Source organism: Halopseudomonas pertucinogena (assembly GCF_014646575.1).
Taxonomy (GTDB): Bacteria; Pseudomonadota; Gammaproteobacteria; order Pseudomonadales; family Pseudomonadaceae; genus Halopseudomonas; species Halopseudomonas pertucinogena.
The window spans coordinates 737,587-851,060 of sequence record NZ_BMNN01000001.1 but is presented as its reverse complement, the minus strand read 5'-3'; the positions used below and the strand labels follow the sequence as shown (position 1 = coordinate 851,060).

General features: G+C 62.8%; 103 protein-coding genes, 5 tRNA genes and 3 pseudogenes (2 of these 111 only partly in view). 39 read left to right on the top strand and 72 right to left on the bottom strand.

Annotated elements, in window-relative coordinates; genetic code table 11:
- The 6 genes in view from IEW63_RS04025 to ccmA are tightly spaced (at most 19 nt apart) and all read right to left on the bottom strand, a layout consistent with a single transcriptional unit that may run on beyond the window.
- Positions 1 to 577 carry the start of a heme lyase CcmF/NrfE family subunit gene (locus tag IEW63_RS04025; protein WP_188635270.1) on the bottom strand. The gene continues 1,403 nt to the left of window position 1, outside the view, so 577 of the gene's 1,980 nt are visible here — the first part of the coding sequence; its start codon is at positions 575 to 577; its stop codon lies beyond the left edge, outside the window.
- A 12-nt stretch (positions 578 to 589) separates the two neighbouring features.
- Positions 590 to 1,054: a cytochrome c maturation protein CcmE gene (gene ccmE / locus IEW63_RS04020; RefSeq protein WP_188635269.1), complete on the bottom strand. Its 465-nt coding sequence runs from the start codon at positions 1,052 to 1,054 to the stop codon at positions 590 to 592.
- Complete coding sequence (gene ccmD / locus IEW63_RS04015; protein WP_188635268.1) at positions 1,054 to 1,212, bottom strand: heme exporter protein CcmD; 159 nt, start codon at positions 1,210 to 1,212, stop codon at positions 1,054 to 1,056. Before ccmD ends, ccmE begins: the two co-directional genes overlap by 1 nt.
- Entirely contained in the window at positions 1,209 to 1,952 is a 744-nt protein-coding gene (locus IEW63_RS04010; protein ID WP_188635267.1) for a heme ABC transporter permease, read from the bottom strand. The genes ccmD and IEW63_RS04010 overlap by 4 nt, the downstream gene beginning before the upstream one ends.
- Before the next feature lie 19 nt (positions 1,953 to 1,971).
- A complete protein-coding gene (gene ccmB, locus IEW63_RS04005; RefSeq protein WP_188635266.1) occupies positions 1,972 to 2,643 on the bottom strand; it encodes a heme exporter protein CcmB in 672 nt (223 codons plus the stop codon).
- Positions 2,643 to 3,278 (bottom strand): cytochrome c biogenesis heme-transporting ATPase CcmA, encoded by a 636-nt coding sequence (gene ccmA, locus IEW63_RS04000; protein ID WP_229710308.1) that lies wholly within the window; start codon positions 3,276 to 3,278, stop codon positions 2,643 to 2,645. The genes ccmB and ccmA overlap by 1 nt, the downstream gene beginning before the upstream one ends.
- A gap of 147 nt (positions 3,279 to 3,425) precedes the next feature.
- Between ccmA and fliK the strand changes: the two genes are divergently transcribed.
- Together fliK and IEW63_RS03990 are read left to right on the top strand one after the other, a co-directional pair.
- Positions 3,426 to 5,069, top strand: coding sequence for a flagellar hook-length control protein FliK (fliK, locus tag IEW63_RS03995; protein ID WP_188635264.1), 1,644 nt, complete (start codon positions 3,426 to 3,428; stop codon positions 5,067 to 5,069).
- The gene (locus IEW63_RS03990) at positions 5,069 to 5,374 is read left to right on the top strand and encodes an EscU/YscU/HrcU family type III secretion system export apparatus switch protein (RefSeq protein WP_188635263.1); all 306 of its coding nucleotides are present in this window, start codon (positions 5,069 to 5,071) and stop codon (positions 5,372 to 5,374) included. Before fliK ends, IEW63_RS03990 begins: the two co-directional genes overlap by 1 nt.
- A 165-nt stretch (positions 5,375 to 5,539) precedes the next feature.
- On the opposite strand, the gene htpG is transcribed toward IEW63_RS03990, so the two are convergent.
- The 4 genes from htpG to IEW63_RS03970 form a co-directional block, all read right to left on the bottom strand.
- The gene (gene htpG / locus IEW63_RS03985) at positions 5,540 to 7,444 is read right to left on the bottom strand and encodes a molecular chaperone HtpG (protein WP_188635262.1); all 1,905 of its coding nucleotides are present in this window, start codon (positions 7,442 to 7,444) and stop codon (positions 5,540 to 5,542) included.
- 106 nt (positions 7,445 to 7,550) lie between these two features.
- The gene (locus IEW63_RS03980; RefSeq protein WP_188635261.1) at positions 7,551 to 8,540 is read right to left on the bottom strand and encodes a hypothetical protein; all 990 of its coding nucleotides are present in this window, start codon (positions 8,538 to 8,540) and stop codon (positions 7,551 to 7,553) included.
- 50 nt (positions 8,541 to 8,590) lie between these two features.
- Positions 8,591 to 9,028, bottom strand: coding sequence for a PaaI family thioesterase (locus IEW63_RS03975; RefSeq protein WP_188635260.1), 438 nt, complete (start codon positions 9,026 to 9,028; stop codon positions 8,591 to 8,593).
- The gene (locus IEW63_RS03970; protein ID WP_188635259.1) at positions 9,025 to 9,483 is read right to left on the bottom strand and encodes a PaaI family thioesterase; all 459 of its coding nucleotides are present in this window, start codon (positions 9,481 to 9,483) and stop codon (positions 9,025 to 9,027) included. The genes IEW63_RS03975 and IEW63_RS03970 overlap by 4 nt, the downstream gene beginning before the upstream one ends.
- 142 nt (positions 9,484 to 9,625) lie before the next feature.
- Between IEW63_RS03970 and IEW63_RS03965 the strand changes: the two genes are divergently transcribed.
- Positions 9,626 to 9,928 carry a hypothetical protein gene (locus tag IEW63_RS03965; protein WP_188635258.1) on the top strand — a complete coding sequence of 101 codons (303 nt, stop codon included), beginning with the start codon at positions 9,626 to 9,628 and terminating at the stop codon, positions 9,926 to 9,928.
- 40 nt (positions 9,929 to 9,968) lie between these two features.
- On the opposite strand, the gene IEW63_RS03960 is transcribed toward IEW63_RS03965, so the two are convergent.
- The 11 genes from IEW63_RS03960 to sdhC form a co-directional block, all read right to left on the bottom strand.
- Positions 9,969 to 10,727 carry a DUF599 domain-containing protein gene (locus tag IEW63_RS03960; RefSeq protein WP_373288201.1) on the bottom strand — a complete coding sequence of 253 codons (759 nt, stop codon included), beginning with the start codon at positions 10,725 to 10,727 and terminating at the stop codon, positions 9,969 to 9,971.
- Positions 10,720 to 12,030, bottom strand: a complete 1,311-nt coding sequence (gene brnQ / locus IEW63_RS03955; protein WP_188635257.1) for a branched-chain amino acid transport system II carrier protein — start codon at positions 12,028 to 12,030, stop codon at positions 10,720 to 10,722. The genes IEW63_RS03960 and brnQ overlap by 8 nt, the downstream gene beginning before the upstream one ends.
- Positions 12,031 to 12,181: 151 nt before the next feature.
- Positions 12,182 to 13,063 carry a succinate--CoA ligase subunit alpha gene (gene sucD / locus IEW63_RS03950; protein WP_188635256.1) on the bottom strand — a complete coding sequence of 294 codons (882 nt, stop codon included), beginning with the start codon at positions 13,061 to 13,063 and terminating at the stop codon, positions 12,182 to 12,184.
- Positions 13,063 to 14,229 (bottom strand): ADP-forming succinate--CoA ligase subunit beta, encoded by a 1,167-nt coding sequence (gene sucC, locus IEW63_RS03945; protein ID WP_188635255.1) that lies wholly within the window; start codon positions 14,227 to 14,229, stop codon positions 13,063 to 13,065. Before sucC ends, sucD begins: the two co-directional genes overlap by 1 nt.
- Positions 14,230 to 14,342: 113 nt before the next feature.
- Entirely contained in the window at positions 14,343 to 15,779 is a 1,437-nt protein-coding gene (gene lpdA, locus IEW63_RS03940) for a dihydrolipoyl dehydrogenase (protein WP_188635254.1), read from the bottom strand.
- Between the two features lie 92 nt (positions 15,780 to 15,871).
- Positions 15,872 to 17,110 (bottom strand): 2-oxoglutarate dehydrogenase complex dihydrolipoyllysine-residue succinyltransferase, encoded by a 1,239-nt coding sequence (gene odhB, locus IEW63_RS03935; protein WP_188635253.1) that lies wholly within the window; start codon positions 17,108 to 17,110, stop codon positions 15,872 to 15,874.
- Positions 17,111 to 17,145: 35 nt separating this feature from the next.
- Positions 17,146 to 19,980 carry a 2-oxoglutarate dehydrogenase E1 component gene (locus tag IEW63_RS03930; RefSeq protein WP_188635252.1) on the bottom strand — a complete coding sequence of 945 codons (2,835 nt, stop codon included), beginning with the start codon at positions 19,978 to 19,980 and terminating at the stop codon, positions 17,146 to 17,148.
- A gap of 306 nt (positions 19,981 to 20,286) precedes the next feature.
- Positions 20,287 to 20,991 (bottom strand): succinate dehydrogenase iron-sulfur subunit, encoded by a 705-nt coding sequence (locus IEW63_RS03925; protein WP_188635251.1) that lies wholly within the window; start codon positions 20,989 to 20,991, stop codon positions 20,287 to 20,289.
- A gap of 11 nt (positions 20,992 to 21,002) precedes the next feature.
- Positions 21,003 to 22,775: a succinate dehydrogenase flavoprotein subunit gene (gene sdhA, locus IEW63_RS03920; protein ID WP_188635250.1), complete on the bottom strand. Its 1,773-nt coding sequence runs from the start codon at positions 22,773 to 22,775 to the stop codon at positions 21,003 to 21,005.
- A 3-nt stretch (positions 22,776 to 22,778) separates the two neighbouring features.
- Positions 22,779 to 23,147 (bottom strand): succinate dehydrogenase, hydrophobic membrane anchor protein, encoded by a 369-nt coding sequence (gene sdhD, locus IEW63_RS03915; protein WP_188635249.1) that lies wholly within the window; start codon positions 23,145 to 23,147, stop codon positions 22,779 to 22,781.
- A complete protein-coding gene (gene sdhC, locus IEW63_RS03910; protein WP_188635248.1) occupies positions 23,141 to 23,515 on the bottom strand; it encodes a succinate dehydrogenase, cytochrome b556 subunit in 375 nt (124 codons plus the stop codon). The genes sdhD and sdhC overlap by 7 nt, the downstream gene beginning before the upstream one ends.
- Positions 23,516 to 23,878: 363 nt before the next feature.
- Between sdhC and gltA the strand changes: the two genes are divergently transcribed.
- On the top strand, positions 23,879 to 25,153 hold the full coding sequence (gene gltA / locus IEW63_RS03905; RefSeq protein ID WP_188635247.1) for a citrate synthase: 1,275 nt from the start codon (positions 23,879 to 23,881) through the stop codon (positions 25,151 to 25,153).
- Positions 25,154 to 25,340: 187 nt separating this feature from the next.
- Here the strand turns inward: gltA and IEW63_RS03900 are convergent, their stop codons facing one another.
- Both IEW63_RS03900 and IEW63_RS03895 read right to left on the bottom strand, forming a co-directional pair.
- Complete coding sequence (locus tag IEW63_RS03900; protein ID WP_188635246.1) at positions 25,341 to 25,592, bottom strand: YkgJ family cysteine cluster protein; 252 nt, start codon at positions 25,590 to 25,592, stop codon at positions 25,341 to 25,343.
- A 68-nt stretch (positions 25,593 to 25,660) separates the two neighbouring features.
- Positions 25,661 to 26,533: an NAD(P)-dependent oxidoreductase gene (locus tag IEW63_RS03895; RefSeq protein WP_188635245.1), complete on the bottom strand. Its 873-nt coding sequence runs from the start codon at positions 26,531 to 26,533 to the stop codon at positions 25,661 to 25,663.
- 101 nt (positions 26,534 to 26,634) lie between these two features.
- Here IEW63_RS03895 and ppnP point away from each other — a divergent pair, with 101 nt between their 5' ends.
- Positions 26,635 to 26,916, top strand: coding sequence for a pyrimidine/purine nucleoside phosphorylase (gene ppnP / locus IEW63_RS03890; protein ID WP_188635244.1), 282 nt, complete (start codon positions 26,635 to 26,637; stop codon positions 26,914 to 26,916).
- 28 nt (positions 26,917 to 26,944) lie between these two features.
- Here ppnP and IEW63_RS03885 read toward each other — a convergent pair whose 3' ends face one another.
- Positions 26,945 to 27,385 carry an acyl-CoA thioesterase gene (locus tag IEW63_RS03885; protein WP_188635243.1) on the bottom strand — a complete coding sequence of 147 codons (441 nt, stop codon included), beginning with the start codon at positions 27,383 to 27,385 and terminating at the stop codon, positions 26,945 to 26,947.
- 154 nt (positions 27,386 to 27,539) lie between these two features.
- On the opposite strand from IEW63_RS03885, the gene IEW63_RS03880 reads away from it, so the two are divergent.
- Complete coding sequence (locus tag IEW63_RS03880) at positions 27,540 to 29,795, top strand: Orn/Lys/Arg family decarboxylase (RefSeq protein ID WP_188635242.1); 2,256 nt, start codon at positions 27,540 to 27,542, stop codon at positions 29,793 to 29,795.
- Between the two features lie 15 nt (positions 29,796 to 29,810).
- Here the strand turns inward: IEW63_RS03880 and IEW63_RS03875 are convergent, their stop codons facing one another.
- Positions 29,811 to 30,419: a TetR/AcrR family transcriptional regulator gene (locus tag IEW63_RS03875; RefSeq protein ID WP_188635241.1), complete on the bottom strand. Its 609-nt coding sequence runs from the start codon at positions 30,417 to 30,419 to the stop codon at positions 29,811 to 29,813.
- Positions 30,420 to 30,549: 130 nt separating this feature from the next.
- Between IEW63_RS03875 and IEW63_RS03870 the strand changes: the two genes are divergently transcribed.
- Positions 30,550 to 30,990, top strand: a complete 441-nt coding sequence (locus tag IEW63_RS03870; RefSeq protein WP_188635240.1) for a hotdog fold domain-containing protein — start codon at positions 30,550 to 30,552, stop codon at positions 30,988 to 30,990.
- A gap of 14 nt (positions 30,991 to 31,004) precedes the next feature.
- Here the strand turns inward: IEW63_RS03870 and IEW63_RS03865 are convergent, their stop codons facing one another.
- Positions 31,005 to 31,898: a LysR family transcriptional regulator gene (locus tag IEW63_RS03865; protein WP_188635239.1), complete on the bottom strand. Its 894-nt coding sequence runs from the start codon at positions 31,896 to 31,898 to the stop codon at positions 31,005 to 31,007.
- 118 nt (positions 31,899 to 32,016) lie between these two features.
- On the opposite strand from IEW63_RS03865, the gene IEW63_RS03860 reads away from it, so the two are divergent.
- Together IEW63_RS03860 and IEW63_RS03855 are read left to right on the top strand one after the other, a co-directional pair.
- Entirely contained in the window at positions 32,017 to 32,631 is a 615-nt protein-coding gene (locus tag IEW63_RS03860) for a glutathione S-transferase family protein (protein ID WP_188635238.1), read from the top strand.
- A 26-nt stretch (positions 32,632 to 32,657) separates the two neighbouring features.
- Positions 32,658 to 33,074, top strand: coding sequence for a VOC family protein (locus IEW63_RS03855; RefSeq protein WP_188635237.1), 417 nt, complete (start codon positions 32,658 to 32,660; stop codon positions 33,072 to 33,074).
- Here the strand turns inward: IEW63_RS03855 and IEW63_RS03850 are convergent.
- The 7 genes from IEW63_RS03850 to IEW63_RS03820 form a co-directional block, all read right to left on the bottom strand.
- A complete protein-coding gene (locus tag IEW63_RS03850) occupies positions 33,046 to 33,261 on the bottom strand; it encodes a glutathione S-transferase family protein (protein WP_229710307.1) in 216 nt (71 codons plus the stop codon). The two genes, IEW63_RS03855 and IEW63_RS03850, sit on opposite strands and share 29 nt — an antisense overlap.
- A 73-nt stretch (positions 33,262 to 33,334) precedes the next feature.
- Positions 33,335 to 33,805 carry a hypothetical protein gene (locus IEW63_RS03845; protein ID WP_188635236.1) on the bottom strand — a complete coding sequence of 157 codons (471 nt, stop codon included), beginning with the start codon at positions 33,803 to 33,805 and terminating at the stop codon, positions 33,335 to 33,337.
- 189 nt (positions 33,806 to 33,994) lie between these two features.
- Positions 33,995 to 34,070: transfer RNA gene (locus tag IEW63_RS03840), tRNA-Ala, on the bottom strand.
- A 38-nt stretch (positions 34,071 to 34,108) separates the two neighbouring features.
- Positions 34,109 to 34,184, bottom strand: a tRNA-Glu gene (locus IEW63_RS03835).
- Positions 34,185 to 34,290: 106 nt separating this feature from the next.
- Positions 34,291 to 34,366: transfer RNA gene (locus tag IEW63_RS03830), tRNA-Ala, on the bottom strand.
- A 90-nt stretch (positions 34,367 to 34,456) separates the two neighbouring features.
- Positions 34,457 to 35,923 carry a glutamate--tRNA ligase gene (gene gltX / locus IEW63_RS03825; protein WP_188635235.1) on the bottom strand — a complete coding sequence of 489 codons (1,467 nt, stop codon included), beginning with the start codon at positions 35,921 to 35,923 and terminating at the stop codon, positions 34,457 to 34,459.
- Between the two features lie 43 nt (positions 35,924 to 35,966).
- Positions 35,967 to 36,896: a LysR family transcriptional regulator gene (locus IEW63_RS03820; RefSeq protein WP_188635234.1), complete on the bottom strand. Its 930-nt coding sequence runs from the start codon at positions 36,894 to 36,896 to the stop codon at positions 35,967 to 35,969.
- 116 nt (positions 36,897 to 37,012) lie between these two features.
- Between IEW63_RS03820 and IEW63_RS03815 the strand changes: the two genes are divergently transcribed.
- From IEW63_RS03815 to IEW63_RS03795, 5 genes are all read left to right on the top strand, one after another.
- Positions 37,013 to 38,044: an HlyD family secretion protein gene (locus tag IEW63_RS03815; protein WP_188635233.1), complete on the top strand. Its 1,032-nt coding sequence runs from the start codon at positions 37,013 to 37,015 to the stop codon at positions 38,042 to 38,044.
- Positions 38,037 to 39,578 (top strand): DHA2 family efflux MFS transporter permease subunit, encoded by a 1,542-nt coding sequence (locus IEW63_RS03810; protein ID WP_272872568.1) that lies wholly within the window; start codon positions 38,037 to 38,039, stop codon positions 39,576 to 39,578. The genes IEW63_RS03815 and IEW63_RS03810 overlap by 8 nt, the downstream gene beginning before the upstream one ends.
- Before the next feature lie 86 nt (positions 39,579 to 39,664).
- On the top strand, positions 39,665 to 40,948 hold the full coding sequence (locus tag IEW63_RS03805) for an NAD(P)/FAD-dependent oxidoreductase (RefSeq protein ID WP_188635232.1): 1,284 nt from the start codon (positions 39,665 to 39,667) through the stop codon (positions 40,946 to 40,948).
- A 135-nt stretch (positions 40,949 to 41,083) separates the two neighbouring features.
- Positions 41,084 to 41,455 (top strand): PA2779 family protein, encoded by a 372-nt coding sequence (locus tag IEW63_RS03800; protein WP_229710344.1) that lies wholly within the window; start codon positions 41,084 to 41,086, stop codon positions 41,453 to 41,455.
- 3 nt (positions 41,456 to 41,458) lie between these two features.
- Positions 41,459 to 42,382, top strand: a complete 924-nt coding sequence (locus tag IEW63_RS03795; RefSeq protein ID WP_188635230.1) for a PA2778 family cysteine peptidase — start codon at positions 41,459 to 41,461, stop codon at positions 42,380 to 42,382.
- A 5-nt stretch (positions 42,383 to 42,387) separates the two neighbouring features.
- Here the strand turns inward: IEW63_RS03795 and IEW63_RS03790 are convergent, their stop codons facing one another.
- Both IEW63_RS03790 and IEW63_RS03785 read right to left on the bottom strand, forming a co-directional pair.
- Positions 42,388 to 43,044 carry a glutathione S-transferase family protein gene (locus tag IEW63_RS03790; RefSeq protein WP_188635229.1) on the bottom strand — a complete coding sequence of 219 codons (657 nt, stop codon included), beginning with the start codon at positions 43,042 to 43,044 and terminating at the stop codon, positions 42,388 to 42,390.
- 23 nt (positions 43,045 to 43,067) lie between these two features.
- Positions 43,068 to 43,832, bottom strand: coding sequence for a hypothetical protein (locus IEW63_RS03785; RefSeq protein ID WP_188635228.1), 765 nt, complete (start codon positions 43,830 to 43,832; stop codon positions 43,068 to 43,070).
- 326 nt (positions 43,833 to 44,158) lie between these two features.
- Here IEW63_RS03785 and IEW63_RS03780 point away from each other — a divergent pair.
- Positions 44,159 to 44,234: transfer RNA gene (locus IEW63_RS03780), tRNA-Glu, on the top strand.
- Positions 44,235 to 44,250: 16 nt separating this feature from the next.
- Positions 44,251 to 44,326: transfer RNA gene (locus tag IEW63_RS03775), tRNA-Gly, on the top strand.
- A gap of 120 nt (positions 44,327 to 44,446) precedes the next feature.
- Here the strand turns inward: IEW63_RS03775 and IEW63_RS03770 are convergent.
- Genes IEW63_RS03770 through IEW63_RS03750 form a run of 5 tightly spaced genes read right to left on the bottom strand, consistent with a single transcriptional unit; the run spans position 44,447 to position 53,141 of the window.
- On the bottom strand, positions 44,447 to 45,805 hold the full coding sequence (locus tag IEW63_RS03770) for an MBL fold metallo-hydrolase RNA specificity domain-containing protein (RefSeq protein WP_444542577.1): 1,359 nt from the start codon (positions 45,803 to 45,805) through the stop codon (positions 44,447 to 44,449).
- A gap of 5 nt (positions 45,806 to 45,810) precedes the next feature.
- Positions 45,811 to 48,147, bottom strand: a complete 2,337-nt coding sequence (locus IEW63_RS03765; protein ID WP_188635227.1) for a phosphoketolase family protein — start codon at positions 48,145 to 48,147, stop codon at positions 45,811 to 45,813.
- 39 nt (positions 48,148 to 48,186) lie between these two features.
- Positions 48,187 to 49,311 carry an ABC transporter permease gene (locus tag IEW63_RS03760; RefSeq protein ID WP_444542576.1) on the bottom strand — a complete coding sequence of 375 codons (1,125 nt, stop codon included), beginning with the start codon at positions 49,309 to 49,311 and terminating at the stop codon, positions 48,187 to 48,189.
- A gap of 7 nt (positions 49,312 to 49,318) precedes the next feature.
- Positions 49,319 to 52,054 (bottom strand): ribosome-associated ATPase/putative transporter RbbA, encoded by a 2,736-nt coding sequence (rbbA, locus tag IEW63_RS03755; RefSeq protein ID WP_188635225.1) that lies wholly within the window; start codon positions 52,052 to 52,054, stop codon positions 49,319 to 49,321.
- Positions 52,041 to 53,141: an HlyD family secretion protein gene (locus IEW63_RS03750; RefSeq protein WP_188635224.1), complete on the bottom strand. Its 1,101-nt coding sequence runs from the start codon at positions 53,139 to 53,141 to the stop codon at positions 52,041 to 52,043. Before IEW63_RS03750 ends, rbbA begins: the two co-directional genes overlap by 14 nt.
- A gap of 290 nt (positions 53,142 to 53,431) precedes the next feature.
- Between IEW63_RS03750 and IEW63_RS03745 the strand changes: the two genes are divergently transcribed.
- Positions 53,432 to 54,529 carry an NAD(P)-dependent alcohol dehydrogenase gene (locus tag IEW63_RS03745; RefSeq protein WP_188635223.1) on the top strand — a complete coding sequence of 366 codons (1,098 nt, stop codon included), beginning with the start codon at positions 53,432 to 53,434 and terminating at the stop codon, positions 54,527 to 54,529.
- A gap of 59 nt (positions 54,530 to 54,588) precedes the next feature.
- Here the strand turns inward: IEW63_RS03745 and arcC are convergent, their stop codons facing one another.
- The 4 genes and pseudogenes from arcC to IEW63_RS03725 all read right to left on the bottom strand — a co-directional run bounded on the left by arcC (position 54,589) and on the right by IEW63_RS03725 (position 59,226).
- Positions 54,589 to 55,503 carry a carbamate kinase gene (gene arcC, locus IEW63_RS03740; protein ID WP_188635222.1) on the bottom strand — a complete coding sequence of 305 codons (915 nt, stop codon included), beginning with the start codon at positions 55,501 to 55,503 and terminating at the stop codon, positions 54,589 to 54,591.
- Between the two features lie 2 nt (positions 55,504 to 55,505).
- Positions 55,506 to 56,507 carry an ornithine carbamoyltransferase gene (locus IEW63_RS03735; RefSeq protein ID WP_188635221.1) on the bottom strand — a complete coding sequence of 334 codons (1,002 nt, stop codon included), beginning with the start codon at positions 56,505 to 56,507 and terminating at the stop codon, positions 55,506 to 55,508.
- A gap of 19 nt (positions 56,508 to 56,526) precedes the next feature.
- Positions 56,527 to 57,756, bottom strand: a complete 1,230-nt coding sequence (locus tag IEW63_RS03730; RefSeq protein ID WP_188635220.1) for an arginine deiminase — start codon at positions 57,754 to 57,756, stop codon at positions 56,527 to 56,529.
- Between the two features lie 25 nt (positions 57,757 to 57,781).
- Positions 57,782 to 59,226: pseudogene (locus IEW63_RS03725) on the bottom strand (YfcC family protein).
- Between the two features lie 242 nt (positions 59,227 to 59,468).
- On the opposite strand from IEW63_RS03725, the gene IEW63_RS03720 reads away from it, so the two are divergent.
- Positions 59,469 to 62,204, top strand: coding sequence for a cation-transporting P-type ATPase (locus IEW63_RS03720; protein WP_188635219.1), 2,736 nt, complete (start codon positions 59,469 to 59,471; stop codon positions 62,202 to 62,204).
- A gap of 19 nt (positions 62,205 to 62,223) precedes the next feature.
- Here IEW63_RS03720 and IEW63_RS03715 read toward each other — a convergent pair whose 3' ends face one another.
- Positions 62,224 to 64,698, bottom strand: a complete 2,475-nt coding sequence (locus IEW63_RS03715; protein WP_188635218.1) for a heavy metal translocating P-type ATPase — start codon at positions 64,696 to 64,698, stop codon at positions 62,224 to 62,226.
- 263 nt (positions 64,699 to 64,961) lie between these two features.
- On the opposite strand from IEW63_RS03715, the gene IEW63_RS03710 reads away from it, so the two are divergent.
- Positions 64,962 to 65,492 (top strand): methylated-DNA--[protein]-cysteine S-methyltransferase, encoded by a 531-nt coding sequence (locus tag IEW63_RS03710; RefSeq protein WP_188635217.1) that lies wholly within the window; start codon positions 64,962 to 64,964, stop codon positions 65,490 to 65,492.
- A 294-nt stretch (positions 65,493 to 65,786) separates the two neighbouring features.
- Here IEW63_RS03710 and IEW63_RS03705 read toward each other — a convergent pair whose 3' ends face one another.
- From IEW63_RS03705 to IEW63_RS03695, 3 genes are all read right to left on the bottom strand, one after another.
- Complete coding sequence (locus IEW63_RS03705) at positions 65,787 to 67,586, bottom strand: acyl-CoA dehydrogenase (RefSeq protein ID WP_188635216.1); 1,800 nt, start codon at positions 67,584 to 67,586, stop codon at positions 65,787 to 65,789.
- Positions 67,587 to 67,695: 109 nt separating this feature from the next.
- Positions 67,696 to 68,880, bottom strand: a complete 1,185-nt coding sequence (locus tag IEW63_RS03700; RefSeq protein WP_188635215.1) for an acetyl-CoA C-acyltransferase — start codon at positions 68,878 to 68,880, stop codon at positions 67,696 to 67,698.
- A 292-nt stretch (positions 68,881 to 69,172) separates the two neighbouring features.
- Entirely contained in the window at positions 69,173 to 70,012 is an 840-nt protein-coding gene (locus tag IEW63_RS03695) for a class I SAM-dependent methyltransferase (protein ID WP_229710306.1), read from the bottom strand.
- Between the two features lie 181 nt (positions 70,013 to 70,193).
- Between IEW63_RS03695 and IEW63_RS03690 the strand changes: the two genes are divergently transcribed.
- The 5 genes from IEW63_RS03690 to IEW63_RS03670 all read left to right on the top strand — a co-directional run bounded on the left by IEW63_RS03690 (position 70,194) and on the right by IEW63_RS03670 (position 75,202).
- The gene (locus IEW63_RS03690) at positions 70,194 to 71,393 is read left to right on the top strand and encodes an acyl-CoA dehydrogenase family protein (RefSeq protein ID WP_229710305.1); all 1,200 of its coding nucleotides are present in this window, start codon (positions 70,194 to 70,196) and stop codon (positions 71,391 to 71,393) included.
- Between the two features lie 138 nt (positions 71,394 to 71,531).
- On the top strand, positions 71,532 to 72,296 hold the full coding sequence (locus tag IEW63_RS03685) for an SDR family NAD(P)-dependent oxidoreductase (RefSeq protein ID WP_188635214.1): 765 nt from the start codon (positions 71,532 to 71,534) through the stop codon (positions 72,294 to 72,296).
- A 93-nt stretch (positions 72,297 to 72,389) separates the two neighbouring features.
- Positions 72,390 to 73,439, top strand: coding sequence for a phosphotransferase (locus IEW63_RS03680; RefSeq protein ID WP_188635213.1), 1,050 nt, complete (start codon positions 72,390 to 72,392; stop codon positions 73,437 to 73,439).
- A 106-nt stretch (positions 73,440 to 73,545) separates the two neighbouring features.
- Positions 73,546 to 74,382, top strand: coding sequence for a 5'/3'-nucleotidase SurE (gene surE / locus IEW63_RS03675; RefSeq protein ID WP_188635212.1), 837 nt, complete (start codon positions 73,546 to 73,548; stop codon positions 74,380 to 74,382).
- Positions 74,383 to 74,413: 31 nt separating this feature from the next.
- Positions 74,414 to 75,202 (top strand): SDR family NAD(P)-dependent oxidoreductase, encoded by a 789-nt coding sequence (locus IEW63_RS03670; RefSeq protein ID WP_188635211.1) that lies wholly within the window; start codon positions 74,414 to 74,416, stop codon positions 75,200 to 75,202.
- A gap of 49 nt (positions 75,203 to 75,251) precedes the next feature.
- Here the strand turns inward: IEW63_RS03670 and IEW63_RS03665 are convergent, their stop codons facing one another.
- Complete coding sequence (locus IEW63_RS03665; RefSeq protein WP_188635210.1) at positions 75,252 to 77,249, bottom strand: peptidase U32 family protein; 1,998 nt, start codon at positions 77,247 to 77,249, stop codon at positions 75,252 to 75,254.
- Positions 77,250 to 77,426: 177 nt separating this feature from the next.
- Here IEW63_RS03665 and IEW63_RS03660 point away from each other — a divergent pair, with 177 nt between their 5' ends.
- The gene (locus tag IEW63_RS03660; RefSeq protein ID WP_188635209.1) at positions 77,427 to 78,527 is read left to right on the top strand and encodes a pectate lyase family protein; all 1,101 of its coding nucleotides are present in this window, start codon (positions 77,427 to 77,429) and stop codon (positions 78,525 to 78,527) included.
- 4 nt (positions 78,528 to 78,531) lie between these two features.
- On the opposite strand, the gene norR is transcribed toward IEW63_RS03660, so the two are convergent.
- Positions 78,532 to 80,061 (bottom strand): nitric oxide reductase transcriptional regulator NorR, encoded by a 1,530-nt coding sequence (gene norR, locus IEW63_RS03655; protein ID WP_188635208.1) that lies wholly within the window; start codon positions 80,059 to 80,061, stop codon positions 78,532 to 78,534.
- Between the two features lie 216 nt (positions 80,062 to 80,277).
- Here norR and IEW63_RS03650 point away from each other — a divergent pair.
- Positions 80,278 to 80,715: pseudogene (locus tag IEW63_RS03650) on the top strand (hemerythrin domain-containing protein); the annotation flags it as partial.
- A 16-nt stretch (positions 80,716 to 80,731) separates the two neighbouring features.
- Here the strand turns inward: IEW63_RS03650 and IEW63_RS03645 are convergent.
- Positions 80,732 to 81,166, bottom strand: a complete 435-nt coding sequence (locus IEW63_RS03645; RefSeq protein WP_188635206.1) for a hypothetical protein — start codon at positions 81,164 to 81,166, stop codon at positions 80,732 to 80,734.
- An 84-nt stretch (positions 81,167 to 81,250) separates the two neighbouring features.
- Between IEW63_RS03645 and IEW63_RS03640 the strand changes: the two genes are divergently transcribed.
- Positions 81,251 to 82,426 (top strand): NnrS family protein, encoded by a 1,176-nt coding sequence (locus IEW63_RS03640; protein ID WP_188635205.1) that lies wholly within the window; start codon positions 81,251 to 81,253, stop codon positions 82,424 to 82,426.
- 151 nt (positions 82,427 to 82,577) lie between these two features.
- Here the strand turns inward: IEW63_RS03640 and IEW63_RS03635 are convergent, their stop codons facing one another.
- Positions 82,578 to 83,564 carry a diaminopimelate dehydrogenase gene (locus IEW63_RS03635; RefSeq protein ID WP_188635204.1) on the bottom strand — a complete coding sequence of 329 codons (987 nt, stop codon included), beginning with the start codon at positions 83,562 to 83,564 and terminating at the stop codon, positions 82,578 to 82,580.
- Positions 83,565 to 83,640: 76 nt separating this feature from the next.
- Positions 83,641 to 85,023: an oxygen-independent coproporphyrinogen III oxidase gene (gene hemN, locus IEW63_RS03630; protein ID WP_188635203.1), complete on the bottom strand. Its 1,383-nt coding sequence runs from the start codon at positions 85,021 to 85,023 to the stop codon at positions 83,641 to 83,643.
- A gap of 212 nt (positions 85,024 to 85,235) precedes the next feature.
- Between hemN and IEW63_RS03625 the strand changes: the two genes are divergently transcribed.
- Positions 85,236 to 85,979, top strand: coding sequence for a Crp/Fnr family transcriptional regulator (locus IEW63_RS03625; RefSeq protein WP_188635202.1), 744 nt, complete (start codon positions 85,236 to 85,238; stop codon positions 85,977 to 85,979).
- Between the two features lie 8 nt (positions 85,980 to 85,987).
- Positions 85,988 to 86,341 (top strand): YbaN family protein, encoded by a 354-nt coding sequence (locus IEW63_RS03620; protein ID WP_188635201.1) that lies wholly within the window; start codon positions 85,988 to 85,990, stop codon positions 86,339 to 86,341.
- A gap of 6 nt (positions 86,342 to 86,347) precedes the next feature.
- On the opposite strand, the gene pyrF is transcribed toward IEW63_RS03620, so the two are convergent.
- The 12 genes from pyrF to IEW63_RS03560 form a co-directional block, all read right to left on the bottom strand.
- Positions 86,348 to 87,043: an orotidine-5'-phosphate decarboxylase gene (gene pyrF, locus IEW63_RS03615; protein WP_188635200.1), complete on the bottom strand. Its 696-nt coding sequence runs from the start codon at positions 87,041 to 87,043 to the stop codon at positions 86,348 to 86,350.
- A 14-nt stretch (positions 87,044 to 87,057) separates the two neighbouring features.
- Positions 87,058 to 88,260: a lipopolysaccharide assembly protein LapB gene (gene lapB / locus IEW63_RS03610; RefSeq protein ID WP_188635199.1), complete on the bottom strand. Its 1,203-nt coding sequence runs from the start codon at positions 88,258 to 88,260 to the stop codon at positions 87,058 to 87,060.
- A gap of 5 nt (positions 88,261 to 88,265) precedes the next feature.
- Entirely contained in the window at positions 88,266 to 88,565 is a 300-nt protein-coding gene (locus tag IEW63_RS03605; protein WP_188635198.1) for a lipopolysaccharide assembly protein LapA domain-containing protein, read from the bottom strand.
- A 70-nt stretch (positions 88,566 to 88,635) separates the two neighbouring features.
- Positions 88,636 to 88,929, bottom strand: a complete 294-nt coding sequence (gene ihfB, locus IEW63_RS03600; RefSeq protein WP_188635197.1) for an integration host factor subunit beta — start codon at positions 88,927 to 88,929, stop codon at positions 88,636 to 88,638.
- A 184-nt stretch (positions 88,930 to 89,113) separates the two neighbouring features.
- Positions 89,114 to 90,796 carry a 30S ribosomal protein S1 gene (gene rpsA / locus IEW63_RS03595; RefSeq protein WP_188635196.1) on the bottom strand — a complete coding sequence of 561 codons (1,683 nt, stop codon included), beginning with the start codon at positions 90,794 to 90,796 and terminating at the stop codon, positions 89,114 to 89,116.
- Positions 90,797 to 90,952: 156 nt separating this feature from the next.
- Positions 90,953 to 91,645, bottom strand: a complete 693-nt coding sequence (gene cmk / locus IEW63_RS03590) for a (d)CMP kinase (protein WP_188635195.1) — start codon at positions 91,643 to 91,645, stop codon at positions 90,953 to 90,955.
- Positions 91,642 to 93,852 (bottom strand): bifunctional prephenate dehydrogenase/3-phosphoshikimate 1-carboxyvinyltransferase, encoded by a 2,211-nt coding sequence (locus IEW63_RS03585; RefSeq protein ID WP_188635555.1) that lies wholly within the window; start codon positions 93,850 to 93,852, stop codon positions 91,642 to 91,644. The genes cmk and IEW63_RS03585 overlap by 4 nt, the downstream gene beginning before the upstream one ends.
- Positions 93,853 to 93,887: 35 nt before the next feature.
- Complete coding sequence (gene hisC, locus IEW63_RS03580) at positions 93,888 to 94,997, bottom strand: histidinol-phosphate transaminase (RefSeq protein WP_188635194.1); 1,110 nt, start codon at positions 94,995 to 94,997, stop codon at positions 93,888 to 93,890.
- A gap of 88 nt (positions 94,998 to 95,085) precedes the next feature.
- Positions 95,086 to 96,183 (bottom strand): prephenate dehydratase, encoded by a 1,098-nt coding sequence (pheA, locus tag IEW63_RS03575; protein WP_188635193.1) that lies wholly within the window; start codon positions 96,181 to 96,183, stop codon positions 95,086 to 95,088.
- 5 nt (positions 96,184 to 96,188) lie between these two features.
- Positions 96,189 to 97,274 carry a 3-phosphoserine/phosphohydroxythreonine transaminase gene (gene serC, locus IEW63_RS03570; RefSeq protein ID WP_188635554.1) on the bottom strand — a complete coding sequence of 362 codons (1,086 nt, stop codon included), beginning with the start codon at positions 97,272 to 97,274 and terminating at the stop codon, positions 96,189 to 96,191.
- Positions 97,275 to 97,281: 7 nt separating this feature from the next.
- Positions 97,282 to 99,906, bottom strand: coding sequence for a DNA gyrase subunit A (gene gyrA / locus IEW63_RS03565; protein WP_188635192.1), 2,625 nt, complete (start codon positions 99,904 to 99,906; stop codon positions 97,282 to 97,284).
- Between the two features lie 181 nt (positions 99,907 to 100,087).
- A complete protein-coding gene (locus tag IEW63_RS03560; protein ID WP_188635191.1) occupies positions 100,088 to 101,116 on the bottom strand; it encodes a translation initiation factor eIF-2B alpha/beta/delta subunit family protein in 1,029 nt (342 codons plus the stop codon).
- 221 nt (positions 101,117 to 101,337) lie between these two features.
- Between IEW63_RS03560 and ubiG the strand changes: the two genes are divergently transcribed.
- From ubiG to IEW63_RS03545, 3 genes are read left to right on the top strand one after another with little or no spacing between them, the layout of a single operon-like run.
- On the top strand, positions 101,338 to 102,039 hold the full coding sequence (ubiG, locus tag IEW63_RS03555) for a bifunctional 2-polyprenyl-6-hydroxyphenol methylase/3-demethylubiquinol 3-O-methyltransferase UbiG (RefSeq protein WP_229710303.1): 702 nt from the start codon (positions 101,338 to 101,340) through the stop codon (positions 102,037 to 102,039).
- A 1-nt stretch (position 102,040) separates the two neighbouring features.
- Entirely contained in the window at positions 102,041 to 102,721 is a 681-nt protein-coding gene (locus IEW63_RS03550) for an HAD family hydrolase (RefSeq protein ID WP_188635189.1), read from the top strand.
- Positions 102,714 to 103,457 carry a YciK family oxidoreductase gene (locus IEW63_RS03545; RefSeq protein ID WP_188635188.1) on the top strand — a complete coding sequence of 248 codons (744 nt, stop codon included), beginning with the start codon at positions 102,714 to 102,716 and terminating at the stop codon, positions 103,455 to 103,457. The genes IEW63_RS03550 and IEW63_RS03545 overlap by 8 nt, the downstream gene beginning before the upstream one ends.
- Positions 103,458 to 103,621: 164 nt before the next feature.
- On the opposite strand, the pseudogene rluB reads toward IEW63_RS03545, so the two are convergent.
- From rluB to IEW63_RS03515, 6 genes and pseudogenes are all read right to left on the bottom strand, one after another.
- Positions 103,622 to 104,551 (bottom strand): annotated as a pseudogene (gene rluB, locus IEW63_RS03540) (23S rRNA pseudouridine(2605) synthase RluB); the annotation flags it as partial.
- A gap of 78 nt (positions 104,552 to 104,629) precedes the next feature.
- Positions 104,630 to 105,376, bottom strand: coding sequence for an SMC-Scp complex subunit ScpB (gene scpB, locus IEW63_RS03535; protein WP_188635186.1), 747 nt, complete (start codon positions 105,374 to 105,376; stop codon positions 104,630 to 104,632).
- Positions 105,357 to 106,223, bottom strand: a complete 867-nt coding sequence (locus tag IEW63_RS03530; protein ID WP_236995768.1) for a segregation and condensation protein A — start codon at positions 106,221 to 106,223, stop codon at positions 105,357 to 105,359. Before IEW63_RS03530 ends, scpB begins: the two co-directional genes overlap by 20 nt.
- Entirely contained in the window at positions 106,223 to 107,443 is a 1,221-nt protein-coding gene (locus IEW63_RS03525; protein WP_188635185.1) for a tryptophan--tRNA ligase, read from the bottom strand. Before IEW63_RS03525 ends, IEW63_RS03530 begins: the two co-directional genes overlap by 1 nt.
- A 56-nt stretch (positions 107,444 to 107,499) precedes the next feature.
- Entirely contained in the window at positions 107,500 to 108,132 is a 633-nt protein-coding gene (locus IEW63_RS03520) for an L-threonylcarbamoyladenylate synthase (RefSeq protein WP_188635184.1), read from the bottom strand.
- A 39-nt stretch (positions 108,133 to 108,171) separates the two neighbouring features.
- A complete protein-coding gene (locus IEW63_RS03515) occupies positions 108,172 to 109,047 on the bottom strand; it encodes a PHP domain-containing protein (protein WP_188635183.1) in 876 nt (291 codons plus the stop codon).
- A 114-nt stretch (positions 109,048 to 109,161) separates the two neighbouring features.
- On the opposite strand from IEW63_RS03515, the gene IEW63_RS03510 reads away from it, so the two are divergent.
- The 5 genes from IEW63_RS03510 (at position 109,162) to IEW63_RS03490 (ending at position 112,433) form a co-directional block, all read left to right on the top strand.
- Positions 109,162 to 109,464, top strand: a complete 303-nt coding sequence (locus tag IEW63_RS03510) for a YciI family protein (protein WP_188635182.1) — start codon at positions 109,162 to 109,164, stop codon at positions 109,462 to 109,464.
- A gap of 26 nt (positions 109,465 to 109,490) precedes the next feature.
- Positions 109,491 to 109,907, top strand: a complete 417-nt coding sequence (locus IEW63_RS03505) for an SH3 domain-containing protein (RefSeq protein ID WP_188635181.1) — start codon at positions 109,491 to 109,493, stop codon at positions 109,905 to 109,907.
- 14 nt (positions 109,908 to 109,921) lie between these two features.
- Positions 109,922 to 110,578, top strand: coding sequence for a response regulator transcription factor (locus tag IEW63_RS03500; RefSeq protein ID WP_188635552.1), 657 nt, complete (start codon positions 109,922 to 109,924; stop codon positions 110,576 to 110,578).
- 100 nt (positions 110,579 to 110,678) lie between these two features.
- The gene (locus IEW63_RS03495; RefSeq protein WP_188635180.1) at positions 110,679 to 111,029 is read left to right on the top strand and encodes a DUF4890 domain-containing protein; all 351 of its coding nucleotides are present in this window, start codon (positions 110,679 to 110,681) and stop codon (positions 111,027 to 111,029) included.
- 15 nt (positions 111,030 to 111,044) lie between these two features.
- A complete protein-coding gene (locus tag IEW63_RS03490; RefSeq protein WP_188635179.1) occupies positions 111,045 to 112,433 on the top strand; it encodes a HAMP domain-containing sensor histidine kinase in 1,389 nt (462 codons plus the stop codon).
- Here the strand turns inward: IEW63_RS03490 and IEW63_RS03485 are convergent.
- Complete coding sequence (locus tag IEW63_RS03485) at positions 112,358 to 112,921, bottom strand: nitroreductase family protein (protein ID WP_188635178.1); 564 nt, start codon at positions 112,919 to 112,921, stop codon at positions 112,358 to 112,360. The two genes, IEW63_RS03490 and IEW63_RS03485, sit on opposite strands and share 76 nt — an antisense overlap.
- 95 nt (positions 112,922 to 113,016) lie before the next feature.
- Here IEW63_RS03485 and IEW63_RS03480 point away from each other — a divergent pair, with 95 nt between their 5' ends.
- Both IEW63_RS03480 and IEW63_RS03475 read left to right on the top strand, forming a co-directional pair.
- Positions 113,017 to 113,361: an Mpo1-like protein gene (locus IEW63_RS03480; RefSeq protein ID WP_188635177.1), complete on the top strand. Its 345-nt coding sequence runs from the start codon at positions 113,017 to 113,019 to the stop codon at positions 113,359 to 113,361.
- Between the two features lie 105 nt (positions 113,362 to 113,466).
- Positions 113,467 to 113,474, top strand: partial view of an adenylate/guanylate cyclase domain-containing protein gene (locus IEW63_RS03475; RefSeq protein WP_188635176.1) — the start only. The gene runs 1,372 nt beyond the window's last position; the window shows 8 of its 1,380 coding nt (coding positions 1–8); the start codon lies at positions 113,467 to 113,469; its stop codon lies beyond the right edge, outside the window.

The following is a 113,474-nucleotide window of genomic DNA, read 5'->3' as shown; positions in this document are numbered from 1 at the left end:
CAATGGCGAAGGCAAAGGCCACCGAGAACCCGACGTATCCCATATAGAGCATGGGCGGATGCACGATCAGCCCGAAATCCTGCAGCAGCGGGTTGAGGTCCCGGCCGTCCTCGGGGAAGAACGGCAGCTGCCGGTCGAAGGGGTTCGATGTCATCAGCATGAACAGCAGGAAGCCGATGCTGATCATGCCCATCACCGCCAGCACCCGGCTGAGCATCTCCTCGGGCAGGTCCCGGGAGAAGATCGCCACGGCGAAGGTCCAAGCTGCGAGGATCAGTGCCCACAGCAGCAGCGATCCTTCGTGACCGCCCCAGACCGCGCTGACCTGGTAATACCAGGGCAGCGCCGAGTTGGAGTTGAGCGCCACATAGGTAACGCTGAAATCATTGGTGAGGAACGCGTGCACCAGGCAGATGAACGCGAACAGTACGAACAGGCACTGTGCGAACGCCGCCGGCTGGGCAAACCCCATGGCCAGGGTGTCACCCTTCCACGCTCCGTACAGCGGGATGGTTGCCTGCAATATGGCCATCACCAGAGCGATGATGAGGGCAATCTGCCCAAGCTCGGGAATCATTCGACCTCCGGATCAGTTGCTGGCGGGCGGCGTGTAGCCGTCCACCTTCATGTGTTCGACCTGCTCCAGCGCCTGGGCCACTTCCGGTGGCATGTATTCCTCATCATGCTTGGCCAGCACTTCGTCGGCCACCAGCACGCGGTCCGCATTGAGACGTCCGAGTGCCACGATGCCCTGCCCCTCGCGGAACAGGTCAGGCAGGATGCCGCTGTAGGAAATGGTGATGGCCTCGCCGCCGTCACTTACATCGAAGGTCACATCCAGGCCTTCGGTGGAGCGCTTGACGCTGCCGGCCACGACCATTCCCCCTGCGCGGATGCGGGCATCCAGCGGGGCGACGCCGGTGGCGATTTCGGTCGGCGTATAGAACAGGTTGATGTTCTGGCGCAGGGCGCCCAGCGCGAGTGCAACTGCCACGCCCACACCGAGCAGGACCAGCAGGATGAGTATCAGACGTTTCTTTCGCTGCGGATGCATTACATCACCTCCCGACGGCGACGACGCGCCTCTTCATTGACCAGACGCCGACGGGCCAGCCACGGCTGGGCCACGTTCAGCACTAAAACGGCAAAGGTTATGGCGTAGCACGACCAGACGTAGACGCCGTGCCCACCCATGTTGAAAATTTCACTCATGACAGCTTCTCCAGCGCCTCGCGCACCCAGCGGGTCTTGTGCTCACGGCGCAGCACCTCCAGGCGCATGCGCATGAACAGGCTCACGGTGAACAGCGCGTAGAATCCCAGCACCATCAGCAGCAGCGGCAGCCACATTTCCATGGGCATGGCCGGCTTCTCGGTGAGCTTGAACGTGGCGGGCTGATGGAGGGTGTTCCACCAGTCCACCGAGTACTTGATGATCGGGATGTTCACCGTACCGACAATTGCCAGTACAGCAGTGGCCTTGGCTGATGTGTCCCGGTTGCTGATCGCCTGCCCCAGCGCAATGATGCCGAAATACAGGAACAGCAGAATCAGCATGGAGGTCAGCCGCGCATCCCACACCCAGTAGGTGCCCCAGGTGGGCTTGCCCCAGATGGCGCCGGTCAGCAGCGCAACGAAGGTCATCCAGGCACCGATCGGCGCAGCGCACTTGAGCGCCACGTCCGCGAGCTTCATGCGCCAGACGAGGCTGACGATGCCGGCAACGGCCAGCATGATGTAGCAGGACTGGGCGACAAAGGCAGCCGGCACATGGATGTAGATGATCCGGAAGCTGTTGCCCTGCTGATAATCCTGCGGCGCGAAGAACAGCCCCCACACCGATCCGACGGCGATCAGCGCCACCGCGGCCACGGCAAACCAGGGCAGCCAGCGGCCACTGATGTCATAGAACCACTTGGGCGAACCCAGTTTATGGAAGAAGGTCCACTTCATGCACTACCTGCCTGACAAATCATTCACTCACTCCAATGCGCAATCCTGCGGCGATGGCAAAGGGCGCCAAGGTCAGCGCCAACACCGCCAGACAGCCGAGCCAGAGCGCGAAGCCGGTTACCGGCATACCCTGCAGCGCAGCGTCCATGGCGCCGGTTCCCAGAATCAGCACCGGGATATACAGCGGCAGGATCAGCAGCGCCAGCAGCAGCCCGCCGCTCTTCAGGCCAACCGTCAGTGCCGCGCCTACCGCCCCCAGCAGGCTGAGAACAGGGGTACCCAGCAACAGGGTCATTACCAGTACCGGCAATACCGAGCCGGGCAGCGCCAGCATCATGCCGAACAGCGGTGCCAGAATCACCATCGCCAGACCGGACATCATCCAGTGATGCACGACCTTGACCAGTACCATCAGCTCCAGCGGGTGGGGCGACAGCACCCACTGCTCCAGCGAGCCGTCCTCGTAATCGCTGCGGAACATGCCATCCAGTGACAGCAGCGTCGCCAGCAGCGCAGCCACCCAGATCACACCGGGCGCCATGGTCCGCAGTACCGAAGGCTCGGGTCCCACCGCCAGCGGAAACAGGCTCACCACCAGCGCGAAGAACACCAGCGGGTTGAGCAGATCTCCGGGGCGACGCCAGGCCAGACGCCACTCACGGCAGAACAGCAACCAGATGATCCGCCGCATCAGCCCACCTGCTCCAGGTCCAGACAACGCACCCCCGGGAGGTGATCAAGGCCATGGTGGGTGGTCAGGACCACCATGCCGCCCTCCCCTGCATGGGCCAGGATATGCTGCTCCAGCGCCGCCACACCGGCCTTGTCGATGGCGGTGAAGGGTTCGTCCAGGATCCATACCGGATGGTGTTCGAGATACAGCCGGGCCAGCGCCACACGGCGCTTCTGACCCGCTGAGAGATTATGGCAGGGAACGTCCTCGAAGCCCCGCAGACCGACTTTTGCCAGCGCTTCCCAGATGCGATCGCTGTCGACCGGCCTGCTCAGCGCGCACAGCCAGGCCAGATTTTCCTCTGCGGTCAGCGCGCCCTTCACTGCGGGGGCGTGACCGATGTACAGCCGCTGCTGGCGCCATGCGAGCCGCCCGCTGCCGCGCAGCACCGACTCACCGCCATAGCGCATGTCGCCCGCAGAGGCAGGCAGCAGGCCGGCCATGATCCGCAGCAGACTGGTCTTCCCCGAGCCGTTGGGCCCGGCCACCTGCAGAACCTCCCCCGGCTTGAGCGTCAGAGACAGCGAAGCAAACAGTTCGCGCTGGTCGCGCTCGCATGCCAGTTCGTCCAGCTCTACAGGCAGTGGCTTCACCTTTACTCCAGACCGCCGGGGCGGATGACTCATATTTCTCGACCGCCTGCCGCTATACTGCCTAAGCGCCGGGCGATCGATCTGTTGGCGCATTATACATTGGCACCCTGTGCATATGGGTCTGATTTACATCAATATGTGACATACATGACGCCGGATCTGAACCTGCCCCCCATTTCGCCCAGCCCGCCCAGGAACGGGCCTTCCAGTGCTGCCGCAGGCCCTTCTGCGGTACCCCTGGAACTGCTGCGTCCGATTGCCGCAGCGACCCTGGCACCGGGAGAAAATGCCGAGGCCCGGGTGGTCAGCAGCGAGGCCCGGGGCGGGCAATTCGAAGTCCTCCTGCGTCTGGCCAGGGCGGCGGGCGGTACTGCAGACATCAGCGTGGCAAGCCGGCAACCGCTGGAGCCGGGCTCCGCCGTCACGGTGCAGGCGCTCACCCCTACCCGTCTGCTGGCGCTGATCAATGACGCCCGCCTCAGCAGTCAGGCTCCTCCCGTGCTCACCCGACTCGACCCGCAGCTGTTCCCGGCTGGCAGCGTGCTGCAGGCGCGGGTGGTCGAGAGCCAGCCGCTGGCCGACGCGCAGGCACGCTTTGCGATCCTGGCAAAGGTACTGCAAGGGGCGGCAGCCGGCTCGGTACTGAGCATGGAGAGCAGCCGCCCGGCCGTTCCGGGCAGCCTGCTGACCGCCACGGTAGACAACAGAGGTGCACTGCGGGTGAACAGCGCGCAGCAACAGCTGCATCAGCTGGAATTGATGCAGGGCATGCGCGCAAGCCTGCAGAACCAGCTGCCGGCGCCGGCGATGCTGCAGGTTCTGGACAGGCTCGCCGGGCTCCCCGATCTGCCGTCCCTGCTGCGCACCTGCATGCAGCAGGTATTGAACCATGTTGCCACGCCGGAACATCTCGGCAGCACGGGCGGCGTCGCCCAGGCGATCCGCCAGAGCGGCCTGTTTCTGGAGGCGAACCTGCAACAGCTGCAACGGGCGCTCGGCGGCGCCAGCCCCGGCAGCGCCGACGGCAACGGAACAAACACCAATCCTGCACAGGGGCAGCTCCCACCCCTTTCGCGGGTGCTCCCCCTGCTTGCCAGCCTGGCCACCCCACCCGGGACCGAGCCGCTGCCCGGTGCGGACTTCAAGGCCAGCCTGATCACCCTGCTCATCACGCTGCAACAACACCTGCCACCGGATGCCAGCAAGGCGCTGACCCTGCCGCCTGGCCCTTGGCAACAGGCGCTGGTCGTCCGGCCCGGCATGTTTCCGCTGCCCTCCCGCGCCGTCCAGGCATTCAATGAGGCGCCTGATCTGGGCAGCCTGCTGCGCCTCACTGCCGCGCTGTTATCCCGTATTCAGCATCACCAGTTCCAGAGTCTGGGCCAGACCCAGACCTTCGCTGACGGCAGCAGCCAGACGGTCTGGCAGCTTGACCTGCCGCTGCGTGATGGCCAGCAGTTCACCCAGGTGCAGCTGCGCATCCAGCAGGACAAGCCCGCTCCCGACAGGCGTCAGGGCGAGCAGGCTCCACAGTGGGAGATCCGGCTTGCATTCAACCTGGACCACCTGGGCCCGCTGCAGGCCATCGCCCGCCTGCAGCGCGGGCGTGTGAGCAGTGAGTTCTGGGCGGAGAAACCCGACACGTTGCAGCTGCTGCACCGTGAGCTTGGTCAGCTCCGCGACCGCCTGCTGACCCGCGGGCTGGAAGTGGGGGAGCTGAGTTGCCACCATGGCACGCCCCCGGAACCACAGCAGGCTGTACAACAACGCTGGATCGACGAGGTGACCTGATGGATCAGCAACGCAAGGCCATTGCCCTGCTCTACGAAGGCGGCCCGGACGCACCCCAGATCACCGCCAAGGGTGAAGGCGACCTGGCGGAGCAGATCGTGCAGCTGGCGCTGGATTATGAGGTACCGATTTACGAGAACGCCGACCTGGCGAGTCTGCTGACGCGGATGGAACTGGGCGATCAGATACCCGAGTCGCTGTACCGCACCATTGCGGAGATCATTGCGTTTGCGTGGCATCTGAAGGGCAAGGTGCCGGAGGGGTTTGTTTGGCCGGAAGATGGCATCGACGGGAACAGTGGGTAACACCCGGGCGTGCTACGCACGCCTATCGCCCCGGGGTCGGTGCTCCTACAACAGCGGGGGTTGGCCGCAAGAGGGGGGCAGCGGCAAGTTCGCGTGACCGCCCGCCCTGTTCCTGCAGGAGCCTCGACCTCGGGGCGATAGGCGGGCAAGCCCGCCTGGTTTGTCTTACTTGCTGAGCTCTACGAGCAGCGCATTCAGTCGACGCACGTAAGTACCCGGATCCTGCAGTGCCTCACCGGCGGCCAGCGCGGCCTGGTCGAACAGGATGTGCGTCAGGTCCGCAAAGCGGTCTTCGTCCGGCTCCTGATCCAGCTTCTCCAGCAGCGGATGGGTCGGGTTGATTTCCAGAATCGGCTTGCTTTCCGGCGCCTTCTGGCCGGTGGCCTCGAGGATCTTGCGCATCTGCAGACCCATACCGTCTTCGGCAACAACCAGCACGGCGGGCGAGTCGGTAAGACGGTGTGATACCTTGACCTCTTCGACGCTGTCACCCAGCACCTTCTTCACCCGCTCGACCAGATCCGCCTTGGCCTTGGCCACCTCTTCCTGGGCCTGCTTGTCCTCATCGCCTTCCAGCTTGCCGAGATCCAGATCACCACGGGCAACGTCAACAAACTCCTTGCCCTTGTACTCGTTCAGATGGCTCATCAGCCACTCGTCGATACGGTCAGTGAGCAGCAGTACCTCGATACCCTTCTTGCGGAAGATTTCCAGGTGCGGGCTGTTCTTCACCTGGCTGTAGCGCTCGCCGGTGAGGTAGTAGATCTTGTCCTGACCCTCCTTCATCCGCTCGATGTAGCCGTCCAGGCTGACGATCTCACTGTCGTCGTCCTGCGCGGTCGAGGCGAAGCGCAGCAGGCCGGCGATCTTCTCGCGGTTGGCAAAGTCTTCCGCCGGGCCTTCCTTCATCACGCTGCCGAAGGCTTTCCAGAAGGTGGCGTACTTCTCGGGATCGTTCTTCGCCATCTTCTCGAGCATATCCAGCGCGCGCTTGGTCAGCGCGGACTTCATGCTGTCGATGGCTGGATCCTTCTGAAGGATCTCCCGGGAAACGTTCAGTGACAGGTCGTTGGAGTCCACCACGCCCTTGATGAAACGCAGATACAGCGGCAGGAACTGCTCGGCGTCGTCCATGATGAACACGCGCTGCACATAGAGCTTCAGGCCGCGCGGCGCTTCGCGATGGTAGAGGTCGAACGGAGCGCGGCCAGGTACATAAAGCAGGCTGGTATATTCGAGCTTGCCTTCGACCTTGTTATGACTCCAGGCCAGGGGGTTCTCGAAGTCATGGGCTACATGTTTGTAGAACTCCTGGTATTCCTCCTCCTTGACCTCGGTGCGCGGGCGGGTCCACAGGGCGCTGGCCCGGTTGACGCTCTCCCACTCGATCTCGGCGGGCTTGTCCTTCTCGTCACCCATATGCTGCTTGGGCAGCTCGATCGGCAGGGAGATGTGGTCGGAGTATTTCTTGATGACGTTACGCAGGCGCCAGCCATCGGCGAACTCCTTCTCGTCCGCCTTCAGGTGCAGCACGATACGGGTACCACGTTCGAGCTTCTCGATGTTCTCGATGGTGAAATCACCCTCCGCCGCGGATTCCCAGCGCACCCCTTCATCGGCCGCCAGACCGGCGCGGCGGGTGAACACCTCGACCCTGTCGGCAACGATGAAGGCGCTGTAGAAGCCCACCCCGAATTGCCCGATCAGCTGGGCGTCCTTCTTCTGGTCCCCGGTGAGCTGCTGCATGAAACTGGCGGTGCCGGATTTGGCGATGGTACCGAGGTGGCTGATGACTTCCTCGCGGGACATGCCGATGCCGTTATCCTCGATGGTCAGGGTATTGGCCTGCTCATCTGCGCTGATGCGGATGCGCAGATTGGGATCGCTTTCCAGTAATTCGGGCTTGGCAATGGCCTCGAAACGCAGCTTGTCCGAGGCATCCGAGGCGTTGGAAATCAGCTCGCGGAGAAAGATCTCCTTGTTCGAATACATCGAATGGATCATCAGGTGCAGCAGCTGCTTCACCTCGGTCTGAAAACCCAGCGTTTCCTTCTTGGCTTCCACGGTCATCTTCGCAATATCTCCATGTTTCACAGGTACAGGTGCCCGGGGCGGGCGAATGCTGTGTTGATGGGGATGGCGGACAGGGATTTCAAGCCCGGCGGGCGCAGCTCCGTCAGCGCCGTACCGCTTCCTCGATAAGCCGTATGTCCAGCGGATGAAAGTGCAGCTCCACCTGATTGGCGCCCCTTGGCAGGGACAGCACGATGCGCTGCTCGGGACTGAGCTGCCTGAACACGCCCTGGTGGACCCGGCCCGTCCAGGTGGTGAGGCGGATCTGCGCGCCGGAAAACAGGTCGGGCTCATCCAGCAGGGCCAGCAGGCTCAGCTCGCGCCACGCCGGCGAGGCGGGCATGGGGCGCGGATTCTCCGGGGCAACGGACGGAACTGCCTGAAGCACCAGGCGCTCGGTCTGCTCGCGCTCACTCATCCAGTCAGGCGCAGTCGTCAGCCGGAACGCACCGGTCAGCCATGTACTGTAACTGGTGGGCAGGTGCAGATGGATACGCCCTTCAACCTGATCATCTCCCACGCGGGTAAGATCCAGGCTCAGGCTGTAGTCGCCTGTCACCCGCCGCAGGCCGGGTTCGGCAAGTGCCCCGGTATGCCAGCGCAGGATGAGCTCCGGCCAGGCACCGTCATCCTCGGGCAGGCGCTCGACCGAGGGCTGCAGCAGCAGCTCCCTGGCATTGCCGAACCGGATGGTAAGAGACCGGCGGGTTCGGCCGTCCGGACTTTCCTCAAGCAGGAGATCGTCACCTCGCCAGGTGATGCTGTCGGGATTGAAGGGCTGCCCCATGATGGTACCGCGCAGCGTACCCCCGGCGGCGGGCTCTACCAGCCAGTCCCCGGCGATGAGCTGGTCTGCTCTGTCCGGATGCTGGTGCTGCAGCCAGAAACTGCCGCTGACCAGAGCCAGTACGCCAATCAGCATGAGCAGACGTGGCGGCACCGGGTAACCCATGCCCCTCATCAGCAGGGTAAGGGGGCCGAACAACAAGGCCAGCACCATGCGGCTGACCGAACGACGCATGGTGACCGCGACCAACCATATCCAGCCCATTGCCAGCAGTATGGCGCCGGCCGGTATCAACAAGGCTTCCATGTCCCATCTCCTGCCTGTGGAGGGCGGGCACCATTCCAGCGCCCGTTATTTCAGTCCAGTTTGAAGTGCGCCCGCGCCGTGGCAACCGGCTCCTCGGAGCGGGTCTGCCAGGCCGTGATGGCTACGTTACCGACTCGGCGGCCCTGGCGCCAGATCTGGCATCGGGCATAGGTGTCCCGGGACAGTCCAGCACGAAGATAATCCACCGAGAAATCGATGATCTTGGGAAAGCTCGGGCTGTTCATGCTGACCATCAGCTGCAGCATGGCGCTGAGCTCCATGAACCCCGCCAGCACGCCACCATGCAATGCCGGCAGTATCGGGTTGCCTATATTGTCCTTGTCCATCGGCAGATGGAAGATCATCTCCTCCCCAAGCCGCATCACCTGTATGCCGATCAAGCGGGCATAGGGGATCTCGGCAATCAGCGCCTCGTAATTGCCGGTCTGGTGCGCCTGGTGGACCAGTTCGTCTATGTGCTCGCTCATACCCGGCCCCCCAGCTGGAACAACTGTTGCCCGTCCGGCGCCGGCCCCATGCGCATGAACACGCCGACCACGTGGGCCAGCGGGTCTTCGCGCCGCTCCTGATAGGCGACCCCACGGGTGAAGATGATGGTCGGGGTCACCCGGTAGCATTCGGCAAAGCCATAGATCGGCTTGCCGGGCTCGGCCGGATGCATGTAATCGATGCGCAGGTCGAGTGTCGGACAGATCTCGAACTCGTCCAGATAGCAAACGGTGGAAATGCCACAGCAGGTGTCCATCAGCGTGGTGATCGCGCCGCCATGCACCACGCCGGAAACCGGGTTGCCCACAATGTATTCGCTGTAGGGCAGTTTGATGATCAGCCCATTCTCGTCTGCCTGCTCGACGGTCATGCCCAGTACCTGGCAGTGACGCAGAACGGAAAGAAAACTCTCGGCACGCTGTTTGATGTTCATCGATCCAACCACAGGGGAAAAACCCGGATTTTACCAGATAACAGGAATATTCCCGTAACGCCTCGCATATTACTCGACCGCTCCGGAACTCGCCGCATTTATTCGGGACTAACCAGACGGTAATCATCACTTGGAGAATGAGATGAAGAAACTTTGCGCAACCGCCTTCCTGCTGGCCAGCTTCGGTCTGCTGGCGGCCTGTCAGGATAGCCCCGAAGACAAGATGGAGTCCGCCCGGGAGTCCATGTCAGACGCTGCAGAAAACGTAGGCGATGCTATGGAGAGCACCGGTGAGGCTGTCGAGCAGCGCACTGATGAAGCCTTTGACAACGAGCCGAGCGCCGCCGAGCGTGCCGAGGCCAATCTGGACGCCGCCGGTGACCGTATCGAAGAGGCCTATGACGAAACAAGTGACAACATCGAAGAGCGCATGAACCGCGACTGATGTGTCGGGTCATCCCGGCGCCCGCCGGGATGACATCACCCTACTCTGCCGGAGGCTCCGGGAACTGCGCCGGGGTTGCCATCAGCACCTCAAGCACCGATGACCTGAATTCCCGCCTGTACAACACCCACACCACCCCCGCCGTGATCCCCATGAATACCCAGGGGTTGATGAACCAGCTGAGCATGGCCAGTGCGAAGTAGTAGGAACGCAGCCCCAGGTTGAAGGAGTGGGCAGCTTTGGAGAGCACCTTGGCCGCACGACTTGCGAAGGCTCTGCGCTCGATTTCGCTGACGTGCTTCTCACCGACCAGCGGTGCCGACCCGAACAGCACCGAGGCGAAGTTGTACTGGCGCATGGCCCAGGAAAAGGTGAAGAAGGCATAGACGAAAATGCCGAGCATGATCAGCAGCTTCATCTCCGACACTTCGCGGCTGACCGGGGCGACAAACGGAAGGTCACGCAGCAGGTTCTGCGCCTGATCTGTGGCCCCCATCACGGTGATGAGACCGGCCACGATCAGCAGGGTACTGGACGCAAAGAAGGACGTATTACGCTCAAGATTGCTGATCAGGCTGGCGTCGGCAATGCGCTGTTCACGCAGCAGCAGCCGGGCCATCCAGTCCTTGCGATAGAGGTGCAATACACTGGCCAGGCAGGGCGTGTCACGCCCCCGGTGCCAGGCGTAGCGGGTATAACCCACCCAGCACAGCATGAACCAGCAAAACGCTGCCACATTCAACCAAAGCGACCCCGCTTCGGGAATGCCGCTCATCACCGCTGCCCATCGCTCAGGCATGGCGATGCTTGCCGTGGCGGACGAAATCCACCGCCAGCGCCATCACCAGCATTGCCAGTGCCGGCACCAGCCAGCCCAGCCCCTGGGAGGAAAACGGCAGCGCGCTCATCCATGCGGTGTCCTTGGCTACAAAACCGGCTGTCTTGAGGCCGTCGATGATGCCGAACACCAGCGCCACGGCCATGACCGGGCGCATGATGTTCTGCGGGCGCGCGAGGTTGGCAGAAAACAGCCCCAGGCACACCAGCACGATCGCCAACGGATAGAGACCGACCAGCACGGGAATCGAAATCCGGATGAGACTGTCCAGCCCCTGGTTGGATACCGCCATGCAGAAGATGGTGAATACCCAGACCACCTGATTGTAGGTAACCGGAAACTCCCTGCTGAAGAAGGCACCGCAGGCCGAGATCAGCCCTACCGCCGTTGTCAGGCAGGCCAGCGTGATGACAATCGCCAACAGCACGCTGCCCGCCGCGCCAAAGCGATACTGGACGAAGGCGGCGAGAATCTGCCCGCCATTGGCGCCCTCCCGGACCAGCGTGCTGCTGGTTGCCCCGAGCTGGAACAGAGCCAGATATACCATCGCCAGGCCGAAGGCGGCGATCACCGCAGCAATGATCGTGTAGCGGGTGACAATGTGAGTCTCCTGCACCTGACGGTCCCGGATCGCGCGGGTGATTACCACGCCGAAGACCAGCGCGCCCAGCGCGTCCATCGTCAGGTAGCCCTCCAGCACACCGGCAATGACAGGGTTCGCCTCATAGGCACCGGTCGGCTCACCCATAGGACCTGCTGGGAAGAACATCGCCGTCAGTCCGAGAATGACCAGAGCCAGCAGCAACACGGGGGTGATGATCTTGCCGATATTATCCACCAGCCGGCCCGGCTTCAGCGCCAGCCAGAGCACCACCGCAAAGTACAGCAGGGAGTAGCCGAGCAAGGTCTGCCAGCTGCTGCCGACCAGACCGACGATGCCGACTTCATAGGACACAGTGGCCGTTCGCGGCGTGGCAAACAACGGTCCGATGGCCAGGTATACGAGTATGGCCAATACCAGCCCGGGTAATTTGCCCAGCGGAGCCGTGAGCTCCTGGATGCCTCCGCCGACGCGCGCCAGCGCAACCAGGGTCAGCAGCGGCAGGCCCACCGCGGTGATGAGAAAGCCCATACCCGTGGACCAGAGGTTCTCCCCTGCTGATAGGCCGGCGCTGGGCGGAAAGATGATGTTGCCTGCCCCCAGAAAAAGGGCAAACGTCATGAAACCGAGGGCCAGGAGATTGGCCGGCGATAATGTCTTCATTGGTTTTCTTCTATCCGGAACTGCCTGGGAGCGACAGTATTGCCGCGCATTATAAACAAGCCAGCGTACAAATGGGTTGTTCCCGGTCATTTCCTGAACGTGGAGAAAAAAGAAACCCCGCCGAAGCGGGGTTCCTGATGCTGCGCAGTGCTTACTTCATTGCCCAGCCAGTCAGCTCGGACAGTGCCTTGCCGATGTCAGCCAGGGAACGAACGGTTTTGACACCGGCGTCTTCCAGAGCGGCAAACTTCTCGTCGGCGGTACCCTTGCCGCCGGAGATGATCGCACCGGCGTGGCCCATGCGCTTGCCTGCCGGAGCAGTCACGCCAGCGATGTAGGACACCACCGGCTTGGTCACATTGGCCTTGATGTAGGCGGCGGCCTCTTCTTCAGCGCTACCGCCGATCTCGCCGATCATGACGATGGCTTCGGTCTGCGGGTCGTTCTGGAACATTTCCAGGATGTCGATGAAGTTGGAGCCCGGGATCGGGTCACCGCCGATACCGACGCAGCTGGACTGACCGAAACCGGCGTCAGTGGTCTGCTTGACCGCTTCGTAGGTCAGGGTGCCGGAGCGGGAGACGATACCGACCTTGCCCGGCAGGTGGATGTGACCGGGCATGATGCCGATCTTGCACTCGCCGGGGGTGATCACGCCCGGGCAGTTAGGCCCGATCAGGCGCACACCCAGCTCGTCGCACTTGACCTTGGCGTCCAGCATGTCGAGGGTCGGGATGCCTTCGGTGATGCACACGATCAGCTTGATGCCTGCGTTGGCGGCTTCCAGAATGGAGTCCTTGCAGAACGGCGCCGGAACGTAGATAACAGAGGCGTCGGCGCCGGTAGCTTCAACGGCTTCGGCAACGGTGTTGAACACCGGCAGGCCCAGGTGGGTGGTACCGCCCTTGCCGGGAGTAACGCCACCGACCATCTGGGTGCCGTAGGCAATCGCCTGCTCAGTGTGGAAGGAACCCTGGGAGCCGGTGATGCCCTGGCAGATTACCTTGGTATTCTTGTCGATCAGGATGCTCATTACTTGCCCTCCGCCGCTTTGACGACCTGTACTGCAGCGTCGGTCAGACTGGTTGCTGCGATGATGTTCAGACCACTTTCAGCCAGTACCTTGGCACCCAGCTCGGCATTGTTGCCTTCCAGGCGCACCACTACCGGCACCTTGACGCCCACATCCTTTACTGCACCGATGATGCCTTCGGCAATCATGTCGCAGCGGACGATACCGCCGAAAATGTTGACCAGAACCGCGGCCACATTGCTGTCGGACAGGATGATCTTGAACGCTTCGGTCACGCGCTCCTTGGTGGCGCCGCCGCCTACGTCAAGGAAGTTGGCCGGCTTGCCGCCGTGCAGGTTGACGATGTCCATGGTACCCATGGCCAGACCGGCACCGTTGACCATGCAGCCGATATTGCCGTCCAGGGCCACGTAGTTCAGTTCGAACTTGGCAGCGTGGGCTTCGCGCGGGTCGTCCTGGGACGGGTCGTGCATGGCGCGCAGCTTGGGCTGGCGGTACAGGGCGTTGCCGTCGATGTTGATCTTGGCGTCCAGGCAGTGCAGGTTGCCGTCCTTCTTGATCACCAGCGGGTTCACTTCCAGCAGAGCCAGATCGTAATCGGCGAACAGCTTGCCCAGACCGACGAAGATGTTGGTGAACTGCTTGACCTGGTCGCCTTTCAGGCCCAGCTTGAACGCCAGGTCGCGGCCCTGGTAGGGCTGCGGGCCCACCAGCGGATCGATGGTGGCCTTGAGGATCTTCTCGGGGGTTTCCTCGGCGACCTTCTCGATCTCCACGCCACCTTCGGTGGAGGCCATGAAGACGATGCGACGGGTGGCGCGGTCTACCACCGCACCCAGGTACAGCTCCTGGTCGATGTCAGTACAGGCTTCTACCAGAATGCGGGAAACGGGCTGACCATCGGCATCGGTCTGATAGGTCACCAGACGCTTGCCCAGCCACTGCTCGGCGAACGCCTTGGCATCTTCCCGGCTCTTGACCAGCTTTACGCCGCCAGCCTTGCCGCGACCACCGGCGTGAACCTGGGCCTTGACCACCCACTCGGAGCCGCCAATGGTATCGCAGGCTTCAGCAGCCGCTTCGGGAGTATCGACCGCGATGCCCTTGGAGACAGGAAGGCCGTATTCAGCGAACAGCTGCTTCCCCTGATATTCGTGAAGATTCATTCTCTTGTACCGTTATTCGTATGAGATTCATAACAGTGACGGTACCCGCCACTGCCACCGATCAGGCAGCCGGAAGCATATTCCTGCATACCCGTTCCCCGAGGGGATATTGCTCAGCGCTTCTTCCGGTTGGCGATATGAATCGCCTGACCGTTGACTGCCAGAGCCGCTTCCTTCATCGCCTCGGACATGGTCGGATGCGCGAACACCATCATGCCCAGGTCTTCGGCACTGGTGCCGAACTCCATGGCGATGGCACCCTGCTGCACCAGTTCTGCCGCGCTCGGCCCGATCACGTGCACACCCAGCACACGGTCAGACTTGGCACAGGCGATGATCTTGACGAAACCGGCGGTATCGTGGGCCGCCATGGCACGCCCGCTGGCGGCGAAGGGGAACACGCCGACATTGATTTCGACGCCTTCGGCTTTCAGCTGCTGCTCGTTCTTGCCGACCCAGGCCGCTTCCGGATGGGTATAGATGACCGAGGGGATCAGATCGTAGTTCATCTGAGCCTTGTGACCGGCAATGAGCTCAGCTACTACCACGCCCTCTTCCGAGGCCTTGTGGGCCAGCATCAGACCACGCACCACGTCACCGATCGCATAAACGCCAGGCACCGAGGTGGCGCAGTTGTCGTCGACGAAGACGTAACCACGCTCATCCAGGGTAACGCCGCAGTCGGCTGCCAGCAGGTCGGTGGTGACCGGACGGCGGCCCACGGCCACGATCAGCTTGTCGAACACCACTTCCTGATCGCCCTTGGCATCGGTGTAGCGAACAGTGACTTCCTCACCCTTGACTTCGGTGCCGGTTACCCGGGCACCCAGCTGGATGTTCAGACCCTGCTTGGTGTAGATCTTCATCGCTTCCTTGGCCAGCTGTTCGTCCGCGGCGACCAGGAACTTGTCCAGCGCTTCAATGACAGTCACTTCAGCGCCCAGACGCGACCATACGGAGCCGAGCTCCAGACCGATCACGCCGGCACCGATCACACCCAGGCGCTTGGGCACGGAGGTGAACTCCAGCGCGCCGGTGGAATCGACAATGACCTTCTGGTCAACCGGAGCCGGGGGAATCTCCACCGGACGCGAGCCAGAGGCGAGGATGACGTTCTCCGCAGCCAGCACTTCGCTGCTGCCGTCGGTCTTGGTAACTTCGACCTGCTTACCGGCCAGCAGCTTGCCGTGGCCTTCATATACGGTCACACCATTAGCCTTGAGCAGCCCGGCAACACCGCCGGTCAGGTTCTTGACGATCTGATCCTTGCGGCCAATCATCGCCGCCACGTCCATCTTCACCTCGCCGGTGCTGATGCCGTGCACGCTGAAGGAATCCTTGGCCTCATGGAATTTCCAGGAGCTGTCCAGCAGCGCCTTGGAGGGTATGCAGCCTACGTTCAGGCAGGTTCCACCGAGAGCCAGCTTGCCATCCTTGCCCTGGTACTTCTCGATACAGGCGGTCTTGAGTCCCAGTTGGGCAGCACGGATGGCGGCAACGTAACCACCGGGCCCGGCACCAATAACGACTACATCGAATTTATCGCTCATAACCCTTCCTCTGTGTTCAGCTGCATCAGTAACAGCTGTTAACCGAAGGCCACCGGGATCGCCGGCGGCCCTCCACTTGATGTGTTTGCGTCTTAGATATCGAGCAGCATGCGTGCCGGATCTTCCAGCAGATCCTTGATGGCGACCAGGAAGCTGACCGCTTCCTTGCCGTCGATCAGACGGTGGTCGTAGGACAGCGCCAGATACATCATCGGCAGGATAACCACCTGACCATCAATGGCCATCGGGCGCTCCTGGATCTTGTGCATGCCCAGAATGGCAGCCTGCGGCGGGTTGACGATCGGCGAGGACAGGAGCGAGCCGAATACGCCACCGTTGGAGATGGTGAAGGTGCCACCGGTCATCTCTTCCATGGACAGCTTGCCGTCGCGGGCCTTGCGGCCATACTCGGCAATGGTGCCTTCGATCTGTGCCAGGCTCATGAATTCGGTGTTGCGCAGTACCGGCACCACCAGACCGCGGTCGCTGGATACGGCAACGCCGATATCCTGGTAACCGTGGTAGACGATATCCTTGCCGTCGATCGAGGCGTTCACTTCGGGGAAGCGCTTCAGGGCTTCGGTAGCGGCCTTGACGAAGAAGGACATGAAGCCCAGACGAACACCGTCGTGCTTCTTCTCGAACAGATCCTTGTACTTCTTGCGCAGGTCCATGATCGGCTTCATGTTGACTTCGTTGTAGGTGGTCAACATGGCCATGCTGGACTGGGCTTCGACCAGGCGCTCGGCGATGCGGGCGCGCAGGCGAGTCATCGGAACGCGCTTCTCGACGCGGTCGCCCTCGCCCAGCGCGACGCTGGAGCTGCTGGCAGCGGCCGGCTTGGCGGCTGGAGCGGCAGCCGGGGCCGGAGCGGACTTCTTCGCCTCGATGGCGTTGAGCACGTCTTCCTTGGTGATGCGACCGCCCTTGCCGGTACCCTTGATCTGGGCCGGGTTGAGCCCGTTTTCCTCGGCCAGCTTGCGCGCAGCCGGGTTGACCAGCTGCTCGTCGGCTTCGTCCTGCCCGGCCGCAGGAGCGGCGGCTTCAGCCGTCGGAGCGACTGCTTCGCCCTTGGGTGCCGCGGCAGCGGTCGCACCTTCGTTCAGGGTGCCCAGCACTTCGGCACTGAGTACTGTCTCGCCTTCGCCCTTGATGATGTCGCCCAGCACACCGTCGGCCTCGGCCAGAACCTCGAGGACCACCTTGTCGGTCTCGATATCGACGATCAGCTCGTCGCGCTTGACTGCGTCACCCGGCTGCTTGTGCCAGGTGGCCACTGTGCCGTCCGCAATCGACTCGGGGAATGTAGGTGCCTTGATTTCAATCGCCATTGTCAATCCTTAAATGATCTGTGTTGTGCAGCGGCTCAAGCGTAGAGCGCGTCCTGCAGGAGTTTCGCCTGTTCTTCTGCATGGACGGAGGGGTAGCCGCCTGCCGGTGCCGCAGATGCCTCCCGTCCAGCGTAGTCGAGATACAAGTTGCTGACGCTGTGCTGCCCGATGACCCGGCGCATGTGATGCTGGCTGCAGTACCAGGCGCCCTGGTTCATGGGCTCTTCCTGACACCAGACCACCTTCTTGACGTTGGTGTAGGGTGCCAGCGCTTCGGCCAGATCCTCCTCGGGGAACGGATAGAGCTGCTCGATGCGGACGATGGCCACATTGTTCAGCTCCTCGGCACGGCGTTTCTCCAGCAGATCGTAATAGACCTTGCCGCTGCACATGATCACGCGGTCCACCTTCTCCGGCTCGATGGCATCGATTTCCGGGATGATGGTCTGGAACGAACCCTCTGCCAGATCTTCCAGACTGGAGACTGCCAGTTTGTGACGCAGCAGGGATTTCGGTGTCAGCACCACCAGCGGCTTGCGCAGGGGGCGGATGACCTGACGGCGCAACAGGTGGTAGATCTGTGCCGGCGTGGTCGGCACGGCGACCTGAATGTTCTGCTCGGCGCACAGCTGCAGGAAGCGCTCCAGACGTGCGGACGAGTGCTCCGGCCCCTGGCCCTCATAGCCGTGCGGCAGCAGCATGGTCAGCCCACACAGACGGCCCCACTTGTGCTCGCCACTGGTGATGAACTGGTCGATCACCACCTGGGCACCGTTGGCAAAGTCACCGAACTGGGCTTCCCAGATCACCAGCGCGTTCGGTGTGGTGGTGGCGTAGCCATATTCGAAGGCCAGCACCGCCTCTTCCGACAGCAGCGAGTCATAGATGTCGAAACGCGGCTGACCTTCATACAGGTTGGCCAGCGGAATGTAGGCCCCGTCGCCCTTCTGGTTGTGCAATACCGCATGGCGGTGCGAGAAGGTACCGCGACCCACGTCCTGCCCGGTAATGCGCACCGGATGGCCTTCATGCAGCAGGGTGGCGTACGCCATGGTCTCGGCAAAGCCCCAGTTCAGGGCCAGGCCGCCGGCGGCCATCTTCACCCGATCCTCGATGATCTTGGCCACCTGACGCTGAACCACCAGGCCGTCAGGCAGACTGGTCAGGCGATTGGCCAGCTCCTGCAAAGTCTTGAGGTCGAAACGGGTATCGTGACGCGCGGTCCACTGGTGACCCAGGTAGGGCTTCCAGTCGACAAAGGTGTTGGTGTCGGGTTCCTTGACCAGGCTCTTCACAACGTGATCACCGTTATCCAGCGCGTTGCGGTACTCCTCGATCTGCTCCTGCACCTGCGCCTCGGTCAGCACGCCACCTTCGATCAGGCGCTTGGCGTAGATCTCCCGGGTGGTCGGGTGCTTGTTGATCACCGCATACATGCGCGGCTGGGTGCCGGACGGCTCGTCCGCTTCGTTGTGACCACGACGGCGGTAGCAGACCAGGTCGATGACCACGTCACGCTTGAACTGCATACGGTAGTCGACCGCCAGCTGGGTAACGAACAGCACCGCTTCCGGATCGTCGCCATTGACGTGGAAGATCGGCGCCTGAATCATCTTGGCGATGTCGGTGCAGTACTCGGTGGACCGGGCGTCTTCCTGGCGGCTGGTGGTAAAGCCGACCTGGTTGTTGACCACGATGTGGATGGTACCACCGGTCTTGTAGGCGCGGGTCTGGGACATCTGGAAGGTTTCCATGACCACACCCTGACCGGCGAAGGCTGCGTCGCCATGGATGCTGATCGGCACCACCTTGTCGCCGGTCGCATCCTTGCGGCGGTCCTGACGGGCGCGCACCGACCCCTCAACCACCGGAGAAACGATTTCCAGGTGGGACGGGTTGAACGACAGCGCCAAGTGGACCTCGCCACCGGAGGTCATCACGTTCGACGAGAAACCCTGATGGTATTTGACGTCACCCGAACCCAGGTCGATGATCTTCTTGCCTTCGAACTCGTCAAACAGGTCGCGGGGATTCTTGCCCAGCGTGTTGACCAGTACGTTCAGACGGCCGCGGTGGGCCATGCCCAGCACGACTTCATTGACGCCGTAGGAACCGGAACGCTGGATGATCTCGTCCAGCATCGGGATCAGGCTTTCGCCGCCCTCGACACCGAAACGCTTGGTGCCCGGGTATTTGGTGCCCAGGTACTTTTCCAGCCCCTCGGCAGCAGTCAGACGCTCCAGCAGGTGACGACGGGTCTCGGCGGATTGCTGGGGCTTGCCCCGCACACTTTCCAGGCGCTGCTGGAACCAGGCACGCTGGGTCGAATCCACAATGTGAATGTACTCGGCGCCAATGGTGCCGCAGTAGGTGGATTTCAACGCCTCGAGAATTTCGCGAAGAGTGGCCTCTTCCTTGCCGATCTGCAGATCACCGGTACGGAACACGGTGTCCAGATCAGCATCGGTCAGGCCGTATTCGGCCAGCGTCAGATCAGCGATGGGTTCCCGCTCCCACAGCCCCAGTGGATCAAGATTGGAAGCCTGGTGGCCACGCAGCCGATAGGCATGAATCAGGCGCAGGACGCCGACTTGTTTCTTGTCTCGCTCACTGCTGACCTGGCCGCCGCTCACTGCCTGAGGACGACGGGGATTCTTTGCGAGCGACAGAAAGTGCTCACGGATGGTGGAGTGGGAAATGTCCGAACCGACACCGCTGATCTGGGGCAGCTTGTCAAAATAGCTGCGCCACTCCGCGGCGACACTGTTCGGATCGTGCAGATAGAGCTCATACAGCTCTTCAACGTAGGAGGCATTCCCACCGGACAGGTGAGATGTACTCCACAGCTGCTGCATTTCGCTGTCTGGCATTCTTGGTCACCCTCTATAAGGGGGACACCACCTGGCGCATAGACCATTAATCGGCAATCGAAATTGCCATCCGTGCAGAACAGTCAGATGGGCTCGCGGCATTGTCCCTGCCAATCGCCCTGCTCTGTCACATTCCGCGAAACCGGAATATTGCCGGCCCCGACAGATAGTTCGGGTGTTACCCGTTGCCCCTGTTGGTTAAGCTTTCTAATACAGATCGCCACTTTGTGGGCGGCGCTCCGAATTCAATTCCTGACTGGCGCCAGATTCAGGCACCAGTACAGGGTTCTGATGAGCTGTGCTCGATCAGGTTCCACTCTGCAACAGCATGTTGCGGACATGTCCGATGGCCCGGGTCGGGTTGAGACCCTTCGGGCAGACATGCACGCAGTTCATGATGCCGCGGCAGCGGAATACACTGAACGGATCGTCCAGTGCAGCCAGACGGTTCTCGGTTTCGGTGTCACGGCTGTCCGCCAGGAAGCGGTAGGCCTGCAGCAGCGCTGCGGGACCGAGGAACTTGTCCGGGTTCCACCAGAAGGACGGGCAGGAGGTGGAGCAGCAGGCACAGAGAATGCACTCGTACAGCCCATCCAGCTTCGCCCGGTCTTCCGGCGATTGCAGGCGCTCGATAGCCGGCGCCGGCGTGTCGTTCTGCAGATACGGCTGAACCTTCTCGTACTGCTTATAGAAGATGCCCATATCCACCACCAGGTCACGGATGACCGGCAGACCGGGCAACGGACGCAGTACCAGCTTGTTGTTCTTCACCACGCTGGACAGCGGAGTGATACAGGCCAGGCCGTTCTTGCCGTTGATGTTCATGCCGTCGGAGCCGCAGACACCCTCGCGGCAGGCGCGGCGGAAGCCCAGTCCGGCATCCTGCTCCTTGGCCAGCTGCAGAACGTCCAGCACCATCAGGTCCTTGCCTTCGGTGTCGATCTGGAACTCCTGCATGTAAGGAGCCTTGTCGGTCTCGGGGTTATAACGATAGATACTTACGGTCAACATATCGGAGCCCCTTAGTAGGTACGCACTTTAGGTTCGAACGCAGGAACTGTCTTCGGCGAGAAGTTGACGCCCCGCTTGGTCAGCTGCTTGGTCTGCGGGTGGTACATGCTGTGGCACAGCCAGTTCTCGTCATCGCGATCTTCATAGTCTTCGCGAGCGTGCGCACCACGGCTCTCCTTGCGGCCTTCTGCGGCGATGGCGGTAGCCTCGGCCACTTCCAGCAGGTTCTGCAGTTCCAGCGCTTCGATCCGCGCCGTGTTGAAGGCATTGGTCTTGTCGTCGATCTTGACGTTGGCAATGCGCTCGCGCAGGTCTGCCAGCTCCTTGATGCCCTTCTGCATGTATTCGCCGGTACGGAATACACCGAAGTAGTTCTGCATGCAGTTCTGCAGTTCCTTGCGCAGCGGAGCCACATCCTCACCGGTGGTACGGGTATTGATGCCGGAGAGGCGGGACAGGGAGGCCTCGATGTCGGACTCGGAAGCATTGCGGTATTCGATACCTTCCTTCAGAGCGCTTTCCAGGTGCAGGCCGGCCGCACGGCCGAACACGACCAGGTCGAGCAGCGAGTTGCCACCCAGACGGTTGGCACCGTGTACGGATACGCAAGCCACTTCGCCTACGGCGAACAGACCTTCGACGATGCGGTCGTTGCCTTCCAGATCCTGGGCAATGGCCTGACCGTGAATGTTGGTGGCCACGCCGCCCATCATGTAGTGACAGGTCGGCACCACCGGCACCGGCGCGGTGACCGGGTCGACGTGGGCGAAGGTCTTGGACAGCTCACAGATACCCGGCAGGCGGCTGTGCAGCACTTCCTCGCCCAGGTGGTCCAGCTTCAGCATCACGTGGTCGCCTTCCGGGCCACAGCCGTTACCGGCGAGGATTTCCTTGACCATGGAGCGGGCCACAACGTCACGACCTGCAAGGTCCTTGGCGTTGGGAGCATAACGCTCCATGAAGCGCTCACCGTGCTTGTTGATCAGATAGCCACCCTCACCACGGCAGCCTTCGGTAACCAGTACACCGGCGCCGGCGATACCGGTCGGGTGGAACTGCCACATTTCCATGTCCTGCATCGGGATACCCGCACGCAGGGCCATGCCGACACCGTCACCGGTGTTGATCAGGGCGTTGGTGGTGGAGGCATAGATGCGACCCGCACCGCCGGTGGCCAGCACGGTGGCCTTGGCGCGGATATAGACGGTCTCGCCGGTCTCCAGGCAGATGGCAATCACACCTACCACAGCGCCGTCCTGGTTCTTCACCAGATCAACGGCGTACCACTCATTGAGGAAGGTGGTGTCGTGCTTCACGTTGGCCTGATACAGGGTGTGCAGCAGCGCGTGACCGGTACGGTCGGCAGCGGCACAGGTGCGGGCAGCCTGGCCGCCTTCACCGTAGTTCTTGGACTGGCCGCCGAAGGGGCGCTGATAGATACGGCCCTGCTCGGTACGGGAGAACGGCAGACCCATGTGCTCCAGTTCGTAGACCGCTTCCGGACCAACGGAACACATGTATTCGATCGCGTCCTGGTCACCGATGTAGTCGGAACCCTTGACGGTGTCGTACATGTGCCAGCGCCAGTCGTCGTTCGGATCCGCGGAGGCGATGGCACAGGTGATACCACCCTGGGCGGATACGGTGTGCGAACGGGTCGGGAATACCTTGGTTACAACAGCAGTCTTGTGACCGCCCTGAGCTAGTTGCAGCGCCGCGCGCATACCGGCACCACCACCGCCAACGATGATGGCATCAAAAGTCAGAGTACGAATATTGGACATTATTTAAAGACCCCAGAGAATCTGCACACCCCAGACGAACAGCACGAACATCGCCAGACCGCAGACAACCTGGAACAGGAAGCGCAGTACAGTGGCAGCCTTGCCGAAGGCCATGGGGGTAAGGTAGTCGGTGGAAATGGTCCACATGCCGACCCAGGAATGCACTGCGAGCGCGACCAGCGTCAGCAGGCTGAAGATGCGCATGGCGTTGTTGGCAAACAGCGCAGTCCAGTCATCGTAGGTCAGCCCCGGATTCAGCAGCAGGTAGCCCAGCAGGAAGACGGTGTAGGCTGCCAGCAGAACGGCAGACACGCGCTGCGCCATCCAGTCATACAGGCCGCTACGCGACAGGTTGGTGACGTTGGTTACCATATCCACACTCCCAGCAGAACAATCAGAACGACGGCGATGACAATCAGAATCTTGGCACCCAGCCGACCGCCTTCCAGACTCTCACCCAGACCCGCGTCCATCAGCAGGTGACGGATGCCGGCCACCAGGTGATACAGAAGTGCGGACAACACACCCCAGAGCACGAATTTGGCGAACGGATTTTGCAGACAGGCCTTTACTTGCTCGAAACCACTTTCGGAACTCAGTGACGTGTCCAGCATCCAAAGCAGACCTGCGATGGCGATGAACAGAATGACTCCCGAAATGCGGTGAGCAATAGACGTATAGGCTGTGACAGGAAGTTTGATTGTCCTGAGATCCAGATTGACAGGTCTTTTGCTATTCACGGCTATATTTACCACTCGTTACCCTTTGGGAAGGGCTGGATTATAGGAAGGTGCTTGACGCACCCTAATGACGCGCGGCACAGCTCCACGATAGAAGCCGAATGGGTCATTTTGCCGGTCATGGAGTATAGTGACTTGGCCGTCTGATTACAACGCGCGAAACCCCCCACATCCGCATGCCAAGCGTTTCCCACCTACCCCACTGCGTCAAAAGCGCGCATCCCGTTTTGTCAATGAAACCATTGAATAAACCCAATTGAGAAACTCTATCCGTAGAATTGACAAACGGGTTTTTGACCTTATAGTGATGCGGGCCCTGCGTGGGGGGTCACACTTTCGATACAGCAAAACAGGAGGCCATCAATGGCTGACAAAAAAGCGCAGTTGATCATCGAGGGCGCTGCCCCCATAGAGCTGCCGATGTATTCCGGCACGCTGGGGCCGGACGTGATCGATGTTCGCGGCCTGACCAGCGAAGGTGTCTTCACCTTTGACCCCGGCTTCATGTCGACCTCATCCTGTGAATCCAAGATCACCTTCATTGATGGCGAGAAGGGTATTCTGCTCCACCGCGGCTATCCGATCGAACAGCTGGCTGAAAAGTCCGACTTCCTCGAAGTCTGCTATCTGCTGCTCAAGGGCGAGCTGCCCGACGCCCAGCAGAAGGAAGAGTTCACATCCGTGATCACCAGGCACACCATGGTGAATGAACAGATGAAGAGCTTCCTCAACGGCTTCCGCCGTGATGCGCACCCCATGGCTGTCATGTGTGGCATGGTGGGTGCATTGTCCGCGTTCTACCATGACTCGCTGGACATCAACAACGCCAAACACCGGGAGATCTCTGCCACCCGCCTGATCTCCAAGATGCCGACCATCGCAGCGATGGTGTACAAGTACTCCATGGGCCAGCCGCTGATGTACCCGCGTAACGACCTGAGTTACTCGGAAAACTTCCTGCACATGATGTTCAACACGCCGGCCTCCGAAAAGCCGATCAATCCGGTTCTGGCCCGCGCAATGGATCGCATCTTCATCCTGCATGCGGACCACGAGCAGAACGCATCCACCTCCACCGTACGCCTGGCCGGCTCCTCGGGTGCCAACCCGTTCGCCTGTATCGCTGCCGGTATCGCTGCCCTCTGGGGGCCGGCACACGGTGGTGCGAACGAAGCGGTTCTGCGCATGCTCGACGAGATTGGCGACGTGTCCAACATCGACAAGTTCATCGCCAAAGCCAAGGACAAGGATGACCCCTTCAAACTGATGGGCTTCGGTCACCGCGTCTACAAGAACTTCGACCCCCGCGCCAGGGTAATGAAGCAGACCTGCGACGAGGTTCTGGGCGAGCTGGGCATCAACGATCCGCAGCTGGAACTGGCGATGAAGCTGGAAGAGATCGCGCTGAAGGACCCCTATTTCGTGGAGCGCAACCTGTACCCGAACGTGGACTTCTACTCCGGTATCATCCTCAAGGCGATCGGTATCCCCACCGAGATGTTCACCGTGATCTTCGCCGCCGGCCGCGCGCCGGGCTGGTTCGCACACTGGAACGAGATGATCAGCCAGCCGTACAAGATCGGCCGGCCACGCCAGCTGTACACCGGTTACACCCAGCGCGATTACCCGAACAAGTAATCCGCCCAACAAAAAACCCGCCTCGGCGGGTTTTTTGTTGTCTGCCATTCGCGATGGCGCACCGGCACCACCCCATCGCCCCGAGGTCGGGGCTCCTACGACGGACCCGCCGGCAAGGCTCATGCCCTCGCCTGTAGGAGCCCCGCCCCCGGGGCGATAGGCGCGCAAAGCGCGCCCACCACCCTCATCAGGCCGTGGCCTGCTCCCACCAACCCAATATCCGCAACGCCTCTTCGGCGCTGCTGCCACACACCTGCTCGTCCGCCATGAACGCCGCGCATACCTGCGGCCGCTCCGGCAATCCGAAGATTGCACAGCGCCGCTCGGCGGTCAGATGATTGCAGGCAACGCCGGCTGGCTTGCCATTGGGCATTCCGGGAATGGGAGAACTTATGGAAGGCGCCACGCAACAGGCGCCACAACCTTCACGACACTGCATTGGAGCGGAAAACCTCGCTGACGCCCGCGCGGCCCCGGTGCGGGCCACGCTTTTCTGGCGCGCGTATTCTATTTCCCGCGATTGAGCCTGGCAATCAGGCTGGAGGTATCCCAGCGTCCGCCGCCCATCTGCTGAACGTCGGCATAGAACTGGTCGACCAGCGCAGTCACCGGCAACTGGGCACCATTGTTGCGCGCCTCGTCCAGCACGATGGCCAGGTCCTTGCGCATCCAGTCCACCGCAAAGCCGAAATCGAACTCCCCCGCGAGCATGGTCTTGTGGCGGTTCTCCAGCTGCCAGGACTGGGCCGCCCCCTTGCTGATGACCGACATGGCGGACTCGGCATCCAGCCCGGCACGCTGGGCAAAATGCAGCGCCTCCGCCAACCCCTGAACCAGCCCGGCGATGCATATCTGGTTCACCATCTTGGTCAGCTGACCATTGCCCACCGGACCCATCAGCCGAGTCATCCGTGCGTAGCTGTTGATCACCGGGCGGGCCAGGTCGAACACTGCCTCCTCGCCCCCCACCATTATGGTCAACTGCCCATGCTCGGCACCCGCCTGGCCGCCGGATACCGGCGCATCCAGAAAGCCGACACCCTGCTGCTGCGCCAGCTGGGCGATACGGCGTGCCACATCGGCGGACGCGGTGGTATGGTCGACGATGACCGCCCCGCTGCGCGCCCCGCCCAGCACCCCTTCCGGTCCGCTGATAACTTCCATCAGATCCTGATCATTGCCCACGCACACCAGAATGAAATCCTGATCCAACGCCGCTTCCGCCGGGGTGGCGCAGGCGCGGCCGCCGTGCTCGGCGACCCACTGTGCTGCCTTTTCCGCGGTACGGTTGTATACCGTCACCTCATGACCGGCACGGGCCAGATGCCCCGCCATCGGATATCCCATCACGCCCAGTCCAACAAAGGCCACGCTTGCCATCAGCATCTCCCCGAATCCGCATGTTTAATGTTGTTGCATGGGTGGAATCATAGCAGGCATCATTGCGCGGTTTCGCAACCCCCACCGCCCGGAGCCAGAATATGTTCAAGACCAATCAGTACTTTGACGGCAAGGTCGCCTCCATTGCCTTTGACCAGCCCGAAGGGGCCGCCACCGTGGGCGTCATGGCGCCGGGCGAGTACGAGTTCGGCACCAGCCAGCTGGAAATCATGCACGTGATCAGCGGCAAACTGACCGTGAAGCTGCCCGCCAGCGAAACCTGGGAGGAGTTTGGCCCGGGCAGCCGGTTCACCGTTCCGGCGGACAGCCGCTTCCAGCTACAGGTCGAGCAGGACACCGCCTATCTGTGCGAGTACCGCTGAAGCTCACCGGATAACGATGCGGGGCGGCCTATTCGGACGAGTCCACGATCGCCCGACCATATCCCTCGATAAACTCCACCGGCATCCGCCGCGGCCGACCACTGCTCAGCTCCACACAGGCAAAGGTAGTGGCGGCCCGCAATAATGTTACCCCGTCCGCCGGCCGCACCAGCTGGAAGCGCCGGGTCATCCTCAGTTTGCTGTCCCAGCTGACGATCCAGGTGGCCATCTGCAGCTCCTCGCCCTCATAGGCGGCCGCCAGATAATCGATTTCGTGCCGCATCACCACCATGGCCCGGTTGAGCTGCTGGTATTCGGGCAGGCCCAGCCCCAGTGACTTGGAGTGCTGCCAGGCGCAGCGCTCCAGCCATTGCACATACACCGCGTTATTGGCGTGCCCCAGCTCGTCGATGTCCTCAGGCTGCACCTGCACGTTCTCGATAAAGGGGTTCTGCAGATCCCAGTTCACAGATTGTCTCCCGCTCAGGCGTTCGTCCGGATTTTCAAAGGGATGCAGCATAACACTGCCCGGGCCCGGAAACCGCTCTGCCATCGGATTGCCAACTTGCCAGAACGGCCTGGCGGCACGACACTGAACAGCTGTAGCCGTCACAGGAGCTGGCATGTTCAAGCATCTGCATTTCCCCATTCTGGTCATCAATTCGGATATCAACCGCACCAACGTCGCCGGCCAGCAACTGGCCGAGCTGTTCAGGGCGCTGAAGCACGAAGGCTTCGAAGTCCTGGCGACCACCTCGCTCGATGAAGGCCGGCTGGTGGCCGAGGCGCACCGGGGCCTGTCCTGCATCCTGTTCACTCCCGACAACGACCTGGCCGCCGGAATGGAGCCGGTACGCGACCTGTTTGCCGCAGCCCATTCGCGCTCCCCCGAGCTGCCGATCATGGCTCTGAGTACAACGCAGCAGCTGGATACCCAGCTGCTCAGCAGCCTGCGTGACCTGCACCAGCTGCGCGGCATCATCTATCTGTTCGAAGACACCATGCCCTTCATCGCCGGACAGATCGCCCGCACGGCTCGCGATTACCTGTCCCAGGTGCTGCCGCCGTTTTTCAAGGCGCTGCTCACCTACACCGGCCGCGCCAGTTACTCGTGGCACTCCCCCGGGCACGGCGGCGGGGTGGCCTTTCGCAAGAGTCCGGTGGGTCGGGCCTTCCACGACTTCTTCGGGGAAAACACCCTGCGCTCCGATCTGTCGGTGTCCGTGCCCGGTCTTGGCTCGCTGCTCGATCACAACGGCCCCATCGCCGAAGCCGAGGCCAACACCGCGCGCACCTTCGGCGCCGACCACAGCTTCTATGTCGTCAACGGCACCTCCACCGCCAACAAGATCATCTGGCATGCCTTCGTTACCCGGGACGATGTGGTGCTGGTGGACCGCAACTGCCACAAGTCCATCCTGCACGCCATCACTATGACCGGCGCCATCCCGGTGTACCTGACCGGCTCGCGCAACGACTACGGCATCATCGGGCCGATCAGCCTGGATTCCTTCTCACCCCAGAACCTGCGCCAGCGCCTGGCCGAACACCCCCTGCTGCAGGGCCGCACTCCGCGCATCCGTCTCGCCGTGCTGACCAACTCCACCTACGACGGCCTGTGCTACAACGCCGAGCTGATCAAGGACGAGCTGGAAGACGCAGTGGACATCCTGCACTTCGACGAAGCCTGGTATGGCTATGCCGCCTTCCACGAGTTCTACGCCGGCCGTCATGGCATGGGCAGCAAACGCGGCTTCGAGCGCGCCCGGCATCCGCTGGTGTTTGCCACCCAGTCGCCACACAAGGTACTGGCTGCACTGTCGCAGGCGTCGATCATCCTCGCCGAGAACAGCCTTGAGCAGCAGCTGGATGTGGAGCGCTTCAACGAAGCCTTCATGATGCACACCTCGACCTCACCGCATTACGGCATCATTGCCTCCATCGACGTGGCCACCGGCATGATGGCCGGCGAACCCGGCCGCTCCCTGGTGCAGGAAACCCTGGATGAGGCGCTGTCCTTCCGCCTGGCCATGCACCAGACCGCCGAGCGCCTAGACGAGGATGAATGGTGGTTTGATCTGTGGGAGCCGGAGCAGGCACTGGATGCGACCGAACTGGATGCCAGCGACTGGACGCTGGATAACCACGCCCAATGGCACGGCTTCGGCGAGATGGCCGAGGACTACGCCCTGCTTGACCCGATCAAGGTCACTCTGCTGACCCCCGGCGTGGAAGAACACGGCCGCCTGGGCCGCACCGGCATCCCCGCTGCCATCGTTACCCGCTTCCTCGCCGAGCGCGGGCTGGTGGTGGAGAAAACCGGGCTGTATTCCTTCCTGATCCTGTTCTCACTGGGCATCACCAAGGGCAAATGGAGCACCCTGGTCTCCGAGCTGCAGGAGTTCAAGCGCCTCTATGACAGCAACGCCCCTCTGGAACTCACCCTGCCGACCATCGCCCGCAGCGGCCATTACCCCGGCATGGGCCTGCGCGATCTCTGTCAGGACCTGCACCGCTTCTACAAGACTCAGGGCATGGTGCGTGTATTGCGGCAGATGTACACCGAGCTGCCCGACATCGTCATCCGCCCCGCCGACGCCTGGACGCAGATGGTGCGCGGCCAGGTGGAAATGGTCCCGGTCGACCAACTGGCTGGCCGCATCAGCGCCGTCATGCTGGTGCCCTACCCGCCCGGTATCCCGGTCATCATGCCCGGCGAACGCTTCCCCCAGGACAGCAGCGCGATCACCGACTACCTGCGCATCGCGCTGGATCAGGACCAGCAGTTCCCCGGATTCGAGAGCGATATCCATGGGCTCAGGCCGATGACGCAGGAGGATGGGAGTGTGAGGTATTTTGTAGATTGTCTGGTGGAGTGATCGGGGCGCCCCTGATCACCCCGCACCGAGCGACCGCCAGGCCGCATCAGCCAGCAGTTCCCGATACGCCGTCGGGTTCTGCTGCACTCTTCCGGATAGCCAAGCCCTGCAATAACTTTCCGAGGAGCCAATGATGAGGGAAGGAACCAGTTCAGGCGGCAGGCCTGCCATCCCCTCCCCTACGCCCAGCTGCGCAAAATACTGTTGCAGCTGCTGATTGCGGACCCTGTTTCTTTCCCTCAACTCTTCCTTGTGAGGCCCGTTGGCTACCACAGCGCGGGCGCTGAACTGGTAGCGGGCCCAGTCCGGCTGATTTGCAACCCAGTCGATATAACTGAAGACCAGGGCATTTACCCCATCCCTGGCTGTCTGCGCCGCCTCAAGGTATTCCAGGCGCAACGCGCTCTGGTCTTCCATGGCGGCGAAGAAAAGGGCCGCCACCAGCCCTTCCTTGTTGGTGAAATGGTGGTAAATCGCACCGACACTGGTATCGCAGGCAAGGCGGATCATCTCGATGGTCGTCGCCTCGATACCCTGAGTGTTGAAGCAATCAAGCGCTGCTCGCAGGATGCTGCGCTTCAACTCAGCCCGTCGACTGGGATAGCTGCGGTCTAGAAGATCCATCGGTTCATCTCTGCTGGTGAGGGAGGAATGGTACTCGCCTCGCCTGATGCGGTGAAGCGTTGACGCCTCTCGCCGTTTCAGAATAATATTCTTTTACCGAATATTATTCTGAAAATCCCAGGAGTCAATCATGAATCAGGTTCTGAAGATGTTCCAATCCGCCGGGCCGGAGATGTTCAGCAAGATGGCCTGCCAAATGGCGCCCTATTTCAGCACCATCAATCCATTGATCTCGGAGCTGAGCGCGGAAGGATGCACAGTGAATCTGCCCTTCGCAAAAGAGGTCACCAATCATCTCGGCACCGTCCACGCCATCGCCATGTGCAACGCCGCCGAGCTCGCGGCAGGCATGATGACCAACGTCGCCATCCCGGAGGGCGCGCGCTGGATCCCCAGGGGCATGACGGTGGAATATCTCGCCAAGGCGAAAACCGATCTGACGGCAGTGGCAAGCGCGGACGGAATCGACTGGAGCAGCGAGGGCGACAAGGTGGTGCCGGTTCAGGTCACCGATACCGAAGGCAACACAGTGTTCACCGCGCAGATCACCATGAACGTGAAGCTGGCCTGAGGGGGTAGGCTGCTTCAGTTGCCGGCGAGAGGCTCCTGCAGGTGCAGTTTCACGGCTTCGATGAAGGCCCGCACATTGGGATGACTCCTGCGACCGCCATGAAAGAGCAGCGAGATCGGCAGGGCCGGTGCGGCATCGTCGGTCAGTACCAGCTCAAGCCGACCCGCGGCGAGTTCCTCGGCGACCTGGTAGGACATTGTCCGAATCACACCCAGGCCGGATACCGCGGCCGAAACGGCTGCTTCCATATTGTTGACCGTGAATCTCGCAGGGCGACCAGAACGGTGGACCTCATCCAGCCCCCAACCGCGATGAGGCCCAGCCTCATCCTCGATCCAGATCAGCCCATGCTGACGGAGATCGGACAGGGAAGCCGGTCGGCCGTGCGCTGCAAGGTAGGCGGGACTGGCCGCGAACACACGCCTGACCTCCCCGACTCGCAACATGTGCAGCGAACTATCCGGCAGATCGGCAATGCGCACAGCGACATCCACCCCCTCTTCCACCAGACTTACCACCCGGTCAAGCAGCAGCAACCGGATCTGCAGCTGAGGATGCTGCCTCAGCAGTTCGACGATGACCGGCTGGATATGCAGGCGGCCAAACATGACCGGGGCCGTCACCGTCAGTACACCATTGGGCGCCGACCGCTGCCCGCGGACGATATCGAACGCCTGATCAATCTCGGCGATCCCGGCGCGGCACCGTTCGAGAAACAGCGCCCCTTCGTTTGTCAGCCGCACGCTGCGCGTGGTGCGCCGTAGCAACTGCACGCCAAGGCTCGCTTCAAGCGCGGCGATCGTACGCGAGACGGTGGTTGGCGACAGATTGAGCCGCCGCCCAGCTTCGGCAAAGCTTGCGTGTTCGGCCACGCTGATGAAGGTCCGCAGCGTTCGCAGTCTGTCCATCGTCCTGATTCCGCTGTATTGATATCGGTATCCGCAATAGAGAAATGCGAATACGGCAGATTCTCTCACCTTTTGCAAAGAGACAGAATGGCTGCATCGTCAATGCGGAGATCGCCTCATGAAGCTCTACCACTACGCCCTGTCCGGGCACGCGCATCGCGCAGCCCTTTTTCTTTCGCTCGCGGATGTGCCCCACGAACTGGTTGAGATAGACCTGCCCGGCGGCGAGCACAAGCAACCGCCGTTTCTCGCCATAAATGCATTCGGGGAAGTACCCGTCCTGGATGATGACGGCATCATGGTTGCCGACTCGCTGGCCATCCTCGTCTATATAGCGCGCAAAGTGGGGCCGTCCCACTGGCTGCCGACCGAGCCCGCGGAAGAGGCACAGGTGCAGCGATGGCTGTCGGTAGCCGCTGGCAAGATAGCCTACGGTGTCTGCGCCGCGCGACTCATTACGGTGTTCGGTGCTCCGCTCAATGCAGAGGAGGTCATCGGCCGCGCCCACGCGACACTCGCGGTGATGGAGCAGACACTGGCGGGTCAGCGCTGGCTGGCGAGCACAGAGCAACCCACCATCGCGGACGTGGCGCTGTACAGCTACGTCGCCCGGGCCCCCGAGGGCAACGTGGACCTGTCCGGCTATCCGCGCGTCCTCGCCTGGCTGCGGCAGATCGAAGAGCTGCCCGGCTTCATTCCCTTCCAGCGTACCCGTGCCGGGCTGGCTGCCTGACCCCCACTTTATCAGGAGCGATCTGTATGAACTTCGACAACTTACGTCTCGACCATATCGGCATCCGCGTCACGGATCTGGCAACAGCGGAAGCGTTCTACGCCAGGCTCGGCTTCGTCCGCGATCCCGAGGAATATGCTCCGGCAGTCCGTGCCTGCGGGCTGGTGCACCCGACCGGCCTGCGTATCCACCTGATCCATAACGGCGAGGCGGCGAGCGACGGCAACGTGCTGCTGGACGTCCCGGTCAAGCGGCCCGGTTACACCCATGCGGCCTTTATCGTCGACAGCATGGATGAACTGGTGGAGTGGCTGGCGCGCGAGAACATAGCCATCAGCGAAGGCCCGGTGACCATGGGGCATGGCCGCCGCAACGTCTGCTTTATCCGCGACCCGGACCTGAATGTGCTGGAGTTCAATGAACTACTCGCGCCACACTCATGATGCTACGGGAACACCACGAGCTCATCACCCGCCAGGGCGGAAATTTGACCATGACCTGCTGAAAAAGCGGATGCGCCAGCCACTCCCTCAGCCACTGCTGCAGATGTGGATAGGGCAAGCTGTAGAACACGTCCTGATCCACATGGGCGAACTGGCGCACGAAGGGCATGATGCAGATGTCTGCCATGCTGATATGACTTCCAAGCAGATACCGGTTCACAGAGGCAACCACCGGTATACCGATTCATGCAACCCTTCTTTCACAGCAACTGGATCACCAGCGCCACCCCTCCCAGGATCACCCAGAAACCTGCCAGCAGCCAGGGTGAGCGCTTGTAGAATTTAAGCGCCTTGTCCTGACCGTCGTAGGTTGACTCCCAGGAAGAGAACAGCGGCGCGTCATCATATGCCGGGCCTATTGCCGGCTCGCATTTGAACAACTGGATCTGCTTGTGCTGCCAGTGCTCGACGATATCGCATGAAGCCTTGATGCCCGGCCAGGCGCTGAGCGAACTGAAGGCTCCGAACATGGCCAGCAGCACCGGCATCACCAGAGTGAAGATGGGTCCCCAATCCGGATTGAGGTTGGCCATGCAGGAGGCGAAGGCGATCACCAGAAAGGACTGGCCGGTCAGGTAGGTGTTGGTTCTGCCGGACAGGTTGTTGATCTCGTGATGGATTTCCCGACGATAGAATTCCAGGCGGTCCTTGGGCGAACCGAACAGGGTCATGTCCGAATCGGGACGCGCCGATCCGTGATTGGCGTAACTTGGCATGGCGATGACAGACTGCTAGGCGACAGATACATCGTTGGAGGCCGCCAGGCCAGTACGGTTCCGGCCGGCTGATGCGTGGTGCCGACTGGGCGCTTTCGCGCAGGCAAAAAAAAAGCGCCGACAACAGGTGTCGGCGCTTTGAAATGGTGGAGCTATGCGGGATCGAACCGCAGACCTCCTGCATGCCATGCAGGCGCTCTCCCAGCTGAGCTATAGCCCCGTGGTCTTGCGACCGCGACACCGGAGTGTCGGTAAAGATGGCGTCCCCTAGGGGACTCGAACCCCTGTTACCGCCGTGAAAGGGCGGTGTCCTAGGCCACTAGACGAAGGGGACGCAAACCCTTCTCGAAACGATTGCTGGTCTCGCTTCATCACCAGATATGCTCTGCAGCATAACGGCTAGTGTAAAACAGGTCATCGACAGGCGATGACCAAAAAATTGGTGGAGCTATGCGGGATCGAACCGCAGACCTCCTGCATGCCATGCAGGCGCTCTCCCAGCTGAGCTATAGCCCCGTCGTTCTGGACGGGGCGCATATTAGGGCTATGGCGCCGGCCTGTCAACAAATAAATTCACTAAAACAGCGACTTATGGCCGGCCCGGTATTAAACCAGCTTCTCCCAGGCCTTCACTTCCTTCTTCGACGCACCGCCCAGCAGCTCCAGCGCCTGACGCAGCCGGAAGCGGGTCAGATCAGGCCCCAGATGGGCCATGGCGTCGAGCACCGAAACCGAACTGGCCTGGCCGGTAATGGCAACGAACAGCAGCGGCATGAGGTCACGCAGTTTCAGCTCCATGAGCTCGGCCACCTGTTGGATCTGGGCGGTAATGCCGTCCTTGTCCCACTGGCGCAGCGCTTCCAGCCTCCACAGCAGCAGCTGCATGACCTTGCGCACATCGTCCTGGGAAAGCTTCTTGTGGACGAACTGTTCGGCGGTGACATCCACCTTGCCCGTGAGGAAGAAGCCCGCCAGCGGTACCAACTCGCTGAAGGTCTCCACCCGGCTCTGGGCCAGCGGCACGATCGGTCGCAGATAGTCACTGTTGAACGCCCACTTCTGCACCGCGTCGACAAACTCCTGCTCCGACAGGTCGCGGATCCACTGACCGTTCAGCCAGGCAAGCTTTTCCACATCGAAGATGGGCCCGCCGAGCGACACGCGCAGGATGTCGAAGTGCTCGACCATCTCGTCCAGCGAGAACTTCTCCCGCTCATCGGGCATGGACCAGCCCATGCGGCCCAGATAGTTGAGCAGCGCCTGGGGCAGATAGCCCATGCGCTGGTAGAAGATGATGCTGGTCGGGTTTTTGCGCTTGGACAGCTTGCTCTTGTCCGGGTTACGCAGCAGCGGCATGTGGCACAGCTGCGGCATGTCCCAGCCGAAATAGCGATACAGCAGGATATGCTTGGGCGCGGAGTTGATCCACTCCTCACCACGCAGCACATGGGTGATCTGCATCAGGTGATCATCGACCACGTTGGCCAGGTGGTAGGTGGGCAGGCCGTCGGCCTTCATCAGCACCTGCATGTCCACCTGTTCCCAGGGAATCTCGATTTCCCCGCGCAGCATGTCATTGACCACGCAGACACCATGCTCGGGCACCTTCATGCGCACCACGTGGGGCTCGCCGGCGGCTACCCGCTTGCTCACTTCGTCTTCCGACAGGCTCAGGCACAGGCCGTCGTAGCCCGGGGTCTGCTTGTTGGCCATCTGCTCGGCGCGCAGCTGGTCCAGGCGCTCGGAGGTGCAGAAGCAGCGGAAGGCGTGGCCTTTGCTGATCAGCTGCTCGCTGTGCGCGCGGTAGATATCACTGCGTTCGCTCTGCCGATAGGGACCATGCGGACCACCCACGTCCGGGCCTTCGTCCCAGTCCAGCCCCAACCAGCGCAGCGAGTCGAGGATCTGCTTTTCCGATTCGGCACTGGAGCGCACCTGGTCGGTGTCCTCGATACGCAGGACGAACTTGCCGCCGTGCTGGCGGGCAAAGCATTGGTTGAACAGGGCGATATAGGCGGTGCCAACGTGGGGATCACCCGTCGGGGACGGGGCAATACGGGTACGGACGGTCATGGAATATCTCGTAACGGCGGCCCCGCAGGGCCGGATGGACAACTCAGGTTGAGGGCAATTTTACCAGCGGATCATCCTCCGGCTCCACCCCGTCCTTGAGGCGCAGATGCAGCTGCTCGATCATGTAGTCGATGAACGCCTTGACCTTCATCACCTGGAAGCGCCGGGAGGGGTACAGGGCGTAGAGTTCGGTGGACGGCAGCACGCAGTCTTCCAGCACCCGGCATAGGGTGCCCTCCTCCACATGGGCCTCGGCAATGAACGACGGCACATTGATGATGCCGGCCCCGGCCAATGCCGCCTCCCGGGCAAACGTGATGTTGTTCACCGTAAGCGCCGGGCTCACCGATACACTGGTCGCCGGCTTCTCGAAATACCATCTGCGGCCGGTGTCATTCAGGGTCTGGATGCACCGATGCTTCACCAGGTCGTCCGGACGGCGGGGCACACCGTGCTCGCGCAGGTAGGCAGGACTGGCAAACAGCTGCCGCGGGCTCAGCAGCATGGGTCTTGCAACCAGACTTGAGTCCTGCGGCCGGCCGAGCTGGATGGCGATATCTATGCCCTCCTGCACCGGATCGACCGCCCTGGTAGTGAGTTCCACCTCCACCTGCAGCGAAGGATAGCGACGCATGAAATCACCGACCACGCCGCCGAGAAACAGCTGACCGAACTCGATGGTGGAGGTGATGCGCAACAGACCGGTGGGCTCGCTCTGCAGCTGCATGATGGCCTCTTCGGCCTCGGCAAACTCCTGCATTATCTGCCGGCAGCGTTCGTAGTAGGCCTCGCCCACCTCGGTCAGACGCAGCTTGCGCGTGGTGCGGTTGAGCAGTCGAACCCCGAGCCGTTCCTCCAGCTGAACGATACGGCGGCTGACGGTGGATTTCTGCATTCCCAGCAGCTGGGCTGCGCTGGTAAAGCTGTGGCACTCCACCACCCGGGTGAAAATGAGGGCATCATCCAGTCCCATCACACTGTTCCTGTCATGCAACAAAGTTTCCGGATTCTAGCGCCATTGGTCGCCAGGGGAACAGTGATAGAGTGATTGCAGTTTCCAGAATCACATAAGAACAAGGAACTGCATCAATGCCCAACCGGGTTCGCACACGTCTGTCCCTCTTCCTGCTGATCGTGGTCCTCGCTGCCGCGGCGCTGTTCGCTCATTGGTGGCTGATCGGACGCCACTACCAGACCACCGACAACGCCTATGTGCAGGGCGACATCACCCGGGTAAGCAGCCAGCTTGCAGCACAGGTGGTGGAGGTTCTGGTGACCGACAACCAGACAGTCGACGCCGGTGACCTGCTGGTACGCCTTGATGACCGCGACTTCACCACCGCACTGGCGAAGGCCCGGGCCAATCTGGCTACCCGACAGGCAGAGCTGGCCCAGGCCAGGGCCATGCTGGCCCGCCACGACAGCATGATCGAAGCGGCCCGGGCAGCGGTGGATGCCCGCCGGGCTGAACAGAAGCGTATCGAGCTGGATATCCGGCGCATCACCCCCCTGCGCCAGTCCGGCTACGCCTCTGAAGAGCAGCTGAGCAATTTCCGGGCGCAGCTGGAAGTGGCCAGGGCCCATGTGCGCGGCGCCAGCGCCGAACTGCAGACGCAGGTACTCAGCAAGGACACCCTGACCGCGGATATCGACCGGCTTTCCGCGCTGGTGCAGGCGGCGCAGAGCGAGGTCCAGAGCGCCGAGATCGATCTGTCCCGTACCCGGATAAACGCTCCGGTACCCGGCCGGGTTGGCCAGCGCAGCGTGCGCATCGGCCAGAACGTGCAGCCCGGCGATCACCTGCTGGCGATCGTGCCGGCCCGTGACCTGTGGGTGCAGGCCAACTTCAAGGAAACCCAGATAAAGCGCATGCGCCGAGGCCAGGCGGTGACCCTGGAGTTTGATGCCTTTGATGACCAGCCGGTACAGGGCCACATCGACAGCCTGTTCCCGGCTTCCGGTGCTCAGTTCAGCCTGCTGCCGCCGGACAATGCCACCGGCAATTTCACCAAGGTGGTGCAGCGGATACCGATCAAGATCGCGATCGCCAATGATCACCCGCTCAGCCAGCTGGTGCGACCGGGGATGTCGGTCAGGGTAAGGGTCGACCTGGGTGACTGACAGCCACGCCCCAGGCTACATCCCGCCGCCGACGCGTCGGGACTGGATCGCGATTCTCAGCGCCATTCTTGGCGCCTTCATGGCGATCCTCGATATCCAGATCATCAACTCTTCACTCAAGGACATACAGGGCGCCCTGTCGGCCACCATCGAGGAGGGCTCCTGGATCTCCACCTCGTACCTGGTAGCCGAGATCGTCATCATCCCGCTGGCCGCCTGGCTGGCAATGGTGCTGTCGCCACGGCGCTTTGCCGTGAGCATCTCGGTGATCTTCGTGGTCGCTTCGCTGCTCTGCTCGATGGCCTGGAGCCTGCAGAGCATGATCGTCTTCCGCGTGTTGCAGGGGCTGGCCGGCGGAGCACTGATTCCCTTCGCCTTCTCACTGGTACTGACCAAGCTGCCTCTGGAGGTTCGACCAAAGGGCATGGCACTGTTTGCCATCACCGCCACCTTCGCACCGTCCATCGGCCCCACCATCGGCGGCTGGCTGACCGAGAGCTTCGGCTGGGAATGGATCTTCTACATCAACGTCATCCCCGGTGTGCTGATGACCTGGGGCCTGATGTATGGCCTGGACAGGAGCCCGCCGCGATGGGAGCTGCTCGGCAAGGGGGATTACGCCGGGATCCTGACCATGGCCCTGGGGCTGGGCTGCCTGCAGGTTTTTCTTGAGGAGGGGCAGCGCGAGGACTGGCTGGAGTCCGCCTACATAGCCACCCTGGGTGCCGTCGCCCTGATCAGCCTGGTGTGCTTTGTCATCCTGCAGCTGTCCCGGGACAATCACCTGGTCAACCTGCGCCTGCTCAAGCAGCGCAACTTCCTGCTCGGCAGTCTGGCCAATATCGGGTTGGGGGTCGGGCTCTACGGCACCGTGTTCGTGCTGCCGGTCTATCTGGCGCAGATTCAGGGCTACAACGCCCTGCAGATCGGTCAGGTGATCATGTGGCTCGGCCTGCCACAGCTGGTGCTCATTCCTCTGGTGCCGTTGCTGATGCGCTATCTTCCGGCACGTCTGATCTGCGCCACCGGCTTTCTGCTGTTCGCCTCTGGCAGCTTTCTGAGCGGCTCGCTGAATCCGGATTTTGCCGGCGACCAGTTCATCGCCATCCAGATCCTCCGCGCCATGGGCCAGCCGCTGGTGCTGGTGCCGCTGTCGATCATTGCCACGGCGATGATTCCGCCGTCCCAGGCCGGTTCGGCTTCCAGCCTGTACAACATCCTGCGCAATCTGGGCGGGGCGATCGGCATTGCCGTGCTGGCGACCATTCTCGACAGCCGTGCTGCCCATTACTTCGACATCCTCCGCGGCTACGTCAGCATCGGCAACCCTGCCGCCCGGGAGCGGCTGGCACTGCTGACCGACCAGCTGGGCAACAGCGAAGCAGCCCTGCGTCTGCTCGACAGCCAGGTGCGCCAGCAGGCGCAGATCATGGCCTACAATGATGCGTTCCACCTCATTGCAATCATGCTCGGCGTTTCCATGCTGTGCATATTGCTCACCCGGGCGCTGCCGGGCACCGGAACGCCAACCTGAATCTCCCCCCTTGCCGACACTGGCGCTGCAATATCGCTGCGGGTAGCATCCAGATACAGGAAAAATAAATATCCGAGGTGCGCCGCATGAGCCGTACACCCTATCCACCGTCCTATTACGCCGCCTCGGCCAATCCGGCGCCGGACCGACCGCCCCTGCAGGGTGCCGTTGAAACCGACGTGTGCGTGATCGGCGCCGGCTATACCGGCATCTCGGCCGCGCTGTTTCTGCTTGAACAGGGCTACCGTGTCACCGTGCTGGAAGCAGCAAAGGTGGGATTCGGAGCTTCCGGTCGCAACGGTGGCCAGATGGTCAACAGTTACAGCCGGGACCTGGACGTGGTCGAGAAACAGGTCGGGCCGGAGCAGGCACGGCTGCTCGGTGAGATGGCATTCGAAGGGGGGCGTATCATCCGCGAGCGGATACAGCGCTATGGCATCCGCTGCGACCTGAAGGATGGCGGTGTCTTTGCTGCGGTAACCGCTAAGCAGCTGGCACAACTGGAGCAACAGAAAAAGCTGTGGGAGCGTTATGGCTACCACCAGCTGGAGCTGCTGGATACCGACGCCATGCGTGGGGTGGTGAACACCGAGCTGTATGCCGGAGGCATGCTTGACCGGGGCAGCGGGCACATCCATCCGCTGAACCTGGTACTGGGCGAGGCCGATGCGGTGGAGTCGCTGGGCGGCGTGATCCATGAGCAGTCAGCCGTGCTGCAGGTGGAACAGGGAGAACACCCAGTGGTTCGCACGGTACAGGGCCAGGTGAGGGCCAGGTTCGTGGTGGTGGCCGGCAATGCCTACCTTGGTGACCTGCTGCCGCCGCTGGCGGCCAGATCCATGCCCTGCGGAACCCAGGTGGTCGCCACCGCGCCGCTGGGCGAGGAACTGGCTCATTCGCTGCTGCCGCAGGATTACTGCGTCGAAGACTGCAACTACCTGCTGGATTACTATCGTCTGTCTGCGGACAAGCGACTGATCTTCGGCGGCGGCGTGGTCTATGGCGCCCGCGACCCGGCCGATATCGAGGCACTCATCCGGCCCAACCTGGTGCGTACCTTCCCCCAGCTGCGCGAGGTGCAGATCGACTACGCCTGGACTGGCAACTTCCTCCTGACATTGTCCCGTCTGCCGCAGCTCGGACGCCTCGGCAGCAACATCTACTACTCCCAGGGGTGCAGCGGTCACGGGGTTACCTTCACACATGTCGCCGGCAGGGTGCTGGCCGAGGCCATCCGCGGCCAGGCGGAGCGCTTCGATGCTTTCGCTGCGCTCCCCCACTACCCCTTCCCCGGTGGACGGCTGTTGCGGGTCCCGCTGACAGCGCTGGGAGCCTGGTATTACCAGCTGCGAGACCGCCTCGGCTGGTAAACAGGGAACCCGACCGGAACCCGAGCGGTCACAGCGGTGTCAACGTTGTAGCTGGACAACAACACCAACCTCGGATTCAACCAGGAGTCTCCCATGAACCAAACATCCACCGTCAGACGCTACCTGTCCCTCTTCATGGCTGCGCTGTTCATGTTCACCAGCATGGTGAGCCTGCATGCCCAGGCCTCCCAGGCTGCCATGACCGCCACTCATGAAGTGATTGCCCAGGAACAACTCAGCGTTGACCGCGACCAGCTCAAGGCGATGCTGGACGACGAAGCCGTGCAGGACAAGCTGGCCAGCATGGGGGTCTCTCCCGAGCAGGTTGAGCAGCGCATCAACAGCCTCACCGCTGAAGAGCTGGCGCACTTCAACGCCCAGCTGGATGAAGCACCCGCAGCCGCCGGGGTTGTTGGCGTGATCGTGCTGTTTCTGGTGATCTTCATCATCACTGACATGCTCTGCGCCACCAACATCTTCCGCTTCGTGAACTGCATCAACCGCTGATCAGTGGTTCTTTCCCGACTGATCGCCCTGCTCGGCCTGCTGGCATTGCTGGCGGGCTGCGCAGGGCGCGCTCCCACCCTCCCCAGTGCCACCGACCTGGCTCACCTGCCGGCTTTCCAGCTTGTCGAGGGTGTCCCCTTTCATCCCCAGGATGCCTACCAGTGTGGTCCGGCCTCCCTGGCCATGATGCTCAATCATCAGGATATCCCTGCCACCCCCGAGCTGCTGAAGGACCGGATATATCTGCCGGAGCGCAAGGGTACCCTGCAGGTGGAGATGATTTCGGCGGCGCGCGAGCGTGACCTGCTGGTCTATCCGCTGGAAAAGGATCTGGCAGCGCTGCTCACCGAACTGGATGCCGGAAACCCGGTGCTGGTGATGCAGAACCTGGCGTTCAACTGGTATCCGATGTGGCACTATGCAGTGGTGATCGGCTACGACCTGAACGCCCGGGAAATGATCGTCCACAGCGGACTGAACGAGGCCCAGCGCGAACCCTTCGCAGCGTTCATGCGCAGCTGGAGCCGTGCGGATTACTGGGCGAGAGTCATGCTTCCCCCAGGAGAGTTACCAGCGACCGCAGCTCCCCTGCCCTATCTGCGGGCCGCCAGTGACCTGGAGCAGACCGGCCGTCTTCAAAGCGCCAGCCGCGCCTATCAGAGCGCCATGCAAAAATGGCCGGACCAGCCAACCGCGCGCTTCGGACTGGCCAATACCCAATGGGCGATGAACCAGCGGGACGCGGCTATCAGGCAGTTTCAGCAACTGGTCAATGAATTTCCGGACTTCCAGGCCGGCTGGAACAATCTGGCCACCGGTCTGGAGATACTCGGCTGTGACAGCGAGGCCGCAAAGGCCCGCAGTTGCGCTGATGGATCCGTCGATAAGGCGCAGTGCCGCGACCTGCGCTGCCCCGCCATCAGATAGGAACGTCAGACCCTTCCTGTCAGCCGCGCCACCAGCTGGTGCTCGGCCGGCAGCAGACTGCTCACACTACTGCGGGCGCTGACCCGGCTCAACAGCGATGACAGGTTTGGCCAGGCCAGCTCGTCGATCAGCTCGCCCGCGTGGGCCAGATTGATCAACTGGGAGCAGACAGCTATGTCAGCCATGCTGAACTGCTCGCCCAGGAAGAAATGCCGGTCACCCAGCTGGGCCTCCAGATAGTCGAACAGCTTCGGCAGCTCCTGCAGCGCCCGGTCCACCGCCACGTCGTCACACTGCCCGCCGGTCACCGGCTTCAGCACCCGATTGATGAATACCGTATGGGTGGCCAGTGGACCGATCTCGTAATCAGCGTACTTCTCAAGCCAGCGCACTCTCGCGGCCTCGGCAGGCGTCTGACCATACATCGGCGCCCCGCCGCGGGTTTCCTGGAGGTACTGGCCGATGACGCCGGAATCGGCCAGCGTCAGGTCACCATCCCGGATGGCAGGGATGCGGCCGAGCGGGCTTATCTCGAAATACCAATCCGGCTGATTGAATGGCGCCTGCTCCACCAGTTCGTGGGGTATGGATTGCTCCGCCAGCTGAATGCGGATCTTGCGTACGTAAGGCGAAAGGATTGCGCCATACAAGGTCAGGGACATGTCTGACTCCATCGGGGGTGTTTTCAGTCATCGTACAGGGCTTTCTTGCGCCATGCCTGGTCGTCCTCTTCCAGAGCCTGCACCCCCTCGCTCAGCTCGGTTCCGGGTACACCCTGTTCCATACGCGTGGCCGTCTGCTCGGCCTGAAGCAACAGATGACGGAAAACGGCCAGCTGGTCCGCGTTGGCACTGTCGGGGTGCTTGGTCAGGTAGGCCACCGCCCGCTCGTACTGCAGCTTGGCGACCCGGGGCTTGCCTTCGCGCATGGCCGCCTCCGCCAGGGAGCGGTACATGTTCAGCGTCGTCTCCGTCTGATGGAGCCGAATCTGCCGGGTCCAGCGCAGGAACGTCTGATCGTCCAGCCGCTTTTCCGCCCGGGCCTGATCAAGCAGTTGCAGCAGATCGGCCAGCTGACGCCGGACGTTCTGCGCAGCGGCCTCATCACCGATAGCCAGCGGTGCATTGCGTACCTGCGGCTCACCCTTGCCCTGCTGCTGCCGCGCCTCCTTCAGCTGGTCCGCATAGCGGCCATTGCGCGGATCGAGGCGGACCAGCCGTTCGAGCAGACTCACTTCCTCTTCCAGCAACAGGCCCTTCAGCTCGGGACTCATGTACTGCCCCGGCAGACCGTTGCTGACGGCATGACAGTGATTCCAGCGTGCCTGCAGCTCCGCCAGGGTCCGCGCCCTCTCGAGCCGGGCACGTTCCATCGCCTGGCTGAAGAAGCCTATCCCCAGAACGATCACCAGCCCCGCGACAACCAGGGCCACAATTAGCGTCGTGGACACGAAGTCTCTCCTTTGAATGATGTATGTCGTTATGCCACAACATACCGGCCAACTCAATTGATGCCTGACTGCAGCAAGACACTAGGGCCCCTGTCGCCGGTTCGGCTGCGTTCTGTGGAGAGCCCGTGCTAAAGCCTTCGCCGGAAAATGGCCTGCAGGCCGCGGATTTCGCGGAAAGCGAAAAAAACCTGAAAAAATATTGGCTTGAGGGGTTGACGCCCCCCATCCCCATGCCTAAAATGCGCGCCACTTGCAGCAAACAACGCACAGCGAAGTAAGCGGCAAGTAGCCAGGGTTAACACCCAGGCACTGTGAAGACCGGATACGTCCCCTTCGTCTAGTGGCCTAGGACACCGCCCTTTCACGGCGGTAACAGGGGTTCGAGTCCCCTAGGGGACGCCACTTCGGCGTCAGATTTGCGGGAATAGCTCAGTTGGTAGAGCGCAACCTTGCCAAGGTTGAGGTCGCGAGTTCGAGCCTCGTTTCCCGCTCCAGATAAACAAAAAGCCCAGACCTCGGTCTGGGCTTTTTGTTTTGCGCGGGATTCAGACAGTCCTCCCCCCTCTCGTCATTCTCGCGCACGCGGGGAATGACGATGTGTGTAAAAGCCCCGGTTAATCCAGCTCCTGCACCTGATCCTGCAATGGCACCGAGACCGACCAGCCCAGCTCGCGAATAATGCGCTCACGCAGCGCCTCCGACGCATCCGGCTCGCCATGCACGATGAACACATGCCTGGGTGGCCGCTCGAAGTTCGAAAGCCATTGCATCAGCTCATCACAGTCGGCATGCGCCGAGAGCATGGGCAATTCGGTGACTTCGGCGTTGACCGGGATCCATTGACCATAGATCTTCACCTCACGGGCGCCCTGCAGCAGTTTGCGGCCGCGGGTGCCGGCGGCCTGGAAGCCGGAAAACAGCAGCGTGTTGCGGTGGTCAACACCGAAGGCGGCGATGTGATGCAGTACCCGTCCGCCGGTGGCCATGCCGCTGGCGGAGATGATCACCTTGGGGTAGCGGTTGGCGGTCAGCGCCTTGGATTCTTCAACATCGCGTACATAAGTGACGCTGTTACAGGCGGCCGCGCATTCGTCGTAGGTCAGCTTGTGATCCGGCTGGTGACGGTGCAGCAGCTCGGTGGCGCTGGTGGCCATGGGGCTGTCGAGAAACACCGGGATGCCTTTCAGGCGTCCGCTCTGACGCAACCGCCACAGGGCATAGATAAGCGACTGGGCTCGGCCCACGGCAAACGACGGGATGACCACGGTGCCGCCGCGCTGGACGGTGCGCTCGATCACCGTGGCCAGGGCTTCCAGTGAGTCGGAGCGATCATGCTGGCGGTTGCCGTAGGTCGATTCAATGACGATGTAGTCTGCCTCGGTAACCGGCTCGGGATCATGCATGACGCTATCACCATAACGCCCCAGGTCCCCCGAAAAAACGACCCGCTTGCCGCCGATATCCACCTGCACCGTGGCCGCGCCGAGAATGTGCCCGGCCCGGCGCATCCGCAGCTGCGCGCCGCCGGGCAGTTCCACTGCCTTGTGCCAGGGTGCGATGCGGAAGTGCCTGAGGGTACGCTCGGCATCCTTCACCCGGTACAGGGGGAGCGCCGGCTTGTGCTTGGAAAAGCCCTTGCGATTGGCGAACTCGGCGTCCTTTTCCTGCAGCCAGGCGCTGTCCAGCAAGATGAGCTCGGCCACGTCCCGGCTGGCCGCCGTGGCGTAGATCTCGCCGTCAAAACCATCCAGCACCAGTCTTGGCAAATAGCCGCAGTGGTCAAGGTGCGCGTGGGTCAGCACCACGGCATCTATGGTATCCGGCGCTACTGCCAGCCGTCGCCAGTTCAGCTCACGCAGGTTCTTCATACCCTGGAACAGGCCGCAGTCGATGAGGATGCGGGTGTCGCCGTGGGTCAGCAGGTGTTTGGAGCCGGTAACGGTACCGGCTCCACCCAGACAGGTCAGGGTCAGCATCGTCATTCACCCCCAAGGTTGGCATAGTCACTCAGATCCGACAGCTCCCAACCGGTCACCACGGCGGCGGCGCGGATGGCATCGACCCAGGTACAGCGGTTGGCGCGCAGCATGCCCGGTACATCCAGGGTGCCGCCACGGCTGATATAACCCAGCGCCCGGGTTCTGGCCAGACCACTGTCGATGCGACGCAATATGCCGAGCATGGGCTCGGGGCGGGTGTGAGTAAGGATGACCCGGGGCAGGCCGGGCGGGAACAGCCAATTCAGGGTCGCATCATCCACTACGAAGGCGCTTTCCAGCTCGTCCCGCGGGATGCGCAGCCGGCCCGGCTCGATGATCACGGTGACACAAACGGCATGTCCGGCGCGCTCAAGTGCAGCCTGGGCCTTGAGCGCTTCCTCCAGCTGGTAGGCGCCGATGGCAATCAACTGCAGGTCGGCACTGGCCGGATCGCCCAGCACATGGGCCGCGCCCTGCTCGACCAGCGCCTCGGCCTGGGGCCCGTCCAGATACTGCTGCACATCGCGCTTGGACACCACCACGCAGGCCAGTTGTCCGCGACCGGCATACACCGAGCGCATGGCCGCCACTGTGGTATTGCCGCCCACCGGGAACAGCACGCGCACGGTGTCGGACATCTCTCCCAGCAGCGCCTCGCCCATGGTCGGGTCCTGATGGGACTGCTCATTCTTGGAGTTCTCCCAGGTATGGGAGGTGACGATAAGGGGTACCGGTAGCCAGGCCGGCTGCTGGCCCAGTTCCTTCTGGCGGCGTACAAAGATGGCTTCCTGTCGCATCAGGCCGAGCATCTTCACGGCAAAGGCTTCATAACTGACGATCAGGTTGAGCCCGGCCTTGTTGGCCAGCGCTGCGGCCGCCACGGCCTCTTCATTGAGGGCGGTAATGACGGCGCCGTGCAGGTCCTCATGAACGCCCGGTTCCGGATCGTTGACCCGGTGCTTGAGCAGAGCCAGGGTCTCGCCCATCTTGTTACTGGCCAGCTCGTCCGGGTTGCCGACGCGAACGCGCAACGCGGGGTTGGCCTTGACCAGCTCGACGAACCAGTTATCCAGTACACCCATGGCGCTGTTTTCAGTGCCCACGGGCTGCCACTTCGGCTCTGGCAGACTGGGCGCGGGCGGCTGGCGATGCACCAGCGGGTTCTGGCTTTCCAGCGACCTGCCCTGCTGCTGATGATTGGTCAGCGTAGCCAGTGACTGCTCCAGCTCGACACGGGGCACATACAGCGCCTGGGCGCTGGTATTGAACAGCTCCCGGGCAATCACGTCCTTGAAGGGATTGGTCACCAGCGGCAGGTTATGTGCAGCGTTGGTCCCGGCGCCGGGGAAACCGAAACCCTTCTCGGTCTCGGCGATGATGTAGGGCAAGGCCGCCGGATAACGACGCTGTGGGTCATCGGCAAAGGTCTGCAGCTTGTCTTCGGCCATGATAATGGCCCAGGCAAAGGCGGCGGGATCGCGACCGTCGATGATCACCGGGTCGAAGCCATTGTGCCGCTGATCTTCGGCCAGCCATTGGGCGCCGCCTTCCTGCACTATCTGGGTGCGCTGCTCGATGCGCCGACCGTTGAGAATCATCACCGGAATCGCCATCCCGCTGTCCTCGGCACGCCACCAGCGCGGCGCCCAGTCCGAGCCACGCTGCTCCTCGAAGGCGCCATCACTTAAAAAGGCCACCAGACTTTCGCCGGGGAGCGGCATATGAATGTACTGCAGCTCGGCAAAGCCCAGATAGCCGCCCTCGGAGATGGCACCGGCGGTGTTCGGGCCGGCGTGGCTGCCCAGCGGCGCGGCGGGCAGGCCGGTGTCGTCGGTCGCGTAGGAGTAGAAGTCCTGGCACAACTGCGCCAGCCCGGCCGCGCTGCGGTCATAGCGGCCCTGCTGGGCGGACGATACATCGCCGGTCAGGGCGTTGACTGCCTCGATGGCCGCTACGCAATGCCCCTGTCCCATCAGCCAGGCCCGGGTCTTGCCGGTCAGGGCGTTGGCCAGCAGATAACCGACAAAGGCCGGCACCATGTTCAGCGCACCGCCGGTATGCCCTTCGGGAACAGGCTTGAAGTCCTCAGCGGCCAGCGGCTTGCCGTCCAGGTCGATGCGCTGGGCGTAGGTCATGTGCGCCACCACATTCATGCCGGCGCAGGTCAGCCGATCGGCGGCGGCGAGCATGGCGTGGAACTGCTCGGCATTCGCCACCCGACCGTCGCCGGTCAGTTTTTCGCACAGAGCGGCGATTCGCTCGCGGGTGTCCTCGCGGTGCTTGATCGGTCCGTAGCCTGCCAGCCAGTGACTCTGTGCGTTCTTGATAGTGTCCATTCTCTTACTCCTTGTAAGTTCAACTGGGGCCAGCTGAACTCAGGCCATGCTGTGGATGGTCTTTCTGAAGCGCAGCAAGGAAGCGCCGAACAGCGCACTGCCTATCACCATCAGCGCCAGAAAGTTGGGCCATACGGTTTCCAGCCCGGCGCCGCGGTAGAGGATCGCCTGGCCGAGTTCGACGAAGTGGGTGGTCGGGGCTGCCAGCATGATGTTCTGGACCAGCTCCGGCATGCTTTCGCGCGGTGTGCTGCCGCCGGAGAGCATCTGCAACGGCATGATGGTCAACATCATCAACATACCGAACTGCGGCATGTTGCGCGCCAGGGTAGCGAGGAAGATACCCATCGAGGTGGTGGCGAACAGGCAGAGCACCACTCCGATGAAAAACAGCGGCAGTGAGCCCGCTATGGGTACCTGAAGCCAGCCGCGCACCACCAGGTTGAGTGACACGGCAGCGGCCACCAGCACCACCAGTCCCGTGGACCAGATCTTGGCCAGCATGATTTCACCGGGGGTCACTGGCATCACCAGCAGATGCTCGATGGTGCCGTGTTCCCGTTCGCGGATCAGCGCTGCCCCGGCCAGTACGATGGAGAGCATGGTGATGTAGTTGATCACTTGCATCAGGCTACCGAACCAGGCCCGTTCCAGTGCCGGGTTGAAGCGTGCGCGCAGGACCAGCTCGACCGGTACCTGGGCCGAGCCCTGGTACCGCTGGACGAAGGCGTTGATTTCGCCCATGACGATCTGTTGCACCGCCCCGCTGCCGGTAAACGCTTGGCTCATGCGCGTGGCGTCCACGTTCAGTTGCAGATCCGGGCTGCGCCCGGCCAGCACATCACGCTGGAAGCTCTGGGGTATGTACAGGGCAAAGGTATGCTGGCCCGAGTCCATGCCGGAGTCCATCTGCCCCATGCTGATCATCTGCGGCGTGGTGAAGTTCGGCGGATAGAAGGCGGCTATGATCTGCCGCGACAGCGCCGAGTCGTCCTCGTCGACGATGGCGATGGGCGCGTGATTGAGGGTTTCCGGCATGGCCCTGGCGCCGGAAAACACCCCTACGGTGAATACGTAGGCGATCAGCACCAGCATCATGGGGTCGCGCCACAGGCTCCAGAGCTCCTTGACCCCGAGCCGGTAGATATTGGCCAGACTGCGCAAGCTCATCTCAGCGCTCCTGTTTCTTCAGCAACAGCACGGCCAGCCCCATGATCACCGGGACCGACGCCAGCATGGCCCAGTAAGCGCCCGCCAGATCACCCAGCCCCAGCGCTTTGCTGAATACCCCGCGGCTGATGTTGACCATGTAGGTGGCCGGGTACAGCTCGCCGATCACCCGACCAAAGCCCTCCAGCGAGGAGACCGGGTCGATCAGTCCGGAGAACGAGGTGGCGGGTACCATGGTGCCGATCATGGCGAAGAACATCGCGGCGATCTGGCTGCGGGTAACCGATGAAGCCAGCAGACCCATGCCGGTGGAAACGAAACTGAAGATCAGCGCGGCAAGGGTCAGGGCCAGGAAGCTGCCGGTGACCGGCACGCCGAAGACGGTCACCGCCAGCAGCATCATCAACAGATAGTTGAGCATCGCCAGCGCCACATAGGGCAGCTGCTTGCCCAGCAGGAACTCGCTGCGGGTCACCGGGGTGACATGGAAGTTGGTGATCGAGCCGGTTTCCTTCTCCCGCACCACCGCCAGCGCGGTGAGCATGGCCGGGATCATCAGCAGCAACAAGGGAATGATCGCCGGAACCATGGCCGGCAGGCTGCGCACGTCGGGGTTGTAGCGAAAGCGCGTCTGGATCTCCGCCGTCACCGGCAGCCTGCCCAGCCGCTGACTGATCTGTTCGCTGACCCAGTGCTGGTGCATCCCCTGCACATAACCCTGCAGGGTCTCGGCCCGTTGTGGCATGGCCCCGTCGACCCAGGCACCGATCTGCGCCTGACGTCCGGCCAGCAGATCCCGGGTAAAGCCGGACGGGATCTCGATGGCCAGCGAGACCTCGCCGCTGCGCATGCGCCTGTCCAGTTCGTCGTAATCGCGGATCGGCGGTTGCTCGATGAAGTAGCGCGAGCCGGACAGCTGCAGAGCATAGTCGCGACTCAGGGTGGTCTGGTCCCGGTCGAGCACGGCGTAACGCAGGTCCTCCACATCCATGCTGATGCCAAAGCCGATGACGAACATCAGCACGAGGGAGCCGGCCAGCGCCAGGGTGGCGCGGATCGGGTCGCGCTGCAATTCCAGCACTTCGCGCCACAGATAGCTGAACATGCGCTGCAGGCTGAATGCCTTGCGCCGGGGCGGCGCGGCCTGTGCCTGCTGCGACAGACCGGCGCCGGACTCGACCTGGGGCGCGTCCTGGGTACCGGCGCCCGCCTCGAGCAGATAGCCGATGAACGCCTCCTCCAGATTGGCCGCACCGCGCTTCTCTACCAGCCTGGCGGGCACGTCGCTATCCAGCACCTCGCCCGCATGCATCATCGACATGCGGTCACAGCGTTCGGCCTCGTTCATGAAGTGGGTAGACAGGAAGATGGTGACGCGATCCTTGCGCGACAGCTCTACCAGCAGTCGCCAGAAGGCATCCCGGGCCACCGGGTCGACGCCGGAGGTGGGCTCATCAAGGATCAGCAGTTCCGGCTTATGCACCATGGCCACCGCCAGCGACAGGCGCTGCCGCATGCCCAGCGGCATGTCCGGCGGCAGGCTGTCGGCGGCATCAGCCAGATCGAAGCGCTGGATCATTTCCTTCACCCGCCCGGGGATTTCGTCCTCTGGCACGGCAAAGAGTCGGGCATGCAGTACCAGGTTCTGCTGGACGGTCAGCTCGCTGTACAGGGAGAAAGCCTGAGTCATATAACCGACCCGACGGCGGGTCTCGATATCCTTCGGGCTGACCTCCTGGCCGAACAGCCAGGCCTGGCCTTCACTGGCCGGCAGCAGGCCGGTGAGCATCTTCATGGTGGTGGTCTTGCCGCAGCCGTTGGAGCCGAGGAAGCCGAAGATCTCGCCTCGGCGGATGCTGAAGCTGACATCCTTCACGGCGACAAAGTCGCCGAAGCGCAGCACCAGATTCTTCGCTTCGATGGCGATGTCGTTCTCATCGACATCCAGCGGCGGGATGGTCACCGGCGCGTGACCACGCTTGCGCTCCTGTGGCAGCAACGCCACGAAGGCGTCCTCCAGCGACGCAGTGGCGGTCTGCTCCATGAGTTCGGCCGGGGTGCCGGTGGCCAGTACCTGGCCGGCGTCCATGGCCACCAGCCAGTCAAAGCCCTGGGCTTCGTCCATATAGGCTGTGGCGACCACCACGCTCATACCAGGGCGCTGCTGGCGAATGCTGTCAATCAGCTCCCAGAACTGAGCCCGCGCCAGCGGGTCGACCCCAGTGGTCGGCTCATCGAGGATCAGAAGATCCGGATCGTGGATCAGCGAGCAGCACAGACCGAGCTTCTGTTTCATGCCGCCGGACAGCTTGCCGGCCGGCCGGGACAGGAAGGTATGCAGCCCGGTAGCCCGGGTCAGCTCATCAATACGCCGGCGCCGCTCCGCCGCATCGTGACCAAACAGCCGGGCAAAGAATTGCAGATTTTCTTCCACCGACAGCGTCGGGTACAGGTTGCGGCCCAGCCCCTGGGGCATATAGGCAATGCGCGGACAGACCTGATTGCGATGCTCGCGCTCGGCCATGTCGCCGCCCAGCACCTGCAGTTGGCCTGCCTGCAGGCGACGTGAGCCGGACAGCAGCGCCAGAAGACTGGATTTGCCGACGCCGTCCGGGCCGATCAGTCCGACCATGCAGCCGGCGGGCAGCGCCAGGTCGATGTGCGCCAGCGCGCGGGTCTTGCCGTAGCTGAGGCTGATGCCCTGCAGGCGGGCGACCGGATCCTTATTCACTGTCATGCGCGGCCATCAGGTCGGGATGCACCGCGAGGGATTCGGGCCACTCGGCGTCCGCATCCAGCTTGAGCCAGGCCACACCCGGTACACCGGTCTTGACCTGATCCAGGTAGCGCTGCAGCAATGCCGGTGGCAGTTGTGCGCGCACCCGGAACATCAGTTTTTCCCGCTCGCTGGCGGTCTCCACGGTCTTGGGGGTGAACTGGGCCTGGCTGGCGATAAAGGAAACCCGCGCCGGCACCACGTAATCCGGTGCTGCATCCAGTATCAGGCGGACTTCGCTGCCCAGGCCTACACGCCCGGCGGCGGCTTCCGGCACGAAGAAGGTCATGTATACATCCGACAGATCCAGCAAGTTCAGCACCCGGCCTCCGGCGCCCAGCACCTCGCCCGGCTGTGCCACCCGCACCTGCACACGCCCGTCCCGCGGAGCCTTGAGCTCGCTGTCAGCCAGGTCGGCATTGATACGGTTTATGCTGGCCTGCACCGCGCCGACCCGGGACTCTGCCCCGGTCTGCTGGGCCTTGGCCGCTTCCACGGCAGCCCGGGCGGCCAGCACCTGAGCCCTGGCTGCGGCCACCCCGGCCTCTGCGCTGCGCGCGCGGGCGCGGTCATCATCCCGCTCCTGACGGGACACCGCCCCGTCGATGGAGAGTTTTTCGGTGCGCTGCATGCGCCGCTGGGCGGAGTACAACTCGGCCTCGCGCTGCAGTACCACAGCTTCCATCGCCGCCACATCGCTTTCGCGCAGGGCAATCTGCGCCCGGGCAGCGGCTACGGCAAACTCCGCCTCGCGGTAGCCGGCCAACGCCTCCTCATGCTGCGCGGTAAGCGTATCCACCTGCATGCGCGCCAGCACCTGGCCTCTGGAAACGAAATCCCCTTCGCTTACCAGTACCTCATTCACCCGCCCCGGCAGCTTGGTGGCGATATCAATCTCCGTGGCCTCGATGCGGCCGTTGCCGACGACAAAGCCCTCACCGGGGCCCTGGTTCGCATGCTCGGACCAACCGTACCAGCCCAGCAACACGAGGATGCCAATGACCGCAGGAATCAACACGCGCTTGTTGGATAGAACGGAAGAGGCCATGTGCAGTGTCCTTGTAACGAGATGGGTGATTACTACTGCCAGTCTAGGCCAGGCGGCATGACACAGGGATGAGCCAGGTCAAACAATGGGTTGGGGGCAGTGCCGTGTTGTAGGCAAAGGCCCAGAACAGGTTCTGTCGAATGTTACTTATGGCGGCCCTGGACAGGGCGATGGCGTTCGATAGCCGGCCACTTGATCTGCGTCAGGCTGGCTGATAGCAGCTCAGCTAGGCTGGGATGGTTTCCTGTTCAACACGCAGAGCTGATTCCATCGATTATCAGGAGAACCCCGTGACCAAGATGATGAAAGCGGCGATATTTATCGAGCCTGGACGTATCGAGCTGACCGATAAGCCCATCCCCGATGTAGGCCCCAATGACGCACTGGTGCGTATTACCACCACCACTATTTGCGGTACCGACATCCACATTCTCAAAGGTGAGTACCCTGTCGCCAGAGGCCTGACTGTCGGTCACGAGCCGGTGGGTGTGATCGAGAAGCTGGGTAGCGCGGTGCAAGGCTATCAGGAAGGCCAGCGCGTTATTGCTGGAGCAATCTGTCCCAATTTCAACTCCTATGCCGCCCAGGATGGAGTCGCTTCGCAGGATGGGAGCTATCTGACCGCCGATGGCCGTTGCGGCTGCCATGGTTACAAGGCCACCGCAGGCTGGCGGTTTGGCAACCTGATCGATGGCACCCAGGCGGAGTACGTGCTGGTGCCGGATGCGCAGGCAAACCTGGCACCGATCCCTGACGGGCTGACCGACGAGCAGGTGCTGATGTGCCCGGACATCATGTCAACCGGTTTCAAGGGTGCTGAAAACGCCAATATCCGCATCGGGGACACCGTGGTGATCTTCGCCCAGGGCCCGATCGGACTGTGCGCTACCGCGGGAGCGCGTTTACTCGGTGCCACCACCCTCATCGCCGTGGACGGCAATGAGCACCGTCTGGGCATTGCCCGGCAGATGGGCGCGGATATCACGCTCAACTTCAACAACTGCGACGTGGTTGACGAGGTGATGAAGATTACCGGCGGTCGTGGGGCTGACTCGTCCATCGAGGCGTTGGGTACCCAATTGACCTTCAGCCAATCGCTGCAGGTGCTCAAACCCGGCGGTACTCTGTCCAGTCTGGGCGTGTATTCCGAAGATCTGAGCATTCCGCTCGGCGCCTTTGCTGCGGGCCTGGGGGATCACCGGATCAACACCGCGCTATGCCCCGGCGGCAAGGAGCGCATGCGCCGCCTGATGAACGTGGTTGCTTCCAGCCGCCTGGATCTGGGTGTGCTGGTTACCCACGAGTATGGGCTGGACAGGATTGTCGAAGCGTACGATCTGTTTGCCAATCAACGTGACGGGGTACTGAAAATCGCCATAAAGCCCTGATCATAAGTGAAGTGGCCGGCATGGAAAGAGCCAGCCACCTCATGGCGTTGCTATCCGCCTTATTCAGCCTGGCGCAAGACTCGGGTTCCGGCTGTCCCCTGCAGAATGCCCAGCGCATCTTCCAGCCTGCCGATGCCACTGATTAACCCATGCTCTGCAAAGTCAGCTGCGGCGGTAAGTTTCGGCCCCATCGAACCGGCTGGTAAATCCAGTGCCCTCGCCTGCTCCACCGTCAGGCTGGTAATCGCCGCAGCCTTATCTGTGCCAAAATCCCGATAGATTGCATCCACATCGGTCAGCAGCAGCAAGGCATCCGCCTTGAGTTGTCGCGCCAGCAGTGCGCTGGCCGCGTCCTTGTCAATCACCGCCTCGATACCCAGCGTACTGCCATCGTCGCGACGGACGATGGGGATTCCACCGCCCCCGGCGCAGATCACCACTACCCCCTGCTCCAGCAACAACTGGATTACTCTGATGTCAGGGATTTCCAACGGTCTGGGTGAAGGCACGACGCGGCGCCATTTGTCGCCGTCCTGGCCGATGTGCCAGCCAAGTGTGTCCGCCCGGGATTCGGCTTCGGCTCGCTCGTATACCGGGCCGATGAACTTGGTCGGATGATCGAATGCAGGGTCGTGCTGATCGACCACCACTTGCGTCAGCAGTGTTGCCACTGCGCGCTCATGATTCAGTGCATTCTCCAGCTCCTGCTCGATCACGTAGCCGATCATCCCTTCGGTTTCCGCGCCCAGCATATCCAGAGGATAGGGCTCGTCAGGCTTGTAGGCAGCCGTTCGTAACGCCAGCAACCCCACCTGAGGGCCATTACCATGGGTAATCACCAAATCATGACCCGCGCGGATGATGGCTGCCAGGCCCTCGGCGGCGATGCGCACATTGGCGCGCTGGGTACGGGCGGTCAAAGGTTCGCCGCGCTTCAACAGGGCGTTACCGCCCAGAGCTGCAACTACCAGCATTCTCAACCTCCCAATGTAGCGACCAGCACAGCCTTGATGGTGTGCATGCGATTTTCCGCCTGATCAAACACGATCGAGGCGGGGCTTTCGAACACCTCATCAGTAACCTCCATGGCAGCGATGCCGAACTTCTGCTCGATCTCCTTGCCAATAACCGTCTCGGTATTGTGGAATGCCGGCAGACAGTGCATGAAGCGTACGTAAGGATTGCCCGTTCTGGCCATGAGTGCGGCGTTGACCTGATACGGCAGGAGCAGCTTGATCCGCTCGGCCCATTTTTCCTCTGGCTCGCCCATGGACACCCAGACGTCGGTATAAACGAAATCCACCCCCGCTACCGCGCTGTCAATGTCGTCGGTAATCATGATTCGCGCGCCGGTGGTGCTGGCAATCTGCTCGGCCTGCTGGCGGATATCGGCAGACGGCCAGCAACTCTGTGGCGCACACAAACGCACATCCATACCCATCTTGGCGCCGCCGATCAGCAGGCTGTCGCCCATGTTGTTGGCCGCATCGCCAATGAACACATAGGCGATGTCCCGCAGTGGCTTTTCCGCATGCTCCTGCATGGTCAGGAAGTCGGCAAGCACCTGGGTGGGATGAAATTCATCGGTCAACCCGTTGTACACCGGTACCCCGGCATACCGGGCCAGTTCTTCGACCACGGACTGTCCGTAGCCGCGGTATTCTATGGCGTCGTACACACGACCGAGCACGCGGGCGGTATCCTTGACCGACTCCTTGTGCCCGATGTGGCTGCCGCTCGGCCCAAGGTAGGTGACATGCGCCCCCTGATCAAAGGCCGCCACCTCGAATCCCACGCGGGTCCGGGTGGAATCCTTCTCGAAGATCAGGGCAATCTCCTTGCCGCGCAACTGCGGTACTTCGGTACCCGCATATTTGGCCGCCTTGAGGTCGGCTGCCAGCTTCAGCAGGAAGGCGATTTCACGGGGAGTAAAGTCCCTCAAGGTGAGAAAGTGCCTGTTGTTCAGATTGAAAGCCATGGTTCGATACCCTTGTCGGTCAGAGAGCGTCACGTATGGTTGGGCAACTCATGCAGCGACCACCGCCCCGGCCACGCCCCAGCTCCGCGCCAGGCACCTGCAGCACCTCGATTCCGGCCGCTTCCAATGCCGCATTGGTGTCGTCATTGCGGTCATAGCCGACGACTACGCCGGGGCTAAGCGCCAATACGTTGTTGCCATCATTCCATTGCTCGCGCTCGCGCTCTGCAGGCGTGTCCCCACCGGTCGGCACCACGACCAGAGATTCATACCCGAGCAGATCCGCCACCACATCGAACATCGGACGCGGGTCCTGGGTGAACGAGAGATGCTTGCCGCCCTGGCCGGGACGAATGTCGTAACACACCATCTGGTCGGACACGTCCTTGAAGGCGGTGACCACATTGCCGCCACAGAACGTGAACACCGTATCCAGGTGCATCGCCGCACGGCTGCTGGGCATCTGGCAGGCCACCACACGATTGACCGTGCCGCGCTCGAACAGCGCATTGGCCAACTGACCGATAGCCTGGGGTGATGTCCGCTCGCCCATGCCGATCAGCACGGCGCCGTTACCGACCGGCATGATGTCGCCGCCCTCCAGCGTGGCCAGCGCATGCTCCTTGAGCGGGTCGCCCCATACCGCCTCGACCTTGCCGGCAAACTTGGGATGAAAGCGGTAGACCGCTGCCATCAGCAGGGTCTCCGGTTGGCGCGCCGCCCAGTACATCGGATTCAGCGAGACCGCGTCATAGATCCAGGCGCTGTTATCACGGGTGAACAGGAAATTCGGCAAGGGCGGGAGGATGAAGCCGAAGGGGCCCAGATGGTTACCGAACAGGCCACTCGGATTGAATGGCAGGTCATTTACCTGCAAGCCTCCGATGAGAAATTCTGCCAGCTGTGTGCCCGGCAACGCATCCATCCACGCACGCAGCTCGGACACCATACCCACACCAACATGATTCCAGCTGATCCGGTGATCCAGAATCCAGGCCCGTGCCTCGGTGATATCCAGGGTTTCAGCCAGCAGCTCGTTGACGTCGAGCACCTCGACTCCGCGAGCGCGCATCAGCTCGACGAACACATCGTGATCCTTCTGCGCCTGCTTGACCCAGAATACGTCGTCGAACAAGAGTGCATCGCAGTTGCTGGGCGTCAGTCGGCGGTGGGCCAGCCCCGGCCTGCAAACAATAACCTGTCGAAGCACGCCGGTTTCAGAATGAACGCCCAGGGTATAGTCAGTCATGCGAAAATCCTCGTCAGTTGACGGATTACAGGAAGGTACCGATGCTGATCACCAGCGTGATAAACAGGGTAAGCGCCAGCAGCAACGGCCAGATGAAGACCAGCCAGCGGTCATAGGAAACACGCGCGATAGCCAGGCCACCAATCACCACCGCAAAGGTCGGGTTGATGAGGTTGACCAGTCCGTTGGCTGATTGAAAGGCGGTAACTACCAGATCCCGGTTTACGTTGGCGAAGTCCGCCAGCGGCGCAAGGATGGCATCGACAGTACGGCAAGCCCGGAGGAAGACGGCACGAAGAAGCTCATGCCTACCTCAATCCAGAACATCAGGTTAATAAAGGCAAGTTCCGATAACCCGCCCAGACTGTTTTCAGCGCTGTGCAATATGGTGTCGGCGATCATGCCTTGTTCCATGATCACCACAATCCCGCGAGCCAGGCCGACCACCAGCGCGACGCCAAGCAGATCCCGGGCCCCATCGACAAAGCTGCCAGTCAGCCGCTTTTCCCCCAGACGTCCAACCAGTCCAATGACAATGGCTGCACCAAGGAACAGCGCCCCCATATTGGCCATCCACCAATCCTGGGATGATACGCCCCAGATCATGACCACAAAGGTAAGCGCAAAGATGATCAGAACAATCTTCTGGGTAACGCTAAGCGCCACTGCGGCCTTGTCATCCTGTCTGCTGAGAAAAACCTGACGGTGTGCATCAAGTTGCCTGGCTACCACCGAGCGTGACGGATCGGCCTTGACCCGTGCGGCATAACGCATGACATAGGCAATGCAGATAACCAGTCCGCCGATCAACAACACCATGCGCAGCAGCAGGCCATCGGTAAAAGGAATGCTCGCTGCGTTGGACGCAATCACAGTAGCAAAGGGATTGATGGTGGAGCCCAGCACGCCTATGCCCGAGCCGATCAGAATAATTGCCACCCCGGTCACTGCGTCATAACCGGCGGCGATGATGATCGGAATAAGTATGATATAGAACGCGAGGGTTTCTTCCGCCATGCCATAGGTAGTGCCACCAATGGCGAATAACACCATGAGGATCGGGATCATCCAGATCTCTCGGCCTTCCAGGCGCTGCATGACGCTCCGAATACCGGTATCGATCGCACCGGTGGCGTTCACCACCCCCAGAAAGCCACCGAGAAATAATACAAACAGCGCCACATCAATGGCGTTGGCGGCATAACTGTCGGGGTCATAAAAACCGGCGGTGGGTGCCAGCATGACATCCACAAAGCCTTGAGGATTGGGCTCGACTATCTGGTACGTGCCGGGTACGGCCACTTCGCGGTCGATCTCTTCACTCATCACACGCTCGTATTGCCCGGCGGGGATGATCCAGGTCAGTGCCGCAATCACCGCGATCAGAAGAAACAGGACGGTATACGCTGTCGGGAATCGGCTTGCCAGAACCTCGTCCGGGTTCTGTTCTTGTTTATTTCCGTCAATCATTGGCCTTTCTCCTGCCGATGGGCTTTATCGAAGACGGCCTGCGACTGCAAAGCCGTGGAAAATATCGGGCAGTCAGAAGCGGGCTCTGGGTACTTACAGTCCGAGCATAGGCTGCGCTTAATTTAAGCCAGATGATATGAATCAATAAATAACAATGTACTTATAGCCTTCTTCCCAAGGCTGTGCGACAAATTAGCGGGTGCAGGACATTTCTCCAACCATGATATGGAAGGCCCGACCGCATGACTGACGATGGAAACAAGACTGCTGGGCAGGCGACACAGAAACAGGATTGGCACGCGGTAAACCATGAAGACCTGGAGCGCCGGTTAAGCACTGGCTCCGCCGGGCTGGCGGAAACCGAGGCCGCACGGCGGCTTGCTGAGTACGGCTTCAACCGCCTTGCGCCACCCAAGCGTCAAGGGCCTTTGCTGCGCTTTGTCCTGCAATTTCATAACATTCTGCTGTACGTGATGCTTGGCGCGGCGCTGATCACGGCGCTGCTTGGCCACTGGGTTGACACCGCAGTGTTGTTTGGGGCGGTGCTGATCAATGCCATCATCGGTTTTATCCAGGAGGGCAAGGCCGAGGCCGCCCTCGACTCCATTCGCTCCCTGCTCTCTGCCCACGCGACCGTATTGCGTGACGGCGTGCGCCGTGAAATTGATGCCGCTGAACTGGTACCCGGCGATATCGTACTGCTGGCTTCGGGTGACCGCGTCCCGGCCGATCTGCGGCTGATCGAAGTCAAGGATCTCAAGGTAGAGGAGGCAACGCTCACCGGTGAGTCCATGCCCGCGAGCAAGACCACTGATGCGGTGGACCTGGATGCGTCGCTCGGCGACCGTCACGGTATGGCCTACTCCGGCACCCTCGTCGTCTACGGCCAGGCTCGTGGCATTGTTGTAGCCACCGCCGGCGACACGGAACTGGGCCGTATCAACCAGATGCTGAGCAGCATCCGCAACCTGTCGACGCCTCTGCTACGTCAGGTTGATCGCTTTGGCCGCATGCTGGCGCTGGTGATCCTGGCGTTCTGTGCCCTCACCTTCCTGCTCGGCACCGGGCTGCGCGGCCTGCCGGCAGCGGATATGTTCATGATGGTGGTGGCCCTGGCGGCCTCCGCCATTCCCGAAGGGTTGCCGGCGCTCATGACCGTGACCCTGGCGCTTGGCGTGCAGCGTATGGCGCGGCGCAATGCGATCATCCGCCGCCTGCCGGCGGTCGAGACGCTGGGTTCGGTCACCGTCATCTGCTCCGACAAAACCGGTACGCTGACCCGTAACGAGATGACCGTGCAGCGGGTTGTATGTGCGGATCAGATATTTGATGTGGACGGCGTCGGTTATGCCCCGCAGGGCAATGTCAGTATTGCCGAAAGCGTGGTTGACCCAGCGCAGTACTCGGTACTGAATCTGGCAGTACGCGCCGGTGTGCTATGTAATGACGGGCGTCTGCGCCAGATCGACGGCCAGTGGCACATCGAAGGTGATCCCACAGAAGGGGCACTGCTGGCGCTGGGCGGCAAGTTGGGGCTCACCCAGGATGAAAGCAACGCTGCCTGGCCGCGTCAGGACTCAATCCCCTTCGAGTCGGAACACAGGTTCATGGCCACCTTACATAAGGACACCGAAGCCCAGCCGTGGATCTTCGTCAAGGGCGCGCCAGAACGGATTCTGGATATGTGCTCGCAGCAGTTGGGTCATGAGGGTAACCAACCGCTGGACGCGGATTACTGGCGGCGCATGGCAACCGATATTGCTGCCCGTGGCTGGCGTCTGCTGGCCTTTGCCTGCAAGCAGGACGCACCGAGCGGCAAGGGTCTGGATTTTACCGACGTGGAGAGCGGCTACAGCATGCTGGCGCTGGTCGGCATCATCGACCCGCCGCGGGAGGAAGCAATCCAGGCGGTTGCCGAGTGTCACCGCGCCGGTATCCAGGTGAAGATGATCACCGGGGATCATGCCGAGACAGCCAAGGCTATCGGTGCCCTACTGGATATTGGCGTAGGCAAGCCAGCAATCACCGGGGCCGAACTGGCATTGATGGACGACGCCGCCCTGCGCCGGATAGTGATGGAAGTGGACATCTTTGCCCGTGCCAGCCCGGAGCAGAAGTTGCGTTTGGTACAGGCGCTGCAGGAGGATGGACAAGTCGTCGCGATGACCGGAGATGGCGTCAACGATGCGCCAGCGCTGAAACGCGCGGATGTTGGCGTAGCCATGGGATTGAAAGGTACCGAGGTGGCCAAGGAGGCATCGGATATGGTGCTGGCCGACGACAACTTCGCCACCATTGCCAGTGCCGTGCGCGAAGGGCGCGCGGTGTACGACAATCTGAAGAAATTCATCCTGTTCATGCTGCCGACCAATGGTGGCGAATCCCTCATCGTGCTGACGGCGATCCTGTTCGGCCTGACCCTGCCGCTTACCCCGGTGCAGGTCCTGTGGATCAATATGGTGACCGCCGGGGCGCTTGGTCTGGCACTGGCCTTCGAGCCGGCGGAGCGCGGCATAATGCAGCGCCGCCCACGGCCGCCGGGCGAAGCGCTGTTGTCAGGATTTTTCGTCTGGCGGGTATGTCTGATCTCGGTATTGATGGCCACCGGCGCGCTGGGCCTGTTTCTCTGGGAGCTGGAACACGGCGCCAGTCTGGAAACTGCCCGCACCATGGCGGTCAATGCGGTGGTCGCGGCGGAGATGTTCTATCTGATCAACAGCCGCTATATCCTCGGCTCAGTGCTCAATCGCGAAGGGTTACTGGGTAATCGCTACGTGCTGCTGGCCATTGCCGCCTGTGCCTGCCTGCAGGTGATCTATACGTACCTGCCGGTGATGCATGACATCTTCGGCTCGGTCGGCCTGACGCCGGAGCAGTGGCTCAAAGTGCTTGGGGCAGGTCTGCTGGTATTTGTTGGTGCTGAGCTGGAAAAACGATTGATCCGCAACACGCGCTTTGCGTCTGCGGCGCAGCGCTGAACCCAACTGAACGAGCCTGCTACACAGTTCCCGGCACCCGGAACCGCCGTAGCCGCAGCGCGTTGCCCAATACAAATATACTGGACAGCGCCATGGCTCCAGCGGCGAACATGGGCGAGAGCAGTATGCCGAATGCCGGGTACAGCACCCCCGCCGCCACCGGTATCAGTGCCGTGTTGTAAGCAAAGGCCCAGAACAGGTTCTGCCGAATGTTGCTGATGGTGGCTTTGGACAGAGCAATGGCATTGGGCACGCCCAGCAGGTCGCCGGACATCAGCACTACGTCGGCGGCCTCCATGGCCACATCGGTCCCGGTACCTATGGCCAGTCCCACGTCGGCTTCGGCCAGCGCCGGGGCGTCGTTAATGCCATCACCAACGAAGGCCAGTCGGCCATGCTCGGCCTTGAGCCGGCGCACCGCATCGACTTTGCCCTCGGGCATGACTTCAGCCACGACGTCATCGATATTCACGCGGGCGGCGATGGCCCTGGCGGTGACCTGGTTGTCACCGGTGATCATCACTACCTTGAGCCCCAGCTCATGCAGTGCAGCAATGGCGGCGGGCGTGGTTGGCTTGATTGGGTCGGCTACTGCAATGATCGCCGCCAGGCGGCCGTCGATGGCGGCGTACAGCGGCGACTTGCCTTCCTTGCCCAGGCGCTCGGCGGCATCAGCTAACACACTGACATCCATCCCCAGTTCACGCATATAACGATCCGCACCGACCTGCACCGGCACGCCACCGGCGCTGGCGCGCACACCCATGCCGGTGACGGATTCGAAATCGGTCAGCTCAGGCAGACTGATGCCTTCCTGCCCGGCGGCATCAACAATCGCCCGGGCGATGGGGTGTTCGGAACGGGATTCCACAGCGGCGACCCGCCCCAGCACACTGCTGCGCTCGAAACCCTCGGCCAGCTCCAGATCAGCCAGCACCGGGCGACCTTCAGTCAGGGTGCCGGTCTTGTCCACGGCCACGACCGACGCATCCTTGAGCAATTGCAGCGCTTCACCCTTGCGAAACAGCACGCCGAGTTCAGCGCCACGCCCGGTGCCGACCATGATCGAGGTCGGCGTCGCCAGCCCCATGGCACAGGGACAGGCAATGATCAGCACCGCCACGGCGTTGACCAGGGCAAAGGTCAGCGCCGGCTCCGGGCCGACCACCAGCCAGACCAGGAAGGTCAGCAGGGCAGCGCCCATCACCGCCGGCACAAACCACATGGTGACCTTGTCCACTACCGCCTGAATCGGCAGTTTCGACGCCTGGGCCTGTTCTACCAGGCGGATGATCTGGGCCAGCACCGTCTGACCACCAACGGCGGTAGCCCGCAGGGTGAAGGCGCCGGTCTGGTTGATCGTGCCGCCGACCACCGCACTGCCCGACTCCTTGACTACCGGCACCGGCTCGCCGGTGATCATCGATTCATCAACATAACTCTGGCCTTCCAGTACCAGGCCATCCACCGGCACCCGCTCCCCTGGTCTGACTTCGACCACATCGTCGAGCATCACCTCGCCAATGGGCAGATCGACTATCTGCCCGTCGCGCTGTACCCGGGCGGTTCTGGCTTGCAACCCGACCAGGCGCTGGATTGCCTCGGAAGTCCGGCCGCGGGCTTTGGCTTCCAGATAACGTCCGAGCAGGATCAGCGCCACTATGACCGCGGCGGCTTCGTAATAGACGTTGACCGTGCCCTCGGGCAACAGCTGCGGCATGAAAGTGGCCACCACCGAATACAGATAGGCCGCCGAGGTGCCGACCGCCACCAGCGAGTTCATGTCCGGCGCCAGACGCGCCAGTGCCGGGAAGCCCTGTTGATAGAATCGCCGCCCCGGGAAAACCAGCACCAGGGTCGTGAGCACAAACTGCAGATACCAGCTGTTCTGCATGCCGATGGTCCTGTCCACCAGGCCATGCATGCCCGGGATCATGTGCGAGCCCATTTCGATGATGAACACCGGCAGCGTCAGCACGGCGGCAATCAGCAGGTCGCGCCATAACGTCTTGCGCTCGGCATCCTTTCTGTCGGCTTCGGCATCCCCGCCCTGCCCGGCCGCGCCGATCAGCCGGCCGGGGTACCCGGCCCTGGTCACGGCATCCAGCAACGCCTGGTCACTGGCCACACCCTGGACAGTGGCTCGCTCGGTGGCCAGATTGACGACGACACCAGTGACCCCGGGCACGGCCTTGAGCGTGCGCTCGACGCGGCCGACACAGGAGGCACAGGTCATGTTCTGTACAGCCAGTTCGGTAGTGCGAGCCGTGACCTGATAGCCGGCCTTTTCCACCGCCTGTACCAGGGCTGCCGCATCAATCTCGCCTGTGGGGTGGATATCAGCCCGTTCAGTAGCCAGGTTGACCGTGACCGAGCCGACGCCTTCGACCCGAGACAGGGCGCGCTCGACCTGCCCGACGCAGGACCCGCAGGTCATGCCCTCGATTGGCAGGCTCAAGGTGGCTGGTTTTGTATCGCTGGCGGGAAGAGTCATCGGGCACCCGTGTCGTAGGATTAACGTATTGAAGAGAGTAGACCCTGCCATGATGTCAGGGTCAACCGGTGTACCCCTGGGGTTGGCGAACCCTTGGGTTGGCGAGCCCCTGCTCGCCGACGCCCTGGCTGTATGGCCGCCGCCCTGAAGGCGTAGCGCAGGTGCGCCACACCCCGTGGCGCGCTGCTATTCGTTCCTACCGGGGATGGAACCTGGCCCGCCATGTCCCTACACTGGATATAAACCAGCCACTGGACACCACCATGAAAACCCTGCCCGAACAGTTGCGTTACACCACCGGTCACTGCCAGTTTGGCGGGCTGCTGTTGGCAGTGGGCGAGGATGGTGTGGCTGCCATATTGCTGGGCGATGATGACAGCGCCATGGTGGCGGACCTGCAACAACGATTCCCGGCCGCAACCTTGGTAGAAGACCAGACAGGACTGCAGCAGGATATGCAGGCGCTGTTACATTATGTGGATCACCCGCATGGCAAGCTGAACCTGCAGCAACCGCTGGCAGCCCGTGGCAGCGCGTTCCAGAAGAAGGTCTGGGCTGAACTGGCGAAGATCCCGGCCGGCCAGACCATCACCTACAGTGAACTGGCAAAACGCACCGGCAACCCGGCAGCGGTACGTGCCGTGGCAGGCGCCTGCGCAGCCAACCCCCTGGCGATGGTGGTGCCCTGCCACCGGGTACTGCGCAGTGATGGAGGGATTTCGGGCTACCGCTGGGGCGTGGAACGCAAGAAACAGTTGATCGCCCTGGAGCAGCAGCTCGCCGCCGAGCAATGAACCGGGCGGGCGCCGCCCGCCATCGCCGCGGGGTCGCGGCTCCTACAGAACGCCTGAATATCGCCGAGAGTTCCCGAAAACTGGTCCTGCATCACGGCGGGTTCACCCACCCAAGCAAGGCCACGCCCCCGAAGTGTGGGAGCGCCGACCCCGGCGCGATGGGGGCAGACCGACCATAGAGCGGCAACCAGCCCACAAGGCTGCCAGGCGGCAGCCATCCCCGCGGGGTCGCGACTCCTACAGCGTGGTGGAATCCGCGGACGGGCTGGCGTGTATTTGCAGCCCGGCCGATGCTCAGAAGCACTCTTCGGGCATCTCCAGCGTTGAGCGGTCAGCGTTTTCCAGCACACCCGCCAGTGCCAGCGGCTTGGGCAATTCGTAGCGCAGGAAGTATTCGCAGGTCTTCAGCTTGCCCTCATAAAAGGCCTTCTGCTGAGTGCCGTCCTGCTGCAGACCGCGCAGCGCTGCCTGGGCCTGACGCAGCCACATCCAGCCGACCACCACGTGGCCGAAGCACTCCATGTACAGGTAGGCATTGGCCAGGGCCCGCTCGGGGTCCTCTCGACGCATGGATTGCAATGCCTCGGTCACGTGCTGAAGGGTGTCCAGTGCATCTCCCAGCAGCGTGCTGGAGGCGGCGAGCTCCTTCGCATCCGCGCACTCGCTGATGGTGTCGCGGATGCGCTGTACCAGTGCCCTGTAGAAACGCCCGTCCTGCATCGGCACCTTGCGGCCCAGCAGATCCTGCCCCTGGATGCCATGGGTTCCTTCGTGGATGGGGTTCAGACGGTTGTCGCGGTAGAACTGTTCCACCGGGTATTCCCGGGTATAGCCGTAGCCGCCATGCACCTGTATGGCCAGGCTGTTGGCTTCCACACAGAACTGCGAGGGCCAGGATTTGACGATGGGTATCAGCAGCTCAAGCAGTCCGGCGGACTCTTCCTGCACCATCGGGTCATCCGCGTATTTCTTCTCATCCGACAGGGTCGCCGCATACAGACACAGCGACAGTCCACCCTCGACGAAGGCTTTCTGCGACAGCAGCATGCGCCGGATATCCGCGTGCTCGATCAGGGGAATCATCGGCGTCTGGGGGTCACGCTCTCTGAGTGGCCGGCCCTGACGGCGCTCCCGCGCATATTCCAGCGCGTGCAGATAGCCGGTGTAGCCCAGCATCACCGAACCCAGGCCTACACCGATGCGTGCCTCGTTCATCATGTGGAACATCTGCGCCAGGCCCTGATGGGGCTCACCCACCAGATACCCCACCGCCCCGCCCTGCTCACCGAAATTGAGCATGGTCGAGGTGGTACCGCGATAGCCCATCTTGTGGATCAGCCCGGCCAGGGTCACATCGTTGCGCTCGCCCAGGGAGCCGTCTTCATTGACCAGGAACTTGGGAACGATGAATAGCGAGATGCCCTTCACGCCGGGTGGTGCATCGGGCAGCTTGGCCAGCACCAGATGCACGATGTTCTCGCTCAGTTCATGGTCGCCGGCGGAGATGAAGATCTTGTTGCCGGTGATGCGGTAGCTGCCGTCGCCGGCGGGGACGGCGCGGGTCTTGATGTCAGCCAGGGAGGATCCGGCCTGGGGCTCGGTCAGGCACATGGTGCCGAAGAAACGGCCGGCCATCATCGGCTCGGCAAAGCGGCGCTTATACTCCTCGCTGCCGTGGGCCATGATCAGGTTGCAGGCGGCGATGGTCAGCCCAGCATAGGCCTGGGTGCTGACGTTCGCACCCTTGATCAGACCGATACAGGTCTGCGCGATCACCGAGGGCAGCTGCATGCCGCCGCGGTCATAGTCCTGCGCAGCTGCCATCAGACCGGTATCACGCAGCACCGCCAGAGCCTCGGATACTTCCGGGCGGATCACCACCTTGCCATTCTCGAAGCGCGGCTCGTCACCGTCGCACAGATGGTTATGGGGGGCGAAGGTCTCGGCACCCACCTTGAGCGCCAGCTCGATGGCCGCGTCGAAGGTATCGCGGCTGTGATCGGCATAGCGGGGAAATTCGGTAAAACGCTCGACGTCCAGCAGCTCGTACAACAGAAAAGCAAGATCGTTGGTGTTGATGATCTTCTGTGACATGCAAAATGCTCCGGGTCAGCTCATACAGATTCGATTCAGCTTCATAAAAGCAAAACCCGAGCAGGGCTCGGGTTCGCTTGCAACATGCAGCCTACAGTCTATTGCGGGATCAGACGATCTCGAACAGACCGGCAGCACCCTGGCCACCACCAATGCACATGGTCACCACCACATACTTGACGCCACGGCGCTTGCCTTCGATCAGCGCATGGCCGGTCAGGCGCGAGCCGGTGACACCGTAGGGGTGGCCGATGGCGATGGAGCCACCGTTCACGTTCAGGTTTTCCATCGGGATGCCCAGACGGTCACGGCAGTAGACAACCTGGGAAGCGAAGGCTTCGTTCAACTCCCACAGACCGATATCGTCCATGGTGAGGCCGTTGCGCTCGAGCAGACGCGGAATGGCGAAGACCGGGCCGATGCCCATTTCGTCAGGCTCGCAGCCGGCAACCGCGAAACCGCGGAAGATGCCCATGGGCTCGATGTTCAGCTGCTCGGCAACCTTGCTGTTCATGACGGTACATACGGACGCGCCGTCGGACAGCTGGCTGGCGTTGCCGGCGGTGACGAAGTGCTCCGGGCCACGTACCGGCTGCAGGCCGGCCAGTGCTTCCAGAGTGGTCTGCGGACGGTTGCACTCGTCGCGGGTCAGGGTCACTTCCTGGCTGGAGACCTCGCCGGTTTCCTTGTTCTGTACCTTCATGGTGGTGGTGAAGGGCACGATCTCGTCGTCGAACTTGCCGGATTCCTGGCCAGCGGCAACGCGCTGCTGACTGATCAGCGAATACTCGTCCTGGGACTCGCGGCTGACGTTGTAGCGGGCAGCCACGATGTCGGCGGTCTCGATCATGGACAGGTACAGTTCCGGCTTGTTCTTCATGATCCACTCGTTGGTACCGCGGAACATGTTGATCTTGTCGTTCTGGCACAGGCTGATCGACTCGACGCCACCGGCAACGATGGCCGGGATCTTCTCGCTCACCACGCGCTGGGCGGCGATGGCGATGGACTGCAGACCAGAGCTGCAGAAACGGTTCAGCGACATGCCGGCGGTGGTGACCGGCAGGCCGCCACGAATGGCCGCCAGACGGGCCATGTTCTTGCCCTGTGCGCCTTCATGGAAGGTCGCCCCGAGGATCACGTCCTCCACCAGCGCAGGGTCGATACCAGCGCGCTTGACCGCTTGCTCGATGACGAAACCGGCCATGTCCACACTGTGGGTGTCGTTCAGTGCACCGCGGTAGGATTTGCCCAGGCCGGTACGGGCCGTGGATACGATTACTGCATCAGTCATGGTTCTGCTCCTGTGTTCAAGCGGGGCGCGCTGGTCGCGCCCATGTTAAGCCAACGATGTTAGATCGAGTAACGCACGGCCATCTCATCCTGGAATACGTGGTCGGTAACCAGCGCCACGGCGGTCGGGCCGATACGCAAGTGGACTGGCCACAAGATTATCAGGACCGCACAGCGAAAGTCGATTTCGAAAACCCTGCATCAATAAATGACATGCGGAACCATCAGCTGCAGCTATGACGGTTTCGAGCCAGGGCGAAGCGCAGCGGCAGAACGACCACCGCGCGTTCAGATCACTTCTTTATGAAAAGCAATGTCATCCGGTCGCTCTCCCCTATCGCGAGATACTGGGCGCGGTTCTCGTCGCCCAGCCGCAGGGTCGGCGGCAGGGTCCATACGCCTTCCGGATGGTCGGTATTGTCCTGGGGGTTCTGGTTGACCGGGCTTCGCGCCACCAGTTCGAAGCCTGCCTCCTCGGCAAGCTCGACAACCAGCTCCTCGGTCACGTAGCCGGTCCTGACCATGGTTTCCAGGTCAGTGCCGATCCGCGCGCGGTGCTCGACCAGGCCGAGCATGCCGCCGGGCTTGAGCGCTGCATGCATCTTGCGGAACACCAGTGCCGCTTCATCACGCCCCTGGCTCAACCAGTTGTGCACATTGCGGAAGGTCAGCACCCGATCGGCGGACCCCGCGGGGGCGATCGGGGTATCCGGATCGAAGTCGAGTACGGTCAGTTGCACCCGGTCATAGACCTCGGGGCTGCGCTCGAGCTTCTTCTCGAAGTCTGCCCGGGAGTTGCGGAAGAACTCCACCGGACTCTCGGGATCGAAGTGCGCGGCTATGTAGGTGCCCTCTTCCCGCAGCAGCGGCGCCAGGATCTCGGTGTACCAGCCGGCACCCGGCCAGATCTCCACCACCGTGTGCCCCGGCTCGACGGCAAAGAAGCTCAGCGTCTGTTCCGGGTTCCTGCCGGCGTCGCGCATCACATTGCTGATGGTGCGCTGGGAGCTGCCCACAGCCTGCCTGAGCTGCTCCTGATGCTGGGGGTCCAGCCTCGGTGCGGAGATGAATTCCTGGGCGCTGGCCAGGGTGGCGGCGAGCATCAGAGTCCCGCCAATGATCGTCTTGAACATCCTTAACTCCATGGGGTGAGTGTGTTTCGACATGCAGGCGGCAGGCCTATCAGACTTGCTTATACACCTCCATTCCAACCGAAGGACATGCTTTTCCCCGTGCCTGTCCCTCTATATGGTCAGCGTCAACCAACCACCTTTCACTGTGGTTCAATCTACTCCGACTTTGCAAGGAGCCATTATGTTCGACCTCAGCCCCCGCATTCAGGATCTGAAGCAGAAACTCGAAGCCTTCATGGATGAATACATCTACCCCAACGAAGCCCTGTTCTATGAGCAGGTGCAGCAGAACAAGTGGGGGCATCCGGCCATCCTTCAGGAGCTGAAGGAGAAGGCCCGCAGCCAGGGACTGTGGAACCTGTTCCTGCCCGAATCCGAGCGCGGCGCCGGCCTGACCAACGAGGAATATGCCCACCTGTGCGAGATCATGGGTCGCGTTTCCTTCGCTCCGGAGGTGTTCAACTGCAACGCGCCGGACACCGGCAACATGGAAACCATCGAGCGCTACGGCAGCGAAGAGCATAAGGAAAAATGGCTCAAGCCGCTGCTGGCCGGGGAAATCCGCTCCTGCTTCTCCATGACCGAGCCGGACGTTGCCTCCTCTGATGCCACCAATATCCAGTGCGAGATCCGCCGCGAAGGCGACGAATACGTGATCAACGGCACCAAGTGGTGGTCTTCCGGAGCCATGAACGAGAACTGCAAGATCGCCATCGTCATGGGCAAGACCGACCCGAATGCCCCCAAGCACCTGCAGCAGAGCATGATCCTGGTGCCCTTCGACTCCCCCGGTGTCACCGTAGTCCGCGATCTGCACGTGTTCGGTTACGACCACGCTCCCCATGGCCACGCCGAAGTGCGTTATGAAAACGTACGAGTACCGGCTTCCAACATCCTGCTGGGTGAAGGCCGCGGCTTCGAGATTGCCCAGGGTCGCCTCGGGCCGGGCCGTATCCACCATTGCATGCGCGCCATCGGCCAGGCCGAGCGTGCGCTGGAAGCCATGTGCCGTCGCGCCGCCGAGCGCGTTGCCTTCGGCAAGCCGATGTACAAGCTGGGCAGCGTGCCGGAGATGATCGCCCGCTCCCGCTGCGAGATCGACCAGGCTCGCCTGCTGACCCTGCATGCCGCCCGCAGCATGGACAAGTACGGCAACAAGGTCGCCCGTCAGCAGATCGCCATGATCAAGGCCGTGGCACCGACCATGCTGTGCAACGTGATCGACCGCGCCATCCAGATCCATGGTGCCAAGGGCGTATGTCAGGACAGCTTCCTCGCCTCCGCCTATGCCAAGGCCCGCACCCTGCGCCTGGCCGATGGCCCGGATGAGGTCCACCTGAACTCCATCGCCAAGATGGAGATGGGTCAGTACCTGTCATAACCCGGGCGCGTGCTGCGCGCCATCGCGCCGGGGCCGTCCGGCGTTCCGGCGGCGTTCCTGCAGTCCGTTTTCTGCAGGAGCGCCGACCCGCAGCGATAGAGGACAATTGTCTGTACAACCATCCCAGAGGAGCCACACATGAGCTCTCTTTTTGATCTGACCGGCAAGGTCGCCGTCATTACCGGCTCGACCAAGGGCATCGGCAAATCCATCGCCGAGGAGTTTGCCCGGGCCGGCGCGCGCGTGGTGATTTCCAGCCGCAAGGCCGACGCCTGTGAAAAGGTGGCCGGTGAACTGCAGGCACAGGGCTTCGAAGCGCTGGCGATTCCCTGCCACGTGGGCGACAAGGCCCAGCTGCAGAACCTGGTGGACACCACCATCAATACCTGGGGCAAGATCGACATCCTGGTGTGCAATGCCGCCACCAACCCGGTCTATGGCCCCACCGCCGAAGTCAGTGACGAGGCCTTCGACAAGATCATGGGCACCAACGTCAAGGGCACCTTCTGGCTGTGCAACATGGTCATCCCGCAGATGACCCGCCTGGGCGGCGGCTCCATCGTGCTGCTGTCGAGCATTGCCGGCATCCGCGCCAGCGCCAACATCGGCGTCTACGGCATGTCCAAGGCGGCCGAAGCCGGGCTGGCACGCAACCTGGCACTGGAATACGGGCCACAGAACATCCGCGTCAACGCCATTGCCCCGGGCCTCATCCGCACCGACTTTGCCCAGGCACTGCTGGATGACCCGGACCGTCTGACCCGGGTCGAACAGTCCCTGCCGCTGCGCCGGGTCGGCGAGCCGGTGGACATTGCCGGGGTCGCCCTGTTCCTGGCCTCCAGTGCCGGTGCCTATGTGACCGGCCAGACCATCGTTGCCGACGGCGGCGATACCATCACCTGATGCTGCAGGCCTGCCCCACTGGCAAATTGTTCGCCACGGTGGCAGGCTCAGGGCAGCGAACACCATTACAAAACCAGAGCATGGAATCCCCAGATGAGCGAAGCCATCCTGATCGACGTGCTGCCGGCCCACCGTTTCGATGAAGCGAAGCTGGCAGCCTATCTGAAAGGACGCATACCGGGCGTCGAGCACGGCATACAGATCAAGCAATTCCAGGGCGGTCAGTCCAACCCGACCTTCCTTTTGACCATCGGCGAGAAGCGCTACGTGCTGCGCAAGAAACCGCCGGGCAAGCTGCTGCCGTCGGCCCACATGGTCGAGCGCGAATATCAGGTGATCAGCGCGCTGGGTGATACCGGCGTGCCGGTACCCGCTGCACGGCTGCTCTGCGAGGACCCCGAGGTCATCGGCACGGCGTTCTACATCATGGATCATGTGGAAGGTCGGGTGCATTCGCACCCGCTGCTGGAAAGCGTCAGCGCCGACCAGCGCATGCCGATCCACCGCTCGATGATCGAGACCATGGCGCGGCTGCACAATGTCGACTGGAAGGCGGTCGGCCTGGAAAACTACGGCCGGCATGAAGGCTACGTGGCACGCCAGATCAAGCGCTGGAGCGGTCAGTTCGAAGCCAGCCGCACCGGTGACATGCCGTCCATGGATGCCCTCATGGACTGGCTGCCGAAAAATGCGCCGCAGGACGACTTCACCACCATTGCCCATGGTGATTTCCGTATCGGCAACCTGATCCTGCATCCGGAGCGGCCGGAAGTGGTCGCCATCCTCGATTGGGAGCTGGCGACACTGGGCCACCCGCTGTCGGATCTGGCCTATTGCTGCCTGCCCTACCACCAGAGCACCGGTCTTGAAGGCATGCGCGGCCTGAAGGGGCTGAACCTGAAGGAGTACAACGTACCCGAGGAACAACAGGTTCTGGACTGGTACTGCGAGTTCACCGGCCGTACCGAGGTACCCGACTGGAACTTCTTCCTGGCCTTCTCCCTGTTCCGCCTGGCTGCCATCCTCCAGGGCGTCTACCATCGCGCATTGCAGGGCAACGCCAGCAACGCCGACGCACTCGAAGTCGGCAAGCGTGCCAGCCTGCTGGCCGACGTCGGCTGGGAGATTGCGCAGCGCAAGTAAGCCGGTCAGCGCGCCCTGGAGTGTCGAGTTCCATCTCGACACAGCGTGCCGGCGATATCCCCGGGGGCCGGGTGCAACCCGCCCCCCATTCCCCTGAGGTATTTTCATGTCCAAACCCATCAAACGCGTACTCCTGACCAACGACGATGGCTGGCGCGGGCCGGGCTTCAAGGTGCTTGAGGATATCGCCCGGGAGATCGCCGAAGAAGTGTGGCTGGTCTCCCCGGACCTCGATCAGAGTGGTGTTTCCATGTCCATCTCGGTGCACCATCCACTCCGGGTTCACCAGTTCGAGGAACGTCGCTTCAGCGTCAGCGGCACGCCCAGTGACTGCATCCTGCTTGGCGTGGCAGAGCTGCTGCCGGAAAAGCCCGACCTGATCCTGTCAGGGGTAAACCGGGGTGCCAACATCAGCGACTCGGTGGCCTATTCCGGCACCATCGGCGGCGCCCTGACCGGCACTCTGCTGGGTATCCCCGCCATCGCCCTGAGTCAGGCCTACCACTCGACCAGTCCAGTGCACTGGGAAACCTCCCGGCAATACGGCGCGCAGCTGGTGCGCGAACTGCTGGAAACGGGCTGGCCGGAGGATTGCGCCATGAATATCAACTTCCCGGCCCGCGCACCCGAGGATGTTCGTGGCATGGCCATCTGTCGGCCGCAGCGCGGCAGCATCGGCGGCGTGAAGATCGAGCGCCGGGAGGACACCCGCGGCGTCCCCTATTACTGGCTTGGCTTCAAACGCCAGAGCGAACGCATCATCGGTCGGGAGACCGATGTCGGCGCCCTGCGCGACGGTCTGATCGCCCTGTCGCCGGTACGCTTCGAACGCGGCATCGCCGACTCATGGCATATCGATACCGATCAGCTGTCCGACCGGCTTGGCATCAATACCGGCGACCGGGACGACGCCCCGAAAAACGAGCCGAGCATCGACCACTGAGCCGGCAGCCGAACAACAACAGGAGATGAGAATGCAGCGCTTCGAAAACAGGATTGTACTGATCACCGGCGCCGGCAGCGGCATCGGCCGGGCTACCGCCAAACGCCTGGCCAGCGAGGGTGCCCGCCTGATGCTGGTCGACCGCAATGCCGAAGGCCTGGCCGAGACACTGCAGCAGCTGCCGGAGGCCACCGAGGTGCTGCACCGCGAACTGGACGTGTCCGACGAGGCCGCCGTCGAGCAGTGCGTGGCCGATACCGTGGCCCACTTCGGACGGCTGGACGTGCTGTGCAACAACGCCGGCATCGCCGGCGGTGACTACAGTCTGGCCACCGACCAGAGCATGGAAACCTGGCAGAAGATCATCAACGTCAACCTGTTCGGGGTGGTGCTGTTCACCAAGTATGCCTCCCGGCAGATGCGTGAGCAGAACGGCGGCGCCATCGTCAACACCGCCTCGGTGGCCGGCATCCGCTCCGGCGCCGGCGGCAACGCCTACAGCGCCTCCAAGGCCGGGGTGATCAATTTCACCATGACCTCGGCCTGCGATCTGGGCCAGTGGAATATCCGCGTCAACGCCGTGTGCCCCGGGTTGATCGAGACCGGCATGACCCAGCGGGTGTTCGACTATGCGCGGGAGAACAACAAGGAAGACAGGCTGGGTTCGCGCTGCGAGCTGCGGCGCTACGGCCGCCCGGAGGAGATTGCCGGTGCCATCGCCTTCCTCGCCAGCGACGATGCCAGCTATGTCACCGGCCAGGCGCTGGCCGTGGACGGGGGCAACACCGCCTCGCTGAACCTGCCGGGCATGAAGTTCTGACCACTTGACAGCTACCCCGGGGCCCAGCGGCCCCGAGTCTAGTGGGCGCTCAACGGGCCCGACGGGGAATGGTCTTGAGCAGATCCTCCGGGGTGATGCTGCCGACGACGCTGCCGCCACTGCCCGGCGGCGGGGCGTGGAAGATGTTGCTGCGCATCTTGCCGATCACATGCATCTCGCAGGGCTTGCAGTCGAACTTCAGGGTCAGCACCTCGTCACCATGCACCAGCTGCATGGGCGCCACCTTGGTGCGCACCCCGGTCACGCCCTTGGCCTGCTTGGGGCAGAGATTGAAGGAGAAGCGCAGGCAGTGCTTGGTGATCATCACCGGCACATCGCCCGGCTCCTCGTGGGCCTCGTAGGCCGCATCGATCAGCTTCACACCATAGCGCTGATAGAAGGCACGCGCCTTGTGGTTGTAGACGTTGGCGAGAAAGCTCAGGTGCGACTGGGGATACACCGGTGGCGGCACCGCCACCGGCTTGCGCGCACCATGCGGGAAGGCGGCAATGCGCGCCTGATTCAACTGCTCGACCAGGTCCCGGCGCAGCGCCTTGAGGCGTGAGCCGGGGATGAAGGGCACCGGCCCGCCACTGATCTGGATATCCTGCGCATGGTATTGCGTGGCGCCCAGCTGCGCGAGCACCTCCTGCAGCTGCTCCAGCGCCCGCTCAGGCTGCCGGGCCTGGTCGAAAGGCCCCTCGAGCTCGGCGCTGACGCTGATGCCTTCCTCACTGATCAGGGTGAAGGTCAGCGCATGGGGTGCCAGCGCCACCTGCCAGTTTGCACCGATGCGGCGCTCGGCGGAGGTGCGCTGCAGCGCCTGTTGCCAGTCATGATCCAGGTTGCGGTTGAGCTGCTGGGGCAGCCGCGCCCGGCGCAGCTGTTCCGGCAGCTCATTGGGCTCGACCCGGTACTGCCAGCGCGTCGCGCCTTCTTCTTCGTACTGCGCCAATTGCTGGGCAATGTTCGCACGGAAGCCCACCACCTCGCGCTTGACCAGAACGTTGAGACCGTCGCCATTGGACAGCGGGACATCCGTCACCACCAGCAGATCCTTCTTGCGCACCTCCAGCAGCTCGCCCACCGGCAGGCCGGTGAAGGTCGGCGAATCGAAGGCGCCGATATCGATCTTGCGGTCGGTGACAAAGTAGTCAGTGCTGCCGCGGTGGAAGGTCTTGTCCGGATCGGGCACGAAGAAGTGCTCGGTGCGGCCGCTGGAGGCGCGGGCCAGGTCAGGGCGCTGTTCGAGAATGGCATCCAGCTGCTGGCGGTACCAGGCGGTGATGTTCTTCACATAGCCCATGTCCTTGTAGCGCCCCTCGATCTTGAAGGAGCGGATACCGGCGTCCACCAGCGCCTCCAGGTTGGCAGTCTGGTTGTTGTCCTTCATCGACAGCAGGTGCTTCTCGTAGGCGACCACCGCGCCACGCTCATCCTTCAGGGTATAGGGCAGACGGCAGGCCTGGGAGCAGTCGCCCCGGTTGGCACTGCGTCCGGTCTGGGCATGGGAGATATTGCACTGACCGGAGAATGCCACGCACAGCGCGCCGTGGATGAAGAATTCCAGCGTGGAGTCGACCTGCTCGTGAATCGATCTGATCTGCTGCAAGTTCAGTTCCCGGGCCAGCACCAGCTGAGAGAAGCCAGCCTGATCAAGGAACCTGGCCTTGTCCAGGGTGCGGATATCGCACTGGGTACTGGCGTGGATTTCGATGGGCGGAATGTCCATTTCCATGACGCCCATGTCCTGCACGATCAGTGCGTCCACCCCGGCATCGTACAGCTGATGGATCAGCTGCCGCGCCGGCTCCAGCTCATCGTCGTGAAGAATGGTATTGAGCGTGACGAAGATGCGTACATGGAACAGCCGGGCAAAGCGCACCAGCTCGGCGATGTCCGCCAGGCTGTTTTCCGCGTTGTGCCTGGCACCGAAACTCGGCCCACCGATGTAGACGGCGTCGGCGCCGTGGAGGATGGCCTCACGGGCGATGGCAACGTCCCGGGCGGGACTGAGCAGTTCGAGGTGATGCTTGGGGAGAGACATGGACGCAACCGTGCAACTGGAAAGCCGCCGATTGTAGCCCGATTGGGCGGTAGCTGCACGGCAGGCCGATCACCGACATGGGTGACTGCGGGCCGACCGACAAAGCTGCACACTGTATGGTCCGCGCTGCCGTTGGCTCCGCCATGCGCTCCCTGTAAACGACACAGAGGAAGCCCCATGAACATCACCACCCCGCGCCGCTGCACTCCGCTGCCTGGCTTTGCACTGCTTTTATGCCTGGCTCCGGCCCATGCCTTGAATCCCGGCCCTTCCCCCACGCCGCCGGACCCTGTGCCACCACCCGGTGACAGCGCCTGCCTCAGCGCGCCGATCGGCTTTGCCGCGCAGAACGGTGGCACCACCGGCGGGGCCGGCGGCTCGGTCGTCACGGTGCGTACCGGTCATGAACTGAACAGTGCGCTGGCCGCGCACCAGTCCAGCTGGAAATCCAACAACGGTCATCGCACCGTGATCCGCATCGACGGCACCATCAACGCCGGCAACTCCCCGGTCAGCCGCTTCGACATCAAGGACACCGGCAACCTGTCGCTGATCGGCAGCGGGCGGGGTGTGCTGGATGGTCGTGGCATCCTGATCCGCGGCTCGAGCAACATCATCGTGCGCAATCTGACCATACGATATGTGCGCGATGGCAGCGGCGACGGTATCGATATCGACGGCACCCGCCCGGTGCGCAATGTCTGGATCGACCACAACACCTTCCACAACCGGCTGAACGTGGACAAGGATTATTATGACGGGCTGGTCGACGGCAAGCTGGACACCAGCTACGTCACCCTGAGCTACAACATCTTCCGCGACAGCCACAAGACGTCGCTGTGGGGCCACAGCGATAACGAATCCGGCAGCGCAGACCGGCGCATCACCTTCGCCTTCAACAAGTTCAGTAACATCACCTCCCGCGCGCCGCTGCTGCGCTTCGGCCAGACGCACATCTACAACAACTACTACAACCAGGTGAGCGACACCGGCATCAACACCCGCATGGGTAACCGGGTGCGCATCGAGAACAACCTGTTCGAGAACAGCAAGAACCCGATCGTCTCCTGCTACAGCCGTCAGCTGGGCTTCTGGGATGCGCGCAACAACCAGATGGACAATGTGCGCTGGGAAGGGGCTTCGGATTGTGCGGTGGCGAACTCCGGCAACACCGCGACCATCACCTACAACCCACCGTACAGCTACCAGCTGCTGCCGGTGGAACAGGTGAAGGCCCATGTGACGGCCAACGCCGGTGCCGGGAGGTGCGCCCTGTAGGGGGTCAGGCTTTCAGGCCAAGCCGCCGTGCCAGCTTGTGCAGGTTGCTGGCATCCAGCTCCAGCAGGCGTGCGGCGGCGCTCCAGTTATCGTCACAGGCCGCCAGCGCGCGGCGGATTTCCTGTCGCTGGCAGGCCTCCACACTCAGGCGCAGCGGCTGGACCATGCCGGCGTCCGGTACCCGCGTCGTGGCCGTCGGCTGGGGTACAGTCGGGTCACTGATGGGGATGTCCAGCAAGGCCGCATCCAGCGACAGCATCGCCTGCCTGGAGCCATTGCGCCCCAGCGCCTTGATGGCAGCTCGGCTGATTACATGTTCCAGCTCCCGCACGTTGCCCGGCCAGTCGTAGCCGAGCAGTGCCTGCTCGGCATCAACCGACAGGCGCAGGCTGCGCACCCCCAGCCGCGCCCGGTTCAGTTCGAGGAAGTGCCCGGCCAGCAGCAGCACATCGTTGCCCCGCTCGCGCAGTGGCGGGACCGGCACCGGGTACACCGACAGGCGATGATACAGATCGGCACGGAAATCACCCTTTGCAACCGAGTCGGCCAGATTGCGGTTGGTCGCCGCGACGATGCGCACGTCCACCCGCAGCGGCTGGTCCGCACCCAGGCGCTGAATCTCACCGTTCTGCAAAGTGCGCAGCAGCTTGGCCTGCACATGCAGCGGCAGCTCGCCGACCTCATCAAGAAAAAGGGTGCCGCCATTGGCCGCGTCGAAGCGCCCTGCCCGGTCGGCGGTCGCACCGGAGAAGGCCCCCTTCACGTGGCCGAACAACTCACTCTCGGCCAGTGATTCGGGCAGCGCAGCACAGTTGACCTGCACCAGTGGCTTGTCCGCTCTCGGCGAATGACGGTGCAGCCAGTGGGCGAACAGCTCCTTGCCGACCCCGGTCTCGCCGGTGATCAGCACTGTCAGGTCGGAATCCGCCACCACCGCCAGCTCATCCAGCAACCGGGTGACCACCGGGCTGTTGCCTACCAGGCCGTGCTGCTGCAGTCCCGGCAGGGCACGGTGGTCATCCGCACGCACCATGCGCAGTGCCCGATTCTCCTGCTCAAGCCGGATGACCCTCAGCAAGCCCTCGATCAGCGGCAGCAGCCGCTGCAGCTTCTGCCGGGCGCGCTCGTCGAAGGTGCCGGCGGTCAGCGCATCGAGGGTCAGGGCGCCCCACAGCTCGCCTTCCACATACAGGCTCACGCCCATGCAGTCGTGCACCGGAAGCGCCTCCCCCGGGTGCTCGTCCAGCAGACCGTCGTACGGGTCGGGCAAGGTGCTGTCGGACTCGAACCAGGTGATCTCCCGGCGCGACAGCAAGGCCGCCAGACGCGGCTGGCGGGCAAGATCGAAGCGGCGGCCCAGCGCATCCTGAACCAGCCCGACCGCCGCCACCGGACGCAGCGAATCATCCTCGTACTGCAACAACACCACGGCGCCACAGACGAACGTCTCACGGAGCACCTGGACCAGGCGCTGCAGCCTGACAGCAGCCGGCAGCTCGGCAACGAGGTCGGGGAGGAGGAAATCTTCGATCATGGTGATTTGTACCCTGCGTGGTTTGACCTACCATACGCCTCCCGGGTCAAATAAACCAGACCCTAATAAATACCTTGATAATCAATATGTTATTAGGGTGGCATGTCGGTTGCAGAGAGCTGACTACATCCCTGCACAGCGGAGCATTACATGTCCCACCCCTTCCCTCCCCGGCTGGATGCCGAGAAATTCGAATCCGCCACCTGGCTCGATACGCCTACCGAGGAGCTGATCCGGCATATTCTCAGTCGATATCATCAACGCCACCGGGAACAGCTGCCGGAGCTGATCCGGCTGGCTCGTCGCGTGGAGCAGGTCCACGGTGGCCATCCGGAGTGCCCGAACGGCCTGGCCGACCACCTCTGCGATGTGTACCAGGCGCTGGAAAGTCATATGCTGAAGGAGGAACAGATACTCTTTCCGATGCTGTTGCGGGGTGAGCGTGCCCAGGCGGGCGGTCCGATCAGTGTCATGCGCTTCGAGCATGAACAGCATGATGAAGGGTTGCACAGGCTGCGCCAGCTCACCAATGACATCCAGCCGCCAGCCCATTCGTGCAATACCTGGCGGACCCTGTATCAGGGGCTGGAGCAGTTCAGCCGGGAGTTGCTCCAGCACATCCAGCTGGAGAACGAGGTGCTCTTCACCCGCTGACCGCACGTCGCCGCGATCAGAGGACGAACATGCTCTTGGCGCAGATCACCAGCAGGACGGCATGTACCAGCAGGCTGACATTGAGCAGATCCATGCCGCGTTCGCCCAGCCGCTGGCTGCGGCGAAGGAAGATCAGCAACGCGTAGTGACCTATGATCATGAACGCGAGGATGATCTTGACCGTCAGCAGCGTGGCAAAGGTGCTGGCCGAAGGGTTGGCCAGCAGGGTTCGGTAGGGCCAGGCCAGCGCGATACCGGCCCCGTAGAGCAGGACCGCCACGACATGGATCACATGCCGCGCCTGCTGACCGAGCGCCGGAGCCAGCCGCTGGCGTGTTGCCGAATCAAGGCGCCGATTGACGGGAGTGAGGATGAGCACCTGGAAGAACAGCGTGCCGATGAAGGCGATGGCCGCCAGCAGGTGCAGAGTCTTGATAATCAGATAGGTCATGTTTACCCCGGTCACGGACGGATTGCCACGCAGCAATCGAACCGGTGGCCGGAAAAAAGCATAACAAGCAATCAGGAGATTTTCATGCAGGATCGTCGTAGCACACTGCCCGTGCTGTTTGCCCTGGGGTTCCGCCCCCTGTTTCTGCTGGGAGCGCTGTTCGCAGTCGTGGCAATACCCCTGTGGATCGCCGCCTTCCTCGGGCATGCAGACTTCAGTCCCAGCGGTGGCTGGCTGAACTGGCACCGGCACGAAATGATCTTCGGCTTCGGCGTGGCGATCGTCGCCGGCTTTCTGCTCACCGCCATCCAGGCCTGGACCGGGGTGCCGGCACTGACCGGCGTACCGGTTCTGGGTCTGGCCCTGCTGTGGCTGGCAGGCCGGTTGTGCTGGCTGCTCGGCGCGCCGCTCTGGCTGCTGATCCCGCTCGACCTGATCTTCCTGCCGCTGGTGGCATTGGCCATCGGCCGCTCGCTGTGGCAGGTCAGACAGACCCGCAATTACCCTGTGCTGGTCATGCTGCTGCTTCTGGCGCTATGCAATCTGCTGGCACTGACAGGGCTGGCACAGGAGGATTTCGCCCTGCAACGCCACGGGGCGACAGCTGCGCTCTGGTTGATTGCCGGACTGATGGGCCTGATCGGCGGTCGGGTCATCCCTTTCTTCACCCAGCGTGGACTGGGTCTGGCCGAGCCGGTCCACGCCCTGCCCCGACTGGACAATCTGCTGATGGCCGGCAGCATCTTCGTCGCACTGCTGATGCTGACCGGAGTGGGCCTGCGGCCCTCGCTCTGGCAAGCGCCCATCTACCTGCTGCTGGGCCTGGGGCACCTGCTGCGGCTGCTGCGCTGGCATCATGCGCGCATCTGGACAGTACCCCTGCTGTGGTCACTGCACCTGTCCTATGCCTGGCTGGCGCTGGCGCTGATCGCCATGGCCCTGTGGCACGGCGGCTGGCTGCTGGGCTTCAGCCAAGCGACTCACCTGCTGGCCATCGGCGGCATGGGTGGCATGATCCTGGCGATGATCTCCCGGGTCAGCCTGGGGCACACCGGACGCCCGCTGGAGCCGCCGTTGGCGATGAGCGTCGCCTTCATCCTGCTTAATATCGCGGTGCCGTTGCGGGTATGGCTGAGCATTCCGATGCCACAGACCGGGTACTGGCTGGCGGCGGGGTGCTGGGCCGTGGCCTTTGCCATGTTCGTCTGGTATTACACGCCGATATTGCTGGCGCCGCGGCCGGATGGGCGGCCGGGGTGATTGCCGGGCTACGAAGCCCCAGCCCTCTCCCGCGAGGGGAGAGGGAGCCAATCCGTGCTCACCGCTCTTTCGCTTTTCGCTTGAACCAGCGGTCCGGAACAGGCTCCCCTCTCCCCTTGCGGGAGAGGGGTCGGGGGAGAGGGGAAAGAACCTACAACAACTCCTTTCTCAGCTCCGCAGGCGACTTGGGTGACAACAGCCCCGGTGCCACATCCAGCACCGTCTGCGCACCCACCACACCCTGCTGATTCAGCCGCCAGGTGGCGCGGGCATAGGCGACCAGCACTGCGGCGGTGAATTCCGGGTTGCTGCCCAGCTTGAGGGTGTACTCCACCACCTGTGTGGTGCCGGCGCCGGAGGTGCCGCTGCGGATGACCACGCCGCCATGGGGCATGGCGGCGTGATCGCGGCGCAGCTCTTCCTCGCTGATGAAGTGCACCGCAGTATCGTAGTCGGCAAAGTAGTGCGGCATGCTGACGATGGCCTGCTCCACTTCGGATGCCTCCGCACCCTCTGCCAGTACCACATAGCATTCGCGCCGATGCTTCTCGCGGGTAGTCAGCTGTGGCAGTTCACCGCTGCGCACACGCTCGATCGCCGGCTCCGCGGGAATGGTGTACTGCACACCGGCCTTCACGCCGGGCACCCGGCGTACCGCGTCCGAATGCCCCTGGCTGAGCCCCTTGCCCCAGAAGGTGTAGGTTTCGCCCACCGGCAGAATGGCTTCGCCATACAGGCGGTTGAGGGAGAACAGCCCCGGGTCCCAGCCCACTGACAGCAAAGCGGTCTTGCCGGCCGGTTTCGCGGCTTCATCCAGTGCTGCGTAGTACTCGGGAATGGTCGCGTGGGTATCGAAGCTGTCCACGGTGTTGAACAGGGCCGCCATGGCCGGGCCCTGAACCGGCAGGTCATCCTTGGAACCGCCGCAGAGAATCAGCACGTCGATGCGATCCTGGAACTGGCTGATGTCCGCCTGCGGGTACACGGGCACCTGGGCGCTCAGCAGGCTGACGCTGGCAGGGTCTCGCCGGGTGAACACGCCGACCAGCTCCATATCTGGACTCTGGGCAACGGCCATCTCCACGCCGCGCCCGAGATTACCGTAACCTGCGATACCTATTCTGATTTTCGGTTGCATATGTCGCCTGTCGTATCAATAAGCCAGAAGAGCCGGCCATTATACAGGCTTGAGCAGCACCGGCCTGTCCCGATATTCAGATGATCTGCGCATGAACTGGCTGGGCACCGACGGGAAGGTAGGCATCGAACACACTGCAGACCCGGGCCACCAGCGGCCAGCCCGCAGGCAGAACCTCGATTCCCTGTGCGGCGAGCCGTATCAGGCCGTCCTGGTCCATCTGTCTGAGAGCTGCCTGGCAATCGGCGAAGTAGATCTGGAAGTCGATCCCGAAGCGCTGCTCGATATCCCGGTAATCCAGCCGTAAGCGACACAGCAGCTGCTGAATCACCACCCGGCGCAGGCGATCATCGGTGGTAAGCACCCGCCCCTGGTCGGCGGCCAGCCGCGGGTACGACAGTTTCCGCCGGTAGCGCTCCACATCACGGTCGTTACGCCAGCACACCCCTCCTACCCGGCTGATTGCCGATGCACCAAGGCCGATCAGGTCGCATTCCACACCGGCAACATAGCCCTGCAGCCCATAGATGAGCATGCCCGCTTCCCGGGCCAGACTCAGGCTGTCGTCCGGCATCGCGAACTGGCCCATGCCGATGAATCGGTAGTCCGCCTGCTGCAGCCGGTGCAGAGCGCTGCCGAAGATGCTCAGGCACTCGTCCCGACCGGGGAGCTCTGCAGCTCTGATGTGCCGCTGTGGCGCGTGACGCTCGGGACGATGCAGATAGCGGTGAAGCGACAGGCGATCGGGCTTCATCGCGACGGCCTGATCCAGGGTGCGGGCAAAGGATGCGCTGGTCTGTCCCGGCAATCCATACAGCAGGTCCATGCTCACCGACCGATAGGCCAGCGCTCGCGCTGCATCCATCATTGTCCGCGTCTGATCTGGATTCTGCCGGCGGTTGACCGCCAGCAGCACCCGCTGATCCAGATCCGGCACTTCCAGGTGGAGATGATTGAAGCCCAGCTCCCGCAGCTGCCCCAGGGTAGACCAGTCCGCTTCCCTGGGATCGATGCTCACGCTGTACACGGCATTGTCGTCGGCCCGCAGGCGGAAATGACGGCGCAATCGGCCCATCAGCTCCGCCAGCTCGCCATGATCGAGCAACGTCGGGGTGCCGCCGCCCAGGTGCAGCCGCTCTACCGAGGAGCGGCCCTGCAGATGGCTGGAGACCAGCTCCATCTCCTGGTACAGGGCCGCCAGGTAGGACTGCACCCGGCTGCGGTCGCGGGTGATCAGCCGGGTGCGGGAACAGTGGTGGCAGGCGCTTGCACAGAAGGGTATGTGTATGTAGAGCGAGAGCGGGCGCTCCAGCCGGCCGCAGTTCTCGAGCGCGGCACCAAGATCGCGGGGGGAGATGGCATCGCGGTATTGGGCCGGGCCGGGATAGGCCCGGTAAAGCGGCCCGGCGTGGTCATAGCGGCTGACCAGACCCGCATCCCAGGTGACTGGATCAGACATGGATTTGTGCTCCGGTACGTGTCTGGCTGATGGCTGCAGACTACGCGGAGAGCCCGTGCGCCACTTTGACGCATATCAAGGGATCCGGAAAAACAAGGCAATGCCCTTTCGGGGGCAGATGATCCCCGGGCAAGCTCTTATAATGGAGTCACCGGTTGGCATACAAACGGACATACGCCGATCTTGCCCACACCCACCCAGGACAGGTAGACATGATTTCAACCCAGGAACAACGGCAGCTGATCATTCATCACCCGATGTTTTCCCATTTCACCGAGAAGGCCCTGGAAGAGCTGCTGGCAGATGCCCAGCCACGGGATTACCCGGCGCAGGCGCTGATTCAGCGCCAGGGCGACCCCGCCGAGCGTTTCTACCTGGTACAGAGTGGCAAGGTGAAGCTGTTCCGCATTTCCGCCGATGGCAAGGAAAAGGTGGTGGAGATCATCCCCGCCGGGCGTACCTTTGCCGAAGCGGTCATGTTCATGCAACGCTCGGTTTTCCCTGTCTGCGCCGAAGCGCTGGAGCCGGTCCGGCTGATCGGCTTCTCCAACCGTCTGATGCTGCGTCATCTGGAACAGAACCCACAGACCTGTCTGCACCTGCTGGGTCACATGAGCGTGCGCCTGCATCAACGGCTGGACGAACTGGAAACACTGACCCTGCAGAACGCCACCCAGCGCCTGGCGCTGTATCTGGTCAGCCAGGTCAGGGACCGCGGCGCGGAAAGCGCAGAAATAGAACTGGCACTCCCGAAAAGCCTGATCGCCGCCCGGCTGTCGATCAAGCCCGAAACCTTTTCCCGGGCGATCGCCAACCTGCGCGATCGGGGACTGATCGACAGCCGGGCCAGAGTGATCAGTATCCCGAGCATCCAGAATCTGCTCGACGAATTCGCCGAAGGCCAGACGCCCGGCCCCGACTACAAGGCCGGTGTCATCGCCACCGACAAACCCTGATCCGGCCCATGATGAAATGGATATGGCGCTGCATTGCCTCGCTGGCGCTGGGGCTGGGCGCCCTCGGCGTATTGCTGCCAGGCCTGCCGACCACACCCTTCCTGCTGCTTGCCGCCTGGGCGGGCGCCCGGGGGTGGCCGGAGCTTGAACAGCGACTGCTGCGCCACGAGAAGTACGGGCCGATGATCAGAGACTGGCGTCAACGCCGGGCGGTGCCCCGACGGGCCAAGTGGCTGGCCAGCGCATTGATGACCAGCAGCATCCTGATGATCTGGTTGCTGCCGGCGCCGATGGTGATCCGCTGGTTCCTGACACTGTTCCTGCCGTGCGTGGCCCTCTGGCTGTGGACCCGGCCGGACTAACGGAGATCAGATGCTGTCGAGAATGGTGTCCAGCGCCTGCGCGGGGTCGTCGGCCGAGGTGATCGGCCGGCCGATCACCAGGTAGCTGCTGCCGTTTTCCAGCGCCTGGGCGGGTGTGACAATGCGCTTCTGGTCATCCCCGCTGGCATCGGCAGGGCGAATGCCGGGGGTTACCAGCTTGAAGTCGTCGCCCAGGGTGCTGCGCAGCGCCTTGGCTTCCCGCGCGGAACATACTACCCCGTCCAGTCCGCAGTCCTGAACCAGCCGGGCCAGCCGCTGCACCTGGACCATCGGCTCGATATCCAGACCCACCTCCTGCAGATCCTCCTGCTCCAGACTGGTCAGCACGGTCACTGCAGTGAGAAGAGGCTGCGAGCCAGCACGCCGGGCCAGCACCTCGCGGCAGGCCTCCATCATGCGGCGGCCACCGCTGGCATGCACGTTGACCATCCACACGCCGAGCTCGGCGGCGGAGCGCACGGCACCCGCCGCCGTATTGGGGATGTCATGAAACTTGAGGTCAAGGAAGACATCGAACCCCTTCTGCTGCAGGGATTCCACTATTGCTGGGCCCGCTGCCGTGAACAGCTCCTTGCCTACCTTGACGCGACAGCGGGCCGGGTCCAGCCGCTCGGCCATGGCCATGGCGGACGCCGCGTCAGGAAAATCCAGGGCAACAATTATCGGTGTTTGGCAGGGCATTTCTTCTTCCTGTATCAATTGAGTCGCTGCGAACCGGTTGTCGCCGGCTCGTTTCCCTTCAAGGGACGAATGGTTGACCAGCCATGGCAGGTCGGGCACTGCCAGTGCAATTGCCTGCCGGAAAATCCGCAGGCCTGGCAGCGATATTTGTGCTTGTCCACCAGCAACGCCTCTACCAGACCCCGCAGGATCATCAGATTGGCGTGGCCGCGTGGCTCGACACTGTCCTTGTGAAGATCAATCAGGTACAGCAACCCGCTGAGCGAAGGCTGCTGCTGCAGGTATACCAGCACCAGATCACTCGCCGCGCGCATCCCGTCACGCTTGTTCAGCTCATCCGCCTTGGCGAGCACCGTGGCCATCATCGGCGGCTGGCTATTGTCCAGCACCTCGTTCAGATATGCCAGCAGATCGATGGCCCCCCGGCTGGCCAGCTGGTGCAACAGAGGTAATGCCAACGGAACGAAATCGGGGTCATGGGTAGCCAGCCGGCGCAGCCATTTGCGCACCTCGGCGTCACGCCCCTGCCCGGCCTCCAGCTCTGCAAGCATCAGCATGGCCCGCACGTTTTCGCGCTGACAGCCGAGCGCATCCAGCAGATGCCGGCGGGCCTGCACCACTTCCCCACGGGCTATCGCCTCCTTCGCCAGCTCGCAGTGGTAATGGGCCAGGGTCACGGCAAAGCCATCCCGCTCCCGAAGCAGCCGCCGGCCGACGTCAACTGCCTGTTTCCAGTCCCGTTCCCGCTCATGGATACGTACCAGGTCGGCCAGCGCTTCCGCGCGCAGCGTGGAGCTGCTCTCGACCAGCTCATTCAGCAGACGCTCGGCACGGTGGTGCAGCCCAACGGCCAGATAATCCCGGGCCAATTCGAACTGCACCCGATCCGCCTGGGACCGGGTGAGGCTTGGCCTGGCCAGCAGATTCTGATGCACCTTGATCGCCCGCTCCACATCACCGCGCTGGCAGAACAGCTTGCCGATGGCGATATGGGTCTCCACCGTTTCGGGGTTGACCTCCAGGGCGCGGATGAAGGTCTCGATCGCCTCGTCGGGTTGTTCGTTGAGCAGGTAGTTGAGTCCGATGAAGTACTGCTTGTCGATCGCACTGGCGTGGGGGGCCAGCATGACGCCGACACGAATCGCTTCCCGGCGTCCGAGGAACCAGCCGATCGCCAGCGCCACCACGAACAGCAGGAGGAACACCAGCTCCCGCATCACCGTCAGCCTTTGATGGCCTGGGTACGCAGCTTGTCCACTTCCTTGCGATAACGGTTCAGTTCATTGTTCTGCACCATCAGCCGCAGACGCAGGCGGGTGGTGATGATCCAGCCGATGAGAATACCCAGCACGCTGCCGAGAATGAAGGCAATGACCATGAACAGGGAGACGGGCAGTTCGGGGGAGGAGAATTCGAGAAACTGCAAGGCGATGTTCTGCTGGTTCTCCAGCATGAAATCAATGGTTGCCAGTGCCACCAGTAACAGAACGATGATCAGCACCGCGCGTTTCAGCCATTGCATGCCACACCACTCCCATCCCGTTATGCAGAGGGGCAGTATAGCGCAGCCGGGGCCATTGTTATACCGGGCCTCAGGTGGTTTCCAGCGACTCGTTCACCCGGTCACGCAGCTCCTTGCCGGGTTTGAAGTGGGGGACATATTTGCCCTCGAGCGCGACGGACTCCCCGGTTCTGGGGTTGCGACCGATTCGCGGCGCGCGATAGTGCAGCGAAAAACTGCCGAAACCGCGAATCTCGATGCGCTCGCCCACCGCCAGCGCACTGGACATCTGCTCCAGCATGGTCTTGATGGCCAGCTCGACATCCTTGGCTGACAACTGGCCCTGTTGCTCGGCAATACGCTCGATCAACTCAGACTTGGTCATGATTTTCCCTTTTTATTCAAGCGAGTAGGATCCGTTTCAATGGTTTTACCATGCCTGAACCGGTTTGAACAGCCTGAATCGAAGCGCGCTGTCAACCACAGCGGGGAAATATTTATCTGACCTGGTCAAACGACACCCACAAAAAAGGGCGACCGAAGTCGCCCTTTTTCTGAATCACAACGGCTTAGTTGCCCTTGTTCTCCATCTGTTGCTTGATCAGATCACCAATGGTGGTCGGACCGGCAGCCAGCATTTCCTGCTTGCGCAGATCCTGCATGGCTTCTTTTTCGTCTTCAACGTCCTTGGCCTTGATGGACAGGCTGATCACGCGGGTCTTGCGGTCAACGCTGATGATCTTGGCTTCGACTTCGTCGCCGACGTTCAGTACGTTACGCGCGTCTTCAACGCGGTCACGGCTGATTTCGGAGGCCTTCAGGGTGCCTTCGATCTCTTCGGCCAGGGTGATGACTGCGCCCTTGGCGTCCACTTCCTTGACGGTACCGGTAACGATGGTGCCTTTCTCGTTCAGGGCAACAAAGTTGGAGAACGGATCGTCTTCCAGCTGCTTGATACCCAGGGAGATGCGCTCGCGCTCGGGGTCAACGGACAGGATGACAGTTTCCAGCTCGTCACCTTTCTTGAAGCGACGCACGGCTTCTTCGCCGACTTCGTTCCAGGAGATGTCGGACAGGTGAACCAGACCATCGATGCCGCCGTCCAGACCGATGAAGATACCGAAGTCGGTGATGGACTTGATGGAACCGGAGATCTTGTCGCCCTTGTTGAACTTGCTGGAGAACTCTTCCCAGGGGTTCATCTTGCACTGCTTGATGCCCAGGGAGATACGACGACGGTCTTCGTCGATGTCCAGAACCATGACTTCCACTTCGTCGCCAACCTGAACGACCTTGGAAGGATGGATGTTCTTGTTGGTCCAGTCCATTTCGGAAACGTGAACCAGGCCTTCAACGCCCTCTTCCAGCTCGGCGAAGCAGCCGTAGTCGGTGAGGTTGGTGACCTTGGCCATGACGCGAGTGCCTTCCGGGTAACGACCGGTGATGGCAACCCACGGATCTTCGCCCAGCTGCTTCAGACCCAGGGAAACGCGGTTGCGCTCGCGGTCGAATTTCAGCACCTTGACGTCGATCTCGTCGCCGACGTTGACGATTTCAGAAGGATGCTTGATGCGCTTCCACGCCATGTCGGTAATGTGCAGCAGGCCGTCTACGCCGCCCAGGTCAACGAACGCACCGTAGTCGGTGAGGTTCTTGACGATACCCTTGACAACCTGGCCTTCCTGCAGGGTTTCCAGCAGGGCTTCGCGCTCGGCGCTGTTCTCGGCTTCGAGGACGGCACGGCGGGAAACGACAACGTTGTTGCGCTTCTGGTCCAGCTTGATGACCTTGAATTCCAGTTCCTTGCCTTCCAGGTGCGTGGTGTCACGGACCGGACGGACATCGACCAGAGAACCCGGCAGGAACGCGCGGATGGTGTTGACGTCGACGGTAAAGCCACCCTTGACCTTGCCGTTGATGACACCCTTGACGATTTCTTCTGCGGCGAAAGCTGCTTCGAGGACTTTCCAGGATTCGGCGCGCTTGGCCTTCTCACGGGACAGTTTGGTCTCACCGAAACCGTCTTCAACGGCGTCCAGTGCAACGTGTACCTCATCACCCACGCTGATGGTCAGCTCACCCTGGTCGTCCAGGAACTGCTCGCGCGGAATGACACCCTCGGATTTCAGGCCGGCGTGAACGGTGACCCAGTCGGAGTCGATGTCCACAACAATACCGGTGATGATGGAGCCCGGCTCCATATCAAGGGTTTTCAGGCTTTCTTCAAAAAGTTCGGCAAAGCTTTCGCTCATTTGGATTCCTGTAGATATGTATAAAGGCCGCTACCGCCGAGCCGCCAACATCGCGCGCCCTGCAGCTACGTACCCGCCACGCCACCAGCTTGCGTGGGTTGATTGAATTGATACCTCTGCCGGTGTTGCTGGTTACCCGACAGCGGGTTCGCCTGATCAGCCCAGAAGGTTACGTTTGCGCGCTTCCGCCTGCACTGTTTCAAGTACCTTTTCGATGCTCATGTGAGAGGAATCGAGCAGAACTGCATCATCAGCCGGCCGCAATGGCGCTATGCTGCGATTCATGTCCCTTTCGTCCCGTGCATTGATCTCATCGAGAAGACCGGCAAGACTAGCAGTTTCGCCCTTTTCCAGCAACTGCCGATAGCGCCGTTCGGCGCGAATCTCGGGGCTTGCGGTCAGAAATATCTTCAGCTGGGCATCGGGGAAAACCACCGTACCCATGTCACGCCCATCGGCCACCAGCCCGGGCGCCACACGGAACGCCTGCTGGCGCGCCAGCAGCGCATCGCGAACTGCCGGCAGTGCCGCCACGCGTGAGGCACCGGCACCCACGGTTTCGGTGCGGATACTGCGACTGACATCCTCGCCCTCAAGGATGATGCGCTGCTCACCGCCGTTCTCATCGGCGATGAACTGCACGTCCAGGTTGGCGGCGAGCCGGGTGAGAAGCTCCTCGTTGGTCAGATCGGCACCGTGATTCTGCGCGGCGAAGGCCAGCAGCCGGTACAGCGCGCCGGAATCCAGCAGGTGCCAACCCAGCCGGGCTGCCAGCATGCCGGAAAGCGTGCCCTTGCCCGAGCCGCCGGGGCCGTCGACGGTAATGACCGGAACTGCCTGCTCGTTCACGCGTTGTCCTCCTGACGGATCTGGATGCCCACCGAGCTGGCCAGATCGATGAAGCCCGGGAAGGAGGTGGCAACATGGATGCAGTCGGTGATGCGGATGTCCGCAGTGGCTCGCAGCGAGGCGATGGCAAAGGACATGGCGATGCGATGGTCCATGTGGCTGTCGATGGTGCCGCCACCTATCACGCCACCGTCGATGATGACACCATCGGGCGTGGGTTCGGCCCTGATGCCCAGGGTCTGCAGTCCGTCGGCCATGACCTGGATGCGGTCGGATTCCTTGACCCGCAGCTCCTCGGCGCCGCGCAGCACGGTACGCCCTTCGGCACAGGCTGCAGCAATGAACAGCGCCGGGAATTCGTCGATGGCCAGCGGCACCTGATCCTCGGGAATCTCGATGCCCTTGAGCGGCGCGTAACGCACGCGGATATCCGCCACCGGCTCGCCGCCGACTTCGCGTTCGTTGCTCAGAGTGATATCCGCCCCCATGGCCCGCAGAATGTTGATCACGCCAATGCGGGTGGGGTTGATGCCGACATGCTCCAGGGTAAGGTCCGACCCTTCGGCGATACTGGCGGCAACCATGAAAAATGCAGCCGAGGAAATGTCCGCCGGCACGTCGATCCGGCAGCCGGTCAGCTTGTGGCCCGACTCGACGGTGGCCGTGGCGCCGTCCACCTGCACCGGATAGCCGAAGCCTTTGAGCATGCGCTCGGTATGATCGCGAGTCGGAGCCGGCTCGGTGACCGAGGTCTTGCCCTCGGCATAGAGGCCCGCCAGCAGCAGGCACGACTTGACCTGGGCGCTGGCCATCGGCATGACATACTCCATGCCCTTGAGGTGGCTTTCGGCGCCCTTGATCACCAGCGGCGGGCGACCGCCCTCGGCGGTATCGATAGTTGCGCCCATGGCGCGCAGCGGATCGGCCACCCGGCCCATCGGGCGCTTGCCCAGGGAGGCGTCGCCGGTCAGCTCGGTGGTGAAGTTCTGCCCGGCCAGCAGGCCGGCGAGCAGCCGCATGGAGGTTCCGGAGTTGCCCACATAGATGGGGCCGGGCGGTGCCTGAAGCCCATGCAGCCCGACGCCGTTGATGGTCACCCGGCCGCGGTGGGGCCCTTCGATCACCACCCCCATGTCGCGGAAGGCCTGCAGGGTGGCCAGACTGTCCTCGCCTTCCAGGAAGCCTTCCACCTCGGTCACGCCCTCGGCGATGGAGCCGAGCATGATCGAGCGATGGGAAATGGATTTGTCACCCGGAACACGGATGCGACCCTGTACCCGGCTGCCGGGGCTGGCGATGAAATTGATAGATTGTGTCTGCATGGGTTCCATATATGCCCTGCGGGCCAGAATCGTGCTGAAATGTTCACGTGCGACGCGGGCCCGGGTGAAAACCCCCAGCAGGGTGTTGGCGTCACCCTCCTCGACCGCCGTACGCAAACGGCTTAAATCACGGGTGAAGGTATCCAGACTGCGCAGCACCGCGTCGCGGTTGGCCAAGAACACATCACGCCACATGACCGGATCGCTGGCGGCGATCCGGGTGAAATCACGAAAACCACCGGCAGCATAACGGAATATCTCCAGATTCTCGCTGCGCGACGCCAGTGTATCGACCAGCGAGAAGGCCAGCAGGTGTGGCAGATGGCTGGTCGCCGCGAGTACCTCGTCGTGGTCCTCCAGCGGCATATCCTCGACATCCGCGCCCAATGCCTGCCAGGCCTGCCGCACTCTCTCCACCGCCGCCGGATCGGTATTGTCCAGCGGCGTGAGAATCACCTTGTGACGGCGGAACAGTCCGGCATCGGCAGCCTCGACACCGCTGCGCTCGGAGCCAGCGATCGGGTGCCCCGGCACGAACTGCGGGGGAACCTGGCCGTAGGCCTCCCGCACCGCCTCTACTACAGCGGTCTTGGTGCTGCCGGTGTCGGTGATCACCGCCCCACCCAGCTCCAGCCTCGCCAGTTCACGCAGCACGGACCGCATGGCCAGCACCGGTACGGCCAGCAGGATAAGCTCTGCACCCTGCACCGCGCTGGGCAGATCCGGCACCATGCTGTCGACCACGCCCAGGGACACAGCCAGTTGCTGGGTATGGGGATCGGGGTCGCTGCCCACCACTTCCCGGCAAAGCCCGGACTCCCGCAGCCCCTTGGCAAAGGAGCCGCCGATCAACCCCAGCCCCACCACGGCCACGCGCCCGATTATCGGCGCCGCAGATGACGAACCGGTGACCAGCTGACTCACCGGCCCAGCACTCCGGCCAGGGCCTCAAGGAAGCGCTGATTCTCGTGTTCCAGTCCGACCGACACCCGCAGATGATGCGGCATACCGTAACCGGCCACCGGTCGTACGATGACGCCGGCCTGCAACAGTCCCTGATAGACCGGGGCAGCGTCCTGCCCGACATCCACCGCGATGAAGTTGCCCCGGGACGGGATCCACTCCAGACCCAGCCGGGTCAGCCCTGCTTCCAGCTGACGCATGCCCTGCTGATTGAGCTTGCGGCTTTCATCCAGATAGGCCTGATCGGCCAGTGCCGCGACGGCGGCTGCCAGTGCCAGGCTGTTGACGTTGAACGGTTGGCGCACCCGGTTGAGCACATCTGCCACCTGCGGGTGGCTGATGCAGTAGCCGACACGCAGCGCCGCCAGACCGTAGGCCTTTGACAGGGTGCGGCAGACGATCAGATTGGGGCACCGCGCGATATGGTCGAATCCGTTGAGCGCGTCATCGGCCACCACGTATTCGGTATAGGCCTCGTCAAGCACCACCAGCACGTTGGCGGGGACCCGGGCCATGAAAGCTTCGAACTCGGCCTGCTCGAACCAGGTGCCGGTGGGGTTGTTCGGGTTGGCGATGAATACCAGCCGTGTGGCCGGGGTGATGGCTGCCGCCATCGCCTCCAGATCATGCCCCCAGTTACGGGCCGGCACCTGCACCGGCGTGGCGCCTACCGCCTGGGTGACGATGGGATAGACGGCGAAGGCGTGTTCACTGAACACCACTTCGGTACCGGGGCTGGCAAAGGCACGGCCCAGCAGTTCGAGAATATCGTTGGAGCCGTTGCCCAGAGTGATCATCGACAGCTCGAAGCCGAAGCGCTCGGACAATGCCTGCTTCAGCGTGAAGCCGTTACCGTCGGGATAGCGGGTCAGTTCCGGCAGCGCCTGCTGCACCGCCTTCAGCACCGACGGCGCCGGCCCCAGCGGGTTCTCGTTGCTGGCCAGCTTGACGATATCCTCCGGCTTCAGGCCGAACTCGCGGGCCAGCTCCTCCACCGGCTTGCCAGGCACGTAGGGAGACAGTTTTTGTACGCCTGGCAGTGCCAGACTCAGAAAATCACAACTCATGTCAAAGCCTCGAAGCTTCAAGCAGGCCCGCAAGCATGGCCATCTGCCGAACCGCCTGCAATCTGTCGCTTGCGTGCTTCCGCTACAGTTAAAGGACCGCCTTGGGGTAGGAGCCCAGAATCTTCAGTCCGACCGACTCGGCGCGGATCTTCTCCAGTGCGTCCTTCACCAGGGGATCGTGCTGGTGACCGAGGAAGTCGATGAAGAACACATAGGTCCACTTGCCGCTACGCGACGGGCGGGTCTCGATGCGCGTCAGGTCCACACCATTGGCATGGAACGGCTCCAGCAGATGGTGCAGCGCACCGGGGCGGTTGCTCATGGACACGATCACCGAGGTCTTGTCGTCCGCGGTCGGCGGCACCTCCTGGTTGCCGATGATCAAAAAGCGCGTGGAGTTGTCCGGACGGTCCTCGATCTTCTCTGCAAGCCGGGTCAGACCGTAGAGATCGATGGCCATGTCGCCGGCGATCGCCGCGGAGTTCCACTCGCTCTTGACCCGCCGGGCCGCATCGGCATTGCTCGCCACCGGCACACGCTCGATATTCGGGTAGTGTGCATCCAGCCACTTGCGACATTGCGCCAGGGACTGGGCATGGGAGTACACCCGGGAGATCTTGTCGGTGCGGGTATTCTCGCCAACCAGCAGGTGATGGTGAATGCGCAGCTCCACTTCACCGCAGATCACCAGATCATGCTCCAGGAAACTGTCCAGGGTATGGTTGATGGCCCCTTCGGTGGAGTTTTCCACCGGTACCACGCCGAAGTGCACCGCACCGGCGGCCACTTCGCGGAAGATCTCGTCGATCGCCGCCATTGGCACGCTGGTGACCGAGTGGCCGAAATGCTTGAGCGCGGCCGCCTGGGTGAAGGTGCCCTCGGGCCCCAGGTAGGCCACCTTCAGCGGCTCCTCCAGCGCCAGACAGGCCGACATGATCTCACGGAACAGGCGGGCCACCTCCTCGTTATCCAGCGGCCCCCTGTTCAGCTCCATGATGTGCTTGAGTACCCAGGCCTCCCGCTCGGGCCGGTAGAACACCGGTGTCTCCCCTTCGGCCAGGGACTTCTGCTTGACCTCGGCCACCGTCTGGGCGCAGCGGGCACGCTCGCTGATCAGCTCCAGCAGCTTCTCGTCGATGGTATCGATGCGGTTGCGCAGGGCCTTGAGTTGAGCTTCTTCAGACATGTCGTTCAACCGTGCTGCTTTTCGAATTCAGCCATGTAGGCTACCAGTGCATCCACTGCGGCTTCCGGCACGGCGTTGTAGATGGAGGCGCGCATGCCGCCCACCGAGCGATGGCCCTTGAGGTTGAGCAGACCGCGCTCCTCGGCACCGGCCAGGAACGGCTTGTCCAGCCGGTCGTCCGCCAGCCGGAAGGGCACGTTCATCCAGGACCGGTCAGCCACATTGATCGGGTTGGTGTACAGCTCGCTGGCGTCGATGGCGGCGTACAGCTTGCGCTGCTTGGCATCATTGGCGCGCTCCATCGCCTCGAGCCCGCCCTGCTCCTTCAGCCACTGGAAGATCAGCCCGGACAGGTACCAGGCAAAGGTCGGGGGCGTGTTGTACATGGAGCCGTTGTCCGCTGCCACGCGGTAGTCGAGCATGGTCGGACACTTGCTGTGCGCCTTGCCCAACAGGTCTTCGCGGACGATCACCACCACCAGCCCGCTGGGACCGATGTTCTTCTGCGCGCCGGCGTAGATCAGTCCGAAGCGCGATACATCGATCGGTCTGGAGAGGATGGTGGAAGACATGTCCGCCACCAGCGGCTTGTCCCCGACCTCGGGAATCCAGTTGAATTCCAGCCCGCCGATGGTCTCGTTGGGCGTGTAGTGCACGTAGGCCGCCTCGTCGGACAGCTGCCACTGGTTCTGGCCGGGAATGGCGAAATAATCGTATTCCTTCGCCGAAGCCGCGACATTGATGTGGCCGTAGCGGGACGCCTCTTCGATGGCCTTGCGCGACCAGATGCCGGTGTCGATATAGTCGGCGCTGCCGTCCTCGCCCAGCAGGTTCAGCGGAATCTGCGCAAACTGCTGGCTGGCCCCGCCCTGGAGGAACAGCACCCGGTAGTCCGACGGAATGCTCAGCAGGTCCCGCAGGTCCTGCTCGGCACGCTCGGCAACGCTGGTGAATTCCGCGCTGCGGTGGCTCATTTCCATGACCGACAGACCCCTGCCCTGCCAGTCCAGCAATTCGGCCTGGGCCTTCTGCAGAACCGCTTCGGGCAGTGCAGCCGGGCCAGCACAGAAATTGAACATGCGTTTGCTCACCTTGACCTCACTCATCCACGTCCGGGTTTTCGATGCTGTCATCAACAGAGGCATCGGTGGCATCGTTTACGCCGATTTCCTCTTCATTACCTTCCTCATCAGAGGGCTCCTGGACTCGCTCCAGACCGACCAGTTTCTCGTCGTTGGCCAGCTTGATCAGGGTCACGCCCTGGGTGTTGCGCGACAGGCTGGATACCTCCGAGACCCGGGTGCGCACCAGTGTGCCCTGGTCCGAGATCAGCATGATCTCCTCGCCATCGACCACCTGAACAGCGCCGACCAGCGGCCCGTTACGCTCGTTGGTCACCATGGCGATCACGCCCTGGCCGCCGCGCCGGTACTGCGGGAAGTCCTCCACCGGCGTGCGCTTGCCGTAGCCGTTCTCCGAAGCCGTCAGGATCTCGGTACCTTCCTCGGCAATCAGCATGGACACCAGCCGCTGGCCATCGGGCAGACGCATGCCGCGTACGCCGCGGGCGGTTCGACCCATGGCGCGCACGTCGCTTTCATTGAAACGGGTTACCTTGCCGCCATCGGAGAACAGCATCACCTGCTTGTTGCCATCGGTCAGCGCGGCGCTGATCAGGGTATCACCCTCGTCCAGATCCAGCGCGATCAGGCCGACGCTGCGCTGGCGGCTGAACTGCGGCAGCGGTGTCTTCTTCACGGTGCCGTTGGCAGTGGCCATGAAGATGAACCAGCCTTCGGTGTATTCCTGCACCGGCAGCATGGTGGTGATGTATTCACCCTCATCCAGCGGCAGCAGGTTGACCAGCGGCCGGCCACGGGCCGTGCGCGAGGCCTCGGGAATCTCGTAGGTCTTGAGCCAGTACACCTTGCCCTTGCTGGAGAACAACATCAGCGTGGTGTGACTGTTGGCGACCAGCAGGTGGGACACGTAGTCCTCGTCCTTCACGCCGGTCGCCGCCTTGCCGCGGCCGCCGCGGCGCTGGGCGTTGTAGTCGGACAGCGGCTGACTCTTGGCATAACCACCGTGGGAGATGGTAACCACGCGGTCTTCCTCGGTGATCAGGTCGCCGATGCTCAGATCCAGGCGCGACGCAAGGATTTCGGTGCGGCGCTCGTCGCCGTAGTTGGCCTTGATCGCCTCCAGCTCCTCAACGATCACTTCCATCAGGCGCTCCTCGCTGTTGAGGATGCGCAGCAACTCGCCGATCTGTTCGAGGATTTCCTGATATTCGGTCAGCAGCTTCTCGTGCTCCAGACCGGTCAGGCGGTGCAGGCGCAGGTCCAGAATGGCCTGGGCCTGTTCCGGTGACAGATAGTACTTGCCGTCACGCAGACCATACTGCTCCGGCAGCTCGTCCGGGCGGCAGGACTCCGCACCGGCGCGCTCGACCATTTCCATGACCGAGCCCGGCTCCCAGGCCGCCGCCAGCAGCCGCTCGCGGGCCTCGGCGGGGGACGGCGAGGCCTTGATCAGCTCGATCACCGGGTCGATGTTGGACAGTGCCACCGCCTGCCCTTCGAGGATGTGACCACGCTCGCGGGCTTTGCGCAGTTCGTAGACGGTCCGGCGGGTCACTACCTCGCGGCGGTGACGGATGAAGGCGTCAAGCAACTCCTTCAGATTGAGAATGCGCGGCTGCCCGTCGAGCAGGCCCACCACGTTGATGCCGAACACGTTCTGCATCTGGGTCTGGGCGTACAGGTTGTTGAGGATGACCTCGGCCACCTCGCCACGACGCAACTCGATGACCACACGCATGCCGTCCTTGTCGGACTCGTCGCGCAACTCGCTGATGCCCTCGAGCTTCTTTTCCTTGACCAGCTCGGCAATACGCTCGATCAGCTTGGCCTTGTTAACCTGGTAGGGCAGCTCGTTGATGATGATCTGCTGGCGGCCGCCGACCTTGTCGATATCCTCGATTTCGCAGCGGGCCCGGACATAGATACGACCCCGGCCGGTCTTGTAGGCCTCGACGATTCCCGCACGGCCATTGATGATGCCGGCGGTGGGGAAGTCCGGGCCCGGTATGTGTTCCATCAGCTCGTCGATGGAGATATCCGGATTGGCGATGACCGCCAGACAGCCATTGATCACCTCGGTCAGGTTGTGCGGCGGAATATTGGTCGCCATGCCCACGGCGATACCACTGGAGCCGTTGACCAGCAGGTTCGGCACACGGGTGGGCAGCACTTCCGGGATCTGCAGCGAGCCGTCGTAGTTGTCGACCCAGTCGACGGTTTCCTTGTCCAGGTCCGCCAGCAGTTCGTGGGTCAACCTGGTCATGCGGATTTCGGTATACCGCATGGCCGCTGCACTGTCGCCGTCCACCGAGCCGAAGTTGCCCTGACCGTCGACCAGCAGGTAGCGCAGGGAGAACGGCTGCGCCATGCGCACGATGGTGTCGTATACGGCCGAGTCACCGTGAGGGTGATATTTACCGATCACGTCGCCGACCACACGGGCCGACTTCAGATAGGGTTTATTCCAGTCGTTTCTCAGTTCGCTCATGGCGAACAGCACACGCCGGTGCACTGGCTTGAGACCGTCACGCACATCTGGAAGCGCCCGCCCGACGATCACGCTCATCGCGTAATCGAGGTACGACTGCTTCATCTCATCTTCGATATTGACTGGAAGGATTTCTCTGGCCAGCTCACCCATGAAACGGCATTCCTTTTATTGTTGGCCACCCTGAGGTGCCAAAGCGCACACAACGCGGAACGAGGCCCTGTCGGGTCCGGATCAAAGCCGCAAATGATACCACAACGCACTGCCCTACGGGAGTTTCACCGCAACCGCGCCGACACCGTCACACTCCGGCAGACAGCGCCGCGCGCTCCCCTCAGTGCAGATGTCTGGGGCTCAGCAGCTCGGCAATGCGGCTCTCATCCGGGCGCTCCACCACGCCCCTTTCGGTGACGATCACATCGATCAGATCGGCTGGGGTAACGTCCATCACCAGCCGGCCCTCAGGACTGAGCAGGCCATCGGCGGGGTCGAGCTCATCGGCACTTTCCAGCGCAAGGTCGAACGCCGCGCTGGGCGCCACCACCATGAACCGCAGGCCATGATGCATGGCCAGTATCGCCAGCGAGTAGGTGCCGATATCACTGATGAGATCGCCATTGGCAGCGATGCGGTGGGCACCCGCCACCACCCAGCTGATGTTGTCGGACCTCATCAACTGGCCGGCCGCCGCGGCGCCACGCAGTGCTGTCGCCACCTCATCCCGATCCAGCTCCCAAAGCGCCAGCCGGCATGCGTCCGAGGCCTCATCGGCACACAGGTAGAGCTGCTCGACCAGCCCGGCACCCTGCGCCGCCCGGACCAGATCCAGCGCACCAGCGTGGCTGTCGGAATGCGGGCTGACCAGGGTCAGGAATTTCTGCGGCTGGCGGTCGTGCCGGCGGATGACCTGCACGCCCAGCCGGCCCAGCGCCCGGCGCGACTCCTCATCACTTGCATGGAGATTCACCGCCACCTGGGCCAGCTGGTCGGGCACCCCCTGCCCCTGATACCGCAGGCGCTGCAGGCGATCATCGAGCACCCCCAGCACCCACAGCAGGTGGGAGGAGGCAGGACAGGCCTGCGCCAGACGCTCGAAATCGGTCTGCAGATCCACCGCCCAGTCAGCCGAGCGGCCGATGCGCCTGGCCGCCAGGGCAATACCATAGGCAGCCACCAGACCGGCTGACACCGCACCCTGAACGACCCCATCGGCGATCGCCGCGGCGGCGTCATCGGCGTCGTGACATTCGACCCATACCAGCGCACCGGGCAGGGATCGCTGATCGAGAATACGCAGGTGATCGTCACACCATTCCAGCGCCGGCACGGGCGGCTGTGCGGGCACAGGGGGTTGCAGCTGCATGAGGGACTCCACAGAAAACGGCATTATACCCGCAGCGGGCGCAGCCGTGCTGAAATGTCGCTGCCAGAGCGCGGGCCAGAGGGTATACTGCCGCTATAAGGGCCCGGCAGCCCGCCGGTACGCGCACAGGCGCATCCGCAGCTAGACTGCCAAGCGTGGCGCGGCGGCCGGTCCGGCCGGTCGCCACCACCCACTCGGCGAATTTAAACAAGGGGATAATGATGACGCTCAACGTCGATCGTGCGGAAGTTGCCAAGTTCGAGGCGATGGCCAGCCGCTGGTGGGATCGCGAAAGCGAGTTCAAACCACTGCACGAAATCAACCCGCTGCGCACCAACTGGATAGACGAAAAGGCCAGCCTCGCCGGCAAGGAAGTGCTCGACGTGGGCTGCGGTGGCGGCATCCTTGCCGAAGCCATGGCCCAGCGCGGCGCCAGGGTCACCGGCATAGACATGGGCGAGGCGCCGCTGGCGGTGGCGCGCCTGCACCAGCTGGAGTCCGGCGTCGAGGTGGATTATCAGCAGTGCACCGCCGAGGAAATGGCCGAGCTGCACCCCGGTCGCTTCGATGTGGTGACCTGCATGGAAATGCTGGAACACGTGCCCGACCCCGCCTCGGTCATCCGCGCCTGCGCGACGCTGGTCAGACCCGGCGGCCATGTATTCTTCTCCACCATCAACCGCAACCCGAAGTCTTTCGCCTTCGCCATTGTCGGTGCCGAATACCTGCTGCGCATGCTGCCCCGCGGCACCCATGAATATGCCAAGTTCATCCGCCCCGCCGAGCTGGGCAGATGGTCCCGCCAGGCCGGCCTGGACACACAGGACATCATCGGGCTGACCTACAACCCCCTGCTGCGCCACTACAAGCTGGCCCCTGACGTGGACGTCAACTACATGGTCCACTGCCAGCGCGGGGACTGACATGCTCGACGGCGTTCTGTTCGATCTGGACGGCACCCTGCTGGACACGGTCGATGACTTCATGGCGATCATTCTCGAAATGCGCCGCCAGCGCGGCCTGGCAGACGCCCCGCTGCACCTGATCCGCTCCACCGTATCGGACGGGTCCGCCGGCATGCTCTGTGCCGCCTTTTCAATGACGCCGGAACATGACGGCTTCACCGAGCTGCGCGACGAGTTTCTCGAACGCTATCAGCAACAGCTGGCGGTGCATACCCGCCCCTTCCCCGGCATTCCGGAGCTGCTTGACTGGCTCGACGGAGAAGGTCTGCCCTGGGGCGTGGTGACCAACAAGATGAGCCGCTTCAGCATCCCGCTGCTGGAAGCCACCGGCCTTGCCGAGCGCTGTGCAAGCCTGGTCTGTCCGGATCAGGTCAGCCGCGGCAAGCCGCATCCCGAGCCACTGCTCAAGGCCTGTGCGGAAATGGCTGTCCGGCCGGAGCGCTGCGTCTACATCGGCGACCACCTGCGCGACATCCAGGCCGGGCGCGCTGCCGGCATGCGTACCGTGGCCGCACTTTATGGCTACCTGCCACCAGGGGACGACCCGGCGCAATGGAATGCCGATTTCACCGTAGAGAATGCCGCTGCCCTGCGCCCCTGGCTTGAGCAGCTGCAACAACAGGAGTTTTCCCATGTTTGACTACCGCGCCACACCGGACCTGCTGCAGGGTCGCGTCATTCTGGTTACCGGTGCCGGCGACGGCATCGGCCGCGCCTGCGCACTGAGCTGCGCCGCCCATGGCGCCACCGTCGTCCTGCTGGGTCGCACGCTTTCAAAGCTGGAGGCGGTATATGACGAGATCGAGGCCGCTGGCCATCCGCAACCGGCGATCTGCCCGCTGAATCTGGAAGCCGCCGTGGACAAGGACTATGACGATCTGGCCGACCAGCTGTTCGACACCTTCGGCAAGCTCGACGGGCTGGTACACAACGCCGCCCTGCTCGGCCCCCGCACCCTGATGGATAACGTCAAGACGGAAGACTGGCAGCAGCTGATGCAGGTGAACGTCAACGCGCCGTTCGCCCTGACCAAGGCAATGATGCCACTGCTGCGCGCGGCACCGGATGCGTCGGTGGTATTCGTGTCGTCCAGCGTCGGACGCAAGGGCCGCGCCTACTGGGGACCCTACGCGGTCAGCAAGTTCGCCCTGGAAGGCCTGATGCAGGTACTGGCGGACGAACAGGATGGCACCAGCGAGATCCGCGTCAACAGCATCAACCCGGGCGCCACCCGCACCGCGATGCGCAAGGCGGCCTACCCGGCGGAAGAGCCGGAGAAGAACCCGGAGCCGGCGGAAATCATGCCCGCGTTTCTCTACCTGTTGGGACCTGACAGCAAAGGCGTGAACGGTCAGGCGTTGAACGCGAGAGGGTGAGTAAAGACAGCCCGGCGCTCCAGCCGCCACCCCGGAATGCCCGGAAACACAACACGACGGCATCCTCGGATTGCAGCAGCCCCGACCTCGGGGCGATTGCTGGCCGCAGGCCAGCCGGGACTCCCTTCATCTACCCGCGATTACTTGCGCGTACGCCCACCGGTTCTGGGCCTGGCACCCGGCTTGCCGCCCCGGCCGCTCTGGTTCTCCCGCACTACCCGTGCCTGATGCATGGATGGCTTGCGGGCCTGACGCTTCTGCTTTTCCTTCTCCGCCACGGTTGCTTCCGGCAGGCGGACAGGCTTCAGGCCCACCTCCTCACTGAGGATATCCAGTTCGTTCTGCTTCATCTCGCGCCAGCGGCCGACCGGCACTTCCGGTCCGAGGAACACCGGCCCGAAACGCACCCGTTTGAGCCGATTGACCCGCACACCCTGGGATTCCCACAGGCGGCGCACCTCGCGGTTGCGTCCTTCCAGCAGGCAGACGTGGAACCAGCGGTTGATGCCTTCGCCACCGGAGCTGACGATGTCGGTGAAGCGCGCCGGGCCGTCTTCCAGCATCACACCTTCCTTCAGACGCTCGAGCATCTCTTCGTCGACCTCGCCCATGACCCGCACCGCATACTCGCGGTCCATCTGCCAGGAGGGGTGCATCAGCCGGTTGGCCAGCTCGCCATCGGTGGTGAACAGCAGCAGGCCGGTGGTATTGATATCCAGTCGGCCAACGTTGATCCAGCGGCCCTGCTTCAGGCGCGGTAGCTGATCGAATACCGTGGGGCGACCTTCCGGATCATCGCGGGTGCAGACCTCACCCTCGGGCTTGTTGTAGATGAGGACACGCCGCACCACCTCGGTGTTCAGGTCACGGCGCAACGGACGGCCGTCGAGCACGATCTGATCCAGGCTGTCGACCCGGCAGCCAAGCTGGGCGATCTCGCCGTTGACACTGACACGGCCGGCGCTGATCCAGCCCTCCACCTCGCGGCGGGAGCCCAGGCCCATGCGGGCGAGCACTTTCTGGAGTTTCTCCCCTGCTGCGGGCGCGGCCTGCTGGTCGTCCTGCTCGGGGTTGAGGGGTATTCTGTCTGACATGCTGGGCACCTCCCGGTGTGAGTGAAAAACGTGATGGAGCGCAGCATAGCACCCACCCCGCCATGCCACCAGCGGCTTCTACTCCGGCTCGGATGGTGGCGATGACAGGTCGTCCGATGGCGGCTGCAGATCGTCGAAATCCATCTTCAGCCCCGTCTCCATGGCGCTCAGCTCCTCCAGCAGGGTATGGAAGTCGGTACCCGCCGGCTCGTCCTCGGCAGCCGGTGACTCCGGTCTGTCGGGGCCAGGTTCCGCCTGAACGTCCTCCGTCGCCAGCGCAGGATTCATCAGCACGTCACTGGGTTCGCGCAGCTCGGCCAGCGGTGGCAGCTCGGCCAGACTGCGCAGGTTGAAATAATCGAGAAACTGCCGGGTAGTGGCGTACAGCGCGGGCCGCCCCGGAACCTCCTTGTGGCCGACAACCCGCACCCATTCGCGTTCGACCAGAGTGCGGATGATCTGGCTGCTGACCGCCACCCCACGGACGTCCTCGATCTCCCCCCGGGTGACTGGTTGCCGATAGGCGATCAATGCCAGGGTCTCGAGCAACGCCCGCGAATACCTCTGGGGCCGCTCCTCCCACAACCGGCCGACCCAGGGTGCATAGTCGTTGCGCACCTGCAGCCGCCAGCCGCCGGCAACCTCGCGCAGCTCCACCGCGCGATCATGGCAGGCTTCGGCCAGCCGGGCGAGCGCCTGGCGCAGCTCCTCCAGCGAGGGCGCTGCGTCCTCATCGAACAGTTCGCGCATGCGCTCCAGGGACAGGGGGCGGCCGGCCGCCTGCAGTGCGGCTTCCAGAATCCGTTCAAGCGCTGGTTGAGTCATCCGTTCTCACCTTGACGTGAATGGGGGCAAAGGGCTCGGTCTGCACCAGATCGATCAGCTGTTCCTTGATCAGCTCGAGCACCGCCATGAAGGTGACCACCACTCCCAGCCTGCCCTCCTCCAGCTGATAGAGACTTATGAAGGGCACGAACTGACCACCCTTGAGGCGGTCGAGCACCTGGGCCATGCGTTCGCGCGTGGACAGCGTCTCGCGGCTGACCTGATGGCTCTCGAACATGTCGGCGCGGCGCAGCACTTCCGCCAGCGACAGCAGCAACTCTTCCATGCTCACCGGAGGATGCGCCACGCGGGCTTCCAGATCGGGCGGCGCGGCACTGGCCAGGGCGATATCCCGCCCGACCCGCGGCAGTTCGTCAAGATCCTCCGCCGCCTGACGGAAGCGCTCGTACTCCTGCAGCCGCCGGATCAGCTCGGCGCGCGGGTCCTCTTCCTCCTCGCCTTGCTGTTCCTGACGAGGCAGCAGCATGCGCGACTTGATCTCCGCCAGCATGGCGGCCATCACCAGATATTCGGCGGCCAGCTCCAGTCGCACGGCCTTCATCAATTCGACGTAGCCCATGTACTGACGGGTGATCTCGGCCACCGGAATGTCGAGAATGTCCAGATTCTGCCGCCGGATCAGGTACAGCAGCAGGTCCAGCGGGCCTTCGAAGGCATCGAGAAACACCTCCAGCGCCTGCGGAGGAATGTACAGGTCCTGGGGCAGCTCGGTCAGCGGCTGGCCGTTGACCACGGCCAACGGCAGTTCGTGCTGCAGTGGAGCCTGGACAGGCGCCTGCGCCGCCGTGGCGACGTCGGTCAACTGTTCCGGCTCCCGGGCGCTCATCAGCTGCGACGGTAGCTCAGGCCCATGGCCTGGCGTACTTCGCCGAGGGTGTCGCGGGCGGCGTCCCGGGCCCGCTCGGCGCCCTCGCTGAGGATCATGCGGACGGCGTCCGGGTTGCCTTCGTATTCCACGGCGCGCTGCTGAATCGGCTCCAGCTCGGTGCAGATGGCATCGATTACCGGCTTCTTGCAGTCGAGACAGCCGATGCCTGCGCTGCGGCAGCCCTGGTTGACCCAGTCATGGGTGGCCTGGTCGGTGTACACCAGATGCAACTGGTACACCGGACACTTGTCCGGATCGCCCGGATCGGTACGTCGCACCCTTGCCGGATCGGTGGGCATGCGGCGGATCTTCTCGTTCACCTCGTCAGTGGTATCGCGCAGGGTGATGGTATTGCCGTAGGACTTGGACATCTTCTGCCCGTCCAGGCCCGGCATCTTCGAGGCCGGGGTCAGCAGCGCCTGGGGCTCGGGCAGGATGACCTTGCCGCCGCCTTCCAGGTAGCCGAACAGCCGTTCCTTGTCACCCAACGTGATGTTCTGCTGCTCCTGCAGCAGCGCGCGGGCGGTTTCCAGCGCCTCGGCATCGCCCTGCTCCTGATAGGCGGCACGCAGATTGCTGTACAGCCTGGCGGCCTTCTTGCCCATCTTCTGGATGGCCGCACGGGCCCGCTCCTCGAAGCCGGGCTCCTTGCCATACAGATGATTGAAGCGGCGCGCCAGCTCCCGGGTGATCTCGACGTGGGACAGCTGGTCGGCACCCACCGGCACCAGACCGGCGCGGTAGATGAGGATATCGGCACTCATCAGCAGCGGGTAGCCGAGGAAGCCATAGGTCGCCAGGTCCAGCTCGCGCAGCTTTTCCTGCTGGTCCTTGTAGGTGGGCACCCGCTCCAGCCAGCTCAGCGGGGTGGACATGCCCAGCAGCAGGTTGAGTTCGGCATGCTCCGGCACCTGGGACTGGATGAACATGGTCGCCGAGGTACCACTGACCCCAGCAGCCAGCCAGTCGATCATCATGTCCCAGACGTTCTGTTCGATATCCTGCGGATTCTCGTAGAGGGTGGTCAGCGCATGCCAGTCGGCGGCAAAGAAGAAACATTCATATTCATGCTGCAGCTTCACCCAATTCTTCAGTACGCCGTGATAATGGCCAAGATGCAGACGTCCGGTCGGACGCATGCCGGACACTACCCGGTGCCGGGATTCAACAGAACTCAAGGGATACTCCTGATTGTGTCAAAGTGATCATGTTGGAGAGCGTCATTAGGTTGGTATCAGTCGCGACTGACACCAAAGGGTTCGGGATCGCCCAGGCCGATGCGCCGCACTTCCGTGTCTCCATTGAGCAGCGCGACCACAGTGGTCGGTTCGATGGCGCAGGCGCCACCGTCAATGATCAGATCGACCTGGTTCTCCAGTCGATCGCGAATGTCCTCGGGGTCGGTCAGCGGCAGATCTTCCCCCGGGAGCATGAGAGTCACACTCATCAGCGGCTCGCCGAGGGCCTCGAGCAGCGCCTGGGTGATACGGTGTCCGGGTATGCGCAGCCCTATGGTGCGCCGCTTCGGATGCAGCAGGCGGCGCGGCACCTCGGTGGTGGCGTGCAGGATGAACGTATAGGGACCCGGGGTGTTGTTCTTCAGCGCGCGGAAGGTGGCATTGTCCACCTTGGCGTAGACGCCCAGCTCGGACAGATCCCGACATACCAGGGTGAAATTGTGCTTGTCATCCAGCTGCCGCAGACGGCGGATGCGCTCCAGGGCGTTCTTGTCACCCAGGTGGCAGCCCAGCGCATAGGCCGAATCGGTCGGATAGGCGATCACCCCGCCCTCGCGGATGATATCCACCGCCTGGCTGATCAACCGCGCCTGCGGGTTGTCCGGGTGGATCTGTAGATATTGGCTCACGGCAGTGTTCTCTGATCGGTTTTCCGGGGAGTGTAGGGTCTATTGACGGTGCATCACAACTGCATCGGCAAATCGCTCATCGGTCCACAGCGGAGTACAGCGCGCCGGCAGCGGGGTCATCGCGCCCAGCGCCATCCAGGGTGCGCCGGGATGATGGAAGTCGCTGCCGCAGCTGGCCAGGAAGCCGAACTCCTCACCCAGCCGCGCCAGCACGGCCACCTGCTCCGGCGGTTGCTTGCCATTGGACACCTCGATGCCGCGCCCGCCAGCCTCGGCAAAATCACGCAACAGGCGCCGCAGGCGCGACCGGGTGAAGCCGTAATGCCACGGATGGGCGATCACCGCCACACCACCGGCGCTGCGCAGCTGCGCGACCGCGTCCGCCAGCTCCGGCCAGTGCTGCTTTATGTCACCCAGCTTGCCCGCCCCCAGCCACTTGCGGAACGCCTCGGCACGATCACGCACATGACCGGCCTCAACCATCCAGTCGGCGAAGTGGGGACGAGCCGGCGGACTGTCCGGGTCAGCGCCGGCCACCCGCTGTGCTTCCAGCGCCCCCTCCAGCGCGCCGGGCATGCGTTTGGCTGCCAGTCGCGTGGCAATCTGCTCGGCCCGCTGCCAGCGGCCATCCTGCACCGCCGCGAGCGAGGCGAGCAGTTCCGGCGAGTCCGGCTCAAAGCCGTAGCCCAGCACGTGCACGGTGTGCCCCTGCCACTGAGCCGACAGCTCCACGCCGTCTATCCAGCCCATGCCCAGCGCGGCGGCCGCCATGCGCGCCTCCGCCAGCCCGGCCACACAGTCATGGTCGGTCAGCGACACCAGCTCGACGCCACTGGCCGCCGCGCGGCTCATCAGCTCCGCGGGGGCCAGAACACCGTCCGATGCAGTACTGTGCATATGCAGGTCCGCCAGCACACCACACTCCATTCAACAGGAAGAATTTCGCTATTATGCCGCCTGGGCACTGACAACGCCTAACCGAATCGCATAACGTACGGTTCTGACACCACACCCAGCAGAGGGAAACGCATGTTCTACGCCATCATGGCCACCGATGCCCCGGGAACGCTAGAAGCGCGCCTGGCGGCCCGCCCGGCTCACCTGGACCGCCTCACCGCCCTACAGGATGCCGGCAGGCTGCTGCTCGCCGGACCGCATCCGGCCATCGACACCAACGACCCCGGTGAGGCCGGATTTACCGGAAGCCTGGTGGTGGCCGAGTTCGAGTCGCTGGAGGAAGCCCGCCACTGGGCAGAGGCGGATCCCTATGTCGCCGCCGGCGTCTACCAGCAGGTGGCAGTCAAACCCTTCAAACGCGTACTGCCAGCCTGACCGGGTGTGCACCAGAGGAGAATCGAATGTCGAAACGTACCCCCTTGCTTCTGTTGCTGGCGGCGTTCGCCCTGCCCCTGTCGGTGCAGGCGCAACCTGCCGGGCCCGCTGGCGAGGAAGCACAGGTATCAGACGAACAACAGGCTGCCCAGGACCTGGGGACGCTGCAGGCGGAGCTGGCCCGGGTCGAAGCCGAACGTCAGCGACTGGCTGATGAGCTTGCCCGCGACGGCAACAGCGATCAGCTGGAACAGCTGCGGGCGCAGAACATCATCCTGCGCGACCGGCTGGCGGCCCAGGAAGAGCTCAATGACACCCAGCGCGCGGACGAGCAACGCAAGTGGTTCATGGTCGGCGGCTCGACCGTTGCCCTGAGCCTGCTGGCCGGGTGGCTGCTGGCCCAGCTCGGCGGCCGGCGCAAACGCAACATGTGGCTGAATTGAAACACCAGATACTGATGATCGATGACGACCGGGAGCTGTGCGATCTGCTGGGCTCCTGGCTGGAGGCCGAAGGTTTCGGCCTGACCAGCGTCCACGACGGGCCCGCCGGACTCGACGCGGCGCGCAGCGGCGCCCATGACGCGATCGTGCTGGACATGATGCTGCCGGGCATGAACGGTCTGGAGGTGTTGCGCGGCATCCGCCAGAGCTGCAACACGCCGCTGCTGATGCTCAGCGCACGCGGCGAGCCGGTGGACCGCATCCTCGGGCTGGAACTCGGCGCGGATGATTATCTGGCCAAGCCCTGCGACCCGCGGGAACTTGTCGCTCGCCTGCGGGCCCTGCTGCGACGCAGCACGTCCGCCAGCGAAGACCAGAGCCTGGAGGTCGGCGACCTGCGGATGGATACCGCCAGCCTGATGTGCTGGCAAGGCGGCGAGCTGCTGCCTCTCACCCAGAGCGAGGCACTGATCCTGCGCATGCTGCTGGAACAGCCGGGGCAACTGATCGACCGTCAGTCGCTGTCGAAGGAGGCACTGGGCAAGCCGCTCGGCCCCTACGACCGCAGCCTCGACATGCACATCAGCAACCTGCGACGCAAACTCGGCTCGCACCCCGACGGTCGCAGCCGTATTCAGTCGATCCGCGGCCGCGGCTATCTGTACGGCTGATTTACAGAGTCTTTACCTTCCCGCGGCCCAGGCTGACACACCAGCCCCTAGACTCTTCAGCAATGGCCGGATTCACCGGTCCAGCTATGGGAGATTTGCCATGAAACATGTTCTGATTGCCGGTCTGTTCACCCTCGCCACGGCTGCCAGTGCTGCCGCCCTCGCCGCGCCCGCCGACAAGGGGCAGATGTATGACCGCCACATGCAGCGCATGGCCAGCGAGCTGCAACTGACCGACCAGCAGCAGGAGCAGCTGCGTGAGGTGCACCGGGAGCAGTTCGAGAAAATGAAGGCGCTGCACGAGGAACGCGAGAAGAAAGTGGAGGCCATCCTCACCGAGGAGCAGCGCGGCAAGTGGCAGGAGCTGCGCGAGCAGCGCCGGGAAGGCATGAAACGGCACATGCGCGAGCACCGGGGCCACAAACGCGGCGATAACGCTGCCGACGAATAACGGGGCGACTGGCCAATGCGGCTGTTCTGGAAGGTATTTGCGGTTCTCTGGCTTGCCACCCTGCTGGTGGGTGGCTCGGGCTTCCTGATCAGCCGCGCATTGCAGCAGAACTGGCTGCTGCTGCAGTTCCATCCGCAGTTGCGCGATTTCAGCCAGCAGCTGGTGGGTGTCTACGAGCAGCAGGGTGCCGACGCGGCACAGACATGGCTCGAGCAGCAGCATCAGCAGCACCGGCTGCGCGCCGAACTGTTCGACAGCCAGGGCCAGCGATTGCTGCGTGGCACCCTGCCTACCCTGCCCCAACGGTTAACGAATACCGACCGCAGCGACGAACAGCGCCCCCGTCACGGGCGCCTGTTCCAGCTTGGCTGGGATTCGCCGACCGAATCCTATCAGCTGCTGCTGCACATTCCCCGCACCGAACTGTTCCGCTGGCAGCGCACCCCCTTCGCACTCATCACGAATGTAACCATGGCCATGCTGCTGCTCGCGCTGCTCAGCCTGCTGCTCAGCCGTTATCTCACCGCGCCGCTGCAGAAACTGGGCCTGGCTGCCGAGGAGCTCGCCCGCGGCCGCTTCGACGCGCGAGGGCTGGCCGGGACGGCACGCCGCCGGGACGAGATAGGTCAGCTGTCCAGACGCTTCCAGAGCATGGCCGACCGGGTGCAGAGCCTGCTCAACAGCCAGACCCAGCTGATGCGTGACATTTCCCACGAGCTGCGTTCACCGCTGGCACGCCTGCGGGTGGGCCTGGCGCTGGGCAGCAAGCAGGGGCTCCGTCCCGATGATCCGCTGTGGGAGCGCCTGGATCGCGAATGCAGCCGGCTCGACAGTCTGATCGGAGACATCCTTACCCTCAGTCGGCTGGATGCGCGAAATATCCCTCCCGAGCCTATCGACCTCGACCGACTGGTAGCCGAAACCGTGGAAGATGCCCGTTTCATTGCCAATGGTCAGCAGTTGCGCATCGAGGGAACCAGCGGCTGCCGGCTGCATGGCTGGCCCGACCAGCTGGCGGGCGCGATGGACAACCTGTTGCGCAACGCCCTGCGCTTCACTCCGCCGGGCGGGCTGATCATTGTCGGCCTGTCATGCCAGGGCCAGGAATGTATCGTGACCGTCACTGACCAGGGGCCCGGCGTGCCGAAGGAGTGGCTTTCGCGCCTGGGCGACCCCTTCGCGCGGGTCCCCGGCCAACCGGCGGACAGCGGTCACGGGCTGGGTCTGGCGATAGCACGCCGGGCGCTGGTCCGCCATGGCGGTACGCTCGAATTCAGTCCGGGGCAGGCGGGCGGTCTGTGTGCCTGCATCCGCCTGCCGTGGCCGCCTCAGTTCTCCGGCCAGCGCCGGAAGAAATCGCGGGGATCCAGTGCCGGAACGGCCTTGCCCTCTCCCAGCGACTGACCCAGATACAGAAAGGCAATGATCTTCTCGCCGGGAGCCAGCCCCAACCCCCGGCTGATGACCGGGTCCCGGGCCGGCTCACCGGTGCGCCATACCGCGCCCAGGCCCTGGGCATGAGCGGCCAGCAACATGTTGCCCACCGCCACCGCGCAGGACATGTCCTGCTCGGCTTCCGGCACCTTGGGGTGCGCGCGGGGGCTGCTGATGGCGATGATGATCATGGGCGCGCGCAGCGGCAGTTTCGCTGCTCTGGCGACTTCCGGGGCCGCCGGATCACCCGTGCGTTCCAGCGCGGCAGCCTGGAACAGCTCGCCCATCCTTTCGAGTCCCTCGCCCTCCACAACAAGAAAGCGCCAGGGCCGCAACCAGGCATGGTCAGGCGCCCGCAATGCCGCCCTGAAGATGGCTTCCTGCTGCTCGGCAGTCGGCGCAGGACCGGTCAGACGCGGCATGGAAATCCGGTTGTGCAATGCACTCAATGCGTCCATTATTGGCAAAACTCCACAAAACATGAGCCCGGATCATATCAAAACCCGCCGGTCGCTGCGGGGCCGGGCCACGGACAACAACAAGGAGCAGTCAGGTGGACACCAACAGCAGACAGGACAACCAGAGCCGGACCAGCGAGCGGGAATTCAGATCCTTCGCCGAGTTCTACCCCTTCTATCTGAGCGAACACAGCAATGACGTCAGCCGCCGCCTGCATTACTGCGGCAGCCTGCTGGTTTTGCTGCTGCTCGCCCTGGCCATCATCACCATGAACGGCTGGCTGCTGCTGGCCCTGCCGCTGGCCGGGTACGGCTTCGCCTGGGCAGGCCATTTCTTCTTCGAGAAGAACCGTCCCGCCACGTTCAGGTACCCCCTGTACAGCTTCCTCGGGGACTGGGTCATGTTGCGGGATGCCCTTACCGGCCGCATCCGTTTCTGAGCGGCTTTGCATGGCACTGCATGCGTACTATGATCGAACGTCATCCGGATCGATCACAGTACGCCCTGATCAGCTCCGGAACATCAGGCCAGGGAACGACTGATCATGAATCT

Excerpts from the sequence above, each read along its gene's own strand:
- IEW63_RS03620 (WP_188635201.1), top strand. The coding sequence starts at position 85,988 with ATGATGAAATGGATATGGCGCTGCATTGCCTCGCTGGCGCTGGGGCTG.
- IEW63_RS03640 (WP_188635205.1), top strand. The coding sequence starts at position 81,251 with ATGCAGGATCGTCGTAGCACACTGCCCGTGCTGTTTGCCCTGGGGTTC.
- brnQ (WP_188635257.1), bottom strand. The coding sequence starts at position 12,030 with ATGAAGACATTATCGCCGGCCAATCTCCTGGCCCTCGGTTTCATGACG.
- IEW63_RS03510 (WP_188635182.1), top strand. The coding sequence starts at position 109,162 with ATGTTCTACGCCATCATGGCCACCGATGCCCCGGGAACGCTAGAAGCG.
- odhB (WP_188635253.1), bottom strand. The coding sequence starts at position 17,110 with ATGGCGATTGAAATCAAGGCACCTACATTCCCCGAGTCGATTGCGGAC.
- IEW63_RS03990 (WP_188635263.1), top strand. The coding sequence starts at position 5,069 with ATGGATCAGCAACGCAAGGCCATTGCCCTGCTCTACGAAGGCGGCCCG.
- IEW63_RS03660 (WP_188635209.1), top strand. The coding sequence starts at position 77,427 with ATGAACATCACCACCCCGCGCCGCTGCACTCCGCTGCCTGGCTTTGCA.
- IEW63_RS03765 (WP_188635227.1), bottom strand. The coding sequence starts at position 48,147 with ATGGACACTATCAAGAACGCACAGAGTCACTGGCTGGCAGGCTACGGA.
- rpsA (WP_188635196.1), bottom strand. The coding sequence starts at position 90,796 with ATGAGCGAAAGCTTTGCCGAACTTTTTGAAGAAAGCCTGAAAACCCTT.
- IEW63_RS03485 (WP_188635178.1), bottom strand. The coding sequence starts at position 112,921 with ATGGACGCATTGAGTGCATTGCACAACCGGATTTCCATGCCGCGTCTG.
- IEW63_RS03720 (WP_188635219.1), top strand. The coding sequence starts at position 59,469 with ATGACTGACGATGGAAACAAGACTGCTGGGCAGGCGACACAGAAACAG.
- scpB (WP_188635186.1), bottom strand. The coding sequence starts at position 105,376 with ATGACTCAACCAGCGCTTGAACGGATTCTGGAAGCCGCACTGCAGGCG.
- IEW63_RS03800 (WP_229710344.1), top strand. The coding sequence starts at position 41,084 with ATGGCTGCGCTGTTCATGTTCACCAGCATGGTGAGCCTGCATGCCCAG.
- gltA (WP_188635247.1), top strand. The coding sequence starts at position 23,879 with ATGGCTGACAAAAAAGCGCAGTTGATCATCGAGGGCGCTGCCCCCATA.
- IEW63_RS03670 (WP_188635211.1), top strand. The coding sequence starts at position 74,414 with ATGCAGCGCTTCGAAAACAGGATTGTACTGATCACCGGCGCCGGCAGC.
- IEW63_RS03735 (WP_188635221.1), bottom strand. The coding sequence starts at position 56,507 with ATGGCTTTCAATCTGAACAACAGGCACTTTCTCACCTTGAGGGACTTT.
- ihfB (WP_188635197.1), bottom strand. The coding sequence starts at position 88,929 with ATGACCAAGTCTGAGTTGATCGAGCGTATTGCCGAGCAACAGGGCCAG.
- IEW63_RS03645 (WP_188635206.1), bottom strand. The coding sequence starts at position 81,166 with ATGACCTATCTGATTATCAAGACTCTGCACCTGCTGGCGGCCATCGCC.
- IEW63_RS03855 (WP_188635237.1), top strand. The coding sequence starts at position 32,658 with ATGAACTTCGACAACTTACGTCTCGACCATATCGGCATCCGCGTCACG.
- IEW63_RS03715 (WP_188635218.1), bottom strand. The coding sequence starts at position 64,698 with ATGACTCTTCCCGCCAGCGATACAAAACCAGCCACCTTGAGCCTGCCA.
- IEW63_RS03805 (WP_188635232.1), top strand. The coding sequence starts at position 39,665 with ATGAGCCGTACACCCTATCCACCGTCCTATTACGCCGCCTCGGCCAAT.
- sucD (WP_188635256.1), bottom strand. The coding sequence starts at position 13,063 with ATGAGCATCCTGATCGACAAGAATACCAAGGTAATCTGCCAGGGCATC.
- fliK (WP_188635264.1), top strand. The coding sequence starts at position 3,426 with ATGACGCCGGATCTGAACCTGCCCCCCATTTCGCCCAGCCCGCCCAGG.
- IEW63_RS03875 (WP_188635241.1), bottom strand. The coding sequence starts at position 30,419 with ATGGATCTTCTAGACCGCAGCTATCCCAGTCGACGGGCTGAGTTGAAG.
- IEW63_RS03530 (WP_236995768.1), bottom strand. The coding sequence starts at position 106,223 with ATGAGCGCCCGGGAGCCGGAACAGTTGACCGACGTCGCCACGGCGGCG.
- IEW63_RS03730 (WP_188635220.1), bottom strand. The coding sequence starts at position 57,756 with ATGACTGACTATACCCTGGGCGTTCATTCTGAAACCGGCGTGCTTCGA.
- IEW63_RS03790 (WP_188635229.1), bottom strand. The coding sequence starts at position 43,044 with ATGTCCCTGACCTTGTATGGCGCAATCCTTTCGCCTTACGTACGCAAG.
- IEW63_RS03845 (WP_188635236.1), bottom strand. The coding sequence starts at position 33,805 with ATGACCCTGTTCGGTTCGCCCAAGGACCGCCTGGAATTCTATCGTCGG.
- IEW63_RS03545 (WP_188635188.1), top strand. The coding sequence starts at position 102,714 with ATGTTTGACTACCGCGCCACACCGGACCTGCTGCAGGGTCGCGTCATT.
- IEW63_RS03870 (WP_188635240.1), top strand. The coding sequence starts at position 30,550 with ATGAATCAGGTTCTGAAGATGTTCCAATCCGCCGGGCCGGAGATGTTC.
- IEW63_RS03815 (WP_188635233.1), top strand. The coding sequence starts at position 37,013 with ATGCCCAACCGGGTTCGCACACGTCTGTCCCTCTTCCTGCTGATCGTG.
- IEW63_RS03690 (WP_229710305.1), top strand. The coding sequence starts at position 70,194 with ATGTTCGACCTCAGCCCCCGCATTCAGGATCTGAAGCAGAAACTCGAA.
- IEW63_RS03490 (WP_188635179.1), top strand. The coding sequence starts at position 111,045 with ATGCGGCTGTTCTGGAAGGTATTTGCGGTTCTCTGGCTTGCCACCCTG.
- IEW63_RS03700 (WP_188635215.1), bottom strand. The coding sequence starts at position 68,880 with ATGACTGATGCAGTAATCGTATCCACGGCCCGTACCGGCCTGGGCAAA.
- IEW63_RS03750 (WP_188635224.1), bottom strand. The coding sequence starts at position 53,141 with ATGGCCTCTTCCGTTCTATCCAACAAGCGCGTGTTGATTCCTGCGGTC.
- ccmD (WP_188635268.1), bottom strand. The coding sequence starts at position 1,212 with ATGAGTGAAATTTTCAACATGGGTGGGCACGGCGTCTACGTCTGGTCG.
- sdhA (WP_188635250.1), bottom strand. The coding sequence starts at position 22,775 with ATGTCCAATATTCGTACTCTGACTTTTGATGCCATCATCGTTGGCGGT.
- IEW63_RS03865 (WP_188635239.1), bottom strand. The coding sequence starts at position 31,898 with ATGGACAGACTGCGAACGCTGCGGACCTTCATCAGCGTGGCCGAACAC.
- IEW63_RS03895 (WP_188635245.1), bottom strand. The coding sequence starts at position 26,533 with ATGGCAAGCGTGGCCTTTGTTGGACTGGGCGTGATGGGATATCCGATG.
- arcC (WP_188635222.1), bottom strand. The coding sequence starts at position 55,503 with ATGCTGGTAGTTGCAGCTCTGGGCGGTAACGCCCTGTTGAAGCGCGGC.
- IEW63_RS03820 (WP_188635234.1), bottom strand. The coding sequence starts at position 36,896 with ATGGGACTGGATGATGCCCTCATTTTCACCCGGGTGGTGGAGTGCCAC.
- IEW63_RS03900 (WP_188635246.1), bottom strand. The coding sequence starts at position 25,592 with ATGCAGTGTCGTGAAGGTTGTGGCGCCTGTTGCGTGGCGCCTTCCATA.
- lapB (WP_188635199.1), bottom strand. The coding sequence starts at position 88,260 with ATGCGGGAGCTGGTGTTCCTCCTGCTGTTCGTGGTGGCGCTGGCGATC.
- IEW63_RS03850 (WP_229710307.1), bottom strand. The coding sequence starts at position 33,261 with ATGGCAGACATCTGCATCATGCCCTTCGTGCGCCAGTTCGCCCATGTG.
- IEW63_RS04010 (WP_188635267.1), bottom strand. The coding sequence starts at position 1,952 with ATGAAGTGGACCTTCTTCCATAAACTGGGTTCGCCCAAGTGGTTCTAT.
- IEW63_RS03705 (WP_188635216.1), bottom strand. The coding sequence starts at position 67,586 with ATGTCACAGAAGATCATCAACACCAACGATCTTGCTTTTCTGTTGTAC.
- hisC (WP_188635194.1), bottom strand. The coding sequence starts at position 94,997 with ATGAGTTGTGATTTTCTGAGTCTGGCACTGCCAGGCGTACAAAAACTG.
- ccmE (WP_188635269.1), bottom strand. The coding sequence starts at position 1,054 with ATGCATCCGCAGCGAAAGAAACGTCTGATACTCATCCTGCTGGTCCTG.
- IEW63_RS03495 (WP_188635180.1), top strand. The coding sequence starts at position 110,679 with ATGAAACATGTTCTGATTGCCGGTCTGTTCACCCTCGCCACGGCTGCC.
- IEW63_RS03965 (WP_188635258.1), top strand. The coding sequence starts at position 9,626 with ATGAAGAAACTTTGCGCAACCGCCTTCCTGCTGGCCAGCTTCGGTCTG.
- htpG (WP_188635262.1), bottom strand. The coding sequence starts at position 7,444 with ATGACCGTGGAAGCCAAGAAGGAAACGCTGGGTTTTCAGACCGAGGTG.
- IEW63_RS03635 (WP_188635204.1), bottom strand. The coding sequence starts at position 83,564 with ATGCAACCGAAAATCAGAATAGGTATCGCAGGTTACGGTAATCTCGGG.
- IEW63_RS03980 (WP_188635261.1), bottom strand. The coding sequence starts at position 8,540 with ATGGAAGCCTTGTTGATACCGGCCGGCGCCATACTGCTGGCAATGGGC.
- surE (WP_188635212.1), top strand. The coding sequence starts at position 73,546 with ATGTCCAAACCCATCAAACGCGTACTCCTGACCAACGACGATGGCTGG.
- ppnP (WP_188635244.1), top strand. The coding sequence starts at position 26,635 with ATGTTCAAGACCAATCAGTACTTTGACGGCAAGGTCGCCTCCATTGCC.
- sucC (WP_188635255.1), bottom strand. The coding sequence starts at position 14,229 with ATGAATCTTCACGAATATCAGGGGAAGCAGCTGTTCGCTGAATACGGC.
- pheA (WP_188635193.1), bottom strand. The coding sequence starts at position 96,183 with ATGTCTGAAGAAGCTCAACTCAAGGCCCTGCGCAACCGCATCGATACC.
- IEW63_RS03500 (WP_188635552.1), top strand. The coding sequence starts at position 109,922 with ATGATCGATGACGACCGGGAGCTGTGCGATCTGCTGGGCTCCTGGCTG.
- IEW63_RS03975 (WP_188635260.1), bottom strand. The coding sequence starts at position 9,028 with ATGAGCGAGCACATAGACGAACTGGTCCACCAGGCGCACCAGACCGGC.
- IEW63_RS03665 (WP_188635210.1), bottom strand. The coding sequence starts at position 77,249 with ATGTCTCTCCCCAAGCATCACCTCGAACTGCTCAGTCCCGCCCGGGAC.
- IEW63_RS03680 (WP_188635213.1), top strand. The coding sequence starts at position 72,390 with ATGAGCGAAGCCATCCTGATCGACGTGCTGCCGGCCCACCGTTTCGAT.
- gltX (WP_188635235.1), bottom strand. The coding sequence starts at position 35,923 with ATGACCGTCCGTACCCGTATTGCCCCGTCCCCGACGGGTGATCCCCAC.
- IEW63_RS03505 (WP_188635181.1), top strand. The coding sequence starts at position 109,491 with ATGTCGAAACGTACCCCCTTGCTTCTGTTGCTGGCGGCGTTCGCCCTG.
- IEW63_RS03925 (WP_188635251.1), bottom strand. The coding sequence starts at position 20,991 with ATGTTGACCGTAAGTATCTATCGTTATAACCCCGAGACCGACAAGGCT.
- sdhD (WP_188635249.1), bottom strand. The coding sequence starts at position 23,147 with ATGGTAACCAACGTCACCAACCTGTCGCGTAGCGGCCTGTATGACTGG.
- IEW63_RS03605 (WP_188635198.1), bottom strand. The coding sequence starts at position 88,565 with ATGCAATGGCTGAAACGCGCGGTGCTGATCATCGTTCTGTTACTGGTG.
- rbbA (WP_188635225.1), bottom strand. The coding sequence starts at position 52,054 with ATGACAGTGAATAAGGATCCGGTCGCCCGCCTGCAGGGCATCAGCCTC.
- IEW63_RS03625 (WP_188635202.1), top strand. The coding sequence starts at position 85,236 with ATGATTTCAACCCAGGAACAACGGCAGCTGATCATTCATCACCCGATG.
- IEW63_RS03550 (WP_188635189.1), top strand. The coding sequence starts at position 102,041 with ATGCTCGACGGCGTTCTGTTCGATCTGGACGGCACCCTGCTGGACACG.
- pyrF (WP_188635200.1), bottom strand. The coding sequence starts at position 87,043 with ATGCCCTGCCAAACACCGATAATTGTTGCCCTGGATTTTCCTGACGCG.
- IEW63_RS03880 (WP_188635242.1), top strand. The coding sequence starts at position 27,540 with ATGTTCAAGCATCTGCATTTCCCCATTCTGGTCATCAATTCGGATATC.
- IEW63_RS03710 (WP_188635217.1), top strand. The coding sequence starts at position 64,962 with ATGAAAACCCTGCCCGAACAGTTGCGTTACACCACCGGTCACTGCCAG.
- lpdA (WP_188635254.1), bottom strand. The coding sequence starts at position 15,779 with ATGAGCGATAAATTCGATGTAGTCGTTATTGGTGCCGGGCCCGGTGGT.
- IEW63_RS03685 (WP_188635214.1), top strand. The coding sequence starts at position 71,532 with ATGAGCTCTCTTTTTGATCTGACCGGCAAGGTCGCCGTCATTACCGGC.
- IEW63_RS03860 (WP_188635238.1), top strand. The coding sequence starts at position 32,017 with ATGAAGCTCTACCACTACGCCCTGTCCGGGCACGCGCATCGCGCAGCC.
- ubiG (WP_229710303.1), top strand. The coding sequence starts at position 101,338 with ATGACGCTCAACGTCGATCGTGCGGAAGTTGCCAAGTTCGAGGCGATG.
- norR (WP_188635208.1), bottom strand. The coding sequence starts at position 80,061 with ATGATCGAAGATTTCCTCCTCCCCGACCTCGTTGCCGAGCTGCCGGCT.
- IEW63_RS03930 (WP_188635252.1), bottom strand. The coding sequence starts at position 19,980 with ATGCCAGACAGCGAAATGCAGCAGCTGTGGAGTACATCTCACCTGTCC.
- IEW63_RS03970 (WP_188635259.1), bottom strand. The coding sequence starts at position 9,483 with ATGAACATCAAACAGCGTGCCGAGAGTTTTCTTTCCGTTCTGCGTCAC.
- IEW63_RS03695 (WP_229710306.1), bottom strand. The coding sequence starts at position 70,012 with ATGTTCAAGACGATCATTGGCGGGACTCTGATGCTCGCCGCCACCCTG.
- hemN (WP_188635203.1), bottom strand. The coding sequence starts at position 85,023 with ATGTCTGATCCAGTCACCTGGGATGCGGGTCTGGTCAGCCGCTATGAC.
- ccmB (WP_188635266.1), bottom strand. The coding sequence starts at position 2,643 with ATGCGGCGGATCATCTGGTTGCTGTTCTGCCGTGAGTGGCGTCTGGCC.
- IEW63_RS03960 (WP_373288201.1), bottom strand. The coding sequence starts at position 10,727 with ATGCCTGAGCGATGGGCAGCGGTGATGAGCGGCATTCCCGAAGCGGGG.
- IEW63_RS03560 (WP_188635191.1), bottom strand. The coding sequence starts at position 101,116 with ATGCAGCTGCAACCCCCTGTGCCCGCACAGCCGCCCGTGCCGGCGCTG.
- gyrA (WP_188635192.1), bottom strand. The coding sequence starts at position 99,906 with ATGGGTGAGCTGGCCAGAGAAATCCTTCCAGTCAATATCGAAGATGAG.